The following is a 113184-nucleotide window of genomic DNA, read 5'->3' on the forward strand; positions in this document are numbered from 1 at the left end:
CTCCGCCTGCTCCGCCCGGGCGCCCAACCGGGGGGTGCGGGGGCCCCCCGCGCCCCCGCAACCCCCTGTTCACACTGTCCGGATCAGATCGCGAAGCCGAGTGCGCGCATCATGTCGCGGCCGTCGTCGGTGATCCGCTCCGGACCCCACGGCGGCATCCACACCCAGTTGATCCGAAACCGGTCCACCACGTTGTCCAGCGCCTGGGCCGTCTGCTCCTCGAGCACGTCCGTGAGCGGGCACCCGGCGCTCGTGAGGGTCATATGGATCACGAGCGCGTCGTTCTCGTCGTCCCAGGCGAGGTCGTAGATGAGGCCGAGGTCGACGACGTTGATCCCGAGCTCGGGGTCCATTACGTCTTTGAGCGCCTCGGTGACCTCGTCGTACTTCTCCTCGGTCAGCGTCGCGGTCATGGTCTCAGCCTACGCCTCGATAGGCGCCGCGGGGTCGAGGAACCGGTCGTATCCTTCGTCCTCGAGTCGGTCCGCCAGCTCCGGCCCGCCCTCTTCGGCGATCTTCCCCGCCACGACGACGTGCACGTGATCCGGACGGATGTAGCGCAGGATCCGGGTGTAGTGCGTGATCAGCAGCACGCCGAGACCGGTCTCGGCCTTCGCCCGGTTGACCCCCTCGGAGACGATCTTGAGCGCGTCGACGTCGAGGCCCGAGTCGGTCTCGTCGAGCACCGCGATCTTCGGCTTCAGCACCTCGAGCTGGAGGATCTCGTGGCGCTTTTTCTCGCCGCCGGAGAAGCCCTCGTTCACATTGCGCTGGGCGAACTTCGGATCCATGCGCAGGTTGGACATGGCCTCCTTGACGTCCTTGGTCCACTGCCGGATCGACGGGGCTTCGCCGTCGAGGGCCGTCTTGGCGGTGCGCAGGAAGTTGGTGACCGTCACGCCCGGGATCTCCACCGGGTACTGCATCGCGAGGAAGAGCCCCGCACGAGCACGCTCGTCGACGCTCATGGCGAGGACGTCCTCGCCATCGAGAGTGATCGAGCCGCTCGTCACGGTGTACTTGGGATGACCGGCGATCGTGTACGCCAGCGTCGACTTTCCGGAGCCGTTGGGACCCATGATCGCGTGGGTCTCGCCGGTGCGCATCGTCAGGGTGATGCCGTTGAGGATCGGGGTGGTCCCGGCATCGGTCTCGACCGTCACGTGCAGGTCGCGGATCTCGAGGACAGACATTCGGATTTCCTTCGTCAGATGGTGAGTTTTCGTGCGTCGGATCGTGCGGCTCTCAGAGCGCGGACACGTCCTTCGTGACGGTGGGGTCGATGAGGACGTCGTCGCCGTCGATCTCGACGACGTAGACGGGGACGGGCTCGTACGCGGGCAGGTTGAGCGGCTTGCCGGTGCAGAGCGAGAACGCCGAGCCATGCGCCCAGCACTCAAGGGTCTGCCCCTCCACGAACCCCTCGGACAACGAGATGTCGCCATGGGTGCAGGTGTCGCCGATCGCGTGGATCACGCCCTCGGAGTCCAGGACGAGCGCGATGGGCACGCCTTCGAGCTCCACGCGGAGCGGCGTGTCCTGTTCGAGGTCGCTCACCGCACAGGCGCGCTGCACGCTCATGCGCGTCCCGCCGCGAGCTCCGCCTCGATCGCGGCGAGAAGCTCCTCCTCCAGCGAGGGGATGCCGAGACGCTGCACGATGTCGCTCAGGAAGCCGAGCACGACCAGTCGACGCGCCTCTTCCTCCTCGATCCCGCGGGCCTGCAGGTAGAAGAGCTGCTCGTCGTCGAAGCGTCCCGTCGCACTCGCATGACCGGCGCCGAGGATGTCGCCCGTCTCGATCTCGAGATTGGGGATCGAGTCGGCGCGGGCGCCCTCGGTGAGCACGAGGTTCCGGTTCGCCTCGTAGGAGTCGGTGCCGGTGGCGTCCGGGCCGATCAGGACATCGCCGATCCAGACGCTGTGAGCGCTCTCCCCCTGGAGGGCTCCCTTGTAGAGGACGTCACCGGTCGTGTGCGGGCCCTTGTGGTGCAGGTACACCTGGCTCTCCAGGTGCTGACCGGCATCCGCATACGAGAGCCCGTACATGCGCCCCTCGGACCCGGCGCCGGCGAGCTCCAGGCTGGGGTTGACGCGCACGACGCCTCCGCCGAAGCTCACCACGAAGTGCGTGAGCGCCGCGTCGCGGTCCACCCGCGCCTGGTGCGCGGCGGCGTGGACCGCGTCGTCGGCCCAGCGCTGCACGGACACCACCGTGAGACGGGATCCCTCCCGCGCGATGATCTCGACGTTCTGCGCGTACTGCGCCGAGCCGTGGTGGTCGAGCACGACCGTGGCCTGCGAGTTCGGCATCGCCTCGATGAGGAGCTGGCCGAAGGCGCGTGTGCCAGCGTCGGTCCCGTCGATGCGGAGCACCACCGGCTCCGCCACCTCATCGCCCTCCTCGATGCGAAGGTGCAGACCTCGGCGGGCGTGCTTCCAGGCGAGGGCACTGACCCGGTCCTCGGGGCGGAAGAACTGACCGTACGCGTCGGCCTCGTCAGGGACGAGGAAGGCCTCTGCCCTGTCGAGGTCGATCGACACAGCCGCGTCGTCTCCCGGCTCGTCTGCGAGCAGCGCGTGGAGCCGCTCCACCGGCGTGTGCTTCCAATTGACCTCGCGGCCGGTCGGAGCGTCGAAGTCCTCGGGATCGAAGGAGTGCGGGCGCTCCGAACGGGTCTGGACGGGGACGAGGCTCCCCGCCGCGGTGACCTGCGCCGCGGGATCGATGTGCGCGTTCGTGTCCTGCGCCGCGGAGGGCGCCGTGGTCGAGGCCGTCATCTAGCCGACCGATCCTTCCATGCCCATCTCGATGAGCTTGTTCAGTTCCATCGCATACTCCATGGGCAGCTCACGCGCGATCGGCTCGATGAAGCCACGCACGATCATCGCCATCGCCTCGTCCTCAGGCATCCCGCGCGACTGCAGGTAGAAGAGCTGCTCCTCGCTGACCTTCGACACTGTCGCCTCGTGACCGAGCTGCACGTCGTCCACGCGGATGTCGATCGCGGGATAGGTGTCGGAACGCGACTTCGTGTCGACCAGCAGCGCGTCGCAGCGCACGGTGTTGGCGGAGTGGTGAGCATTCGCGTCCACACGCACCTCGCCGCGATATCCGGCCCGTCCGCCACCGCGGGCGATCGACTTCGAGACGATCGACGACTGCGTGTAGGGAGCCATATGGATCATCTTCGCGCCGGCGTCCTGGTGCTGGCCGGGGCCGGCGAAGGCGACCGAGAGCGTCTCGCCCTTGGCGTGCTCTCCCATCAGGTAGATGGACGGGTACTTCATCGTCACCTTGGAGCCGATGTTGCCGTCCACCCACTCCATGGTCGCGCCCTCGTGGGCGACCGCGCGCTTGGTGACGAGGTTGTACACGTTGTTCGACCAGTTCTGGATCGTCGTGTAGCGCACACGGGCGTTCTTCTTCACGATGATCTCGACGACGGCCGAGTGCAGCGAGTCCGACTTGTAGATCGGCGCGGTGCAGCCCTCGATGTAGTGGACGTAGCTGCCCTCGTCGGCGATGATGAGCGTCCGCTCGAACTGGCCCATGTTCTCGGTGTTGATCCGGAAGTAGGCCTGCAGCGGGATCTCCACATGCACGCCCTTGGGCACGTACACGAACGAGCCGCCAGACCACACGGCCGTGTTGAGCGCCGCGAACTTGTTGTCCCCCGGGGGGATCACGGTGCCGAAGTACTCCTGGAAGAACTCAGGATGCTCCCGCAGCGCCGTGTCGGTGTCCATGAAGATGACGCCCTGCGCCTCCAGGTCCTCGCGGATCTGGTGGTAGACGACCTCGGACTCATACTGCGCGGCCACACCGGCGACGAGGCGCTGGCGCTCGGCCTCGGGGATCCCGAGGCGCTCATATGTCTCGCGGATGTCCTCCGGGAGGTCCTCCCAGCTCTGCGCCTGCTTCTCCGTGGAGCGCACGAAGTACTTGATGTTGTCGAAGTCGATCTCACTGAGGTCAGCGCCCCACGTCGGCATCGGCTTGCGCCCGAAGAGAGAGAGCCCCTTCAGCCGGGTCTTGAGCATCCATTCCGGCTCGCTCTTGAGCGCGGAGATGTCACGCACGACGGCCTCGCTGAGTCCTCGTCTCGCGCTGGCCCCGGCGGCGTCCGTGTCGTGCCAGCCGAATTCGTACACCCCCAGACCTTCGAGCTCCGGGCGGTCGATCAGCACATCCGACATCACACACTCTCCTTATGGGCCGCAACGGTGTCATCCGCCCCGGCGCGCCGTAGCCCCGTCGAGTCTGCGGGGGGCGGGCGCCGCTGGTGGGCCCTCATCACGGGCGCTTCGCGCCTAAACTGCTGGAGATGCGTTCCGCGTTTCCGCGGGCATCCCAACACCCCGATTCTACAGGTTCCCTCCGACGTCTGGGCCACCCCGTCCTCATCGGAAGGATCCGGAGGACCCATGCCCGAGACCCCTGTCCAGCCCGTGCCCACCGACCGGTTCGTGATCGGCCGACCGCTCCGCGTCCTGGCCTGGCTGTCCTTCCTCGCCGAGGTCATCATCATCGGAACGGGCGGCGCCGTGCGGTTGACCGGCTCAGGGCTCGGGTGCTCGGAGTGGCCGCTGTGCACGCCGGAATCCCTCGTCCCGACGCCCGAGCAGGGTTTCCACGGGATCATCGAGTTCGGCAACCGGACGATGACCGGCGTCGTCGGGCTCCTCGCTCTCGCGGTCCTCTTCCTCACCCTGCACGCGACAGGCGGACGTCGTCTCGTCGTGCGGGCGCTCTGGTTCGCCGCAGGGGGCATCGTGCTCGCCGCAGCAGCATACGCCGTGACCGCGCCGTTCGGGCTGCCCGGCTTCGGCTTCTTCTCCGGAGCACTGTTGGTCGCGGTCCTCGCCGGCGCCGTGGACTCCCTGCGGCGCACCACGCGACGACGCGACCTCTCGTCACTCGCCTGGATCGTCCTGATCGGCGTGATGGCACAGGCGGTCGTCGGCGGTATGGCCGTGGTCAGCGACCTCAACCCGTTCATCGTCGGGTTCCACTACGCCTCGTCACTGGTCCTGGCATGCGTGACCGCTCTGTATCTCGTCCGTATAGACACGGCTCCAGGACCCCGCGAGCCCACCGTGCCCCGATGGTTCGCCGTCCTCACCCATGTGATGGGCGTCGTGCTCTCGATCACCATCGTCTTCGGCGTCCTGACGACCGGCTCCGGACCGCATTCGGGCGACGCGAACGTGGTCCGGGACGGGTTCGACGCGACCGTTCTAGCCCATGTGCATTCCTGGCCCGGCTACGCCTTGGCGGGCCTCATCCTGGTGCTTGCCGCCGCCGCCTGGGGGCAGCGGCTCGAGCCGCGCCGGTGGCTCCTCGTGCTGATCCTCGTCGTCGCCCTGCAGGTCGGCGTCGGCGTCGTCCAGGCACGGACCGGCCTTCCGGTGCTCCTTGTCGGCGTCCACATGGTGCTCGCAGCCCTGTCGGCGGCCGCCTACGTCGTCGTCGTGACGAAGCTCAAGCGCCCGATGACCACGGCCTGATCCCTGCCGTTCCGAGCCCGGAACCGCGCGGATGCGCGACGCGCCTCGGGCGAGCCTCGCCAGGTCGTCATATCGGACCCGATGCCACATCGTCTCGCCGACGAGGAGATGTTGATCAGCGTCGCCCCAGGACGCCGTCATCTCGAATGGGTCAGAACGGGAGGAGCGGATCGATCGCGACGGCGACGAAGACCAGCGTCAGATAAGTGATGGACGCGTGGAAAACGCGCATCGGCTTGGGCGAGTCACGCCGGACCGCTTGGTTGTACAGACGGTGGGACTCATAGATGAACCAGCCTCCGAACACCGTCGCGGAGACCGTGTAGACCAGCCCCATCCCGGCGACGGGAACGAGCAGGAGCGAGCAGGCGACCGTCGCCCACGCGTAGAGGATCACCTGGAGACCCACCTGCGACGGCGAGCGGGTCACGCCGAGCATCGGCACGTCGACGCCGTCGTAATCCTCCTTGTACTTCATCGAGAGCGGCCAGTAGTGGGCGGGCGTCCAGAGGAAGACGAGGACGAAGAGCACGGCGGCCGGCCAGTCGAGCGATCCGGTGACGGCGGCCCAGCCGATGACGACGGGGAAGCAGCCGGCGATCCCGCCCCAGATGATGTTCTGCTCGGTACGGCGCTTGAGGATCATCGTGTAGATGACGACGTAGAAGAAGATCGCGGACGCCGAGAGCACCGCCGCAAGCCAGTTGGTGGTGAGCCAGAGCCAGACCGTCGAGAGGATCGCCAGGGTCCAGGAGAAGATCAGCGCGCCCCGCGGCGTCACTTCACCGGTGACGAGCGGGCGATTGACCGTTCGCTGCATGTGCGCGTCGATGTCGCGATCGAGGTACATGTTGAACGCGGCGGCGGAGCCGGCGCTCAGCGACCCGCCGATCACGGTCGCCGCGACCAGCCACAGGTCGGGCAGGCCTCCCTGGGCAAGGAACATGACCGGGACCGTGGAGACGAGCAGGAGCTCCAGGACACGCGGCTTGGTGAGGACGACATATGCCCGTATCGTCCGCTTCAGCGAACGTTCCGCCGACACCGGCGTGGTGATCGTCGAGATGCTGATCGCCTCCTCCTGATTGCGCGCGCGACTCCCTCATCCTATGGCAAGCCTCCGAAAGGAACCGGTCGCCGACGCAATCGCCACCGACCGACGACGAGCTGGTCCGACCGCACTATGCTGAAAAACGCGTGCGCGCCCGAACACCCGCCTTCCGTGATGTCGCGGAACGCGCACCGGACACGGGCGCTCTCGAACGAATCTCTCGGAAAGGGCTCTGGCGTGTCGGAACTGCAGTGGGATGAGATCGACCGACGTGCGGTGGACACCGCCCGGATCCTGGCGGCCGATGCCGTCGAGAAGGTGGGCAACGGCCATCCCGGCACCGCGATGAGCCTGGCTCCCGCCGCCTATCTCCTCTATCAGCGCGTGCTGCGCCATGACCCGACGGACACCCACTGGCTCGGACGCGATCGGTTCATCCTCTCGGCCGGGCATTCCTCGCTCACGCAGTACGTCCAGCTCTACCTGGGCGGCTTCGGCCTCGAGCTCTCCGACCTCGAGGCGCTGCGCACATGGGGCTCGCTCACGCCGGGGCACCCGGAGTACGGTCACACGAAGGGCGTCGAGATCACCACGGGCCCCCTGGGCCAAGGGCTCGCCTCCGCCGTCGGCTTCGCCTACGCCGCCCGCTACGAGCGCGGCTTGTTCGACCCGGAGGCCGCGCCGGGGACGAGTCCGTTCGACCACCACGTCTATGTGATCGCCGGCGACGGCGACCTGCAGGAGGGCGTCACAAGCGAGGCGGGCTCCCTCGCCGGACATCAGCAGCTCGGCAACCTCATCGCGATCTACGACTCGAACCAGATCTCGATCGAGGATGACACCAACGTCGCCTTCACCGAGGACGTCGCTGCGCGCTACGGCGCGTACGGGTGGCACGTGCAGACGGTCGACTGGAAGCGGACCGGCGAGTACATCGAGGACGTCGCCGCGCTGCATGCCGCGATCGAGGCGGCCAAGGGCGAGACCGACCGCCCCTCCCTCATCATCCTGAAGACCATCATCGGCTGGCCGTCGCCCGGCAAGCAGAACACCGGGAAGATCCACGGCTCGGCGCTCGGCGCCGAGGAGCTGGCCGCGACCAAGCGCGTCCTGGGCTTCGATCCCGAGAAGTCCTTCGACGTCGCCGACGACGTGATCGCCCACACCCGGGCGCTCGGGCGGCGTGCAGCGGAGGCACGCGCCGCCTGGCAGGCCGCCTTCGACGCGTGGGCGACCGCCAACCCCGAGCGCAAGGCCCTTCTGGACCGCCTCGAGGCGCACACACTGCCAGCGGGGATCGCAAACGCCCTCCCCGCTTTCGAGGCCGGCAAGGACGTCTCCACCCGCGCCGCCTCCGGACAGGTGATCAACGCGCTCGCGGCGGAGCTCCCCGAGCTCTGGGGCGGCTCGGCGGACCTCGCCGAGTCCAACCTCACCACCATCAAGGACGCTCCCTCGTTCATCCCCGAGCAGTGGTCGACGCATGAGTGGAGCGGAAACCCCTATGGACGGGTGCTGCACTTCGGCATCCGCGAACACGCCATGGGTGCGATCGTCAACGGCATCGTGCTGCACGGACCGACACGCCCCTTCGGCGGGACGTTCCTCATCTTCAGCGACTACATGCGCCCCGCCGTCCGTCTCGCGGCTCTCATGAACGTGCCGAGCATCTTCGTCTGGACGCACGACTCCGTCGCGCTCGGCGAGGACGGCCCCACCCATCAGCCGATTGAACAGCTGGCGACGCTTCGGGCGATCCCGAACTTCACGCTGGTGCGCCCCGCCGACGCGAACGAGACCTCCGTCGTATGGCTTGAGATTCTCCGCCGGCACGCAGGCCCCACCGGCATCGCGCTCACCCGGCAGAACATCCCTGTCTTCGCGCGCGGCGAAGGCGCGGCGTCAGGAGACGTGCTCGCGTCCGCCGACGGCGCCGTCAAGGGCGCCTATGTCCTTGCCGAGGCGCCGAACGGCACTCCGGACGTCATCCTCATCGCCACCGGCTCGGAGGTGCAGTTGGCCGTCGCCGCCCGGGAGACCCTGGCTGCCGAGGGCGTGAACGCCCGGGTCGTCTCCGCTCCCTCCCTCGAATGGTTCGCCGAGCAGGACGAGGCATACCGGGAGTCGGTCCTGCCTTCGTCGGTCACCGCCCGGGTCTCGGTCGAGGCGGGGTCGGCGCTCACCTGGCGTGGGATCGTCGGCGACCACGGACGTTCCGTCGCGATCGACCACTTCGGCGCCTCCGCCGACTACAAGACGCTGTTCGAGAAGTTCGGCATCACCGCCGAGGCCGTGGTGGCCGCGGCCCACGAGACTCTGAAGGAGAACGCATGAGCACCCCCACCGAACAGCTCGCCGCCGCGGGCGTGAGCATCTGGCTGGACGACCTCTCCCGTACGCGCATCGCATCCGGGAACCTCGCGGATCTCATCGCCTCGCGCAACGTCGTCGGGGTCACCACGAACCCCACGATCTTCGCGAACGCCATCACCGACGCCTCCGACACCTCGTACGATGCGCAGGTCGCCGAGCTCGCTCGGCGAGGAGCCACCGCCGAGGAGGCGATCTTCGAGGCCACGACCCAGGACGTCCGCGACGCACTCGACGTCTTCCGCCCCGTCTGGGAGTCCACCGGCCACATCGACGGTCGCGTGTCGATCGAGGTCTCCCCCGATCTCGCCCACGACACCGACGGCACCGTCGCGCAGGCCAAGGAGCTCTGGGCCAAGGTCGACCGCCCCAACCTGCTCGTCAAGATCCCGGCGACCAAGGCCGGATTGCCCGCGATCACGGCCGCGATCGGAGCCGGCATCAGTGTGAACGTCACCCTGATCTTCAGCCTGGAACGCTATGCCGAGGTCATCGAGGCCTACCTCGCCGGACTCGAGCAGGCGAAGGAGGCGGGTATCGACCTCTCGACGATCCACTCGGTCGCGTCGTTCTTCGTCTCCCGCGTCGACACCGAGACCGACAAGCGGCTCGTCGCGATCGGCACGGAGGAGGCGGTCGCGCTGCGCAGCAAGGCCGGCCTCGCCAACGCGCGACTCGCCTATGAGTTGTACGAGAAAGCGTTCGCCGAGGACCGCGCGACCGCGCTCCTGGCCGCGGGCGCCAACCGCCAGCGTCCGCTCTGGGCCTCGACCGGGGTCAAGGACCCCTCGCTGCCCGACACCCTCTACGTCACCCAGCTCGTCGCGGCTGTCGTCGTCAACACCATGCCGGAGAAGACCCTGGAGGCGACCTTCGACCACGGCGAGGTGACGGGGGACACCGTCACGGGCGCCTACGAGGAGTCCCGCGCCGTGTTCGCCGGCCTCGCCGACGTCGGCGTCGACTTCGCCGACGTCACCCAGGTGCTCGAGGACGAGGGCGTGGCCAAGTTCATCGACTCCTGGCACGATCTTCTCGCCCAGGTCGCGGAAGGTCTGGAGGCGCAGCGATGAGCTTCGAGATCCACGTCTCCGGCGCCCCGAAGGCCGCGATCGACACGGTCGTGCCCCGTCTGGTCGGCGACCTGATCGCCTCCCGTATCACCGCGGGCGACGCCACGATCTGGGGGCCCGCCGCGGAGAGCGAGGCATCTCGGCGGCTGGGCTGGGTCGACGCCGTGAGCGTCTCCCGTCCGCTCGTCACCGAGATCATCGCCCTGCGCGATGAGCTCCGCGCCCAAGGCGTCGACCGCGTCGTCCTCGCGGGCATGGGCGGCTCCTCCCTCGCGCCCGAGGTCATCGCGCAGACAGCGGGTGCGGATCTCACGATCCTCGACTCCACCGCACCGGGGCAGGTTCTCGCGGCGCTCGACGCCGGTCTCGAGCGCACCGTGCTCGTGGTGTCATCCAAGTCCGGGTCCACGGTCGAGACCGATTCGCAGCGTCGGACGTTCGAGGCCGCGTTCCGAGACGTCGGGATCGACCCGGTCGGTCGGATCGTCGTCGTGACCGACCCCGGCTCGCCCCTCGACGAGTCCGCACGGGCCGCCGGCCACCGCGTCTTCAACGCCGACCCCTCCGTCGGCGGTCGCTACTCGGCGCTCACCGCCTTCGGCCTCGTGCCCTCCGGCCTCGCCGGCGTCGACATCGCCGAGCTGCTCGACGAGGCGGAGGCGACCCTCCTGCAGGTGGCCGTCGACTCCGCCGAGAACCCCGCTCTCCGCCTGGCCGCCGCCATCGCGGCCACCGGCGCGGAGGACGAGGCCCGCCGCGACAAGCTCGGCCTCATCAGCGACGGCACGCACATCGTGGGCCTTCCGGACTGGATCGAGCAGCTCGTGGCCGAGTCCACCGGCAAAGAAGGCACCGGGATCCTCCCCGTCGTCCTCCTTCCCGTCTCGCCGGAGGTGGAGAACACCCCGGCCGATCTGCAGCTCGTGCGCCTCGTCGACGACGCGGAGGAGTTCCACCTCCGCGAGCGTCACCCCGGCGAGGTCCTGCTGAGCGGCACGTTGGGCGCGCAGTTCGTCGTCTGGGAGTATGCGACGGCCATCGCCGGCCATCTCCTCGGGATCAACCCCTTCGACCAGCCGGACGTGGAGTCCGCGAAGGTCGCTGCGCGCAGCCTCTTGGACGCCAGGCCCGAGCAGGCCGCCCCGGCGTTCACGGCCGACGGCGTCGAGGTGCGCGTGACGGACCCCGCCCTCGCAGCCTCCGGCACCATCGCCGGCGTGCTGGACGCGCTCTGGGCCCAGCTTCCCGCCGACGGCTACGTGTCCATCCAGGCCTATGTGAACCGACTCGAGATGCCGCAGCTCCAGGGACTCCGCGAGATGGTGGCAGCCGACTCCGGCCGTCCCACCACCTTCGGCTGGGGCCCACGGTTCCTGCACTCCACCGGCCAGTACCACAAGGGCGGGCCCGCGCAGGGCGTCTTCCTCCAGATCCTGGAGCGCACCGACGTCGACCTGGAGATCCCCGACCGGCCCTTCACCTTCGGCCAGCTCATCGAAGCCCAGGCCGCCGGCGACGCGGCCGTCCTCGCCGCGCACGGCCGCCCCGTCGTGACCCTCACGCTGGCCGAGGCGCAGGACGACGTCCTCGATCTGTTCGAAGCGGCACAGTAGCCCGCGTCTAGGAGACACCCTCGATGACCGTCCCCATCTCACAGGGAAACAACCCGCTGCGCGACCCCGACGACCGCCGTCTCAACCGGATCGCGGGGCCCAGCGCCCTCGTGATCTTCGGTGTGACCGGCGACCTGTCGCGCAAGAAGCTCATGCCCGCCGTGTACGACCTCGCCAACCGCGGCCTGCTCCCGCCCGGCTTCGCCCTCGTCGGATTCGCCCGACGGGACTGGGCCGATCAGGACTTCGCGCAGGTCGTGTACGACGCGGTCAAAGAGCACGCCCGCACCCCGTTCCGCGAGGAGACCTGGCAGCAGCTGCTGCAGGGGATCCGCTTCGTCTCCGGCGAGTTCGGCGACGCGAAGGCGTTCCGGCGCCTTCGGGAGACCGTCGAGAAGCTCGACGTCGAACGGGGCACGATGGGCAATCACGCCTACTATCTCTCGATCCCGCCGAAGGACTTCCCGCTCGTCGCCAAGCAGCTGAGAGACTCCGGGCTCGTCGAGGAGCGCCCAGGTCGGGAACGCTGGCGGCGTGTGGTGGTGGAGAAGCCGTTCGGGCACGACCTCGCGTCGGCGCGAGCGCTCAACGACGCGTTGGAGGGGACGTTCCCCGCCGACTCGATCTTCCGGATCGACCATTACCTCGGCAAGGAGACGGTACAGAACATCCTGACGCTGCGTTTCGCGAACGAGCTGTACGAGCCGATCTGGAACCGCAACTACGTCGACCACGTGCAGATCACCATGGCCGAGGACATCGGCGTCGGCGGACGAGCCGGGTACTACGACGGGATCGGCGCGGCGCGCGACGTCATCCAGAATCACCTCCTCCAGCTGCTCGCCCTGACCGCGATGGAAGAGCCGATCAGCCTCTCCGCCGCTCACCTGCGCGCCGAGAAGGAGAAGGTCCTCGCTGCGGTCACCCTCCCGGACGACCTCTCGCTCGCCACCGCTCGCGGGCAGTACGCCGGCGGCTGGCAGGGCGGCGAGCGGGTCACAGGCTTCCTGGACGAGGAAGGGATGAACCCGCAGTCCACGACCGAGACCTATGCCGCGGTGAAGCTGGAGATCAACACCCGACGCTGGTCCGGCGTTCCGTTCTATCTACGGACGGGCAAGCGTCTCGGCCGGCGGGTGACCGAGATCGCGGTCGTCTTCAAGCGGGCGCCGGAGCACCTCTTCGGTCGCAATCAGACCTCCGAGCTCGGTCAGAACGCACTCGTCATCCGTGTCCAGCCCGACGAGGGCGTGACGATCCGCTTCGGCTCGAAGGTGCCGGGCACCGGAGCCAATGTCCGTGACGTCACCATGGACTTCGGCTACGGGCACGCCTTCACCGAGGCGAGCCCCGAGGCGTATGAGCGTCTGATCCTGGACGTGCTCCTCGGCGACCCGCCGCTGTTCCCCCGCCATGAGGAGGTCGAGCTCTCGTGGAAGATCCTCGACCCCGTCGAGGAGTTCTGGGCCGCGCAGAGCGGTCCGCTCGAGCAGTACGCGCCAGGGTCCTGGGGCCCCGCCTCGGCCGATGACCTGCTGGCCCGCGACGGACGAGTCTGGAGACGCCCGTGATCATCGACCTTCCCGACACGACCGTCAGCCAGGTCGCGAAACAGCTCGTCAAGGTCCGCGAAGAAGGCGGTGCCGTCGCGCTCGGCCGCGTCCTCACCCTGGTCATCGCGGCGCGCAACGGCGTCGCCGAGGCCGCGATCGACGCGGCGAACGACGCCTCCCGTGAGCACCCGATGCGAGTGATCGTGCTCACCATCGGCGAGGGCCCCGCACATCTGGACGCACAGATCCGCGTGGGTGGTGACGCCGGCGCGAGCGAGGTCGTCGTGCTGCACGCCTACGGGGAGGCAGCCGAGAACGAGGAGAGCCTGGTCACCGGCCTGCTCCTGCCCGATGCGCCGGTGGTCGCCTGGTGGCCCGAGGAAGCTCCGACCGACCCCGCTTCCTCGCCGCTCGGCCGGATCGCCCAGCGCAGGATCACCGATGCCGCGACCACGCCCGATGTCCGCGATCGCCTCGCCCTGCTCGGTCGGACGCATGCGCCTGGCGACACGGATCTGGCGTGGACGCGTCTCACGCACTGGCGCGAGCAGCTCGCTGCCGTGCTCGACCAGCCCCCCTACGAGGAGGTCACGGCCGCCGAGGTCCGCGGTGCCGCCGCCTCCCCCTCGACCGCTCTCCTTGCCGGGTGGCTGCAGTTGGCCCTCGACGTGCCGGTGCGATGGTCGTACGAGGACCCGGAGGCATGGCAGGAGGGCATCAAGTCCGTGCGTCTCACCCGCGCCAGCGGCGACATCCTCCTGCAGCGTCCCGTCCCGGGGACTGCCGTCCTCACCCAGCCCGGCCAGCCCGACCACGAGCTCCATCTTCCCCGGCGGACACTGCGCGAATGCCTCGCAGAGGAGCTGCGCCGGCTCGACCCCGACGTGCTCTACGGCCGCGTCATCACCGTGGGCTGGGAACAGCTCTCGGCCCCCGAAGGCGCAGCGTCGCGATCCTCGCATCCGGGGAGCGAGGCCTGAGATGGATGCCGGCGAGAAACGTGTGGTCGTCCGTGCCGACCCGGCCGAGGTCGCTCGGCATGTGGCAGACCGCTTCCTCGTACGGCTCCGAGCGCGGACGAAGGACGGCCGGCTGGCGCACGTCGCACTGACGGGTGGATCGATGGGCTCCGCCGTCCTCCGGGCCGTGGCGGAGCATCCCGCGACCGCCCATGTCGACTGGACGCTCGTGCACTTCTGGTGGGGGGACGAGCGCTTCGTCCCGGCCGCGCACCCTGAGCGCAACGCCGCCCAGGCGCGTGCCGCGTTGCTGGATCGCATCCCCGTCCCCGGGGAGAACGTCCACGAGGCGCCGGCCAGCGACGCGGGGATGAGCCTCGACGACGCCGCCCACGCTTACGCCGAGGAGCTCTCGCGCTTCGGCACCGAGGAGCAGCCGTGGCCCTCTTTCGCGGTGTGTTTCCTCGGCGTCGGCCCCGACGGTCATATCGCCTCGCTGTTCCCCGACCGTCCGGAGATCGAGGTCACCGACGCCGCGGCGCTTCCCGTGCGCGACTCGCCAAAGCCGCCGCCGGAGCGGATCACCCTCACCCGACCGGTGATCAATTCCTCCAAGCGCGTGTGGCTGGTGCTGACGGGTGCGGAGAAGGCCTCGGCGCTCGGGCTGGCCCTCGCGGGAGCGAACTACGCGAACGTCCCCGCCGCCGGCGCCAAGGGGCGCAAGCGCACGGTCTTCTTCGTCGACGAAGCTGCGACGACCGAAGTCCCTCCGGACCTCATCGATCCGAACTACTGACCTCGCCGCCATGCTCCTCCCGCGGAGCTGCGGGAGGCTCGACACGGCGGAGCGGGGAGACGTTCGTCGGCCAGGTCGAAGGCTCGGAGAAGGTCTCCGGCGATGCGGTCCTTGGCTCGCCGCCCGATGATGACGCCTCCGCTCTCGACGGCGGCCGTGGACGTTCCGCCTCAGAGTTCTCCCCCCTCGTGGCGGCGGCATCGGACGAACCGACATCCCCGCCGCTGCCGCGGGTGATCGGGAGCTCCTGGCTTTCGCTCAACACCTGCGGATGGTAGCGCGCGAGCATCACCACGCCGCAGATGGCGATGAGACCGGAGGCCCCGAAGGCGATGAGGACGCCCAACGGCGCCGACGACGCCTCCCCCAGGACGAGCAGGCCGATGAGGACCGCGACCATCGGGTCGACGACCGTGAGCCCGGCGATCACCAGGTCGGGGGGACCCGAGCTGTACGCCGTCTGCACGAAGTAGGCGCCCGCGGCGGCCGCCGCGATGAGCGCGATCACGCAGACGATGGTCACCCACTCGAAGTCCTGCGCTTGGATTCTCTTGATCACGACCTTCGCGAGCGTCGCCACGAAGCCGTAGAGGATGCCAGCGCCGGTCACATAGAAGAGCGCCCGCATGCGACGACGAAGCACGAGCCAGCTCGCACCGAGGACGATGATGACCACAAGAAGGATCGCCAGGATCATGAAGAGCTGACGTTCGGTGATCGCGTGCTCGGAGCCGAAGATCGCGGCGAGGAACACGAAGATGAAGATCCCCCCGACGCAGAGCGCGATCGACACGAGGGAGCGTCTCGTCGGCGCATGGCCGGACACCCGCGCGTTCACGAGAGTGGTCATCACCAGGGCGATCGCACCGAGCGGCTGCACGACGATCAACGGCGCGACCGTGAGCGCGCCGAGCTGACAGACGATAGCGAGGCCCAGCATGAGCGTGCCGATCAGCCAGGAGGGCCGTGTCAGCAATCGCTTGATCTGATCGGCTGAGAGGCCCGTGGCCCCATCGGCTCCGCTGAGCCGTTCGACCTTCTCCACGCCGCGATGCTGATACTGAGCTCCCAGCGACATGAACACAGCGCCGGCAAGCGCGAGCGGGATGCCCATGAGCAGTCCTGGGTTCTGGAAGGCGCCGACGAGATCGCCGACATCCTGCGCCGGCACCGACATCGCCTCCCACATCACCCTCTGAGCCTACCGGGCGACGCCTGGAAATCACCGATCCGGCCTCGCCGAGCCCGGTCTTCCGGGGGGACAGGAGACAGACGGCTAGGGTGGTGCCGTGGCTGTGCTTCCGATTCGCATCATGGGCGACCCTGTTCTCCATTCCCCCGCGGCGCCGATCGACGAGGTGACGGACGAGATCCGCACCCTCGTCGCCGACATGTTCGAGACGATGGACAAGGCCCCGGGGGTGGGCCTCGCCGGGCCGCAGGTCGGCGTGCCGCTCCGTCTCTACACGTATTCCTACGTGGACGATGACGACAACCCATGGCGGGGCGTCGTCATCAACCCGGTGCTGTGGATGGCCCCGCCGGTGCCGGGGCAGCCCGACCCCGAGGCCGAATCGGAGGGTTGCCTGTCTTTTCCTGGTGAGCGGTTCCCGCTTCGCCGTTCCGATCGGGCGATCGTCACCGGGACCGACATCGAGGGCGCGGACGTGCGTATCGAGGTCGACGGGTGGCGCGCCAGGATCATGCAGCACGAGTTCGACCACCTCGACGGCATCCTCTACGTCGATCGCCTCTCCGACGGGGACTGGAAGACAGCGCAGAAGATCGCCAAGAAACGGGGCTGGGGTCGTCCAGGGATCAGCTGGACACCGGGTGTCGATGATCTGGAAGGCTGAATCCTGGGCGTCGCGCCGCCCACGGTCCGTCGGATGCGGCGCGACGATGGGGGATGGATCCAGGATTGGTATGCGGATCCCGTTCTCGATCGCGAGCTCGGCCCGCTCGACGAGGAATGGCTCGAGGCGGTGCTCGCGGAGCACGACGGTGTTCAGCTGGTCCTCGAGGAGGACGGAGAGCCAGCGGGCCTCGTAGGCGTGGTCTGGGGACACGACGACCTCCCTCACGCGATCACCGACATCGCTGTCGATCCCGCTCGCCGCGGAGAAGGGCTCGGCCGGCGTGTCGTCCAGGCGGTGCAACGCTGGAAGGACGTGCCCGACGATCGCGCGCGGGAGGCCTACGTCGATCCAGACAACCTTGCCGCCGCGGCCTTTTTCCGCGCGATCGGGTGGGCCGCCCTCGGCCTTCAGGACCAGATGCTCACCTTCCGGGACGGCCCGGCGACCCCTTCGACCTCGGTCTCCCCCGCCTGACACCTGCTTCCCGATATGGCGTGCGTAATGCGACCAAGGAAACTTATTTGCCGACTTGGCGTCGAGAGCTGTACGCCTGTACGTTCATACAGGTAATTCACGCGAAACGCACAGCACTCAGAGGGGAATCTCCCATGATCAGCACCAAGACCCGCACCCGCGTCATGATGGCCGGTGCGGCCGTCATCCTGGCCGCCGGCCTCAGCGGCTGCAGCGCGATCCAGGGACTCCTCGGCGGCAGCGCCGACGCTCCGCGCGATGACAAGAGCGGCGAGGTCACCGCGAGCGCGAAGATCGACATCTTCAGCCTGAAGCTCGGCGACTGTCTCATGGACACCGGAGCGGCGACCCAGATCAGCGACGCCAACGTGGTGCCGTGCACCCAGGCGCACGACCAGGAGGTCTACCACGAGTTCAAGATCGAGGACGGCGCTTACGATGCCGCGACCGTCGAGAGCGCGGCCGAGCAGTGCTATGCGCAGCCCTTCACCGATTTCGTCGGCGTCCCCTTCGAGTCGACCACGCTTGAGGCCTACTATCTCTCACCGACCGAGCAGACCTGGAACCAGCTCAACGACCGACTGATCCAGTGCCTCGTCGCGGACCCCGCGGGCCAGACCACCGGATCCCTCAAGGGCAGCGCCAAGTAGTCCTCGGCATCGTCGCCCGAGATGAGGGGGTCCGCGTCGGCGGGCCCCCTCATCTGTCGTCCCGCCGAGGTCCGGAGACCTCGCAGGCGACCGGAACCACGTCCACCCGACAGAGGAAGATGCACCGACACGCCATCGCCGGGAACTCACAGCACTCTGGGAGGGACCTCCCCTGACGCTTGCTAGCGTGGCCGTTATCCTTTTGTGATCTTCCGCTGGAGCCGCCGTGCTCTGCGCCGGAAGGCGCTTTCCCCCGAACAACGGTGACGATGATGATGAGACGCCCGACTCCGCCCGCCGCGACCACCCCCCTCTCCGAGGCCGACCAACCCCCACAGCGTCGGTCACGGCGCCGGCGCCGGCGCCGCATCGTCGTCGCGCTGCTGGCCGTGATCGTCGTCGCCGTGCTTGGCATCGCCGGCACGGCGGTCGCCCTGGTCCTGCGTGTCTCGGACAACCTCGCGACGAACGCCGTCTCACGCCCCGGCGACGATACGGGCGCGCAGACCATCCCGAGCTGGGACGGCCCGGTCAACCTGCTGATCATGGGCTCGGACGGCAGGGACGGCCTCACCAGTGGGCAGTACGGAGACGACGACGTGGAAGGAGACCGCTCGGACACCCTCATGCTCCTTCACGTCAACGCCGCCCATACCGACGCGACGCTCGTGAGCATTCCGCGCGACACCATGCTTCCCCGCCCCTCCTGCACGAACGCGAGCGGCACGACCTACCACGCGACCGACACGACGCAGGTCAACAGCACCTTCGACATCGGCCCGTACTGCACGCTCGACACCATCCGCGCCTACACCGGCCTCGACATCGACAACTTCGTGGTGGTGAACTTCGACGGCTTCATCGACATCACGAACGCTATCGGAGGAGTCGACGTCTGCCTCGCGGAGAACGTCGACGACTCGGACTCGGGGCTGCACCTCGCCGCAGGAAGGCACACGATCCAGGGCGACGAGGCGCTGGCGTTCGTCCGCACGCGCTATGGGATCGGCGATGGCAGCGACCTCGGCCGCATCCGAACGCAGCAGACGTATCTCTCGGCGCTCGCCCGCAAGGTGAAGAGCGCACAGACCCTGACGAACCCTGTCGCGCTCTTCGGGCTCGCCGACGCCGCGGGACGCACCCTCAAGGTGGACAAGGCGCTCTCCCGCCCCGAGGCGCTCGTGGGTCTCGCGGGGACGCTCGCGAGTGTGTCGCTCGATCGTATGGTGCTCCTCCAGCTCCCGGTCCGGGCCTACGACCCTGACCCGAACCGCGTCGAACCCGTCCCGGAGGAGGCGAGGCAGCTGTTCGCGGCGTTGCGTGAGGACCGTCCGGTGCTGCTCTCGTCCGGTCCCGCAAGCTCCGAGACCGGCTCGGACTCCCCCGCCACCGAGGAGGAGAGCACCGCACCCGCCTCAGGCGCTCCCCAGGTGACGCTCCCGCCCGATGTCAAGGGACAGACCGCGGACCGGAACACGTGCGCTGGTGGATGAACGGGACGCCCCCGCACGCTCTGTCGTTACCGCAGCCGCCCGGCTCTTTCCCGCCAACGCTGATCTCCCGGAGTGGGTGACCGGCATGCACGGAGCCGAGAGGACCTGACACGACCTTCGACACCGCCGCGGACGCCGATCAGCTGGTCGGTGTCCGCGGCGGTGTCGAAGGGACGGGCGTCGGCGGACGCCGGCAGATCAGCGCCATCCGGAGGGTCGAAGCGGTCATAGACCGAAGGCGCCGGCCTCGCGATCGAGACAGACGCCTTCTTCTGGCTCCCCCGGTTGGACTCGAACCAACAACCTATCGGTTAACAGCCGATTGCTCTGCCAATTGAGCTACAGGGGAAAGTGCCCGCCAGCGGGCAACTCAACGATCATAGCAGGACCGGAAGCGCACACCGGAAACCCAGACGCTCTCGCGCGTGTCGATCCAGCACTGCCCGTCGCCACCCCGGCTAAGGGTGGTCCGTCCCGGCTCCGGGAGTCCAGACCAGGTCTGCGCCCACCCCTCGTGCGACCACATGCCCCTCGCGGATCATCAACGTCTCGGCGCCGAGCTCTCGCGCGAACGCCGCGTCGTTGCTCACCAGCAACGCGGCCAGTCCGTAGTCCTGCCGACGACGGGCGATCGCGTCGAAGACCACGTGCCGCACCTCCACATCGAGGTTCGCCAGAGGCTCGTCGGCGATGAGCACTCGCGGCTCCAGCACGAAGGAACGAGCCACGGCGACCCGCTGCCGCATGCCGGCGCTGAGCTCGTAGGGGAACTTCTCCGCCGTCGCGAGCGGCAGATGCATCTCATCGAGAAGCGTCGCCACACGGATGGCGAGAGCCTTCGTGTTGACCCTGCGCTCCCGCCGGAGGATCGGCTCGGCGATCGCTTCCTGGACCGTGAGCTGCGGGGTGAGGTCGGCACCGCCTCGCTGCGGCAGATAACCCGTGCGATAGGTCAGCTCCCGCAGTCGCCGTCCCGGCCGGCGGATCGAGATGCCCGCCACCGAGGCGTCGCCCCCCGTGACTCGGAAGGTGGCGTCGCTCGCCCCGGCGAGCATGGCGACAAGAGTGGACTTGCCTGACCCTGTCGGGCCGGCGATGCACATCAGCTCGCCGGCCGGGAGGGTGAAGGTCACGCCGTCGATCGCGCGTGTGGGACTGCCGTGCCCCCATCGATCGATCACCAGATCGCTACAGTCGATCGCGACGGACTCGTCCGCTCGTGCTCGTGCCATGACACCATCATGGCCTGCGCGATGACGTTCGCGCTCAGGACTCGACGTAGCGCTGACGCTCGACATCGATGTCGCGCAGGCGGATCCGGAGCGCGCGGCCCCCGTCCGAGTCGGGAGGCACACGCTGGATCGCGCCGAGCAGCTCCTGCTTCTCACGGTCGAGGGAGCGACGGATAAGCGTCCGCATGAGGTCGGTCGCCGACATCAGAGCGCCCTCCTCGTCACGCGCCGGAAACGGCGCCATGAGCAGTTCCCCGGCCAGTGCGCGATACGGCTCGCGAACGGCGTCCACCGCCGTCATCGCCCATCCCGGCCGCCGGCGATCGGGCTGAGCGATGACGGCCTCGCGGACCGCGTCCAGAGCGGCGACCTGGAACGGCGCCTCCATCGCGCGTGCCAGGAGCTCCTGGTCGATCTGGTGTCCGTACTGCAGAGCGCCCATCAGGCCGTCGCGCTCGACCAGGGCGTCGCCCGTGCGCGGCAAGGATACGAACGTCACCGGCGCGAGCCCGGGAGCGGCGCCGGGCTCGATGCTCGATGAAGAGTCACCGCGACCGCTGTCGCTCGTCCTGGCGGCATCCTGTTCGGGTCTCCCCTGCGGTCTTCCGCCGTCCTTCCTGCGGGCGTCCGCGCGACGGACCTCGGCATGCACGTCGACCGGGTCCATCCCGAGCCTTCGGGCGAGCACCCGCTCGTACTCCGGCCGCAGCAGTCGGTCGCGGATCTCGGCGACGATCGGCGCGGCCGCGCGTAGCGCCCCGACGCGCCCCTCGACCGTGCCGAGGTCGTAGGAGGCCAGCTTGCGGTCGATCACGAACTCGAACAGCGGCACCTTGGCTGACAGGAGCGAGCGCACGGCCGCGTCTCCGCGCTGAAGGCGGAGATCGCACGGATCCAGGCCGTCCGGCGCCACCGCGACGAAGGTCTGGGCCGTGAAGCGGCTCTCCTCTGCGAAGGCGCGAAGCGCGGCCTTCTGCCCCGCCTCATCGCCGTCGAACGTGAAGACCACCTCGCCGTGCGCGTCGTCATCGCCCATGACGCGGCGGAGCACCTTAATGTGCTCCGCGCCGAATGCGGTTCCGCAGGTGGCGATCGCGGTCGTCACTCCGGCGAGATGACACGCCATCACATCGGTGTAGCCCTCGACGACGACGACGCGACGTGGATCCCCCTTCGCGATGTCGCGCTTGGCGAGATCGAGACCATAGAGCACCTGCGCCTTCTTGTAGATCGGCGTCTCGGGAGTGTTGAGGTACTTCGGGCCCTTGTCGTCGTCGTAGAGGCGGCGCGCGCCGAACCCGATCGTCTGCCCCGTGACGTCGCGGATCGGCCAGACCAGGCGTCCGCGGAACCGGTCATAGACTCCACGCTGTCCCGTCGAGACGAGACCGGCGGCGCTGAGCTCGTCCCTCGTGAACCCCTGCGCCGACATCGCCTTGAGCATCCCGTCCCAGCCGCGCGGGGCGTATCCCACGCCGAAGTGCGCGGCGGCCCCGGCATCGAAGCCCCGCTCCCCGAGGAACCGGCGGGCGGACTCGGCCTCCGGGCTCAGCAGCTGACCGCGGAAGAACTCCGCCGCCGCGGCGTTCGCCGCGTACAGACGACTCCGGCCGCTCGTCTCCGGTGCCGCTCCGCCGTCCTCGTAGTGCAGGGTGAAGCCGATCCGTCCTGCCAGCCGCTCGACCGCCTCGCTGAAGCTGACGTGGTCCATCTCGCGCAGGAAGGAGTACACGTCGCCCGAGGCTCCGCACCCGAAACAGTGGTAGAAGCCGACCTGCGGACGGACGTGGAAGCTCGGGCTCTTCTCATCGTGGAACGGGCACAGCCCCTTCATCGAGCCGACGCCGGCGGACTTCAACGCGACCCGTTCGCCCACGATGTCGGCGATGTTGGTGCGTGCCTTGACCTCGTCGATGTCGGCCTGCGAGATCCGCGGCATCAGCGCACCTCGACGGCCGCCGGCATCGCCGGTCGGACAGCGCCATGCGCCCGAGCGCCGGGGCGGACATGTCGGGGAGTCCAGATGCCGACCTCGGCCGGATCGATGTCACCCACGAGCCGGTTGTGCCAGTCCACGGCTGTCTGATCGGTCAGGCTCGCGACCTGGTCGACGACGACGCGGGCGCGCTCCGCATCCGAGTCCGCCGCGAGGAAGTCGGCGGCGAAAGCGGGTTCGAGAACATCGGCGCCGGCCGTCCAGAGCGCATCGGTCGACCACAGCGCGTCGGCGAGTCGCTTCAGGACGCGACGCTGCTCCTTGTAGACGCCTCGACGGGCGTCGATCGTCACGATCGCCTGACCCATGATCCCCTTCAGCACCGCGATCTCCGTCTCGATGACCGGCGGGACGACCACATGGGCGTTGTACCGCGCGAGCGACGGGCCTCCGTATGCCTCGCGTGTCGCCGACACGGCCGCGCGTGCGAAGCGTCCGATGAGATCGCTGGTGAGGTTCTTCAGACGGGCGAGATCCCGGCGAGACCGATCGAAGGACCTCATCCACATCGGCTGACAGGTGAGCCGGTAGAGCGCATCGGCGAGGCTCTCGCGTGTGTAGTCGTAGCCGACCCACTGTTGGACGCGTCCGACAAGCGCGTGGTGCTCCGCCGGGTCGGCCAGCTTCGCCACGTCCAGATAGCCGTTGACGATCGCGTCCTCGAAATCGTGCACGGAGTAGGCGATGTCGTCGGAGAGGTCCATGATCTCCGCCTCGATGCACCGCAGCCGCCCCGGCGCGCCGTCCCGCATCCAGCGGAAGACCGACTCGTCCTCCGGATAGACGCCGAACTTCAGCCGCCCTCCGGGGTCGGGGATCGGGCTGTCCACGGTCCAGGGGTACTTGCACGTCGCGTCGAGGCTGGCGCGGGTGAGGTTGAGGCCGACCGAGTGGTCGGCGTCGTCGAGGACCTTCGCCTCCAGCCGGGTGAGGATCCGCAGCGACTGCGCGTTCCCCTCGAACCCGCCGATGCTCTCAGCCCAGTCGTTCAGCGCGCGTTCGCCATTGTGGCCGAACGGCGGATGCCCGAGGTCGTGACTGAGGCAGGCGGTGTCGACGACGTCCGCGGAGACGCCGAGCGCGATCGCCAGCTCCCGCCCGACCTGAGCCACCTCAAGCGAGTGGGTGAGTCGGTTCCGCGCGAAGTCGGCCGTGCTCGCCGGGCTCAGCACCTGGGTCTTCGCCGCCAGCCGACGCAACGCCGCCGAATGCAGCACACGAGCCCTGTCGCGGGCGAAGTCGTCGCGTTCCGAGCGATGCGTCTCGCCGAAGAACCGTGCAGCGTCGTGCGGACCGTACCCCGCCGCGCGAGCGTCAGCCGCCACTGTTCTCGATCTCCGCTCCGCGCATCATGTCGCCCGTCTCCGCGCCGATCGCCCGCGAGTCGAGCCACCCGTCCGGAAGCGCCGTGCGCTTCGGCGAGCCTGCGCGGCCGCGCTGGCCCTCGGCCGCTGCGCCGGGGTAGGGAGAGTCTTCGAGCGAGCCCAGCAGATCCTCGACCTCAGCGAGCGAGGAGACCCGAGCGAGCGCCGCCCGGAGATCGCCTCCGACCGGGTATCCCTTGAAGTACCATGCGACATGCTTGCGGATGTCCTTGCAACCGCGGTCCTCGTCCTCGAAGAACTCGACGAGGAGCTCGGCGTGCCGCCGGAAGGCCGAAGCGACGAAGCCCAGCGTCGCGTCGACGGGAGGGGTGTGCGCGGCTCCGAAGGCTTCGGCGAGCTCGCCGAACAGCCACGGACGCCCCAGGCAGCCTCGTCCGACGACGACGCCGTCGCAGCCGGTCTCGTCCATCATCCGCACGGCGTCCTCCGCCGCCCAGATGTCGCCGTTGCCGAGGACGGGGATCGAGGTGACCGCCTGCTTGAGCTCGCCGATCGCGCTCCAGTCGGCATGCCCGGAGTAATACTCGGACGCGGTGCGCGCGTGCAGTGCGACGGCCGCAGCCCCCGCGTCCTCCGCCGCCCGTCCCGCGTCGAGGAAGGTCAGATGATCACGATCGATGCCCTTGCGCATCTTGACGGTGAGGGGGACGTCGCCCGCGGCTTTGACCGCGCGGTCGACAATATCGGCGAACAGCCCGATCTTCCATGGAAGCGCTGCCCCACCGCCCTTGCGGGTGACCTTGGGGACAGGGCAGCCGAAGTTCAGGTCGATGTGGTCGGCACGATCCTCGGCCACGATGATCCGCACCGCCTCGGCGATCGTCGCGGGGTCCACACCGTAGAGCTGGATGGAACGCGGCGTCTCGCTCTCATGATGCTGGATGAGTCGCATCGTGATGGCGTTGCGCTCGACGAGCGCGCGGGAGGTGATCATCTCGCTGACGTAGAGCCCCGCGCCGTACTCGCGGCACAGGCGCCGGAACGCGGTGTTGGTGATCCCCGCCATCGGGGCGAGCACCACAGGCGCATCGAGCCGGATCGGACCGATGCGCAGAGGACGTACGGGGGCGGGGGCGAGAGTCATCCTCTTCATTCTCCCAGATCCGGCGCCGCTGCGGATCGGCGGACGTAGGCTGTGGACATGACCGACACGCCGCTGCGCCAGATCCCGTTCCGCGACGCCGAGGGGAACGAGCGAACGCTCGACGACTACGGTTCCGGGCCGGTGCTCGTCGTCAACGTCGCGTCGAAGTGCGGGCTCACGCCGCAGTACGAGCAGTTGGAGGAGCTGCAGCGCAGGTACGGCGATCGCGGGCTCTCCGTGATCGGCTTCCCGTGCAACCAGTTCCTCGGTCAAGAACCGGGCTCGATGGAGCAGATCCTCGAGTTCTGCTCCACGACGTACGGCGTGACCTTCCCCGTCAACGACAAGGTCAAGGTCAACGGCCGCAACGCCGCCGAGCTCTACAAAGCGCTGAAGCAGACGGCGGACGGCCAGGGGAAGGCGGGACGGGTCGAGTGGAACTTCGAGAAGTTCCTCGTCGCAGCGGACGGCACCGTGCGTCGTTTCCGTCCGAAGCAGCGTCCGGACGACGCCGAGATCGTCACCGCGATCGAGAACGCCCTGCCGCGAGCCTGACCGTCCCGCCCTGACCCCGTCCGCAGAAGACGTCAGGCCCGGACGGCGGCATCGTCGGCCGCTTCGCCGCGCTTGGCCCACAGTTCCCGCAGCACGTTCTCGAACGCCTGCGCCGGCTGGGCGCCGCTGATGCCATACTGCCCATCGATCACGAAGAACGGGACCCCCTGGATCCCGTAGGCCTGAGCCTGAGCCTGATCCTGGCGGACATCGGAGAGGTGGCGCTCCGACTCCAGCGCCGCGCGTGCCTCGACGGGATCGAGTCCCGCCTCCTCCGCGAGAGTGACGAGCTCGTCGATGCGTCCGACATGGCGCCCCTCGGTGAAGTACGCGGACATCAGGCGCTCTGTCATCTCCTGCTGCCTGCCGACTCTCTTCGCGAAGTGCAGCAGTTCGTGGGCTTTGACCGTGTTCGTGTGCTGGAGCACGTCGAAGCGGTAGTCGAGCCCCGCGTCCTTCGCGACCCCCGTCACGCGGTCGAGCATCTGGATCACCTGGTCGCGCGGCATGCCCTTGTGGCCTGCCAGGAAGTCGACCTCGTCCCCGTGGAAGTCCACCGGCGTGTCCGGTGACAGCTCGAACGAGTGGAACGTCACCACCACCTGCGGCGCGTCGTCATCCTCGCCGACCGCGGCGAGACCGGCCTCGAGGTTGCGCTTGCCGATGTAGCACCACGGGCAGGCGATGTCGGACCAGATGTCGATCGAGATGGGTTCGCTCACATCTTCCTGCAACCGCGCGCGTCCGATGCCTATTCCGTCGCGAGCATCTGCGAATGTCGGGGACCGCCTTCTCTCAGGCCGGCGTGTCCACCGCACCGCCGAAGCGCCGATCACGGGAGAGGTAGATCCCGATCGCGCGCCACAGCTCCTCGCGGGAGAAGTCCGGCCACAGCGTGTCGAGAAAGACCATCTCGGCGTAGGCGGACTGCCAGAGCAGGAAGTTCGAGGTGCGCTGCTCCCCCGAGCTGCGGAGGAAGAGATCCACATCCGGCATGTCCGGAACGTAGAGATGGCGACGGATGGCCTTCTCGGTGACGGCACCGGGTCGCATCCGCCCGGCCTTCACCTCTTCCGCGATCGACCGCATCGCATCGACGAGCTCGATCCGCCCGCCATAGTTCACGCACATCGTCAGCGTGAGGACATCATTGCCCTTCGTCAGCTGCTCGGCGTACTGGAGCTCCTTGATCACCGATCCCCAGAGCCGCGGCTTGCGACCGGCCCAGCGCACCCGCACACCCCATTCGTTGAGCTGATCTCGACGACGGTGCAGCACGTCGCGGTTGTACCCCATGAGGAAGCGCACCTCCTCGGGCGACCGCGCCCAGTTCTCGGTAGAGAACGCGTAGACCGAGAGATGCCTGACACCGGCCTGGATCGCTCCGGCCACGACGTCGAGGAGAACCTCCTCGCCGGCCTTGTGCCCCTCGATCCGGTTCAGACCGCGCCGGTTGGCCCATCGTCCGTTTCCGTCCATCACGATCGCGACATGGTTGGGCACCGCCGGGAAGCGCGGCGGCCGGATACCCGTCCAGTCCAGCGGACGGTACGCGACGGCGTCTCGGTGCGTGTAGGGCTTCGGGGTCACCGGGTTCCTTCCAGATGGGCGAGCGAGCGGATCCCCCGCTCCAGATGCCACTGCGCATAGGCGGCGATGAGGCCGGAGGCCGCCGCCGAGTCGGCCGGGGAAGCCGCGTCGACCGCGATCCAGTCACCGGCCATGAGCGCGCGGAGCAGGTCGAGGGCGGACCCGCCGATCCTCGCGCTGCCCATGGGGGCGCAGTCCTCGCAGACGAGACCGCCGAGCTGGGCGACGAACGTCGTGTGGGGCCCAGGCCTGCCGCACCGAGCGCAGTCGCCGAAGGATGGCGCCCATCCCGAGAGCGCCATGACGCGCAGCAGATAAGAGTCGAGGATGCTGCGCGCGGCATGCTCCCCCCGTGCCAGCGCACGCAGACCGCCCACCAGCAGGAGGTACTGCTCGGGCGTGGCCTCGGCGTCGTTCAGGCGGTCGGCGGTCTCGACCATCGCGTTCGCGGCAGTGAAGCGGTCGTAGTGCAGGGCGATGTCCGCGCCATATGCTCCGAGCGACTCGGCCTGCTGCACGATGTCGAGCGAACGACCCTGGTACAGCTGCACGTCCGCGACCATGAAAGGCTCCAGGCGGGAGCCGAACTTGGACGAGGTCCGTCGCACGCCCTTCGCGACAGCACGGAGCTTGCCGTGCCGTCGCGAGAGCATCGTGACGATGCGGTCCGCCTCACCGAGCTTGTGGGTGCGCAGGACCACCGCTTCGTCTCGGTAGGTCGGCATCTCCCGATTATCCCTCGGTGCGGAGACAATGGACGAGTGACCGAACCGCTGTTCATCATTCCCCTCTGGGCCGACCTCCTTGGCGTCGGCCTCGGCGGCGTCCAAGGGGCGATGTTCGCCTCGGGGTTCCAGGGCCAGCGACGACTCGACCTTCTCGGCGTGTCGATCATCGGGATCATGATCGGGATGGGCGGAGGGCTCATCCGCGACATCCTGATCGGGCAGCCGCCGGCGACCTTGCAGAGCAACTGGTATCTCATCACCGCCGGGGGCGCGTCACTCGTCGGGATGCTGCTCGCCGGCGTGCTTCACCGCGTGAACACGTTCATCGTCGTCCTCGACGCCGTCGTGATCGGCATGTTCGGGGCTTTCGGCGTGAGCAAGGCGATCACCTTCGGCATCCCTCCCGTCCCCGCGGTCTTCATCGGGGTCTGCGCGGCCGCGGGCGGCGGCGTGCTCCGCGATGTCCTCATGGGACTTCCGGTCTCGATCATGCATGTCGGCTCCCTCTACGCCGTGGCCGCCGGCGCGGGATGCACGTTCATCGCCGTCACCCACGCATTGGGCATGGACGTCCCGCTCGACGCGGCCGTCGGGATCGCGATCACCGCCGTCATCCGTGTGCTCGCGGTGGTCTTCGACGTCTCCCTCCCCGAGCAGCGCCGGCTCTATCGGCGGAAGGTGGCCGCCGAGACGGGGGCGATTCCGATCGTGAAACCCTGAACTCAACGGCTTGTCCGCTCGGTCCAGGAGGTCGTCCGTCGGCCGGGCCGATGGCGATGCGGATCAGCCGACGGGGGTTTCCTGAGCACGGGCCTCGCGATGGACCGCGGTGTGGCGGCGGTAGATCTGCGCGTTCTCCCGCAGCCCCGCCCGCTCCTCGGCGCTCAGCGCTCGACGCACCTTCGCCGGGACGCCGGCGACGAGAGAGCCGTCCGGCACCTCGGTGCCCGCGAGAACGACCGCTCCCCCGGCCACGAGACATTCGGAACCGAGCACTGCGCCCGAGAGGAGGACCGCCCCCATCCCGACGAGAGAGCCGTCGCCGATCGTGCAGCCGTGGACGACGGCGTTGTGGCCGATCGACACGTCGTCGCCGATCACCACGGGATGACCGCGGTCCACGTGCACCGAGACGTTGTCCTGCACGTTGCTGCCCTCGCCGATCGTGATCGCGTCCGAGTCGGCGCGGAGCACGGCGTTGTACCAGACACTGCTGCCCTCGCCGAGCGTCACCGCCCCGACGACCCTCGCCCCGGACGCGAGGAAGGCGGATGCGGCGATCCGCGGTCCACGACCGGGCAGGGACAGGACGGTCGCATCGTCGCTCATGGCTCCGACCCTATCCGCCCCGACGCCCGTTGCCGGCCTCGAGCATCGCCTGTTTCAACGCGGAGGTGTACTGCGGCGCGAGCGTGTCCACGAACGTGACGGTCAGATGATCCTGATCCCGGTAGACGTTCGCGCCGCCGACCACCGTCCGGCAGGTCTCCGCGTCGCAGAAGACGTCCGTGAAGTCGAGGAGCGTGACGCCCCTCTGTCCGGCTGCCGCCTCGCGAACCGGGTCGTGCGCGACGAGCACATCCTCGCGGGCGCCGTCACAGGACCCCGCCTCCCTCGTGCGCAGGCACTTGTTCGGATCGGTCTCCCACACCGGGTTGTCCACGACCGTGACGACCGGCGTACCCTTCGCCGTCATCGTGGACCATGCCTCACGATATCCGGCGACGGCGGCGTCCGCCGAGGAGGCGAACCCGGAAGCGTCATAGGGCGTCGTGGCGAGCGCGGAGGTGAAGACCACGTCGAAGTCCTCCGCCGAGAGCCTGTCGGCGACGCCCTTGCGCCAGTCCTCGCACGCGGCGCCGAACGCGCCACCGGTCGACAACGGCGTCGTGTTCCAGGGACAAGCGCCTTTGAAGTAGGTCGTGAGGCGCCATCCCTCGCGTTCGGCGATGCCCTGGAATGTCGGGAGGAGCTGATAGGCGTGGCTGTCTCCAATGAGGGCGACGCGGGGGGCGTTCTCCTCCGTCGAGCCGAACTCGCAGGACTCGGGGCGGGAGTCGTTGAGCTGCACGAAACAGCGGGAGTCCTCGGGGCGGTCAACGCCCGCGAAGCCAGGAGCGGGAAGGATCGTGTCCGACGCGGTTCCGGCGCAGGAGGGGTCGAGCACCGATGCGGCGCCGAAGCACGCCGGAGGGCTCGCCCGCAGCTCCTGGATCGCCTGGACGCCCTGCTGATAGGTCGGGGCGTTGAACGCCCACCCTGTGCCCGCAGCGCCTGCGACGAGCGCCATGGCCGCGAGAGACGCCCACAGCGACACCCGCGGTCGACGCCTGGTCAGCGGGCTCCACGCCCGCACGGGATCCTCCACGAACCGCTTCGTCAGCCACGCCAGCACGAAACAGATCGCCAGCAGCGCGACACGGTGATAGATCGTGAGGCCCCAGAACGGGACCGAGGGGGCGATGATGATGAGCGGCCAGTGCCAGAGATAGAGGCTGTAGGAGATGTCGCCGGTGAACCGCATCGGCGGGATCGACAGGATCCGCGTCGGGTACCACCATCGGTCCGTGTTCGACGCGGCGATCACCGCCGCTGCGCCCAATGTCGGGATCGCCGCCATGTATCCCGGGAACGGCGTCTGCCCGTCGAACCGGAACGCCGCGTAGAGCAGTGCGACGATGCCGGCCCAGCCGAGCACGAAGCTCCCGACCGCGTTCCGTATCCGGAGTGCGGGGACGAGAGCGATCGCCGCTCCCACCCCGAACTGCCACATCCGCCCGAACGTGACGAAATACGCCGGCGCCGGGTTCGTGATCGTGTAGACGACGCAGAACGCGAACGACGCCGCCGAGACCACCGCGATCGCGACCACCACCGCTCGCAGTCGCGCGCCTCGGAACCACTTCACCGCGATCCATGCCGCCAGCAGCATGATCAGCGGCCAGAGCACGTAGAACTGCTCCTCCAAGGACAACGACCAGTAGTGCTGGACGGTGGTGGCGTTCCCTGTGTTCGCCAGATAGTCGGCGGAGTTGACGGCGAGATACCAGTTCTCCACATAGAACGTGGACGCGATGATCTCGCGCACCTCGTTCGGCAGCGCTGAGGTCGGCATCAGATATGGCGACGCCGCCACGATCGCGCAGAACAGCAGGACCAGCAGCGACGCAGGCAGCAGCCGTCGCGCCCGACGCGCCCAGAACTGCCCGAGTCTCACCGTCCCGGTGCTGGACAGCTCCCGTGCAAGGTGGGAGGTGATGAGGAATCCGGAGATGACAAAGAACACGTCCACGCCGACGAAGCCGCCTGAGAGCCGCCCCGGCCAGAAGTGGTAGAGCACCACGAACAGCACGGCGATCGCGCGGAGCCCCTGCACGTGCGGGATGAAGCGGGACACCGCGGCATGCTCGGAGGAAGCCGGGCGGGATCGCCGGAGGTCGACGCGGGAGGATTCACCTGCTGTGGCCACCAGACGACGGTAGCGCGGATCGTCGCCGAGCCGGTCCCGGCACGCAGCACTCCGCGGATCCTCGGTCAGGATAGCCTTCCCGAACTGCCCTCTGACCAGGACTAAGCGATGCCTCAGCTTGGTTGCGGAACATCGCGTGGCGAGTAGCGTTGTATCTGTCACCGCTGAGAGACATCGAGGAGAACCATGAGCAAGGCAGAGACCACCACCACGACCACGAGCGACCCGACCGTCGCCGCCGCCGCCGCGCAGTTCCTCACCCCCGTCGTCCTGGGCCTCCAGGCGCTGACCGTCAACGGCAAGCAGGCGCACTGGCACGTCCGCGGCGCCAACTTCGTCGGCGTGCACGAGCTGCTCGACACGATTGTGGACCACGCCGGCGAGTTCGCCGACACTGCCGCTGAGCGCATCGTCGCCCTCGGTCTCCCGATCGACGCCCGTCTCTCGGCCGTCGCCGAGAAGGCCGGCGCCACGAACGTCCCCGCGGGCTTCACCAAATCCGACGACCTGGTCCGTGACGTGATCGCCGACATCGATGCAATCCTCGGTGATGTGAAGGCCGCCGTCGACGGCCTCGACGAGATCGACCTCACCAGTCAGGACGTCGCGATCGAGATCCAGCGCGGCCTCGAGAAGGACCGCTGGTTCCTCGTCTCGCACGTCGCGGCCTGACGCACTCCACGGCCGACCATCGGCCCGAGGCACGGCGCCCGCACCGGATCAGGTGCGGGCGCCGTGCTGCAAGTAAGCGAGCACGGCCAGAACCCGCCGATGCTCGCTGCCCGTGTCCTCCAGGCCCAGCTTCCCGAAGATCGCGCTGACGTTCTTCTCCACCGCGCCGACGCCGATGGACAGACGTTCGGCGATCGATCCGTTGCTCCGTCCCTCCGCCATCGCCCCGAGAACGTCCCGTTCGCGCGGAGTCAGCGTCGTCACCGGATCCGGGCCGGCCGAGACGAGCTGCTGCACCACGAGAGGATCGAGCACGGTGCCTCCTTCGCGCACGCGATGCACGGCCTCAGACAGCTCCGCGAGCGAGGCGACCCGGTCCTTGAGGAGATAGCCGACCCGGCCGGAGCCGGCTCCCAGCAGCTCACGAGCGTAGACGCCTTCGACGTACTGGCTGAGCACCAGGATCCCGACCTGAGGAAGCGCAGCCCGGATCGCGAGAGCCGCTCGCACTCCCTCGTCGCGGAAAGCCGGCGGCATGCGCACATCGAGCACCGCCACGTCCGCTTCGGAGTCACGAACCCTGGCCACGGCGTCATCGACGTCGCCATGGGCGCCGACCGTCTCGAAGCCGCCCTCGTCGAACAACCGGATCAGCCCCTCCCGGAGGAGCATCGAGTCCTCGAACAGGATCACGCGCAGGGCCGCGGAGGGGTCGGTCACCCTCTCAGGATAGTTCGGGCGACCGCCCTCACGCGTCTCACGCGGCCGCGATGGGGAGCCGGACGACGATCACGGTCGGCCCTCCCTCGGGGCTGTCGATCCGCAGCTGCCCGCGGAGCCCCTGGACCCGGCCACGAAGGCCGTCGAGGCCATGCCCGTCTTGGTAGACCGCTCCGCCACGGCCGTCGTCGTGCACGGTCACGACGACCTCTTCCGCTGTTTTGCTCGCGCTGAGCGCCACCGCCGTCGCTCCGGAGTGCTTCGCCGCGTTGGTCAGCAGCTCGGCGACGATGAAGTAGAGGTTGCGGGCGGTCTCGGGCGTGAGGCGCCTGTCGATCTCCGGGTCGATCGACGTCGAGACCGGGATCGGGGACACGGCCCCGAGCGCGCGAAGCGCCTCGACGATCCCCCGGTCCTGGAGGAGCGGGGGCGCGACCCCGCCGGCGAGCGCGCGGAGCTCCTCGAGCGCCGACTGCGCCTGCCCGCGCGACTCCTTGGCCAGCCGGGCCGCCGCGTCGAGGTCGCCGTCGGCCGCGCGACGCTCGATCGCGGCAAGGTCCATCTGGAGTCGCACGAGCCGCTGCTGAGGGCCATCGTGGATGTCACGCTCGAGCCGGCGCAGCGCCGCGTCCTCGGCGCGGATGGCGGCACCCCGCGAGGCGTCCATCGCCGCCACCTGGGCGCCGAAGTCGTCGGCCGCCCAGCGCCCGAGCATCGCCGCCGCGGCCGCATGGTGCAGGAAGAGGAGCCCGCGGAGAACGAGCGGCAGCGTGAGGAGGAAGACCAGCCCGACGACGAGATAGAGCGCCGACGCCCATACCTCGGTGTTCGGGCTCTGGTCGATCCCGAAGAAGATGTGCTCGACGGCCCAGGTGACCCAGACCCGCTCGGACTCGCGGTTCGTCGGGACGAACCGCGACCAGAACCAGTAGGTCGGTCCGCCCAGGGACAGCGCGAGCCACGCGGTGGAGAGGCCGAAGGTCAGGATCGCGATGACGGGGCGCACGACGGCGCCGTAGAGAAGCGCCATCCAGTAGTGCCCGTTGCGAAGGGGCTGGATGAGGCGTGCCCAGCGCCCGTCACCGGAGCGTCCGCGACGCCAGTCCGGCGCGGGAAACCCCGGGGCTCCGCCGATGCCCTGGAGGGCGACGTCGGTCACGGCGAACCCGCGGGAGAGGTAGAGGCCCGCCACCATCAGCGGAACGCCGATCACGAGCACGATGCTCCCGACGCCGACGAGGAAGACGGAAAGGATCAGCGCCATTCCCAGGATGGCCGTCGGGATGGACAGGACCACGAGATACAACGCGGCGCCCGGCGCCCAACGCCAGGCCTCTGCGTATCCCTTTCTGTTCGGTGCGACCGCGATCCGCGTCTGCGGAGGGACGACGGGGGCGGTGCTCATCGCTGTCGTGGGCTCCTGAACGGTGGTCATGGGCTCCTCCTGGGGTGAGGCGGATAAGGCGGGTGAGACGGACGCGAACCACGTCCCACCTCCACGATGCCGGCAAAGTGTTCGCGGAACCAGACGGTGAGCAACCGGAAGGATAAGGGGGTTACCCCCCGTTCGTCACGTCATGAGTGGCCCTGCCACCGACGATCGTGGTGAGGACCGGCATCGTGCGCAATCGCTCCGGCCCCGCGGTGGCGGGATCGTCGGCACAGAGGACGAGGTCGGCGACCGCCCCCGGACGGATCGCCGCGGGCCCCTCCGTGCCCCGGAACGCGCTCGCCGCGAGGGCGGTCTCGACGTCGAGCCGTTCCTCGGCATGCCAGGCGGGGCGGTCGTCATCCGTGCGATGCACGGCCGCGGAGACCGCCTGCCAGGGGTCGAGCGGGGCCACCGGCGCGTCGGAGCCGAACCTCAGCGTCACACCCGCGCGGTGCAGGCTCGCGAGCGGGTAGGCGATCGCCGTCTGCGCCGCCCACAGCGCGTCCGCGGCGTCGCGGTCGTCCAGGGCGTGCTGTGGCTGCACGCTCGCGGCGATCCCCAGCCGGGCGAGACGGAGCAGGTCGCTCTGCCGCACCAGCTGGGCGTGCTCGACGGTACCGCGGGCCCCCGAGAGGGCGAAGGCGTCGAGCGCGGACGACAACGCCACATCCCCGATCGCGTGCACGGCCGCGTCGATCCCGGCACCGGCGGCCCGTGTCAGCAGTGCCTGCAGCTCCTCCGGCGGGACCGTGAGCACGCCGCGGTTGCCGGGATCGTCGGCGTAGCCATGGGAGCAGGCGGCCGTGCGCGTGCCGAGGGAGCCGTCCGAGATGACCTTCAACGGCCCCATCCGTACAAGACCGTGCGGATCGGATGCGGGGTCCTCGGTGATCGGCTCACCGCTCCGGAGTCCCTCCCCGATCGCCCGCTCCAGAAGTGACGGATAGACCGCGAACTCGACCCGATGGCGATCGAACCCCGCTGACAGACGACGGTTCCAGGCTCCCGCGTTCCAACCCATGTCGAAGTCGACGATCCCGACGACCCCTCGCGCGGACGCTGCCGCGGCGGAATCCGCCACCGCGGCGTCCGCGACGGCGGGGTCGACGTCGTTCAGACGACGCGAGATCTCGAACGCGCTCTCCTCCCGGAGGACGCCGTCGCTCGGCGCCGCGATGCCCTCACGGCGGAAGGCCGCGGAGTTGAGCCACACGCTGTGCACGTCCGCGTTGATGAGGTAGGTCGGCGTCTCGCCGGTGGCACGGTCGAGCAGGTCGAGAGACGGCTCGTCCGCCCAGCGCACGGCGCGGTAGCCGGTGCCCACGCGCCGGCCGTCCCCCAGGACCGGCGCCTCCCCCATCCGCCGCGCGGCCTCGGCCGCCGACAAGGCTCCCTCCAGCGACACGCGCTGCGAGGCAAGCGCCCACTGGACCGTATGGACGTGATGGTCCCAGAGGCCGGGGAGAAGCCATGCACCGGCGCCGTCGATCACCGCGCCGGTCAGCGAAAGCGCGCCGGTCGGCGCGATGTCGGCGATCCGTCCGTCCTCGATCAGCACGTCCACCGGGTCGTCGGTCGCGAGCAGACGACGGTCGGGAGTCGCGACGCGTACGGCGCGCAGCGCCGCGATCTCGCTCACGACCGCCGTCCGTCCTCGCTCCGGAACGCCGCGGCGTCCCTGGCGGCGACACGGGCGTCGTGGGCGCGCCGCATCTCGGCGGCCAGCACCGGGTTCGGCGAGGACCCGTCCTCCGAGAGCTGGAGGACGATGTTCTCGATCACGTCGTCCGGCCTGTTCTGGCTGAGCTTGCGCTTGGCCGTCACCCGTGTCGGCGTCAGACGGAACCCCGTCGTCCCGGCTTCCATCCGGCGGACGAACGCCTCGTCGTTCGGGGGCGTCCACATCCCGCGGGGTTGGGGTCGACCCCGCTCGAAATGCGCGACGAGGTGTTCGAGGACCCGCAGGTTCTCCTCACTGGAGAGGATCTCCGGCGTGCCCGCCAGATGCACGGCGACGTAGTTCCAGGTCGGGACAGCGGCGACGTCGCCGTACCATCCCGGCGAGATGTACCCATGAGGCCCCTGGAACACCAGGAGCAGCTCCCCCTCCCCGAGGCCGAGCACCCGGTCATCGGGACGACCGACATGCCCGACGACAGTGAGGTCGTCTCGGGCAGGGTCCAGCAGCACGGCGTAGTGCGAGGCCGTCATCCCCTCGCCGTCTCGTCCGACGAGCGTGGCCCAGGGATTGCCGGCGATGACCCGACGCAACTCGGCGACGTCGGTCATGGCGAAGCTCGGGTTCTGACGCATGCGACCAGCCTAGGGCTGCCGCTCGCCACGGCGTCCTCTGTGACCGCGCCGCGCCCCCGCCGCACGGCCTCGCGTCAGTCCGGCCTGGCAGGAGCGGCTCAGGCCTGGCAGGAGGGGCACCAATAGAGCTTGCGCGCGCCGATCTCCTCCAGCGCGATCTCGGTGCCGCAGACACGGCAGGGCAGGCCCGCCCGGTGATACACCCAGTGCCGGTCGTCGCGATGCGCCATGGCAGCTCGGTACTGTTCCGGCGACAGATCGTCCATCGTCATCATCTGCCCGGTCTCGACACCGATCACGAGCAGGCGCGTCCAGTCCCGCCAGAGCTCACGGACGATCTCCTCAGGAACCTCCCGTCCTGCCGTGTGGGGGTTGAGCCGTGCACGGAAGAGCATCTCCGCGCGGTAGACGTTGCCGATACCGCTCACCACCGACTGGTCCATGAGAAGCAGGGCGATCGGAGTGGGCTTGCGCCGCACCGCTCGAGTGAAACGCTCCTCCCCCTCCTCGGGATCGCCGACGAGGGGGTCAGGACCGAGCTTCGCGATCGTCGCGAGCATCTCGTCCGGCGTCTGCAGCACACACGCGGTCGGGCCGCGCAGGTCCGCGCAGGTCAGGTCCGTCAGCAGACGCAGGCGGACCTGACCGACGACGGGCGGCGGCCAGGCGTCATCGTCGGCGAGCCCGGTCGTCTGCTCGGACATCCGCACGTGCACCCGGGCCTTGCGCGGCGCGCCGATCGAGGAGAGCGAGTTCTCCCCCGCGCCGTCGAACACCGGCGCACCGGGCGCGGGAGCGTCGAGAACGGTGCCGCGCTGGTTGGTCTGTCCCATCCGGCCGTTGGCCGCGGCGATGGTCGGGTCGACGAGGATCTCCCCCGCGAAGTCCCACGCACCGTAGAGCCCGAGATGGACACGCAGCCACAGATCGCCCTCGGCCTCCAGGAACATCTGCTTCCCGACGGCCTTCGCGTCCTCGATCGCGCGCCCGTCGAGCAGAGCCGCCCCCTCGGCGAACCGCCCTTGAGGGCTCGACGCGGAGACCGATCGACCGGCGAAGTTCCGCGCGAACTGCCGGGCGATCCGGTGGACGGAGTGTCCCTCGGGCATCAGGCGCGCGGATCCGGGAGCAGAGAGCCGTCCCGCTCGAAGTCCGAGATCTGGCCGATGCGCCGCACATGGCGCTCGTCGCCGCTGAAAGGCGTGGCGATGAAGCGGTCGATGAACCTCGCGACCTCCTCGAACGTGTGCTGCCGAGCGCCGATCGCGATGACATTGGCGTCGTTGTGCTCGCGAGCGAGCTCTGCGGTCGCGATGCTCCAGACGAGTGCTGCACGGATGCCCTCGACCTTGTTCGCCGCGATCTGCTCGCCATTGCCCGATCCGCCGAAGACCACCCCGAGCGCATCGATCCCGGCGCGCTGATCCTCGATGGTCGCTATCGCGGCCCGGATGCAGAACGCGGGATAGTCGTCCAGCGCGTCGTACTCGATCGGGCCGTGATCGATCACCTCGTGCCCCGCCTCGGCGAGGTGGTGCTGGAGCTGCGTGGAGAACTCGAGCCCGGCGTGGTCCGTGGCGATGTGGATGCGCATACGCTCCATCCTAGGGATCCGCTCAGGGCGCGATCCCTGCCGCGGCCGGCTTGAAGCCTGCGCGGATGTTCTCACAGCAGCCGGGACGGCAGATGTCAAAGGCCGGCCCGAGCGTCGTCACATGCGGACGATCCTCGGCCGGCGTGCCGTTGATCCGCTCCTCGATGAGGTCGACGATCCCCGACACGAAGGCTTCGGAGACTCCGGGGGTCGGCGTGCGAGCGAAGGCGAGTCCGGCGTCCTCCGCGGCCTCTTTCGCCTCGGTGTCGAGATCCCACAGCACCTCCATGTGGTCGCTGACGAATCCGAGCGGGACCACCGCGACGGCCGCGCGGCCGCGCGCCGGCAGCTCTTCGATCACGTCGCACACGTCGGGCTCCAGCCAGGGCTGCGACGCCGGGCCCGACCGCGACTGGTAGACCAGTTCCCACGGCACGTCAGACGCTGCCGGCAGGATCTCCGCGACCCGGTCCATCACCCAGGCGGCCACCGCCTCATGCTGCGCGGCGTAGGCGCCTCCCGGCCCCCAGTCCACATCACGCGGTCCCGAGCGGAGCGCGTCGTCGATCGGAACGCTGTGCGTGGAGAAGAGGACCTGCACCGCACCGGCACTCACGCCGTCGGCCAGGAACCCGGCCACGGCGTCCCGCACGCCGGCCACGAAGGCGTCGACGAACCCGGGATGGTCGTAGAAAGGCCTGATCTTGTCGATCGTGACGGCGTCGTCCAGTCCTGTCTCCTCCAGGACGCGGGCGAAGTCCTCGCGATACTGCCGACAGCTCGAGAAGGAGCTGTAGGCGCTGGTGGCGAAGGCGAGCAGGGGCGTGTCGCCACGCTCGGCGGCGGCGGTCACGGCGTCCGCGAGGTAGGGGGCCCAGTTCCGGTTGCCCCAGTAGACCGGGAGGTCGATCCCCCGCCGCGACAGCTCCGCCTCCAGAGCGGACTTGAGGGCGCGGTTCTGAGCGTTGATCGGACTGACACCGCCGAAGTGACGATAATGGTGGGCGACCTCCTCCAGCCGCTCGTCCGGGATCCCTCGCCCTCGAGTCACGTTCCGGAGGAAGGGGATCACGTCGTCCTGGCCTTCCGGACCGCCGAAGCCCGCGAGCAGGATGCCGTCGTAGGCGACGGGCACCTCGACATACGACGGGCCCGAGCGGGCCGGTTCCGAGGCGAAAGGCACATGCGCGGACGAGGGGCTGCTTGCTTCGATGGTCACCTCCCCATCGTCGCACTCACACCTTTCTTTCAGCCGAAGGCGGCACCCTCGCGTGCCTGGCGTAGGCTGTCAGGGTTGCCGCCGGCGCCAGCAGCGCATGTCCGCGGCGAGCCCCCTGACCCCTGGGAGACCGAGTAGTGCCTGGAGAGAACCTCACCCGAACCGAGGCGCGGGAGCGCCGCGCGATCGTCGACACCCAGTCGTACGAGATCGCGCTCGACCTGACGAAGGGCGACGAGGTCTTCGGATCCCGGAGCGTCGTGCACTTCACCGCCACGCCCGGCGCCGCCACGTTCATCGACCTCATTGCACGCGAGGTCAGGGAGATCACGCTCAACGGCGAGCCGATCGACCCGGTCACCGCCTTCGCGGACTCACGGATCGTCCTCGAGGAGCTCGCCGAGGAGAACGTGCTGGTGGTCGACGCAGACTGCCTCTACACCAACACCGGCGAGGGCCTCCACCGATTCGTCGACCCGGTCGACGGCGAGGTCTACCTCTACTCCCAGTTCGAGGTCCCCGACTCGCGTCGTGTCTTCGCGGTGTTCGAGCAGCCCGACCTCAAGGCCACCTTCCAGTTCACGGTCACCGCGCCCGCGGCGTGGAAGGTCGTCTCCAACTCCCCCACGCCCGAGCCGATCCTGCACGACAACACGTCCGGCACGGCCAGCGTCGCGACCTGGGGTTTCGAGCCCACTCCGCGGATCTCGTCCTACATCACCGCGATCGTCGCCGGCCCCTACGAGTCCACGTTCTCCGAGCTCACCAGCGCCTCGGGACGCGTCGTTCCCCTCGGCGTCTACGGGCGCAAGAGCCTGTGGGAGCACCTCGACGCAGAGGACATCTTCGACAAGACCCGCAAGGGCTTCGCCTATTACGAAGAGAAGTTCGGCGTCCCGTACCCCTTCGCCAAGTACGACCAGCTCTTCGTCCCTGAGTTCAATGCCGGTGCGATGGAGAACGCCGGCGCGGTGACCTTCACCGAGACCTACGTCTTCCGCAGCAAGGTCACCGACGCCGTCAAGGAGCGGCGCGTCGTGACGATCCTGCATGAGCTCGCCCACATGTGGTTCGGCGACCTCGTCACGATGAAATGGTGGAACGATCTCTGGCTCAACGAGTCGTTCGCCGAGTGGGCCTCGACCATCGCGACCGCCGAGGCCACGGAGTGGACAGAGGCCTGGACGACGTTCAACGCGATGGAGAAGACCTGGGCATACCGCCAGGACCAGCTCCCCTCCACCCATCCGATCGTCGCCGAGATCAATGATCTCGACGACGTGCAGGTCAACTTCGACGGCATCACCTACGCCAAGGGCGGCTCGGTGCTCAAGCAGCTTGCCGCCTGGGTCGGCATCGAGGCGTTCTTCGCCGGCGTCTCCGAGTACTTCCAGAAGCACTCGTGGGGCAACACCGAGCTCTCCGACCTTCTTGTGGAGCTCGAGCGCACGAGCGGTCGCGACCTGTCGACCTGGTCGAGGAAATGGCTCGAGACGGCGGGCGTCAACACCCTTTCCCCGGTGATCGCCGAGGCGCCCGACGGCACGATCTCCCGGTTCGCCGTGACGCAGACCGCCCCGGCCGACTACCCGACCATCCGCCCGCACCGTCTGGGCATCGGCTTCTACACGCTCGACGCGAGCGGAGCCCTCGTGCGCACCCACCACGTCGAGGTCGACATCGACGGCGACCGCACCGAGATCCCTGAGCTGCAGGGTCTCACACGACCCGACCTCGTGCTCCTGAACGACGAGGACCTCGCCTACGCGAAGATCCGTCTGGACGAGCGCTCCCTGGAGACCGCCATCGCGCATCTCGCCGACATCAGCGATCCGCTCGCACGCTCGCTCGTCTGGGGCGCCGCCTGGGACCAGACCCGTGACGCCGAGAGCGCCGCCACCGACTACATCTCCCTCGTGCTCGGCAACATCGGCCGCGAGACCGAGTCCACGACGGTGCGGACGACGCTCGGCCAGCTGCAGACCGCCGCCGCGCTCTACGTCGTCCCCGAACGCCGGCTCGCCGAGCGCACACGCGTCGCGGACGGCCTCTGGACACTCGCACAGCAGGCTGAGGCGGGCAGCGACAGCCAGCTCCAGTTCGTCACGGCCTTCGCGAACGCGATCATCACCCCGGAGCAGGCGGATGTCGTGCGCGGCCTGCGGGACGGCTCGGTCTCTCTCGACGGCCTGGCGATCGACACCGACCTCTCCTGGCAGCTGCTGGCCGGCCTCGCCGCGGCGGGAGCCGTGGACGGGACGGTCATCGACACCGCTCTCGCCGCGGACAACACGGCGAAGGGCGCCGAGTTCGCCGCCCAGGCGCGTGCCGCTCTGCCGACCGCCGAAGCCAAGCAGGCGGCCTGGGCCTCGCTCGTCGAGAATGACGAGCTGTCCAACACGCTCGTCCGCGCCGCCTCTCTCGGATTCACGCACCCCTCGGGCGCACCGCTGCTCGAGGGGTTCGTCTCCGCATACTTCGACAGCCTCGTGCCGCTGTGGGAGAACCGCACATATCAGATCGCGAACTATCTGATCGTCGGCCTGTACCCGAAGGCTCTCGCGAACGTCGAGCTCCGGGACGCCACCCGCGCCTGGCTCGCCGCCCACACGGACACCGCCCCCGCGCTGCGTCGTCTCGTCATGGAGAACCTCGCCGACGTCGAGAGAGCACTCGCCGCCCAGGCGCGCGACGCCGACCAGGGCTGATCGGGATCCTCGACCGCCTTCGGAGGGCAGGGGGCTTCCCTGCCCTCCGAAGTCTTCGTGCCCAGGCCTCTCGAGCGCGGAGATTCTGAGGACGCTCCGAGACGCACGGCCATAGGATCGGAGCGATGCACAGACCGTTTGAAGTCACGCCTCCTCCCCCGTCCGCGCCCACCGACCTCGGCACGCTCTGGACGCAGATCGTGGCCTTCCTCGGCCAGGCGGGGACGAACCTGCTCGCCTGCGCCGGCGTCGTCGTCGGCTGCGTGCTGGCGGCGATGCTGCTCCGTCTCCTCATCCGCCGGATCGTTCGCCGGATCGTGGCAAGCGCGAAGAGCCGTGCCCGCGTCGACGACACCCAGGCCCTGGAGCGCTCGCCCCTCGCCGACATGCGCCTGGTCCAGCGCACGCGCACTCTCGGCAGCATCCTGCAGAACATCGTGAACGTGATCCTCGTGATCGTCGCGATCATCCTCGTCTTCGGCATCGTCGCCCCCAATCTGATCGGCTCGCTCACTCTGCTCACGGCGGCGATCGGCGCCGGCCTCGGTTTCGGCGCCCAGAACATCGTCAAGGATGTGCTGAACGGCATGTTCATCGTCGCGGAAGACCAGATCGGCATCGGCGACGTCGTCGACCTGGGGCTCGCGACCGGCGTCGTGGAGTACGTGAGCGTGCGGATCACCCAGGTACGCGACGTCAACGGCACCCTCTGGTACGTCCGCAACGGGGAGGTCACCCGGATCGGCAACATGTCGCAGGGCTGGGCGCGCGCGATCATCGACCTCGGCGTCCCCCCGGACGCCGAGGTGCCCGCGGTCGAGGAAGCCCTCCTGGCGGCGGCCCAGGGGCTCGCGAAAGATCCGAAGTGGCGCACCCGCATCGTCGAGAGGCCCGAGGTGTGGGGGCTCGAGAGCGTGACCGGCGACGCGCTGGTGATACGCGTGGTGATGAAGACGCGTGCCAATGCGATGGACGACGTGGCGAGAGAATTGCGGATGCGTCTGCGCGACGCTGTCGACGGTCTCGGCCTGGCGATGCCGTCGTTGAGCTCCGTCACCCTCACAGGCCCCGAGGGCGCCCGCCGGGTGCGCGGCGCCAATCCGCCCCGCACCCGCCCCACTGCGGTGACCGGGGCCCCGCCCGTCCCGGAGCGTGGCTTCTGGCGACGCCGCAAGCCCGCGGACGAAATGACGACGCCCGTGACACCCCCCGCCGGATCGCGGACTCCTGCGCCATCGGCGACGCCGGAGCAGACGAACGTCAAGGTCCCGAAGTCCCAGGGCGCGAAGCCCGAGACCCCGAGATCCGGGTCCCCGAAGTCCGAGTCCTCAGCGCCTGAACGCGGCGACTCGCACACGGGCGACGGCATGGGCGGCCGCCGGGACGAGGAGAGGCCATGACGTTCTATGACGAGGTCGGCGGGCACGAGACGTTCCGCGCGATCGTCGCCGTGTTCTATCGCGAGGTGGCGCTCGACCCGATCCTGAAGCCGATGTACCCCGAGGAGGATCTGGGCCCTGCCGCCGAGCGGCTCACGATGTTCCTGGAACAGTACTGGGGCGGACCGACGACGTACGGGGAGCGCCGCGGTCATCCTCGGCTGAGGATGCGGCACGTGCCCTTCCACATCGATCCCGACGCACGCGACCGGTGGCTCCGCTGCATGCGCGTCGCCGTCGACGAAGCGCAGCTCGCCCCTCTCCACGAGGCGACATTGTGGGACTACCTGGAACGCGCCGCCTATGCCATGGTGAACACGTTCGAGCCTTCGGGGATCGGCCCCGACGCCGCCGGCAGAGCCGGACTCGAGACCCGCTCGGCGCAGACATCGACACAGAGATCGACGGAGACCTCATGATCGCGAAGCCCGCCATCCGCTCCACCGACGTCCTCGTGATCGGATGGGGCCTGGCGGGCCTCGTCGCCGCGGCGGAGGCCATCGCGACCGGGCGCCGGGTGATCCTTCTCGATCAGGAGCCGCGGACGAACATCGGCGGACAGGCCTGGTGGTCGTTCGGCGGGCTTTTCCTCGTCGACTCCCCGGAACAGCGTCGGATGGGCATCCGCGATTCCCTCGACCTCGCCCGACAGGACTGGTATGGCACCGCGGGCTTCGATCGCGAGGAGGACACGAGACCTCGGGAGTGGGCCGACGCCTACCTCTCGTTCGCCGCGGGCGAGAAACGCGCGTGGCTGCGCGAGCGCGGCATCGGCTTCTTCCCGGTGGTCGGATGGGCGGAACGCGGCGGATACGGGGCACGAGGACCCGGCAACTCGGTGCCGCGCTTCCATATCGCCTGGGGCACCGGACCCGGCATCGTCACGCCCTTCCTCCATACGATCGAGCAGGCTGAGAAGACGGGACGTCTCGTCGTCCTCTCCCGCCACCGGGTCACAGCGCTCACGACGCGCGAAGGCGCTGTCATCGGGGCTCGCGGCGAGATCCTGGAGAGCAGCGCCGCCGGGCGCGGAGTCGTCTCGTCTCGGACTGCGATCGGCGAGTTCCAGATCGAGGCGGGAGCGACGATCATCACCTCCGGCGGGATCGGTGGCGATCACGACCTGGTCCGGCAGATGTGGCCCGAACGGCTCGGTGCCCCTCCGGAGGACATGCTCACCGGCGTCCCGGCCTACGTCGACGGCTCGATGCAGACGGTCGCTGAGTCCGCCGGCGCCCACCTGATCAACGGCGACCGCATGTGGCACTACGTCGAGGGGATCCGCAACTGGGACCCGGTATGGCCGGGGCATGGGATACGGATCCTTCCCGGACCCTCGTCCCTGTGGCTCGACGCCACCGGGGCTCGTCTTCCCGTCCCCCTGTTTCCCGGCTTCGACACCCTCGGAACGCTCGCGCATCTGCGACGGACCGGTCATGATCACTCGTGGTTCGTCACGTCCCGCCAGATCGTGGAGAAGGAGTTCGCGCTCTCCGGCAGCGAGCAGAACCCCGACCTGACCGGCAAAGACATTCCGCTGCTCGTGAAGTCGCGTCTCGCCAAAGGGCCGACCGGCCCCGTACAGGCCTTCCTGGACCACGGCGAGGACTTCGTCGTCGAGGACGACCTGGACCGTCTCATCGCGCGGATGCAGGAGCTCCCGGGCGGCGACGCCCTGGATCCCGATCTGGTGCGTCACGAGGTCGTGGCAAGGGACCGTGAGGTGGACAACGACTTCACCAAGGACGCACAGATCGCCCTGCTGCGCTCCGCCCGCGCGTACCGCGGCGACCGCCTGATCCGGACGGCCGCACCTCACCGTCTGCAGGACAAGGCCGCCGGCCCTCTGGTCGCGGTCCGGCTCCGGGTCATCACCCGTAAGTCCCTCGGCGGCATCGAGACCGATCTCGACGCCCGCGTGCTCGGCGCGGAGGGCGCGCCCGTTCCCGGGCTCTACGCCGCCGGCGAGGCGAGCGGCTTCGGCGGCGGCGGCATGCACGGCTACCGCGCGCTGGAGGGCACGTTCCTCGGCGGCTGCCTCTTCTCCGGCCGTCAGGCCGGTCGCGCTGCGAGCAGCTAGCCGGAGACCTGCGCGCAGGGATCTCCTGCTTGCCCGATCGATGGCTTCCGGTCACCCCTGCACCCTCTTCCGGCTTTCCCGAAACCCACCAGGATCCGTGGAGGACACGTCTACGGCGCTCCTACGCTGTGGCTCATGCGCCGCTTCCCCTTCGCCGCCACCATCGCGGTGCTGCTCGCTGCCGGCACCGCCGTCGCTCCCTTCGCCGCTGCAGACACCGCCGTCGAGCCGTTGCCCTCGCCGAGAGCGCACACGGCGGCGAGCGTCTCGGCGGAGGACCGTCTCGTCCAGGAGTACGCCGACGTCTATACGACCCCCGGCGTGGCCGCGGCCGTCATCCACGACGACATCGTGACGACCTCCGTCCGTGGCCGGGACGCGAACGGAGACGCCGTCACGCCGCGAACGCCGTTCCGGATCGGGTCCATGAGCAAGTCCATGACCGCCGCTGCGGTCATGCTCCTCGTCCAGGAGAATGCCCTCACACTAGACGACCGCGTGGTCGACCGCCTGCCCGAGTTCCGCATGGCGGATCCGCGCTCGCGGGACATCAGCGTGCGCCAGTTCCTCTCCCACACCTCAGGGCTCTCGATCACCACCAATGACGAGTATGCGCTCCCGATCCCGGACACCCTGCGCGCGACGGTCGCGGAGCTGCGTGATCGTCGCCTCGCCGCCGCCCCCGGAACGCGCTTCGAATACCACAACACGAACTACGCTCTCGCCGCGCGGGTCGTGGAGGCGGTGTCGGGCACGGGGTTCGACGACTTCCTCCGAGAGCGGCTCTTCCTGCCCCTCGGGATGGGGGACACCGTCTCGACCGTGCGCTGCACCGATGCCGTCTCCGGCCTCGCCTCCGGCCACACCGTCCTCCTGCGGGCGGCGGTTCCGTTCCCCGAGATGCCCGGCCGCTGCGGGGGCAACGGCGGCGTCGTCTCGACGCTCGACGACATGGTGCGCTGGATGCGGTTCACGGCAGGAGACGTCGGAGCCGACGTCCTCGACCCCGAGCTCCGGGTGCAGATGCAGAAGCCTCAGCCTGTGGCGGCGCCGTACGCCCTCGGGTGGGAAGCGCGCCCAGCAGGCGACGGCTTCGCCGCGCCGCTCCTCATCCATGGCGGCACCCTGGCCACCTATGCCGGCAGCATGGCCCTCGCCCAAGACACCGGCACCGCGGCGATCGTCCTCGCCAACGGCCCCGGCTCGCCCGGCAGCCTCGCACAGAACCTCATCGCCCAGACCGACGGGCACCCCCGAGTCTCCTTCGACGATCCGCTGACAGTCGCCAACATGATCATGCTCGCGATCGCCATCATGCTCCTCGTCCTGTTCGTCACCCTCTTCTATCGGGCCAAGCGCTGGGCGGCGCGGCGCAACGTCTCCGCCCGCCCGCGGATCCTCCTCCGTTCCGTGCCCCTGCTCGTCGCGTTCGCCGGTGGCCTCCTCGTCCCGCTGCTCCCGGGCCTCCTCGGCGGGATGCTGCTGTGGGAGTACTGGGTCATCGACCTCTGGCTGTACCCGTTCCTCGTGCTCATAGCCCTCGTCCTGATCTGCGGGAGCAGCGTCGTGCTCGCGCGTCGCCTGTTCCTCCTGCGGAAGGGACGGCCGGCCGTCGCTTCCTTCGACGCCCCGGTCACGGCCTAGCGTCGCACGGGAGACGCGGGTCAGTCCCTGGTCCCCGTCGCGCGCACCGGCGTGAGGCCGACCGCTGCCGGACCTCGGCTCAGCACGTGTCCACGGCCAAAGGCCAACCGGGTCCACCGGCCCGACACCGTGATCGGCACCTGCTCAGCCCCAGAGACGAACCCGTAGGCGTGTGCAGCGAAAGCGACGCCACGGGGAAGGCCGAGCAGATCCTCGTCCGGCTCCCCCCAGACCCGCGCGCGGAAGGCGCGCACCGCTTCCTCCCCCGCGCCGGGCGGAGACCCGTGCGCGACGGCGGAGATCCCCCACTGCGCCCGCCGCGCGATCGTGTCGGCGCCCAGATGCCCCCGGTGCGCCCAGCCGCTCCGGGGCGGCGACACACCGGCCCAGGCCGGGCTCCGTCCGGTCTCGGGGAGCGCGAGCGCGCACGGATCGGCGGTCGGGCTCAGGTCGTCGACGACGATGTCGCAGCGGAGCTCGGGATCGGATCGGCCGACGCGTAGGGCGAGGATCGTCGGGGTGGCATCGAACAGACCGTGTGGGGCAAGCGCCGCCGCCGTCATGACGAGGATCCCGTCCGCCGCCTGCAGTCGCACGCCGTCGCCGGATGCCCGGGCCGCGCGGGAGGCGAAGGTGAGCGCGTCGCGAGCGGTGTCGGGGTCGGCGAGGATCAGCGAGGTGGGCACTCCCTCTAAAATAGCAAGCGGGGACAGCCCGAGGACGGGTGTCCGATCATCCACCTCGTCCACCGGAGAGGACCCTCATGAGCCCCGAAGAGGCTGCCAGCCGCCCTGTCGACGCGCTCCTGGATGTGCTCGATCTCGACGCCTCCGAGGCGCGCACGACCGAGGACATCTTCACCGGCGTCTCTCATCCGATGCCGACCGGCCGCATCTACGGCGGACAGGTCCTCGGCCAGTCCCTCGTGGCTGCCGAGCGCACGCTGCCCGAAGGGCGCATCCCCCACTCGATGCACGGCTACTTCCTCCGCCCTGGGGACGCCTCACAGGGACTCACGTTCGCGGTGGACCGGATCCACGACGGACGCTCCTTCTCCACGCGCCGCTGCCAGGCATACCAGAACGGGGAGCCGATCTTCTCGATGATCGCCTCCTTCCAGGACGAGAATCCAGGGATCGAGCACGCCTACCCGTTCCCCGAGGGCGTCCCCGCCCCGGATACGCTGCGCAGCGACGACGAGTTCGCCGACGCCGTTCCTCCGGCCGCCCGCCGGCTGCTCGTCGATCGACCGGTCGACGTCCGCCATGTCGAGGAGCCGCTGCTCCTTGCGACCGGCGGCGGGCGTCAGCCCCATCAGGCCGTCTGGATGCGCATGCGCGCACCGTTCCCGGACGATCCCGCGCTTCATCGCGCTGCGCTCGCGTATCTCAGCGACATGACGATCCAGGAGTCGATCCTCCGCGCCCACGGCCTGACTTGGCAGAATCCTGGGCTCAAGGTCGCAAGCCTCGATCACGCAATGTGGTGGCATCGCCCCGGACGCGTCGACGACTGGCTCCTCTACGTGCAGGAGTCCCCGAACGCTCGTGGAGGGCGCGGTCTTGCGAGCGGTCGGATCTACGCGCAGGACGGCACGCTCGTCGCCAGCGTGACACAGGAGATCACCATCCGCGTCCCAGGGGTGTGACCTCGCTCAACGACGCGTATAGGGAATCGGATCGCCGACGAAAGGGCTCCAGACCGCACGCATCTCCGGAGTGATCCGCTGCGGACGACCGGACGCGGCATCGACGAGGACGATGATCGCCGTCGAACGCGCATACAGGATCCGCTCGTCGAAGGAGGGGTCGTTGCGGACCTCGTAACAGACCTCGATGCTCGACCCGCCCAGTTTGCCGAACCACATCTGCACCTCCAGCGGGAGCCGCTGATACGGCACCGGCGCGAGATACTCGATCTCCTGTCGCGCGATCAGGGTCAGCACACCGTGCTCGACACCCGAGTCGAGCACGGCCGTGCTCGGACCTTCCTCCCCCGCGCCCGGCCGCCAGAAGGCGCGAACCCGCGCCTCCTCGAGCAGCTTGAGCATCGAGGTGTTGTTGACGTGGTTGAACGCGTCCAGGTCTCCCCACCGCAGATGGATGGGGATATGGAGGCGCGCCTCCGCCGGGACCGTCGGCGCCGCCTCGTGCCAGGCCATGACGCTCAGTCGCGGGTGAGGCGGCGGTGCGTCGACCGGTGAGGGTTCGCGGCGTCCGCACCGAGCCGTTCGATCTTGTTCGCCTCGTAGGCCTCGAAGTTGCCCTCGAACCAGTACCACTGATCAGGCTTCTCATCGGTGCCCTCGTAGGCGAGGATGTGCGTCGCGATACGGTCGAGGAACCATCGGTCGTGGGTGATGACCACCGCGCAGCCCGGGAACTCCAGCAGAGCGTTCTCGAGCGAGCCCAGGGTCTCCACGTCGAGGTCGTTCGTCGGCTCGTCGAGGAGCAGAAGGTTGCCGCCCTCCTTGAGCGTGAGCGCGAGGTTCAGGCGGTTGCGCTCGCCACCGGAGAGGACGCCGGCCTTCTTCTGCTGGTCCGGCCCCTTGAAGCCGAACTTGGAGACATACGCCCGCGACGGGATCTCGGTCTTGCCGACGGTGATGACGTCCAGCCCGTCCGAGACGACCTCCCACAGGGTCTTGTCGGGATCGATGTTGGCACGGGACTGGTCGACATAGCTGATCTTGACCGTCTCGCCGACCTTGAGGTCGCCGCCGTCGAGCGGTTCGAGGCCGACGATGGTCTTGAACAGGGTGGTCTTGCCGACACCGTTCGGGCCGATCACGCCGACGATGCCGTTCGGCGGCAGGCTGAAGCTCAGTCCGTCGATCAGCGAACGCCCATCGAAGCCCTTCTGGAGGTTCTTCGCCTCGATCACGACGTTGCCCAGGCGCGGCCCCGCGGGGATCTGGATCTCCTCGAAGTCGAGCTTCCGGGTCCGCTCCGCCTCCGCAGCCATCTCCTCGTACCGCGCCAGACGCGCCTTCGACTTCGTCTGGCGGCCTTTGGCGCTCGACCGCACCCACTCCAGCTCGTCCTTGAGCCGCTTGGCGAGTTTCGCGTCCTTCTTCCCCTGGATGTCGAGACGCTCCGCCTTCTTCTCCAGGTAGGTCGAGTAGTTGCCCTCGTACCCGATCAGCCTCCCCCGATCGACCTCGGCGATCCACTCGGCGACGTTGTCGAGGAAGTACCGATCGTGGGTGATCGCGATCACCGCGCCCTTGTACGCCTGCAGATGCTTCTCCAGCCACAGCACGCTCTCCGCGTCGAGGTGGTTGGTGGGCTCGTCGAGGAGGAGCAGGTCCGGCTTCTGCAGGAGGAGCTTCGCCAGTGCGACGCGACGCTTCTCGCCGCCGGAGAGATGCTTGACCGAGGCGTCGCCCGGAGGTGTGCGCAAGGCGTCCATCGCCTGCTCCAGCTGCGAGTCGAGGTCCCAGCCGTCCGCTGCGTCGATCTCCTCCTGGAGCACGCCCATCTCTGCCAGCAGCGCGTCGAAGTCCGCGTCGGGGTCGGCCATGAGCGCAGAGATCTCGTTGAACCGGTCGACCTTCGCCTTGATCGCGACGCCTTCCTGGATGTTCTCCAGCACCGTCTTGTCCTCGTCGAGCTCGGGTTCCTGCATGAGGATGCCGACCGAGAAACCGGGCGTGAGCTTGGCCTCACCGTTGGAGGGCGTGTCCAGGCCCGCCATGATCTTGAGGATCGTGGACTTTCCCGCGCCGTTGGGACCCACCATGCCGATCTTCGCGCCGGGAAGGAACGCCATGGTGACGTCGTCGAGGATGAGCTTGTCACCCACCGACTTGCGTGCTCGGACCATGGAGTAGATGTATTCGGCCACGGAAGAGGCTCCTTCGTAACGATGGTCGTGGTTGCCGTCCGGATGTCGCGATCTGGACGGCGACTCTCCAGCCTACCGGCGGATCGCTACCAGTCGATCGGCATGGTCTCGCCGATGAGGCAGCGCCCTTCGGCCAGCTGCGGCATGACGGTCGCGACGGCATCTCCCGTCGACGGGCCGACCTGCCCGATCAGGCACTGCGCGGCTCCCCAGCGGACGGAGACCTGCATGCTCTCGGCGGGATTGTCGACGGTGGAGACGTCCTTCGTCACCTGCATGGCAGCGCGGTCGAAGCCTGCGCCGACGAGTGCGTCGACGTAGGCCCTGCTCGACCCGCGCTGTTCGCCCGCCCATACCTGCTGGACCACCGAGCGGAAGAACGGCAGGTTCTCCTCGGCCGTCCCGTCGGGATGGAGCACGGGCGGCGCCGCCGCTTCTGACACGCTCGACGGGGGCGGCGTCGCAGTCCCCCCTGACGTGGTACCCGGAGAGAGGCAACCGGTCAGCAGCAGGAGCAGAGCAGCCAGGGTCGCGGCCGCGCCTCCGGAGGTCGCAGCGGTCCGCCCGGGGCTGAGAAGTCGGTTCGAGCGCACACCATGAGTCTAAGCGGAGAGCACCCCGGGACGAATCCCGAAGCGGTTTCCCAGGCGGCGTACCTCCGAGGCGCCACTCGCGCCAGCAGAGGAACGCGGTTCCGCTCAGAACGGCATCTGCACCGCGTCCGCGCCCGTGACCGACCAGGCGTCCTCGCCCGACTCACGTCGTCGATCGCTCTCCCCCGGTCGCTCCGCGCTCATCGCGGTCCCCGCATCCATCGCAGACCCGCTCGCACCGGCCGCGACCTCGCCGTCCGGAACACCGACCTCACCCGGCCCTCGCGCCGCGCCGGCGCGTAGGGACCGGGTGAAGCGGCTCGTCCCCCACCGCAGATCCGGCCCGAGCGCCTCGGCGTCGACCTCGGCGGACATCCCGCGCCGGCCTGCCGACTCCCACTCGCGCAGCCGCAGCCGTCCCGTCACGATCAGGCTGTCGCCTTTGCCCAACGAGTCGCGCGCGTTGTCGGCGAGACGTCGGTACGCCGACACCGTGTACCAGTTGGTGCCTGCATCCACCCACGCCCCGTTCTTGGCATCGAAACGCCGACGATTGCTGGCGAGACGGAAGGTGAGGACGCTGACGCCGGACGGCGTCTGGGCGTGCTCAGGCGTGGAGGCGACGTTCCCCACGAGAGTGATGTGCTCGGTCATATCGGCTCCTCTGCATCCACCCGGCCCGCGGCTGCGAGCCCTGACGGATCCATGGTGGCTCTCTGTTCCAGCCCCCTGCGGCGCTCGCGCAGGATCCGTGGAGAGCTCAGCAGGACAGCCCGCTGTGCAGGAGTCGCAGCCTCAGACCTGGATGTACTCCGCGAACCGGGCGCGGACCTTGTTCACCTTCGGGACGGCGACGGCCAGGCAGTATCCCTGAGTGGGGTTCTTTGCGAAGAAGTCCTGGTGATAGTCCTCGGCAGGATAGAAGGCGCCGAGCGGCTCGATCGTCGTCACCGGCTGGCCGTCCCAGAGCGACGCCGCCCTCTCACGCGCCGCTTCGAAGAGCGCGCGCTGACTCTCGTCGGCGGGGAACATCGCGCTGCGGTACTGCGTGCCGACGTCGTTCCCCTGTCGATTGAGCTGTCGCGGGTCGTGCATCGTGAAGAACGCATCCAGGATCACCTCGGCGGGGATCGTCTCCGGATCGAAGGTCACCGCGACCGCCTCGGCGTGCCCCGTCCTTCCCGTGCACACGAGCTCGTAGCTCGGATCCGCCACGGAGCCCCCTGTGTATCCCGAGACGACCTCAGACACGCCCCGCAAGGGACGATAGGCGGCATCCAGACACCAGAAGCATCCACCGGCGAGAACGAAGGTCTCCATCAGGTTCCTCTCTCTGCGTGATCCCACGCTACGCGGCCGACGCGCTCAGTGGACGAAAAGCAGCAGCGCCGCCACGGCCACGAACAACGCGCCGAACACGATGTTCAACGTCCGACGGCCCCGTTCCGTTCCCGTCAACCGGCGAAATGGCCCCGCGGCCGCGGCGAAGAAGAACCACATCACCGCGATGTCGACGAGGACGACGGTGGCGAGAAGGACAAGATACTGCGGGATCGGCTCACGATCGAGTCGGATGAACTGCGGCACGAACGCGAGGAAGAAGACGATCGCCTTCGGATTGAGCAGATTCACCCAGAAGCCGCGACGGAACATCGGCCACGCACCCTCGCGCTGCCTCTCGACGAGCTCTCCAGCGTCGTCTGAGACCGGACGGACGAGGATCAGCCGCACGCCGAGGAAGACCAGATAGGCGGCTCCCAGGTAGCGGATCGCCTCGAACAGCGGTGGGACGCGGGCGACGAGCAGCCCTACGCCTGCCGCCACGATCGCGACGTGCACCACCAGGGCGAGCTGTTGTCCGAGGATCCCCCAGATCGAACGACGCCATCCCTCCTTGAGCGCATTGCTCATGGTGTTGATCGCCCCCGCACCCGGGGTCAGGCTGATCACGGCGCACGCGGCGAGGAGGGAGAGCCAGATGGTCCACGTCACCAGCACAGTGTAAGGACCCTGACCGATGTCGGTGGTGGTCCGTACGTTCGAATCCGAGAGGAGAAGACATGACCCCTATCGACCGCCGCACCACCGACGGGCTCCCCGCCATCCGCTGGGCTGCGCCGTCGCTCGCATCGACACGGGAGTCCCTGCACCCGGCAGGAGAACGTCTCTGGCGGGTCGTCGACCAGAGGGGCGTCATCCGCGGCCACCTGCGTCTCATCCCCGATCCTCTGGGCGTTCGCTACCGCGCCGAGCACCTCCACCTTCCGACCAGGACGTTCCGTCTCGTCGGCGACTTCTGGCGCGCCGACGACGCCGTCGCCGCGCTGCGGTGAGGCCCCCTCAACCTCCAAGGCCACTCTCATGAGCCTCGCCGTCGTCTTGCCACCGCGGGTTTCCGCGCTCCGCGTCCTTCGCCGCGTGGAGCGCCGCGAACCTCCGAGGTGCCCCCGGCAGGATTCGAACCTGCGACCGGCGGATTAGAAGGCCGCTGCTCTATCCAGCTGAGCTACGAGGGCGCTGTCCACAAGGATATCCCGAACAGTGCCCCGCTCACCGCCGGCCATAGGATGGGCACATGGTTTCTGCGTCCGAGAACGACCGGCTCGTCTGGATCGACTGCGAGATGACGGGACTCGACCTCGGGGTCGACGAACTGGTCGAGATCGCCGTGGTGATCACCGACTTCGAGCTCAGACCACTCGATCCGGGCTTGCAGATCGTCATCGCCCCAGGAACCGCGGCCCTGGAGAACATGGGCGAGTTCGTCACCGAGATGCACCGGACGTCAGGACTCCTGGACGAGATCCCGAGCGGGGTCCCGCTCGCCGAGGCGCAGGCGCGCACCATGGAGTACATCCGCCGCTTCGTCCCCCAGGAGCGAAAGGCGCCCCTGGCCGGCAACACGATCGGCACCGATCGGATGTTCCTCGCAAAGTACATGCCCGAGGTCGACAGATACCTCCACTACCGCAATGTGGACGTCTCGAGCATCAAGGAGCTCTCCCGGCGATGGTATCCACGCGTCTTCTTCCAGGCCCCGCCGAAGGACGGCGGTCATCGCGCCCTCGCCGACATCCTCGAGTCCATTCGCGAGCTGCGCTACTACCGGCGCGCGATCTTCGTGGCCGAGCCCGGCCCGAGCAGCGACGAGGCCAAGACACACGCGGACTCCATCGTTTCGGAGTTCACCCCGAACCTGTAATAGACTGTCCTGGTTGCCCGCTCCGGCGAGCACATGGTGGGTATAGCTCAGTTGGTAGAGCACCTGGTTGTGGTCCAGGGGGCCGCGGGTTCAAGTCCCGTTACTCACCCCAAGCAACCACCGCATTGACGGTGGCTTCGTACGAGGCCCTTCTCACGCTGTTCGTGACGCATACGAAGGACATCACCGTCGTGCGCGACCGACTCCCGCCGGGAACAGCTGGGGCGGGATCGGCTGTCGCTGATCTGCGCGAGCGGCGCCGCTCGCGCACCGCGCGCTCGGTAGCATCGGGTTATGCCGTCTTTCGTCCGCCTCGCCACCGAGGCCGACCTCGGCCACCTCGCCGAGATCGAGCGGGCGGCCGACCGAGCCTTCGCCCCGCTGTTCGGGGACGTCGACTGGGGCGAGCCGCCATCCGGGCACGATCGCGCCGCGGAGGAAGGCTTCATCCTCGTCGTCACAGAGGACGAGGATGGCGTCCCCGTGGGCTTCGTCCACGTCCTCGAGCCCATGCTCGACGCAGGCCGCCTCGCGCATCTCGAACAGCTCTCGGTCCATCCCAACCACGCCCGCCGCGGACACGGCAGGGAGCTCGTCGATGCGGCGCTCGATGAGGCGGCCGACCGCGGGCACGAGACGGTTTCCTTGCGCACCTATCAGGAGGTTCCCTGGAACGCGCCGTTCTACCGTTCTCTCGGCTTCGCCGAGGAGCAGAGTCCCGACGACACATTCCACCGCGGCCTCGTCACCGCGGAGACGGAACTCGGCCTCGACCGCTGGGGGCCCCGGGTGCATATGTCCATCAGGGTCGCCGCGCTGGAGATGACGACCGAGGACTTCGAGGAGCTCGTCGTCGACGAGCTCGACCGTCTTCCCGACGACATGGTCGACGGGCTCGACAACGTCGTCTTCGTCGTCGAGGACCGCCCGGAAGACGGCAGCCTCGATCTCCTGGGCCTCTACGACGGTCTCGCGGTCACGGAACGAGGGAACTACGGCATGGGCGAGCTTCCGGATCGCATCATCCTCTACCGCGAGCCCCATCTCGCGCAGTGCACGACGGAGGATGCCCTCCGAGACGAGGTGCACACGACCCTGGTGCACGAGATCGCCCACTATTACGGCATCGACGACAGGCAACTCCACGAGATGGGCTGGGCATGAGCGCGCCTCTCCTTGTTCCCGAGACCGGCGAGGCCGCCCAGACGCAGGGCTCGCCGGCGCGTCCCTGGCAGCTCGTCGTCTGGGACGATCCGGTGAACCTCATGACCTACGTGGCAAGGGTCTTCCGCACCTATTTCGGGTACCCGCAGGATCTGGCGACCAGCCTGATGCTCGCCGTGCACACCGAAGGTCACGCGGTGGTCGCCACGGGGCCGCGTGAGACCATGGAGGTCCACGCCCAGGCGATGCACGACTACGGGCTCTGGGCGACCGTCCGCCAGAGCGACGACTGACCGGATCGGAAAGAGTCCCCCATGAACGACCGCCTCGTGCTCCTCCCCCTCGCCCGGATCGAGGGGCGCCATCTCGCCGACCTCGTCGACCAGTTCCTGGAACTGCTCACCGACACCGAGCTCGGGCCGCATGCCGACCCGGGGCTCCGGCGGCTGACACCCGATGTCTATCCGGACGACGCGGAGGCGTCCGCCGAGTTCGCGGAGGCGACGGCCGACGACCTCCTGGACCGCCGGGCGGCCGACGCCCGCGTCGTGCGCGCAGGCCTGCGCCGCTTCGTCGACGGCGCCGGAGACGACGCCGATCCCATCGACGCCGTGATCGCCGAGGCGGACCTGGACGCCTGGCTGCGCACGCTCGCCGCGCTCCGGCTCGTCATCGCCTCCCGGCTCGGGATCGAGACGGACGCGGATCACGACCGCGAGGATCCCCGGTTCGGGGTCTACGACTGGCTCGGCTACCGGCTGGACGGGCTCGTCGAGGCCGCCGAGGCCCGCGAGACGCCCGCCTGAGGAGAGACCACTCCCGCTGTCGGCGTCGACGCCCCGGGTCGCCCGGTGCCCCACGGCGCAACGCGACGTGGCTGCGTCCGCTACGGGATCCGAACCAGGAGCGTGGCCAGCTCCAGCGGCCGGTCACGGTGCAGGTGGCTCTCCTCCTGTCGCGCCCAGCGTTCCCAGTGCGGGCGGAACGTATCGCCGTCACGTGCCAGCGCCCGCGCCTTCCGGCTGGGCTCCGGAGACTCCACCCACACCCGCACGTCGGCGAGGCGGGCGGAGCGACGGGTGAGGATCCCGCAGCCCTCCACGACCACTCCCCTCGCGGGGTCAACGGCGTAGCTCTCGGCGTATGCCCCCGCCGTCCAGTCGTAGCGCTGCCAGGTGCCCAGGAGGCCACGTCCGTGCGGGCGGAGCACGCGCTCATAGGCGTAATCTGCTCCCTGCGCGAGGCCGTCCCAGCCCGGATAGACCGAATCCAGGGCGATCGACTGCACGTCTGTCGTCAGGGGCCAGTTCACCGCGAGCAGCCGAGCGAGGCTCGTCTTCCCCGCGCCGCTGCGACCGTCGATGAGGACGACGGGATTCGACGCGGCGACGGCACGGACCGCGGCACGCAGACGTTCGACGCCGTCGCGGAGCGCTTCGGCGACAGGATCGTCACTTCTTGAGGACACGGATGATGCGCGAGATCGCCCGACCGGCGACCCAGACGAAAGGGATCGCCACCGCGAGCAGGGAGACGAAGTTCGGCTCGAAGCGGAGACCCTCCTCCCGCTTCACATACACGCCGAGAGGGATGGCCACACCGCCGCCCCCGCCCCCGCTGGCGTTGCCGGGGGCATCGGACGCGTCGAAGTCGCCTCCGCCGAACCCGGACATCGTGAGCGCAACCGGCGTGAACTGCGCTCCGTCGACCTCCATGGTCTCCCCATAGGCGCTCTTCACGCCGAGCGATGCGGCGTTCTTACCCAGCTCCAGTGCGATGTGCGGCATTCCCCCACGCTAGCCCACCACACCGGTCGACGTCATTCGAGGCCACGGTCCCTCGGGAGTGGCGCACCGCGCCCCTCGCCCGCAGCGAGGTGACGTGCCCGCGTGATCATCGCCGAGCCGAAGCGTGCGCGCGCGTCATCGACCGCCCCCTCCACACGCCGCCAGTCGGCGTCGTCGTCCCAGAGGGCGATTCCGGAACCGGCCTGACCCAGCCGCTCGGCGCGCACGCCGATCAGCCGCACGGGATCGCGGCGTTCGATCCCGTCGAACAGGGAACGCGCCACCTCTCCGATGCGGTGTCCGACCGAGGTCGGCTCGGTGAGTGCCTGCGAGCGGGTGATCGTCGTGAAATCGGCGAACCGGACCTTGATGGCCACTCCCCCGGCCTCCCATTCCGCCTTCCGGAGACGAGCGGCCACGCGGTCGGCAAGGCGCAGCAGCTCGGACCGCAGCTCCTCACGATCGACCACGTCCACGCCGAACGTCTCCTCGTGCCCGACGCTCTTCTCCATTCGCGTCGTCTGCACGGCACGCGGATCCCGCCCCTCCGCGAGGTCACGGAGTCGGGTCCCGAGAGCGCCGCCCACCGCACGCTCCAACGAGGACTCCGGTGCCGTTCGGATGTCCCGGATCAGCCGGATCCCCCGTGATTCGAGCGCCTCGGCCGCTTTGGGTCCCACACCCCACATCGCGCGCACCGGCCGGTCAGAGAGGAAGTCCCGGGTGGAGGGCTCGGAGACGACGAGCAGGCCGTCCGGCTTCGCGATGGTCGACGCCATCTTCGCCACGTGCTTGGTGGCCGCAGCGCCCACGCTGCAGGTGATGCCCACCTCCTCGACGACACGACGCCGGATCAGCCGCGCGACCTCGGCCGGGCTGCCCCAGAGCCGGCGGACCCCCCGCACGTCGAGGAACGCCTCATCGATCGACAGCGGCTCGACCAGTGGAGTGATCGACTCGAAGATCGCCATGACACGCCGCGACACCTTCTGATAGCGACGGAAGTCCGGCGGCACGATCCGCGCGGCGGGGCACAGCCGAAGCGCCTGCGATACCGGCATCGCCGACCGCACACCGAACCGCCGCGCCTCGTAGGAGGCGCTTGAGACCACTGACCTGCCATCGGGCGAGCCGATGATCAGCGGGAGCCCACGCAACGACGGGTCATGCAGCACCTCGACAGCCGCGTAGAACGCGTCCATGTCGACGTGCAGGATCCCCGCCCCCGTGTCGTCGGCATCGTCGCCCGAGACGATGCGCCCTGATCCGTCGCCGCGTCCCATGACTCGATTGTCCTCCAGGCCGCGGACATCCGGAACACGGTCACAAGCCGGCGGAGGCCCGCTCCAGGACCAGCTCGCGCACACGCGCGGCGTCGGCCTGGCCCTTCATCGCCTTCATCACGGCACCGATGATCGCGCCCGCTGCCTGCACCTTGCCGTCCTGGATCTTCGCCAGCACGTCCGGCTGCGCGGCCAGGGCGTCGTCGATCGCGGCGATGAGCGCGCCGTCATCGGAAACGACGGCGAGACCCCGCGCGTCGACGACCTCCTGCGGAGCACCCTCGCCGGCGATGACCCCGTCCAGCACCTGACGGGCGAGCTTGTCGGTGAGCGTACCCGCGTCGACGAGCCCCTGGAGCGCCGCGACGTTCCGAGGGGTGATGAGCTCCGCAGGCTCGCGCTCCTGCAGGTTCGCGATCCGGATGATCTCGCCCGTCCACCATTTGCGGGCGGCGGCGGGCGTCGTGCCGGCGGCGATGGTCGCGGCCACCTCCTCGACCACGCCGTTGTTCGTCACGTCCTGAAACTCCTGGTCGCTGAAACCCCACTCCGCCTTCAGACGGCGGCGACGGGCCACCGGCTGCTCGGGCAGGGCTGAGCGCAGTTCCTCGACAAGCTCGCGCGGCGGCTGCACGGGCAGCAGGTCCGGCTCGGGGAAGTAACGATAGTCGTCGGCGTCCGACTTGGGCCGGCCGGGCGAGGTGGTCCCCGTGTCCTCGTGCCAGTGTCGCGTCTCCTGCGTGACCGTCCCTCCGTCAGCGAGGATCTGCGCCTGACGCTGGATCTCGTACCGTACCGCACGCTCGACCGAGCGCATCGAGTTGACGTTCTTCGTCTCGGTGCGGGTGCCGAGTCTCTCCTGCCCCCGCGGGCGGAGGGAGACGTTCGCGTCGCAGCGGAGGTTCCCGCGCTCCAGCCGAGCCTCGGAGATACCCAACGCGCGCACGATGTCGCGGATGGCGGCGACGTACGCCTTCGCGTATTCGGGAGCACGCCCCTCGGCGCCGAAGATCGGCTTCGTCACGATCTCGACGAGGGGCACCCCTGCGCGGTTGTAGTCGACGAGCGAGTATTCCGCGCCCTGGATGCGTCCCGTGGCACCGCCCATGTGTGTGAGCTTTCCGGCGTCCTCCTCCATGTGTGCGCGCTCGATCGGGATCGTCACCAGCGTGCCGTCCTCGAGCTCGACCTCGACCGATCCCTCGAAGGCGATCGGCTCGTCGTACTGAGAGATCTGGTAGTTCTTCCCGAGGTCCGGATAGAAGTAGTTCTTCCGCGCGAACCGGCTCGACGACGCAATCGAGCAGCCGAGCGCCAGGCCGAGGCTGATCGAGGAGCGCACAGCCTCGGCGTTGACGACCGGGAGGGCGCCGGGGAGCCCGAGGTCGACCGGGGCGATGAGCGTGTTCGGCGCCGCGCCATGAAACTCCTCGTGCGCGGGGTTCGGCGCATCCGAGAACATCTTCGTGCGGGTGTTCAGCTCGACGTGCACCTCGAATCCGAGCACGGGCTCGAACATCTCGACAGCCTTGTCGAAGTCCATCAGTTTCGCGGCGGCCATCAGCCCTTCCCTCCTGCGAGCTCGGGGGCCCGGTCCAGCAGCGGAGCACCCCAGGAATCGATCAGCGCCGCCTCGAGCGCCGCACCCACCCGATACAGACGAGCGTCCTCCCGCGCCGGGGCGAGGAACTGGATCCCGACCGGGAGCCCGTCCTCCGCCGCGAGGCCGGAGGGGATGGAGATCCCCGGCACGCCGGCGAGGTTCGCCGGGATCGTGGTCAGGTCGTTGAGGTACATCTGCAGCGGGTCGCCGACCTTCTCCCCCAGCCGGAACGCCGTGGTGGGCGCCGAAGGCGTGGCGATGACGTCGACGCCGTCGAACGCGGCGGAGAAGTCCTGCTGGATGAGCGTGCGCACCTTCTGCGCGCTGCCGTAATAGGCGTCGTAGTACCCGGCGGACAGCGCGTAGGTGCCGAGGATGATCCGACGCTTCACCTCTGCGCCGAACCCTGCCTCACGCGTCGCGGACATCACGTCCTCCACGGTCGGGCTTCCGTCCGGGGTCACCCGGAGTCCGAACCGGACGGAGTCGAACTTCGCGAGGTTGCTCGACGCCTCGGCGGGAAGGATCAGGTAGTACGCCGCGACGCCGTACTCGAAGTGCGGCGCGGAGATCTCCACGATCTCCGCGCCCTGCGCCTCCATGAGCGCAAGAGCGTCGCGGAACGACGCCGCGACGCCGGACTGGAACCCCGAGTCGGGGAGCTCGCGGATCACGCCGACTCGAAGCCCCCGGAGCACCTCACCGGTAGCGCCCTCGCGCGCGGCGGCGGCGAAGGACGGCCAGGCATCCGGAAGCGACGTGGAGTCGCGCGGGTCGTGCCCGCCGATCACGTCGTGCAGGAGACCGGCATCGAGCACCGTGCGGGTCACGGGACCGACCTGGTCGAGGCTGGACGCCAGAGCGATCGCACCGTAGCGGCTGACGCCGCCGTAGGTCGGCTTGACGCCCACCGTGCCGGTGACGTGTGCAGGCTGACGGATGGACCCTCCCGTGTCGGACCCCAGAGCGAGCGGCGCCTCGAACGCGGCCACCGCCGCCGCCGAGCCGCCGCCGGAACCGCCGGGGATCCGGTCGAGATCCCAGGGGTTGTGCGTGGGACCGTAGGCCGAGTGCTCGGTCGAGGAGCCCATCGCGAACTCGTCCATGTTCGTCTTGCCGAGCGGGATGAGACCTGCGTCGCGCGAGCGGGCGACGACCGTCGCATCGAACGGCGAGAGGTATCCCTCGAGGATCCTCGATCCGCTCGTGGAGGGCTGATCGGTGGTCACCAGGACGTCCTTGATCGCCAGCGGGACGCCTGCGACCGGGCCGAGCTCATCGCCCGCCGCACGGCGACGGTCGACCTCGGCGGCCGCGTCCAGCGCGCGCTCGTTGACGTGGAGGAACGCATGCACGTCGCCGTCGACGGCCGCGATGCGGTCCAGATGCGCCTGCGTCGCCTCGACACTGGAGACGTCGCCTGCGGCGATCCTCTCGCCGAGCTCGGCGGCGGTCCAGCGGACGATGTCGCTCATGGCCCCGCGCTCGCTCACTGCTCCTCCCCCAGGATCGCGGTGACGCGGAAGCGGTCGTCCGCGGCGTCAGGCGCATTCTGCAGCACCTGCTCGATCGTGAGCGTCTGTCCGACCTCGTCGGGGCGGAGGATGTTGCTCAGCGCGATCGGGTGGCTCGTGGCGGCGACATCGGGGGTCGCCACCTCGGCGACCTTCGCGATGTTGTCGACGATGGCGTCGAGCTGACCGGTCAGCTGCGACACCTCGTCATCGTCGAGTCGGATGCGCGCGAGCACGCCGAGATGGCGCACGAGATCAGGGGTGATTTCAGACACCGCTCCAGTCTATGAGAGCCCGTGCCCGTTCCGACGCCGCCACAATTAGGCTGGCCCTATGACGACGTTCGTTCCGCCGCGCCCCTGGACCACCAGCTACGCGGACGGCGTCCCGGAGGATCTCACTCCCGTCGACGGGTCGCTGGTCGACATCGTGGCCGCTTCCGCCCGCGACTACCCCGACGCGCCCGCATTGCAGTTCTTCGGTCGGGAAACGACCTACGCCGAGCTGCAGAACGCGATCGACCGCGCTGCGGCAGGACTCCGTGAGCTCGGCGTCGGCCCCGGCGACCCGGTCGCGATCGTCCTTCCGAACTGCCCGCAGCATATCGTCGCGTTCTACGCGGTGCTGCGGCTCGGGGCCGTCGTCGTCGAGCACAACCCGCTGTACACGCCCCGAGAGCTGCGCAAGCAGTTCGAGGACCACGGTGCGAAGCACGCGATCGTCTGGAACAAGGTCGTCGCGACCGTGCAGGGCTTTCCCGAGGATCTCACCGTGCAGACCCTCGTCTCGGTCGACGTCACCCGGGCGATGCCCGCGCTGACTCGTCTCGCCCTCCGTCTACCGGTCGCGAAGGCGCGCGAGTCGCGGGACGCGCTCACCGCGCCGGTTCGGGGCACCGTGGTCTGGGAGTCTCTCCTGGCCTCCGCGCCCCTGCCGTCGTCCCACCCGCGACCGACCACCGACGACCTCGCCATCATCCAGTACACCTCCGGCACCACGGGCACGCCGAAGGGGGCGTCGCTCACACATCGCAACCTCCTCGCCAACGCCGCCCAGGCACAGGCATGGGTTCCGTCGATCGAGCGGGGCAACGGCTGCGTCGTGTACGCCGTGCTGCCGATGTTCCACGCTTACGGGCTCACTCTCTGCCTGACCTTCGCGATGTCGATGGGCGCCCGTCTCGTGCTGTTCCCGAAGTTCGATCCGGACCTCGTGCTCGAGGCCGCCAAGAAACACCCCGCGACCTTTCTCCCGCTCGTGCCGCCGATCGCCGAGCGCCTGCTGCGCGCAGCACGGGAGAAGGGCGTCTCGCTGGCCGGGACCGAGATCGCGATCTCCGGTGCGATGGCGCTGCCGCACGAGCTGGTCGTGCCCTTCGAGGCCGCCTCGGGCGGGTATCTCGTCGAAGGGTACGGTCTCAGCGAGTGCTCACCCGTCCTGATGGCCAATCCGGTCGCCGAGAACCGCGTCCCCGGCACGGTCGGCCTGCCGCTGCCCGGCACCGAGTGTCGCGTGGTCGATCCCGAGGACCCGACGCGCGACGTCGAGCCAGGAGCGCCTGGTGAGCTGATCGTCCGAGGGCCGCAGGTGTTCTCCGGCTACTACGGCAAGCCCGAGGAGACGGAGGCCGTGTTCGTGGACGGCTGGTTCCGCACCGGAGACATCGTGACCGTCGATGACAGAGGCTTCGTCCGCATCGTGGATCGGATCAAGGAACTCATCATCACGGGCGGCTTCAACGTCGCGCCGACCGAGGTCGAGGGCGCTCTCCGCCAGCATCCCGACGTGAGCGACGCCGCCGTCGTGGGGCTCCCCAGCGATCACTCCGGCGAGGAGGTCGTCGCGGCGATCGTCGTCGACGGCGAGAAGGACGTCGACGTCGAGGCGATCCGGGAGTTCGTCCGCGGCATCCTCACGCCGTACAAGGTCCCGCGGCGGATCTTCGTGGTCGACGAGCTCCCCACGTCCCTCATTGGCAAGGTGCTGCGCCGCCAGGTGCGCGACCGTCTCCTCGCCCTCACCTCCGGTTCCTGAGCGCCGGCCGCGCTCCCAGGCGCTACGGTTGGGAAGTGGCACCAGAAGACGCAGTGACGACCGACACCCCCGACGAGACCGACGCGGCCCCCGGATTCGACCGGCTCGGCATCACCGGCCCTGTCCTGAAAGCCATCCTCGACCTGGGCTACGAGACGCCGTCGCCGATCCAGGCGGCGACCATTCCCCTGCTGCTCGCCGGCCGCGACGTGCTGGGCATGGCCCAGACCGGCACCGGAAAGACCGCGGCCTTCGCCCTGCCCGTGCTGGAGCAGATCGACCTGTCCCAGAAGCTCCCGCAGGCGCTCGTCCTCGCCCCCACCCGCGAGCTCGCGCTGCAGGTCTGCGAGGCGTTCGAGTCCTATGCGTCGCGGATGAAGGGCGTGCACGTCCTGCCCGTCTATGGAGGCCAGGGCTACGGAGTGCAGCTGTCTGCCCTCCGACGCGGCGTGCACGTCGTCGTCGGAACCCCCGGGCGCATCATGGACCATCTCGCCAAGGGCACGCTCGACCTGTCCGACCTCAAGCATCTCGTGCTCGACGAGGCCGACGAGATGCTGAAGATGGGGTTCGCCGAAGACGTCGAGCAGATTCTCGCGCAGACGCCGGACGACAAGCAGGTCGCCCTGTTCTCGGCGACCATGCCCGCGCAGATCCGTCGGCTCGCCCAGCAGTATCTGCACGATCCCGAGGAGGTCTCGATCAAGGCGAGGACCGCCACCAACGCGAACATCTCCCAGCGGTACCTCGTGGTCTCCTACGCGCAGAAGGTGGACGCCCTCACCCGCATCCTCGAAGTGGAGAACTTCGACGGGATGATCGTGTTCGTCCGCACCAAGAACGAGACCGAGACCCTGGCCGAGAAGCTGAGGGCCCGAGGATACTCCGCCGCCGCGATCAACGGCGACGTCCCGCAGGTGCAGCGCGAGCGCACCGTCGGACACCTCAAGGACGGCAAGCTCGACATCCTCGTCGCCACCGATGTCGCCGCACGCGGGCTGGACGTCGAGCGAATCAGCCACGTCGTCAACTTCGACATCCCCACCGACACCGAGTCTTATGTGCACCGGATCGGCCGTACGGGCCGGGCCGGCCGGACCGGCGACGCGATCAGCTTCATCACGCCGCGCGAGCGCTACCTCCTCACCCACATCGAGAAGGCGACCAGGCAGCAGCCGACACAGATGCAACTGCCCACGACAGAGGACGTGAACAGCACCCGCCTCGCGCGATTCGACGACGCGATCACCGCCGCGCTGGAGGAGACGACGCGGATCGAGGGCTTCCGCGACATCATCGCGCATTACGTCCGGCACCATGACGTGCCGGAGGCCGACGTGGCCGCCGCGCTCGCCGTCGTCGCCCAGGGTGAGACCCCGCTCCTGCTCGACCCGGCGAACGATCCGCTGTCCGCAGCGCTCGCCGCCGACAACCGGCCCGCACGTCAGGGCAAGGAACGGTCTCCGCGGAACGAGCGCCGAGGCAGATCGGACTATGCGCCATACCGGATCGAGGTCGGCCGACGTCATCGGGTCGAGCCGCGGCAGATCGTCGGAGCCCTCGCGAACGAGGGCGGGCTCGGCCGTGACGACTTCGGCGCGATCACCATCCGCCCTGACTTCTCGATCGTCGAGCTCCCCGCCGACCTCGCCCCCGCGGTGCTGGAGCGTCTGCGCGACACCCGGATCTCCGGACGCCCGATCGAGATCCGCCCCGACGAGGGTCGTCCTGGCGGACGCGCTCGTTCGCGCGACGGCCGCACCTCGAGCGCCCCTCGCCGCGACGCTCCCGGCCGCGACCGGAACGATGCACCGAGCCGCGACCGGAAGGACGACCGGCCGCCGCGCAAGCCACGCCACAAGGGTTGACCGGCGAGGGCGGCCGACCGCCACGTCGGTTCGCCCGCCTGCTCAGTCGAGTGCGCTGGGGCCTTGCGTCACGAGGAGGTGGAACTGTATGGCATCGAGGATCCGGATCCCGAGCTCTTCCGCCTTCGCCAGCTTGGAGCCCGCGCCGGGACCAGCGGCGACGAAGTCGGTCTTCTTCGACACACTGGACGCCGCCTTGCCGCCTGCTCTGATGATCGCTTCCTGCGCGCCTTCCCGCGTATAGCCGTCCAGGGAGCCCGTGGCGACGACCGTGAGCCCGTCGAGCACTCCCCCTGCCGCGTCGGCAGCACCCGGGCCGGGATGACCGGGCGTGGACCATTGCACACCGGCCTCAGCCCATCGCCGGACGATCTCCTGATGCCAGTCCACCGCGAACCATTCGAGCAGCGAATCGGCGATGATCCCGCCCACGCCCTCGACGGCGGCGAGCTCCTCGCGTGACGCCGCGCGAATGGCGTCCAGCGAGCCGAACCACTGCGCCAGCGCACGGGCTGCGACAGGACCGACGTGACGGATGTTCAACGCCACCAGCAGCCGATAGAGCTCTTTGGTCTTCGCCTTCTCGAGCTCGGCCAGCAGCGTCTGTGCCTGGGTGGACGGCTGCGGGCCCTCGAGCCCGGCCTTGCGCTCCGCCGGCGTCGGATTGCGACGGAACGGCGAGCGGGTCTTCACCTGACCGTCCTCGTCCTCCTTGGGAAGCCCGGTCTCCGCGTCTCTGACCACCGCCTCGATCGGCACGAGCTGCTCAAGCGTCAGCTCGAACAGGCCCGCCTCTGTGACGAGAGGCGGCACCGCAGGGAAGGTCGGCTGGGTCAGCGCGGCCGCTGTCACCTCACCGAGCGCCTCGATGTCGAGCGCTCCGCGCGACCCGATGTGCTCGACGCGTCCTCGCACCTGGGCGGGGCAGGACCGGGCGTTCGGGCAACGCAGGTCGATGTCGCCCTCCTTCATCGGACGCAAAGGGGTCCCGCACTCGGGACAGCTCTCCGGCATGACGAACTCCCGCTCGGTGCCGTCTCGCCGGTCGACGACCGGCCCCAGCACTTCGGGGATGACATCGCCCGCCTTGCGGAGCACGACGGTGTCGCCGATGAGCACGCCCTTCGCCTTGACCACGTCCTTGTTGTGCAGGGTCGCCTGACGCACCACGCTCCCGGCCACGTGCGCCGGCGCCATGACGGCGAACGGGGTGGCGCGGCCGGTACGACCCACGGAGACCACGATGTCGAGGAGCGTGGTCTGCACCTCCTCCGGGGGGTACTTGTAGGCGATGGCCCACCTCGGCGCACGGCTCGTCGCACCGAGCTCATCATGCAGAGCCAGCTCATCGACCTTGACGACGATGCCGTCGAGCTCATGCTCGATGTCGTGGCGATGCTCGCCGAACTGCTCGACGAACGCCACCACCTCGTCGGTCGTCCTGCACACGCGCGCATGCGGGCTCGTCGGCAGGCCCCAGCCGGCGAGCAGCTCGTACACCTCGCTCTGCGCCGCGACCGGCGGATCCGGCCATGCACCGATCCCGTGCACATAGAGCGCCAAGGAATCAACGCGCAGGAGCCCCGCCTCGTGCTCGAGCCCCTCCTTCTTGTCGAGTTGCTGTCTGAGGCCGCCGCTGGCGGCGTTTCGCGGATTGGCGAACGAGGGGAACCGGCGCGCGGCGGCCGCCTTCGCCTTCTCTTCATCGAAGGGCCTCTTCGCGCCGGTGCGTGCCTCCCAGCGGGCGAACGCGTCAGCGTAGGCCTGCTCGCGGAAGGCAGCCTGAGCGGCGTTCAGCCGTTCGAAGGCGGCGACGGGAATGAACACCTCGCCGCGCACCTCGACGAGGGAAGGGTGCCCGGTTCCCGTCAGGCTGGCCGGGATGCCGGCGATACGCAGGGCGTTCTCGGTGACGATCTCGCCGACCCGTCCGTCACCGCGGGTCGCCGCGGAGGTGAGGACGCCGTGCTCGTAGCGCAGGCTGATCGCGAGCCCGTCGATCTTCAGCTCGGTGAGCCAGGCGACGTCGCGCCCCGCGGCCGCACGCGTCTTCGCCGTCCACTCCCGCAGCTCGTCGACGGAGAAGACGTTGTCGAGGCTCAGCATCCTTTCCGCATGCTCGATCGTCGCCAGCTCGGTACCTTCGGCCGCGCCGACCATCTGCGTCGGCGAGTCCTGACCTTGAAGCTCGGGGCGCAGCCGCTCCAATTCCTCGAGACGACGCATCCAGGCGTCATAGGTGGCGTCGTCGACGAGCGACGTGTCACGCCCGTAGTACGCGTCCTTCGCTTCGAGGATGCGGGTGGTCAGCTCGTCGGCCTCGGCTCGCGCGGCGTCCAGCGGGATCTCGTTCTCTGGCACCTCGCAATTCTATGAGCGGGCACCGACATCTCCCGCGCCCGTAGGTTCCGCGGGCTCGGCACGGCGATATCGGCGGTGATGGCCGAAGGAGCCGCCAACACCGCGCCTTCGCGGAGGCGAACCGCTCAGACCTGGACGGGGGCCGCGGACACCGTACGGTCGATCGTGAACTGACCGAGCACACGTGTCCCGACGTAGAGCACGGCGCTCTGACCGGGAGCGACGCCGTCCAGCGGCACCTCCGGCACGACGCGGACCTCGCCCGGCGTCACGAACGCCCGGGCGGGGACGGGATCGGCGTGCGCACGGATCTGGACTTCGCAGGCGAGCTCGGCATCAAGCGGGGCCGCTCCTGCCCAGGTCACGCGGGAGCCTGCGATCTCCGCGATCGCGAGAGCCTCCTTCGGGCCGACGACGACGATGTTGGAGACGGGCCGTACCTCCAGCACGAACCGCGGCTTGCCGTCATCCGCGGGGATGCCGAGACGAAGACCGCGGCGCTGGCCCACGGTGAAGGCGTGCGCTCCCTCGTGCGACCCGACCACGGCGCCCGAGCGATCGACGATGTCGCCCTGCTCGGCGCCCACCTTCTCGGCCAGCCAGCCCCGGGTATCGCCATCGGGGATGAAACAGATGTCATGGCTGTCCGGCTTCTGCGCCACGCTCAGTCCCCGGGCAGCCGCCTCCGCGCGCACCAGCGCCTTCGACGGCGTCGCTCCAAGGGGGAAGTACGTGTGGGCGAGCTGGTCTGCGTCAAGGACGCCGAGGACATAGGACTGGTCCTTCGCCGCGTCCGATGCCCGGTGGAGCTCGAGCCCCTCCGGCCCGTCGACGAGCGTGGCGTAGTGCCCGGTGCAGACCGCGTCGAAGCCGAGCTCGATCGCGCGCTCCAGGAGCGCGGCGAACTTGATCTTCTCGTTGCAGCGGAGGCAAGGGTTCGGCGTGCGCCCAGCCCGGTACTCGGACACGAAGTCCTCGATCACTTCCTCGCGGAACCGCTCGGAGAAGTCCCAGACATAGAAGGGGATGCCCAGGAGGTCTGCGGCGCGACGGGCATCCATCGCGTCCTCGATCGTGCAGCAGCCGCGGCTCCCGGTACGGAGGGTCCCGCCCGCTCGCGAGAGGGCGAGGTGCACGCCTACCACCTCATGCCCGGCGTCGACCGCGCGAGCCGCAGCCACGGCCGAGTCCACGCCGCCGCTCATCGCCGCAAGGATCCGCATGGTCCCAGTCTAGGAGCGGCTGGCTGAACGGGCTCCCGAGGCCCGGGCGTAGGCGTCCGCGATCACCGCGAGGACCGCGTCGACGTCCGCCTGGTCCGATCCCCGGCCGAGGGTGAAGCGGATCACGCTGCGCGCCTCGGCGTCGCTGCGTCCCATGGCGCGGACGACATGGGACGGCTCGGCCACACCCGCCTGGCAGGCAGAGCCTGCCGAGGCGGAGATCCCCGCCTGGTCGAGGAGGAACAGGAGGCTCTCGTTCGGGGCTCCGGGGAACAGCAGATGGGCGTTTCCGGGGAGGCGTCCGGCCGAGTCCGGGTCTCCGAGCAGCTCGGCGCCCGGGATCAGAGCGAGGATCCCGTGGGCGAGGCGGTCGCGCAGCCGGCTCACCCGTTCGGCCTCGGCGGCGCGTTCCTCCTCTGCCCGTTCCGCCGCGAGTGCGAGCGCCGCGGCGCCCGCGACGTCCTGAGTCCCCGCACGCAGCCCCCGCTGCTGTCCGCCGCCGTGCAGGATCGGCGCCATCCGCGCCGAGCGCGCCACGACCAGCGCCCCTGTCCCGACCGGCGCACCGAACTTGTGGCCGGCCAGGCTCAGCGCCACGAGGCCGCCACCGGGCGGTGCCTGGCCACGCAGCTCCCGGAAGGAGACGGGCAGATGCCCGAACGCGGCGACGGCGTCCAGATGCAGCGGGACGCCGGAGACCGACGCCGCGCGGGACAGCCGCGACACGTCGTTCCTCGTGCCGACCTCGTTGTTCGCGACGAGCGCGGTCGCGAGCGCCACACCGTCGGCCGTGAGGGCGACCTCGAAGGCCTCGGCATCGATCCGACCGAGCCGGTCGAGAGGAACCGGAAGGATCTGTGCGCCCTGCTCCGCGAGAGCGGCCGCGGTGTCGAGCACGGCATGATGCTCGCCGTCGGGGAGGACGACCGTCGTCCTCCCCGACGTTCGCGAAAGCCAGAGCCCTTGGAGCGCGAGGTTCGCCGACTCCGTCCCGCCGGAGGTGAAGACCACCTCGATCGGGTCGGCGTCCACCACCGCGGCCAGACGCTCTCGCGACTCCTCCAGGAGGCGCCGCGCGGCCTGCCCCGCGCCGTGGGTCGAGGAGGCGTTGCCGATCACCGCGGAGGCACGTAGCCATTCCTGCGCGACGTCCTCACGCAACGGGGTCGTCGCGGCGTGGTCGAGATAATGCACGTCCCCTACTCTCGCACCCCGGACGGGGCCGAGGGCGGTGTCCGCGCCTAGGCTGTTCTCCATGTGCCCGCATGCCACCGCCCCTTCCGACGCACAGGCCGCCGATCGAGCATGCTCGCTGTGCAGCCCGGCGTACGACGACCTCGGCGTCCGGGTGCAGGACGGCGTCGGCACCCTGCGGGTCTGGTCGGTGAACGCCACCGCGATGGAGCTCGTCGTCTTCGACGAGGCGGACGTCGACTGGATCGTCACGGAGCTGCCGCTCTCCCCCCACGGCGACGGAGTGTGGGAGGTCTCGACCCCGCTGCTCGTCCCCGGCGCCCGGTACGCCGTGCGCGTGACGGGCCCGCAGGGCGGAGGGAACTCGTTCGACCCGAAGGCGCTCCTGGTCGAGCCGTACTCGCGAGGACTCGTGCGCGCAGGAAGCGCCGAGGACTGGCGCTCGGTCGTGGTCGACGGGACGTTCGACTGGGGCGGAGTCCCCAAGCCCGCGACGGCCTTCGCCGACACCGTGATCTACGAGGGCCATGTGAAGGGCCTCACCAAACGGCATCCAGACGTCCCCCCGGCGCTGCACGGGACGTATGCCGGCCTCGCCCATCCGGCGATGATCGAGCACCTCTCGTCCCTCGGCGTCACGGCGGTGGAGCTCCTCCCCGTCCACTCCTTCGTCTCCGAGCCCTGGCTGCTGCAGCGTGGCAGGACGAACTACTGGGGGTACAACACCCTGAACTTCTTCACGCCGCATGCCCCGTATGCGACCACCGAGGCACGACGGCGCGGCCCCGATGCGGTGCTCCGCGAGTTCAAGGGCATGGTGAGGCTCCTGCACGAGGCGGGGATCGAGGTCATCCTCGACGTCGTCTTCAACCACACGTCCGAGGGCGGGCCCGACGGCCCGCGGACAGGCCTGCGCGGGATCGACAACGCCCGCTACTACCGGCAGCAGCCCGACGGCTCCTACATCGACACGACCGGCTGCGGCAACACCCTCAACACCGCCGTCGACGCGGCAGGACGCCTGGTCCTCGACTCGCTGCGCTACTGGGCTCAGGAGGTGCAGGTCGACGGCTTCCGCTTCGATCTCGCGGCGTCTCTCGGGCGTGACGCCGTGCACGCCTTCACCTCCGATCATCCGCTCCTCCAGGCGATCCGCACGGATCCGGCGCTCGCAGACGCGAAGCTCATCGCCGAGCCCTGGGACACGGGGTTGGGTGGCTGGCAGACAGGGAACTTCGGCCAGGGCTGGCACGAGTGGAACGACCGTTACCGCGACCGGGTGCGGAACTTCTGGCTGAGCGATATCGACTACGCGCGGAGGGCGGCGACGACGCCAGTCGGGATCGGCGGTTTCGCGACGCGTCTGGCCGGATCCTCGAACACCTTCTCACCCGAGCGGGGACCGCTCGCGAGCGTGAACTTCATCACCGCGCACGACGGGTTCACCCTGCGCGACCTCGTCTCGTACAACGTCAAGCACAACGAGGCCAACGGCGAGGAGAACCGCGACGGCGCGGAGATGAACCGCGCTTTCAACCATGGCGCCGAGGGTCCCACCGACGATCCGGTGATCGAGGCGACGCGCCGGAAGGCGATGCGCAACCTCCTGGGGACGCTTCTCCTCTCCGCCGGCGTCCCGATGCTCACCGCCGGCGACGAGGCCGGCCGCACCCAGGACGGCAACAACAACGCCTACTGTCACGACTCGCCGCTCACCTGGCTCGCCTGGGAGCACGAGGGCTGGCAGCGGGACCTCCGCGACCATGTGTCCGCCCTCACACGCCTGCGTCGGGAGAACCCGGCCCTCCGCCCTGCACGCTATGCGGTCCTGGGTGAAGAGACACCGGGGGCCAGTGAGATGTTCTGGTACGACCAGAACGGCACGTCGATGTCGATCGAGCGCTGGACCGACGCCGCGAACCGGACGCTGCAGTACGTCGCCACGTCCGAGGCGGAGGAGACCCCCAATCGCGTCCTCCTCATGGTCCACGGGACCGAGAGCGCGATCGACGTACGGCTGCCCGAGGTGCACGGGGTGAGCCGCTACGTGTCGCTGTGGTCGAGCGCGGACGAACGACCGAGTGAGGTCGAGACCGTTCACGCCCCCGGCGATGTCATCGTCCTCCCCGGCACGTCGATGAGGCTCTTCCGCGCCGAATGACCTCCCGCCCCGCCGCAGTCGGCGTCGGTGTGCCGTCCCTATCCGGACGACCTCCCGCGCGATAGGTTCGGGGGGTGGCTGCACGATCCGTCTCCCGTCCCACGTCCGAGGCTTTCCGGAGTCCGGCGCGGCTCCCGCTGCGGCCCCTCACGCCCGTTCCCTCCGGCGATGCCCTCACCACGCGCATCCCGCTTGGAGATCCGCGTCCGCTGGCGCCGGGCGGCTTCGCGCCGAAGGCGTTCGAAGGCGAGGCGGTCCCGTTCCGCGTCGTCGCATTCCGCGAGGGGCATGACCTGATCGGCGTGCATCTGCGTCTCCGCTCCCCGGACGGGGACGAGAGCCTGCACCGTCTGTCGGCGCTCGACGACGGCACCGACCGGTGGGAGGTGCTGGTCGCATTCCTCGCTCGCGGGCGCTGGTCGTTCCGATTCGAGGCCTTCGCCGACGAGTACGCGACCTGGGCGCATGCCGCCGATCTCAAGGTCCGCGCCGGCGTGGACGTCCCGGTCATGTGCGCCCTCGGAGGTGCCCTGCTCGGACGAGCCGCGGAAGAGGAGGATCGCCCCCGCACCGAACGCATCTCCTTGCTCGCCGCCGCGGACTCCCTGGTCGCGCCCGGCAGCACAGAGGATGCGGTACTCGCCGTCCTCGGCGACGAACGTGTCCGCTCCGCCCTGCGCGACCGTCCCCTGACCGCGCTGGGATCGGCGACGGGATGGCAGACCCTCCTCGTCGAACGCGAGCGCGCCGGCGTCGGCGCCTGGTACGAGTTCTTCCCCCGTTCCGAGGGAGCCGCCCTCCGCGCCGACGGGTCGATCAGGAGCGGCACCTTCCGCACCGCCGCCGACCGACTCCCCGCCGTCGCGGAGATGGGGTTCGACGTCCTCTATCTCCCGCCGATCCATCCCATCGGACGCACGAACAGGAAGGGGCCGAACAACGCCCTGACCGCCGGCCCCCAGGACCCCGGGTCTCCCTGGGCCGTCGGCGGGCACGAGGGCGGTCACGACGCGATCCATCCCGACCTCGGCACGCTCGAGGACTTCCGCGACTTCGTCGCCGCGGCGAAGGCACTCGGAATCGAGGTCGCACTCGACCTCGCCCTGCAGGCCTCGCCCGACCACCCATGGGTCGCCGCGCATCCGGAGTGGTTCACGACCCTCCCGGACGGCACGATCGCCTACGCGGAGAACCCGCCGAAGAAGTACCAGGACATCTATCCCCTCGACTTCGACGGCGATCTCCCCGGCCTCTCGGCGGAGGTTCTGCGCGTCGTCGAGCACTGGATCGCCCAGGGCGTGCGCATCTTCCGCGTGGACAACCCGCACACCAAACCCCTGCGGTTCTGGGAATGGCTCATCCGGACCGTGAACGATGCGGACCCGGACGTGGTCTTCCTCGCCGAGGCGTTCACCCGCCCCGCCCCGCTCCGCGGACTGGCGGCGGTCGGATTCCAGCAGAGCTACAGCTACTTCACCTGGCGGAACACCAAGGCGGAGCTGGAGGAGTTCCTCGTCTCCGTCGCCCAGGAGACGGCGGACTACCTCCGGCCCAATCTGTTCGTCAACACCCCGGACATCCTCACCGAATACCTGCAGTTCGGCGGCCGCGCCGCATACCGGATCCGTGCTGCGATCGCCGCGACCGCTGCTCCTCTTTACGGCGTGTACGCCGGCTACGAACTCTACGAGAACGTCGCGCGTCCCGGTTCCGAGGAGAACATCGACAACGAGAAGTACGAGTACAAGCTCCGCGACTGGGCGACGGCAGAGGCCTCGGGCGACTCCCTCGCGCCCTACCTGCGGCAGCTCAACGAGATCCGCCGCAGGCATCCGGCTCTCCGGCAGCTGCGGAACCTCCGTGTGCACTGGAGCGACGACGACGCGATCCTCGTCTATTCGAAGCATCTCGACGCAGCGTTCACCGGCACGGGCAGGGACGACACGATCATCGTCGTCGTCAACGTGGACCCCCATTCGGTGCGACAGACGACCGTGCACCTCGACACGCGCGAATGGGGCGTGCAGCCCGGGCAGTCCTATGAGGTCGAGGACCTGCTGACCGGTGCCGTCTGGTCATGGACCGACCACGCTTTCGTGCGGCTCGATGCCTTCACCGAGCCGGTCCACATCCTGCGCGTGAAGGAGCCGGGGCCATGATCACCGTCGAGCCCGTCGTCCTGGAGTCCGTGAGCGCCGGGACACATCATGATCCGCATTCCGTCCTCGGCGCGCATCCGGAAATCGACGACAACGGCCGGCGCACGACCGTGATCCGCGTCCTCCGCCCTCTCGCCACGTCGACGACCGCCCTGCTCGCCGACGGCGGCAGCGTGCCGCTCACCCACGTCGCCGAGGGGGTCTGGGAGGGCGTCGTCCCCGGCGATGCCGACCGCTACCGCATCGCAGCGACCTATGCGGACGGGGCGGAGTGGGTCGCCGCCGACCCCTATCGGCACGAGCCGACACTCGGCGAGCTCGACCTGCACCTCATCGGCGAGGGCAGACACGAGAGACTGTGGGAGGCCTTGGGAGCCCGCGTGCGCGTGCATCAGGGCGAGCCGGGAACCTCGTTCGCCGTCTGGGCTCCGAACGCGCGCGCGGTCCGGGTGGTCGGAGACCACAACGACTGGGACGGTCGTCTGCACGCCATGCGGTCGATGGGCGCGAGCGGAGTCTGGGAGCTCTTCGTCCCCGGCGTCGAGCCCGGCACCAGGTACAAGTACGAGATCCTCACCCGGGCCGGGGAGTGGATCCTCAAGGCCGACCCGATGGCGCGACTCGCGGAGACGCCTCCGGCGACCGCCTCGATCGTCACCCGCTCCGACTACCGGTGGCGCGACGGGGCCTGGATGACACGACGAGCTGCCACGCATGCGGTCGCCCAGCCCCTCTCGGTGTACGAGGTGCACCTCGGCTCCTGGAAACCAGGCCTGGGCTACCGGGCCCTTGCGGACGAGCTCATCGCTCATGTCCACACGACCGGCTTCACGCACGTGGAGTTCATGCCCGTATCCGAGCACCCCTTCGGCGGCTCCTGGGGCTATCAGGTCAGCGGCTATTACGCCCCGACCCACCGGTACGGCGAGCCGGACGACCTCCGCTATCTCATCGACCGTCTCCATCAAGCGGGCATCGGGGTCATCCTGGACTGGGTTCCCGGCCACTTCCCGAAGGACGCCTTCGCCCTCGCGCGTTTCGACGGGGAAGCCGTCTACGAGCACCCTGATCCGCGACGCGGCGAGCACCAGGACTGGGGGACGCTGATCTTCGACTACGGGCGCGCCGAGGTGCGGAACTTCCTCGTCGCGAACGCCCTCTACTGGCTCGAGGAATTCCATGTCGACGGACTGCGCGTGGATGCCGTTGCCTCGATGCTCTATCTGGATTACTCGCGTCGCGACGGCGAATGGGAGCCGAACGTGCACGGCGGTCGAGAGAACCTGGAGGCGATCCGCTTCCTCCAGGAGGTGAACGCCACGGCCTATCGCCGCCACCCCGGGATCCTCATGATCGCCGAGGAGTCCACGAGCTTCCCCGGGGTCACCACGCCGACCGACCACGCCGGACTCGGCTTCGGCTTCAAATGGAACATGGGGTGGATGAACGACTCCCTGGAATACATCCAGCGCGACCCGCTCTACCGTGGCCACCACCAGGGCGAGATGACCTTCTCCTTCGTGTATGCGTTCGGCGAGAACTACATCCTGCCGATCAGCCACGACGAGGTCGTGCACGGCAAAGGCAGTCTCCTCGCCAAGATGCCCGGTGACCACGACCAGAGGCTCGCCACCGTGCGCGCCTACCTGGCGTACATGTGGGGTCACCCAGGCAAAAACCTCCTCTTCATGGGGCAGGAGTTCGGGCAGCTGGCGGAGTGGTCGGAGTCGCGGGGACTCGACTGGTGGCTGCTCGAGCAGCCGTCTCATGCACAGTTGCAGTCCTTCGTCGGCGCGATGAACCGTGCATACCGCGGGAACGCCCCGCTCTGGGAGCGGGACGACGACGGCTCCTCCTTCACTCGCATCGGTGCGCCCGTCTGGGACCCGAGCGTCGTCGCCTTCGTGCGCCGGGACGCGCACGGCGGCCATCTCGCCGTGATCAGCAACTTCGCCGGCGTGACCCAGACCGGCGTCCCCCTCGACCTTCCTCTCGCCGGCGCGTGGAACGAGGTGCTGAACACCGACGCCGGTGAGTTCGGCGGGCACGGTGCGGGGAATCTCGGCCTCGTCTACGCCGCCGACCGCGAGGACGGTTCACCGCAGGCTACCGTCACCCTTCCTGCCCTGTCGACGCTGTGGCTGCGTTACCAGCGGGATCCGCGCCTCCCCGCCCCCGCGCACGGCTGACCGGTCCACCACGGGGTAGGCGCGTGTCGGGTGACGGCGCTCAGCGAGGCCTCAACCCCCGCGACGAGCTTGCCGACGAGGGGCCGGGGCCCCGTCGGCTGCTCGTCGGCGAGCATGTGAGCGAGGCTCCCTCTGTCCACCGACCGCTCGGATGACCCTTCACCGGGTCTCGTGGCTCCGTCAGAACAGGAGCGAGGCGAGTCGCTGGCGCGCCTTGCCGACCCTCGGATCCGCGTCGCCGACCAAGCCGAAGAGCTCGACCAGTCGCTCGCGCACACGTACGCGATCCGCGCCGTCCGCCGCGGCGAAGAGGTCGAGCAGACGCTCGAAGGCATCGGCGACATGCCCGCCGGCGACGTCGAGGTCGGCCACCGCGAACTGAGCGTCCACATCGGACGGCGCGGCTGCGGCCGCGGCACGCGCCGCGTTGAGGTCAAGCTCTTGTGTACGGTGCAGAAGGCGTACCTGGCCGAGTCCTGCCCGCGCCTCCTCGTCTCGTGGGTTCTCTGCGAGCGCCTTCTCGTACGCCGCGATCGCGGCGGCGTAGTCACCGGACTCGATCGCCTCGAAGGCCGCTTGATGCAGCGGCGGGAGCGGCTTCTCCGCGGCCTCGGCCGGATCCTCGACGTCCGCCATCGGAATGACGTCGGTCACGCCGTGCTGCGCCGCGAGCTCGAGAAGCTGCGCGAAGACCTGCCGGACCTGTTCCTCCGGCACCGCACCCGTGAACATCGGCACCGGCTGCCCCTTGATCAGCGCGACCACGAGAGGGATCGACTGAGCACGGAAGCCTTGGGCGAGCTGCGGGTTGGCATCGACATCCACCTTGGCGAGCACGATGCGCCCGGCGTAGTCGGTGACGACCTTCTCGAGCACCGGGCTCAGCTGCTTGCAGGGTCCGCACCACTCCGCCCAGAGGTCGAAGACGACCGGGACCCGGTTCGACAGCTCCAGGAACTCCCCGAAGGTCGCATCGGTCACATCGACGACCAGCGAGTTCGGAGGCGCCGCGTCGCCGGCCGACGCCGACGGAGTTGCCGTCGGCGACGCGGGGCGATTGCGCAGCGAGGAGAGATCGACAGCGCCGCGGAGAGCGGCGGCGGAGATTTCACTCACGGGATGACCTCCACAGAGAGGAGCTGCTGAGAGGCAGCGAGGAGCGTGATCGGTTCTTTGGAGTCGTGGCCGGGAACAGCGAAGAACAGCTGCATGCCGTAAGTGGTCACGAAGCCCTTCGCAGAGGACTCGACCCCGGTGATCGCCTTCGCCGGCGCGTTGTTCGTCAGCCGGATGTCCACGCCCGGCTGCGTGGGCGCCACGTTCTGCACGTCTTTGATCGTGACGGCGACCACCGCGCCGCTCGCGATCGACGAGAGCGCGACCGGCGCGTCATCGGCGGGGACGGCGTCGAAGGTGAGCGCCGAGGTGCTGGCCGCGCCGCTGTCGCTCAACGCCTGGACCAGCTTCGCTCTGACATCCTGCACCGACTTCGCGAAGGTGAGGGCGGCAGCGTCGAACTTCGCGTAAGAAGGACTCTTCTCGCCGTTGTCGATGACGTCGGCGAACTCACCGGCCAGGCTCTCCGGCGCTGTCTCGAGGAAGGGCGAGTCCGGCGGCGCGAGCTTGGCACCGAGCCAGGCCGGCGCCATGTCCGGCAGCTCTGCGGCGGGCAGCATCTCGGAGACGTTGCCGATCTTGTAGTTCGCCCAGGGATCCTCCTGCGTCATCGTGAGGATCAGCGGAGCGACCTTCTTGTCAGCCCCGTGCTGGACGAGCATGAGGGTCGTACGCGGCCAGGCGTCGTACGCCTGGGGCACGAGGATCCGGATTTCGCCGGTGGGGACGGTCGCAGGCAGCGCGTAGTCCGCGACACTCGGGCGGACAGCGTAGGCCGTCGTCCGCTCAGCCAACGCCGTTCCGCTCAGCCGGGTTCCAGCAAGAGCGCTGTCCAGGTTCTTGTCCGCCTCGCCCAGGGTCTCGGACACCCGTTCGAGGATCCTCGCGGCCTGGGCCTCGGTCATCGCGGGCGCTTGCAGGTTCGCGTCCGGCACCGCGCTCGGAGACGAGGTCGGGGACGGCGTGCCCGCCAGCTGCGGCCAGGCGTCGGGAGTGCACCCGCTGAGCAGGATCGCGGAGATGCCGATCGCAGGGAGGACCAGCAGTCCGCGGCGACGGCTGCGTCGACCGATGACGCTGTCCGTCTTCCCCTCGGATACCGGCGGGGCGCTCGTGTCATCCGTGACGGCGCCCTTGCTCCGCGCCGTGCGGCGGTGGGGGACGTCGATCGGCTCGGTCGGCATCGGCGGCGGCCCCTTGCGGCGAGGCCCGCGTCCACGTCGGGAATGACGGACGGCGAGGACGTACAGCACGATGCCGAGGAGTGCGAAAAGCCCGCCGAGGACGATCAAGGGGCCTGCCCATGGCGTCGCCGTGTCGAGCGGCCAGGACAACGCCAGATCGTTGGGCGCGACCGCGCTCCCGTCCGATGCCACGAGGAGGCTCACGCCGTTCGGGAGTTGCATGCGCTCGCGCAGAGTGTTCTCATCGCTGACGGTGTGGAGCCAGAGATCGGAGTCGACGAGCGCCTCGGCGGCCCCCTCGGCGGCGGGTCGGGCAGCCGCGTCGGCCTTGGGCTCGACCAGGACGCTCGACGTCTCACCGGACTGCTCCAGCGACACCCTGTTGTACGCGACGTCCGAGAGCCATGCCTCCAGATCGGCGGTCCGCGCCTGTGCGACGAACAACGGACCGTCTCCGCGCGCGGTCAGCGTCTGCTCCCCCGGCTGGGCACGAAGGACGTCACCGTCGATCATGGTGTAGCGCTGCGGCTGCTCCACGGTCAGGTCCGCTGTGACGTCCTTCGGACCGAGGAAAATGGTTCGCTGGGCGATCCCGGTCCCGACGAGGACCGCGGCCAGCACGAAGGCCAAGACGGCCCATACAAATCGCACGAAAAGTCTCCTCCGTGATCCGCGGATACGACGCGCAGATCTCGCTCGACGTTTCAGACTAGCGAAACGACCTGAAAGGACGCCAGGCGCGGGCGTCGTTGCCGCGCCGCCTCGCCGGACACGGATACGCTGTCCGTCGAAGCCCGAGGAGTCCTATGAAGATCCACAACCCGTTTCGCACCGCCCTGGTGGCGACGCTCGGCGTCGGACTCGGCCTAGTCCTCATCAACAGCGTGCAGACGCTGTCGACGATCCTTCTCTATGTCGGCACGGCGCTGTTCGTGAGCCTGGGCCTGGACCCGGTCATCACCTTCCTCACCCGACACCGGTTCCCCCGCTGGGCCGCCGTGCTCACCTCGATCGTCGGCGTCCTCGCGGTCTTCACCGGAATCGTCCTGATCGTGCTGCCGGTTCTCGTCGACCAGATCAGCCAGCTCGTGCGCCAGATCACCACGTTCTTGCAGAGCACCTACATCGGCGACGTCAAGGACTGGGTCCTCACCGTCTTCCCCGGCCTGCAGCCGTCGTTCCTCGACGAGGTCGTCGGCAACGCCCAGAAGTGGCTCGGGGAGAACTGGGGCTCGATCACGGAAAGCGTGGTGGCTGTCGGCACGGCGATCGTGGGGGGCCTCTTCGGCGCCTTCATCGTCCTCATCCTCACGATCTACTTCACCGCGGCGATCCCCTCGCTCAAAGGCTCCGTCTACCAGCTCGTCCCGGCCTCCAAGAGAGCGCGGTTCATCGACCTCGCCGAGCAGATCACCGCTTCGGTCGGCTACTACGTCATGGGACAGGTCACGATGGGCGTGATCAACGGGGTCCTCAGCGCGATCTTCCTCTCCATCATCCGTGCGCCCTTCCCCGTCGTGCTGGCCGTCATCGCGTTCTTCTTCTCGCTCATCCCGCTCGTGGGGACCCTGACCGGCTCGTCGATCATCGTGCTGATCTGTCTCATCCCCGGACTCGGCGGACTCCCCTATCCGACGACCGCCATCATCGCCGCTGTCTACTACCTCGTCTACATGCAGGTGGAGGCCTATCTGATCTCGCCACGAGTGATGAATCGCGCTGTCTCGGTCCCGGGCGCCGTCGTCGTGATCGCGGCTCTCGCGGGCGGGTCGTTGCTCGGCCTCCTGGGAGCGCTCATCGCGATCCCGGTCGCGGCGAGCATCCTGATCATCTACCGCCAGGTGCTGATCCCCCGGATGAACGAGCGCTGACCTCCTCGGACGGATACTCAGCCGGCGGGCCACTCCGTGGGCAGCGGCAACGCGTCGGGGTTCACCGCCGCCACGATCTCGGTCAGCACTCGACGAGTCTGGCTCTCACCGACCCAGAGGTGCTTGCCTCCTTCGACGGGGATGATCGTCGCGTGGGGGATCGGGGCGAAGCGCTGGACCGCCTCGGCAGGACGCAGGTAGTCGTCCAGTTCGGGGATGAGCGCCACGACCCGGCGCGTGTCCCCCGTCCAGGACGACAGCTCCTCCGCGCTCGTGCGATGCAAGGGCGGCGACAGGAGGATCACACCTTCGATGTCGTGTCTGACCCCGTACTTCAGCGCCAGCTCGGTGCCGAAGGACCAGCCGACGAGCCAAGGCCGTGGAAGATTCCTCTCACGGACGAACGCCATCGCGGCGGCGAGGTCGTACCGCTCGGCCACGCCCCCGTCGAACGCGCCCTCGCTCGTACCCCGGGGCGAGGTCGTACCGCGGGTATTGAAACGGAGGACCGCGAGGTCGGCGAGAGCGGGCAAACGTGCGGCGGCTTTGCGGATGATGTGCGAGTCCATGAAGCCCCCCGCGGTGGGAAGGGGGTGCAGCGTCACCAGCGTCGCGGTCGGAGCATGCTCCTGCGGCGACGCGAGCTCGCCGACGAGGGTCAGCCCATCCTCCGTCCGCAGCTCGATGTTCTCCCGCCGCGCGGGCAGCTCCAGGGGTCCGCGGATCTCCATCTCAGCCCTTTCTCCAACAGCCGTTGTGCCAATGCCGCCGCGCGGCAAGGTCGGCCGCATCCCCCAGCACGCCGTCCGCGCGCCAAGCCACCAGGTGGGCTGTTCCGGCAAGGACCAGGCCCGAACAGCCGGGACAGATGTATTCCTTCTGCGCCTGCGCCGCGGAGACGGGTTGGACGTACCATTCCGCACCGCCGCGCACCTCGGTACGCTTCCAGCCGGCGATCAGCCGATTGAGCGAGTCGTCATGCGGACGCTCTGGACGACGTCGATGGGAACGAGGCATGGGCGAGCAGGAGCTCACCACCAGTGGTTGTTGGACCAGAAGGACTGCGCCGCGGCCCAGCTTCCGTAACGGCCCACCGCATACCCATTGGCCCAGCGCAGGTTGTCCACGGGGTCAAAGCAGTTCCCCGGGACCTTGCCGCAGGGCAGGGCCTGGACGAGTCCGCTCGCCCCCGAACTGGAGTTCACCGCGTTCGGGTTCCATCCGCTCTCGCGACTGACGATGTAGTCGACATAGCCCCAGTCGGCGGGGTCGATGCCCGCGGCGGTGAGCCATGCCGTGGAGTCGCCGCCACCGGTGTAATATACCGAGCCACCGCCCGAGCCACCAGAGGATCCGCTGCTCTCCGAGGACGAGGACGAAGCCGGCGCCGCGGTCTGCGTGGGAGTGGGAGTGGGCGTCGGGGTCACATAGACCTCGAACCCGTCCCTCGTCACCGGCGTCTCTGCGGCGCCCTCCACCGTCACCGTGATGTTCTGCGCGTCCTTCGCGGCGAGCGAGTAGGTCGTCTGCGCTTCCGCTGCGGGTGCCGGGGTGGCCATCGCGATGCCGGCAGGGGCCAGGATCGCGGCGGAGAAGCCGGCGACGGCGACCCCCGCGAAGACGGCGGAGAAGCCACGACGACGAGCCGGCCGGGGAGCGTGGGGGCGACGATGGGCACGTTCTGCTGTGTCCTTGACGACCTCCGCCCGGGCAGCGGATGCCGAAACCAAATCGTTATCGGGAGTCACAATGATCGATAGTTTAGCGCCCCGCGCCTGAATCCACCATGAGAACACACGGAGGCGGCGACACGAGACTCGTCAGCGGACCGCGAGCAGCACCTCGATCGTCGCGTCGAGCAACGCGTCGACCTGCTCCTCACGGTATCCCCGACGCTGCATGCGGAAAGCCGCGTTGCGCACCTGTTCCGCCGAGAGCGCGTCACCGTCGCGCAGGTAGCCGACGATCCTGTCCGCGACATGATCGACCTCATCGACCCGATAGCCCCACGTGAGCACGCTGGTGCGTGCGAAGCGCTGGCCGGACGGTCGGCCGAGATGGTCGAGGATCACCTGTGCCTGGGTGCGCGCCCGGCGCACCCAGGCGCGAGCACCGCGCTGCGACAGGGCCGTGGTGCGCTCTCGCTGGGCGAAGGCGTCCTCGATCCGCGCGAGCGCCGCGTCGACGTCGACGATGCGATATCCGCCCCGCACCACGGGAAAGGAGGCGGCACGCACCGATGCGGCATCGAGCGAGGGCGGCTCGGATTCGAAGGCCTCTTTCGCGCGGGCGAGGAAGACGTCGACCGCTGCGCGCTGGTACCCCTTCTCACGCCCCTGGGCGAGAGGGAAGTGCGGCCGAGCATCAGGAGCCGCAGAGCCGTTCGCAGAGTCGGAGATCGTCACAGTACCGCCAGGTTTTCTCAGGAGGACAGGGAGGCGAGGAGGTGGAACAGGGCGAGGCCGACGACAGCCGACGGCAGGATGCTGTCCAGCCGATCCAGGAGACCGCCGTGGCCGGGCAGCCAGGAGCTCATGTCCTTGATCCCGAGGTCTCGCTTGAGGAGCGACTCGCCGAGATCGCCGATCGTCGCCGTGGCGACCAGGGCGGCGCCGAAGATCAAGCCGGCCCACCAGGGAATGCCGAGCGCATAGATGGCGAGCAACACGCCTGCGCCGAGGGAGGCGACGACCGCGCCGGCGAAGCCCTCCCATGTCTTCTTCGGGCTGACCCGTGGAGCCATCGGATGACGGCCGCCTCGACCGAACAGCAGTCCTGAGGCATAGGCGGCGGTGTCCGCCACGACGACCACGCCGATGAACGAGAGCACCCACCATTCGCCGTTCGGCTCACGCAGGAGCATGAGGGCGGTGCCGGCGAAGAACGGGATGTAGACCTGGACGAAACCGCTGGCGACCGCGTCGGTGAGGACGTCGCCGTAGGTGCGTCCGTCGCCTTCCACCATCTGGGCCATGAGCCGCCAGACCACGACCGCCGCGACCGCGACGAACAGCGCCACCCAGAAGAGCCAGGGCTCGGCGAAGTACCCGGCGCACACCAGCAGCACCCCGGCGATCAGCTGCGGCCAGAGGTCGACACGGCGACCGCCAGCCCGGAGCGCGATCGTGAGCTCGCCGATCGCGAGCAGCGCCCCCGCCGCCGCGAAGATGACGAAGGTCCATTTCACGAAGAGCAGCGACGCCAGCAGCGCGGCCCCGATCAGGAGCCCGATGACGATCGCCAGGATCAGGTCGCGTCCGGTGCGCTCCTTGAGACGCTCGTTCGCCTGGTCGAGCTGATCGCGGGCGTTCGAGACGTGGGTGCCGATCTCCGCCTTCTTCGCCTGCCAATGGGCGTGCAGCTGCTCCGCCGGCCGTGACGGCGACGGAACGTCCTGCTCCCCCGGATCCGGTGCCATCCCGACCTCACACCTCGAGGAGCTCGGCCTCTTTGCGCTTCACAGCCTCGTCGATGAGGTCGACGTGCTGGCGCGTCAAGGCGTCCAGCTCCTTCTCGCCTCGCGCGATCTCGTCCTCGCCGAGCTCGCTCTTGAGACCGTCGAGTTCGTCCTTCGCCTTACGACGGATTCCGCGCACGTGGACCTTGGCATCCTCGCCCTTGGACTTGACGAGCTTGACGTATTCTTTGCGTCGATCGGCGGTGAGCTCCGGCATCGTCACACGCACGATGTTGCCGTCGTTCGTCGGGTTCGCACCGAGGTTCGGCATGTCGCGGACGGCCTGTTCGATCGCCTTCAGGGCCGACTTGTCATAGGGCGTGATCAGCAGCGTGCGCGCCTCGGGATTCGCGAGCGACGCGAGCTGCGCGAGCGGGGTCGGCGTGCCGTAGTAGTCCACGAGCAGCTTCTGGAAGAGCTGCGGGTTGGCCCGACCGGTTCGCACCGTGCTGAAGTCCTCCTTGGCCGCCTCGACGGCGCGCTGCATGCGGGAAGTGGTGTCGGCGAGGACGTCCGCGATCACGGTTGCTCCATTCGTCAGAGTGTTCTTCTCAGTCTAGCCGGGACGCATCCGACGCCCCATGTGCAGCGGGCGTCGGATCCGGGCGCGGAGAGCGGGTCAGGCGGTGACCCGCGTTCCGATCGTCTCGCCCAGGAGCGCCCGGGTGATGTTCCCCTCGGGCTCCATCCCGAACACCCGCATGTCCATGCCGTTGTCCATGCAGAGGCTGAAGGCTGTCGAGTCGACGACCTTCAGGCCGCGCTGGAGCGCCTCGCGATACGTCACCTGGTCGATCCTCGTCGCCGAGGCGTCCTTGTTGGGGTCGGCGGTGTAGATCGCATCCACGCCGTTCTTGGCCACGAGGACCTCCGTCGCCCTGATCTCCAGCGCACGCTGGGCCGCGACGGTGTCGGTCGAGAAATAGGGCAGCCCGGCACCGGCGCCGAAGATCACGACGCGCCCCTTCTCCATGTGCCGCTCTGCACGCAACGGGATATAGGGCTCAGCGACCTGGGTCATGGCGATCGCCGACTGCACGCGCGGCTCCGCGCCGGCCTGCTCGAGGAAGTCCTGGAGAGCGAGGGCGTTCATGACGGTGCCGAGCATTCCCATGTAGTCCGCCCGCCCACGGTCCATGCCGCGCTGGCTGAGCTCCGCGCCGCGGAAGAAGTTTCCGCCGCCGACCACGACGGCGATCTCCACCTTCTCCGTCGCCGCCGCGATCTCGCGAGCGATCTGACCGACGATGTCAGGATTGACCCCGAGCTGCCCCCCGCCGAACGCCTCCCCCGACAGCTTCAGAACGACACGCCTGCGTCCGGTGTGCTCCGTCATCGTTATCTTCCTCTCGTCCAAACAAAAATACCCCGCGTCCTCGGAAGCGCGGGCATGAAGAAGGGGCTCGGATCGAGACGATCCGAACCCCTTCCGCGGTCTTACGCGCCGACCTTGAAGCGCGCGAAGTCCGTCACCGTGATGCCGGCGTCCTTCGCGACCTGCCCGACGGACAGCTTGTTGTCCTTGGCGTAGTCCTGCTCGAGCAGGGCGACCTGCTTGAAGAACGCCGCGACACGACCCTCGACGATCTTCGGCAGAGCAGCCTCGGGCTTGCCCTCGTTGCGCGAGATCTCGGTGACGATCTCGCGCTCCTTCTCCACGTCCGCCGCAGGGACGTCCTCGCGGGTGAGGTAGGACGGGTTGGCGAACGAGATGTGCTGGGCGATGCTGCGTGCGGTCTCCGCGTCGTCACCGCTGTAGGCCACGACGACGCCGATCTGCGGAGGCAGGTCCTTGCTGGTGCGGTGCAGGTACACCTCGGTCTTGTCGCCCGAGACCGTGCGCACACGACGCAGCTCGACCTTCTCCCCGATGATCGCCGCCTCGTCCGAGATCAGCTGCTCGATGGTCTGGTCGCCGGCAGAGGCCGAGAGGACCTCGTCGACCGTGTTGGCCGAGGCCGCCGCGGCCGCGTCCGCGACCTTCTCCGCCAGCGCGATGAAACGCTCGTTCTTCGCGACGAAGTCGGTCTCGCAGACGAGCTCGATCAGCGTCACGCCGTCCCCGTTCTCGCGAGCGACGACCAGCCCCTCGCTCGTCGAGCGGTCGGCACGCTTGGCGTTGCCCTTCGCACCCTTGAGGCGGAGGATCTCGGTGGCCTTCGCGACGTCGCCGCCTGCCTCCTCGAGCGCCTTCTTGGTGTCGACCATTCCGGTGCCGAGCTGCTCACGCAGCGCCTTGATGTCGGCGATGGTGAAGTTCGCCATGTGTGGTGGCTCCTTGCTTCCTGTGTCGTTCGTGTGGGTCAGTCGGTGATCACTCGGCAACGGGCGCGTCGGCGACCGGAGCCTCATCGGACACGACGGCCTCGGCAGCCGGGGCGTCGGCCGGAGCGGCCTCGGCAGCCGGGGCGGCCGCGCTCTCGGTCGCACCCTGCTCGAGGAGCTCCTGCTCCCACTCCGCCAGCGGCTCGGCGTCCCCGGCCTCCGGGTTGTGCTTCTGCTGCAGTCCCTCGGCCGCCGCGTCGGCGATGATGCGCGTCAGCAGCGAGACCGAGCGGATCGCGTCGTCGTTCCCGGGAATCGGGTACTGGAAGTCGTCCGGGTCGGCGTTCGTGTCGAGGATGCCGATCACGGGGATGCCGAGCTTCTTGGCCTCGTCGATCGCCAGGTGCTCACGCTTGGCGTCGACGACCCACAGCGCCGAAGGGGTCTTGGTGAGGTTGCGGATGCCGCCCAGCGACTTGTGCAGCTTGTCCAGCTCACGCTTCTTGAGCAGGAGCTCCTTCTTGGTGAAGCCCGATGCTGCCGGGTTCTCGTAGTCGAGCTCCTCGAGCTCCTTCATGCGAGCGAGGCGCTTCGCGATGGTGGAGAAGTTGGTGAGGAGGCCGCCGAGCCAACGCTGGTTGACGTAGGGCTGGCCGACGCGCGTAGCCTGCTCGGCGAGGATCTCCTGCGCCTGCTTCTTGGTACCGACGAAAAGGATTGTGCCGCCGTGCGCGACGGTCTCCTTGACGAAGTCGTAGGCGCGATCGATGTAGGACAGGGACTGCTGCAGGTCGATGATGTGGATCCCGCTGCGCTCGGTGAGGATGAAGCGCTTCACCTTCGGGTTCCACCGACGGGTCTGGTGTCCGAAGTGGACGCCGCTGTCGAGCAGCTGGCGGATGGTGACGACGGCCATGGTCGTTCTCCTTGTTCTGGCGCGGAGCGCCGTTCCGGTTGTCGAGCCGATCGGACGATCGGCGGTCCTGGTGCCCGGCGCACACCCCGCCCTCGAAAAGGGACCGTCGGGATGGATCGCCACGATAAGACGCTGTGGGCACGCGTAGTCACCCCGATACCGAGGTGCCTGTTCAGCATATCAGCAGGAGGCGCGGACGCCACGCGATTCAGCGGGTTCGCCGGTGGTCATGTCGCCGCCGCATCGTCGCCCGTCCTGCACGACATCGGGGTCGCGGAGGCTGTCCACCGATCATGGAGGCACCTGTCCGATCGGAGGCGACCACGGGCAGGGTCGAAGGATGACGTCCTCGCCGTTCGCAAGTCAGCATCGGTCTCCCGCCCCGCGCCGCGTCCGGCACTCTGCCTGGCTCAGGCTGAGCGCACTCGTCCTGGTCTTCAGCGCGTCCACGACGGGCACGGCCGCCGCTGCGCCCGTGGCAGGAGCTGCGTCGTCTTCGTCCGTCCTCGCGCACCTGTCCCCCTCTTCCCGAGACGCTGTCGGCGAGCATGCCTCCGACGGTGCCGCTGTCCGTGCGACATGGCGAGCCGACGCCGACGTGTCACCGGAGGGGCGCTGGCTCTGGCCTTTCCTTGGCACACGGAGGGTGGCGGCGCCGTTCCGTGCGCCCGCGCATCTCTACGGCCCGGGCCACCGCGGCATGGACCTGGTGGGGACGGGCGAGGTGCGCAGCGCCGCCGACGGCATCGTCGCCTTCCGTGGTGTCGTCGTCGATCGCCCCGTCATCACCGTGGCCCACGGCGACGGACTCGTCGCGACCTACGAGCCGGTCGAGAGCACCCTCGAGCCCGGTGCCCCTGTGCGCCGCGGGGAGTCCCTCGGGCGACGGACGACCGGAGGTCATGCGCCGTCGGGAGCGTTGCACCTCGGCGTGCGACGGGACGGCGTCTACGTCGACCCGCTTCCGTTCTTCGCGCCGATTCCTCGCGCCGTCCTCCACCCCTGCGGCTCATCCGTATGCTGATCGCGTCGATCGGCTCAGGACTCAGGCGCGAGGGTGGGCCAGGCGATAGGCCGAAGTGAGACGCTCCGCAGAGACGTGCGTGTAGATCTGTGTCGTGCCGAGGCTCGCGTGCCCGAGGATCTCCTGGACGGCGCGAAGATCCGCGCCGCCGTCGAGCAGATGGGTCGCCGCCGAGTGACGCAAGGCATGCGGGCCTACCCTCTCCGAACCGACGAGGGGACCGAGCACACGAGCCACCAGCTCATACACCGTTCGCGGTCCGACCTCGCCGCCACGGACGCCGCGGAACAGCGCCGGCGTCACACGCGACGTCCGCGCCAGGAGAACAGGGCGGGCGCGGCTCAGATACGCTCCGACCGCATCGGCGGCGGGCCGTCCGAACGGCACCACGCGCTCCTTGGCTCCCTTTCCCAGCACTCGGGCTGTCGCGCGATCGAGGTCGAGGTCATCGACCGCGAGGCCGCACAGCTCGGAGACTCGCATACCGGACCCGTAGAGCAGCTCGATGATCGCGCTGTCGCGCAGCGCGATCGGATCGCCCTCCGAGGCGACGTCGCGCATCCCGTCCAGCAGCGTCCGCATCGCATCGGCCGAGGCCACCGCAGGGAGTGTCCGCCCGCGCTTTGGCGCCACAAGGCGAAGACTCGGGTCGGCGGCTATCCGTCCTTCGTCCTTGGCCCAGGAGAGGAACGAGCGCGCCGCTGCCGTCCGTCGCGCGAGAGTGGACCGTGCGTCCCCGCGCTGAGTGGCGCGCCATAGCCAGTCGCGGAGAGCCTCGAGGTCGACGTCCGCGAGATCGGGGTCGCCCGTCGCCCGCGCGAGATCGACGAGGTCGGACCGGTAGGCCCGAACGGTCGCCGGAGACAGGCGGCGGACGCACTCCAGATGGGCAACGAAGTCCTCGGCGACCGCAGAGATCTGCATCCCCCCAGGATGCGCCGTGCCGAGACTCGCGCGCTTCTCCCACGCCGTGATCCGACGCACTCGTGCCCGGTCTGGTCCGCTTCGGATCAGTCGTCCCGTCCGGTGTCCGGCTGCTGCGTGCGAGGCCCCCGAACCGCACCCCTGTCGCGCCACCCGCCCTCTTCCCGAGTCACCTGACCTTCGAGCGACAGCATCCCGAGCAGAGTCTCTATCCGCCGTCGCGAGAGCCCGGAACGTCGGGCGAGCTCTTCCACGGAACACGCGGCACGCCGGCTGAGCGCGTCGCGCAGTAGCGCCAGGTCAGCGTCGGCGTGGTCCGTCGACGCTGAGGCGAGAGCTCGCTCGCCGATCAGCTCACACACGTCGGCGGCGGAGGTGACGCATCGAGCGTCGTACTCGCGCAGCAGCCGGTGACACCCCGCCGACATCGACGAGAGGACGCTCCCGGGGACAGCGCCGAGCGGGCGCCCCAGGGTCGCCGCGTGCCCTGCGGTGTTCAATGACCCGCTGCGCCAACCGGCCTCGACCACGACCGTGGCGGCTGCGAGCGCACCGATCACGCGGTTGCGCGCGAGGAACCGCCATCTGGTCGGCGTGGAGCCGCATGGAAGCTCACTGACCACCGCGCCCGTCTCCGCGATCCGGGCGAACAGCTGACTGTGTCCGGACGGATAGGCACGATCGACCCCGCCGGCGAGCACGGCGACCGTCGTCCCGTCTGCGCCCAGGGCAGCCCGGTGCGCTGAACCGTCGATGCCGTAGGCACCGCCCGAGATGACGACGACCCCCTGTGCCGCGAGCTCGCCGGCGAGAACGCTGGCGACGTGCTCACCGTAAGAAGAGGCGGCGCGTGCACCGACGATCGCCACACCGGTCCTTGCCAACGCGACGCCCTGACCCCGTGCCCAGAGAGCGAGCGGCGAATGCGGCCCGAGGTCGGCGAGCATCTCCGGCCACTCCTCGTCGTCGGGGAGGAGGAGCCGAGCACCGCACTGGACGGCTGTCCGCAGGGCTCCGTGGATCTTTCCTCGGTCGAGACGGGCCGTCCAGCGTCGTCGCCCTTCCCTGAGCTCACCGAACGCAGGCCGAGCGGCGTCATTCTCGGCATCGGCGGCAAACGCCCTGTCACCGGCGCACATCACTCTCAGCGCCTCGACCGGCCCGAGCGCCGATACGAGGGCCCCTGCGACCCCGTCGCCGGGCTCGCACACAATGTTCCATGCGACGCGGGCGATGGTCTCCTGCCCTTCCCGGTCGGGTCGAAGCGCGCCGGCTGCGCGCAGAAGCGTCTCATCGGCCAGCACGTCGTCCGCGTTCGCCTGGCCCTGCGGCGGCCTGATCTCCGCGGCGTCCGGCGTCACACCAGCCGCATCGCTCATCCGAGCAGTCCCTTCTTGAGGAACAGGGCTCGTCCGACCTGCTCGGCATCAGGACGTTCCGCGCCGTCGAGATCGGCGATCGACCACGCGAGGCGAAGCACCCGGTCATACCCCCGAAGCGTCAGCGCGCCTCGCCGGAGGGCGCGGTCAAGCGGGTCGCTGACGGCGGGCGGCAGGCGATGGCTCCCTTGGCGCAGCCAAGTGCCCGGCACCTGCGCGTTGGTCGACCACGGCGTCCCCGCCCACCGCGCGAGCCCCCGCGCACGCGCGGCGGCAACCCGTTCCCTGGCGTCGTCCGTCGAGACTCGACCGCGGGACGCGCTGGTCGCGATCGTCGCGGAGACCCGGGAGACGTGGATCTCGATGTCCAGGCGATCTCGGAGCGGTCCCGAGATCCGTCCGCCGTATCGTCGGATCGCCGCAGGCGAGCACAGACAGTCCTCGCCGCCCACCCCGTATGAGCCGCAGGGGCAGGGATTCGTCGCGAGGACGAGCTGGAACCGCGCCGGGAACGCGGCGGTGAACTCCGCACGATGGATCTGGATCCTGCCGTTCTCCAGCGGCTGACGCAGCGAGTCCAGAGTCGTTCGTGGCGCCTCGGCGGCCTCGTCGAGAAACAGTACGCCTCCGTGCGCACGAACGATCGCTCCCGGTCTGGCTTGTCGACTTCCTCCCCCGACGAGCGCCGCCACGGACGCACTGTGATGCGGGGCGACGAACGGTGGAGTCCGGTCGAGCGCCACGATCCGCTCGCCGGCCAATGAACGGATGCAGGCGACCTCTCGCGCCGTCTCGTCGTCGAGCCGGGGAAGAATCCCCGGCAGCCGACGGGCGAGCATCGTCTTGCCAGCGCCCGGCGATCCGGTGAGGAGCAGGTGGTGCCCGCCGACGGCCGCCACGAGAAGGGCCTCGACCGCCTCGTCCTGCCCCACAACATCGGCGAGCTCGGGGACCTCGTCGCGGCGGGACACGGGAGCGGGATCGCGAACCGGCCGGATGTCGAGCGGCTCGGCCAACTCCGCGCCGTGGAAGAGCGCGACCTGGGCGAGAGAGCCCATCGGGTGGACCTCGATCCCGGCGACGAGGCCGGCTTCCTCCGCATTGGCCGCGGGGACCACGGCGCGCGCGAAGCCGGCACGATGCGCAGCGTGGAGCGCCGGGAGGACCCCGGGGACAGGGCGAAGACGTCCGTCCAGCCCCAGCTCACCCAGGTGGACGGTCCGCTCGACGGACGCGGGATCAAGCGTCCCCTGCGTGGCGAGCGCGGCGGCGGCGATCGCCAGATCAAAGCCGGAGCCGTGCTTCGGAAGGCTGGCCGGCGACAGATTGATCGTGAGCCGTCGTGGCGGCAGGTCGAGGCCGCTGTTCTTGCAGGCGTTGTGGACACGGCTCGCGGCCTCGCCCAGCGCCCGGTCCCCCAAGCCGATGAGCTCGAACCGCGGCGTCTGCTGAGAGACGTCGGCCTCGACCTCGACGAGATGGCCGACGATCCCCGAAAGCGCGACCGACCAGGTCGTGGCCGTGCTCATCGAAGGTCCTCGAGGTGCTCGAGGACGCCGCTCTCAGGGTCGTCCCCGATGATCCCGATCGCATCGATCCGACGTGATCGGCCGCGGCTCTGTCGCGGATGGGCGGCCGCCCAGGCGTGAGCAAGACGCCACAGACGCGCCCGTTTCCGTGCGTCGACCGCTTCGAACGGATGCCCGAAGGCGAGCGAGCGTCGCGTCTTCACCTCGATGATGACGAGCACGTCGCGGCGGGAGGCCACGATGTCGATCTCGCCCTGCGCACAGCGCCAGTTGCGGTCCAGGATCCGATAGCCTCGCGCGATCAGGTGCCGTGCCGCCCGGAGCTCGCCCGCCCTGCCGAGAACGTCTTTCGCTGCCATCCGGAGAGCATCGCCGATCCGGCGGGGACACGGGACATGGGCTTCAGGATCCGTGCAGAACCCATCCGGTGCACCCTCTGTGCAGGAACGACCCCAGCGTCCTCCGGCCGCCCGCAGGACCGGCTCGCGAGGTCACTCGCCGTCGAGCGACAGCTCCTGAGGGATCTCGAACTCCCGCCGGGAGAGCTCCTCGATGTTGACGTCCTTGAACGTGAGCACGCGCACGGCCTTCACGAAACGGTCGGCGCGATAGATGTCCCACACCCAGACGTCGCTCATCGACACCTCGAAGTAGAAGTCGTGCTCGGTGTCGCGACGGACGACGTTGACGTCGTTGGCGAGATAGAAGCGCCGCTCCGTCTCGATCACGTACTGGAACTGCGACACGACGTCCCGGTACTCCCGGTAGAGAGCGAGCTCGAGCTCGCGGTCGTAGTCGTCGAAAGCCTCGTCGTCCATGGTCCCTCCATCCTAGAAGCTCGCGGCGTCCCCGACGCGCACCTCGGCGCACGGACGCGCGGGACCGTCCTCCGCAGCGTGTCAGAACAGAGTGGGAGCGTCGGCGATCGCCCAAGAGGCGCGATGCAGAGGGCTCAGCCCGAATTCACGGATCGCCGCCCTGTGCTCCGCGCTCGCATATCCTTTGTTGCGATCCCACTGATAGGCCGGGTGCTCCTCGTGTCGGCGGACCATGAGCCCGTCCCGTTCGACCTTGGCGATCACAGACGCCGCCGAGACCGATGCGCAGTCCCGATCGGCTTTGACGATCGGGCGCACCAGGATTCGGCCAGGGTGGACTGCAGAGACGTAGTCGTGGTTGCCGTCGAGGATCAGCAGCGCCGTCTCTGCGTCGAGGTGCTCGCCGCACGCCGCGATGATCGCCCGTGACGCCGCAAGGCCGAGCGCCCGCATGATGCCGACCTCGTCGACCTCGTCGTTCGCGGCCCACCCCACGGCGCTGGAGAGCACCCAGTCCGCCGCACGTGCGGCCACCTCGGGCCGTCGCCGCTCTGGGACGAGCTTCGAGTCACGCAGTCCTTCGGGCACCCGCCTCCGCGCGGCCGTGGCGTCGATCACCGCAGCCCCCACGGCGACCGGTCCGGCCAGCGCTCCGCGACCGACCTCGTCGAGGGCGATGACGTGCTCATACTCCCGCAGGAACCGGCGTTCGAGCGTCAGCCGCGGAGCGACGACGGTCATGCGCCCCTCCCCGGGCGCCCCCGCCCTGTGCGCCCACGACCGGAGCGCGTACGTTCCTCGACCCCGCTGAACACCGAGTAGTGGCCGTCGATGACGCCGAACCGGTCGAAGGGCCACGTGATGAGGAAGGCGCGTCCGACGATGTTCGTCATCGGGACGAACCCCTCGCCCGGCTGGTCTTGGTGGTACCGAGAGTCCTGAGACCTGTTCCGGTTGTCTCCGAGCACCCAGACCGTCCCGTCCGGGACCGTGACGTCGAAGGGCACGTTGGAGGCCTTGGTGTCGCCGGGAGGAAGCTTGATGTACGAGGTCTCGTCGATCGCGGAGCCGTTGATCGTGATCTGCCCCAAGGCGTTGCAGCAGACGACGTGATCCCCTGGCAGGCCGATCAGACGCTTGACGAGATGGTCGTCCGAGTCGGGGGCCGCGATGCCGACGAGCGTCAGCAGCCATTCGCCCGCCTCCTCGATCGGGGACCGCGGCGGCTGCGGAGGCTGGGGCGGAAGCCAGCCGCCCGGGTCCTTGAACACGATGACGTCGCCTCGGTGGTACGAGGTCCACCGCGGCGTCAGCTCGTCGACGAGGATCCGGTCCTTGATGAGGAGGGTGTCCTCCATCGAGCTCGACGGGATGAAGAAGCTCCGCACGACGAAGGTCTTCACGAGGAACGAGACGAGAACCGCGACCAGCAGGATAACGAGGACGTCGCGGAGGAAGACGACCCAGCCGCGCCGTCGTCGAGCAGGCTGCCGATCGCTGCGCAGCGGAGCCGCCTCGGCGGCGATGTCGTTGCTCATCGACTTCCTTACACACGGGGATCCGGCCGCCCGATGGCGGCTTCTCTAGCGTCGCACACGATGAGAAGAACGGAGCGCCCCGGGACGTCGTGTCTCGGGGCGCTCCAAAGGAGAGGACCGCGCGTCAGTTGTCGCGCTTCTCCTTGATCTTCGCCTTCTTGCCGCGGAGGTTGCGGAGGTAGTACAGCTTGGCGCGGCGCACGTCGCCGCGAGTGACGACCTCGATGTGGTCGATCACGGGGCTGTGCACCGGGAAGGTTCGCTCCACGCCCACCTGGAAGCTGATCTTGCGGACGGTGAAGGTCTCGCGGACACCGTCGCCCTGGCGGCCGATGACGACGCCCTGGAAGACCTGGATGCGCGAACGAGTGCCCTCGGTGATGTTCACGTGCACCTTGACGGTGTCACCGGGGAAGAACTCGGGGATGTCGGAACGGAGCGAAGCCGCGTCGACGGCGTCGAGGATCTGCATGATCGTCTCTCTCTGCACTCGCCTCAGGTCGGATGCAACTACTGGAAGGAACAAGATGTGATCGGTGCCGTACGGCGCAGAGCGCGTCCGTGGGCTCCCCTGAGGCAGAGCCGGTCACGGCACAAGGGTCAATTCTGCCACGGATCGCGGAGCGCGCAAAAACGAGGGGCTCAGCGACACCTGACCTGCGGACTGGCGGCCCCTCACGCCTCGCCGGAACGCCCGGTCTCTGTGACCACGATGACCTCGCCGTGCTGCCGTACATGTCCTCGTGCCGGCTCCTCGGGGTCGCCGAAGCCTGAGGGACGCGTCGCGTCGGCCTCGAGGACGATCCCCGCTGCTCCCCGCGCGGTCACGTCCCTCCAGAGCTGCCAGAGCGTCGACCAGAACAGCACCAGGAACACCGCGATCGTGGCTGTCAGCAACCATCCGAACGCATCCCGCGGGAAGAAGCCGAGCGCGATGGTCAGCGCATGCCATGCCCCGAAGCCGAGGACGTCCTGCCACGATGCCGCCCGCTCGCGGCGGACGGTGGGCCGCGCCCGTACGAGCAGCGAGAGCACGAGCTCGCCGACGAGCACCGAAGGGATCGCGATGAAGAGGACCCAGAGGAACGCCCACCCGCCGGCTTGGAAGACGCCCCAGCCCACGAGCAGCCAAAGCGGCAGCACGGCCACGGCCGGGAACAGCCAAGAGAGGAACGCCTGCCGAATCCACATACCGCGATCGTACGGGCGCCTCCTCCGCGTCCGGCCGACGTTCGCTGTGAGCATGCCGAGCACGAGGCGAGGCGTGCCTGTCGCGGATGCGTGAGAATGGAGGAGACGAGAGGAAACCCGATGATCGAACTGCGCACACCTGCCGAGATCGACGAGATGCGCGCCGCCGGACGCTTCGTCGCCGAGACCCTGGCGACGTTGCGCGAAGAGACCAAGGTCGGGACCAATCTCCTGTCGATCGACCGGCGCGCACACGACCTCATCCGTAAGGCCGGCGCCGAGTCCTGCTACATCGACTATCACCCGTCGTTCGGTGCGAGCCCGTTCGGCAAGGTCATCTGCACCTCGGTGAACGATGCGGTGCTGCACGGGCTCCCCCACGACTACGACCTGCACGACGGCGATCTGGTCACCCTCGACTTCGCGGTGGCCGTGAACGGCTGGGTTGCGGACTCCGCGGTGTCCTTCGTCGTCGGCACCCCACGAGACGAGGACATCCGCCTCATCGAGACCACCGAGCGTGCGCTGGCGGCGGCGATCGCCGCCGCCAGCGTGGGCAATCGCATCGGCGACATCTCGGCCGCGATCGCCGCCGTCTCGCATGGCGAGGGCTACTCGATCAACACCGACTTCGGCGGGCACGGCGTCGGACGCACGATGCACGGCGACCCGCACGTGGCGAACGACGGCCGCGCCGGGCGTGGCTTCCCGCTGCGCGCCGGCCTGGTCCTCGCCCTCGAGCCGTGGCTGCTCGCGACGACGGACGAGCTGGTGACAGATCAGGACGGCTGGACGCTGCGCAGCGCGGACGGCTCCCGTGGCGCGCACTCCGAGCACACCGTCGCCGTCACCGACGAGGGCCCGATCATCCTCACCGACCGCTCGTTCCTCGGCGTCCGCTGAGAGACAGCAGACGCGCCCGGCAGCGACCCCATGGCGCACGACGCCCGATCTTCCCTAGAATCGGAGCCCTGGCGCGTCGTCCGGCGCGCTAAGCGGCTTGCCCTGGCGATCCGCGTCGCTTCCACCGAGAGGGTGAGATCATGACCAACCCCGAACAGCCCGGCTCCGTTCCCGGTTCCCCGGTTCCGCCCGCGGACGCCGCTCCCGCGGCCGGCTCCGTCCCGCCCGCGCCGCAGGGTCAGCCCGCCTACCCCGCGCCGCAGGCCCCCGCCCCGGGGCCCGCAGACCTCGCGGCGGGATACCCTGCCGCTCCCGGATACGCCCCGGCACCCGCCTATCCGGCTCCGGTCCCGGGTCGCGGCCTCGCCATCGTCGGGTTCGTGCTCGCGTTCCTGCTTCCGCTGATCGGCATGATCATCAGCATCGTCGCGACGGTGAAGCTGCGGCGTGCCGGTGCTCCGTCGGGTCTGGCGATCTCGGGGATCATCATCGGCGCGATCCTCACGATCATCTGGATCGTCGTCGGGCTCGTGGTCATCGCCGGCATCCTCGCCTACGCCTCGGTGTGCGCGCAGTACGGCCCCGGCGTGTGGGAGAACAACGGCCTCACGATCACCTGCGGCTGACCCCGCCACCAGAAGGCCGAGATCGCCGCGCAGGATCCGCGGCGATCTCGGCCTTCGGCGTTCTGCCGACGGGAGCGGGTAGGCGGCGGGAAGCGGTCGGCGACCGGGATGCCGGCAAGAGCAAGCGACGTCGTCAGGGGAGATCGCCGGTCGAGGGCAGCGGCTCGCCGCTCTCCCCCCGCGCGAGGAGATCGGGGCGTCGCGTCCGTGTGCGCTCGAGCTGCTGCTCATGCCGCCACGCGGCGATGGCCCCGTGATTGCCGCTGAGGAGGACGGGCGGCACCTCCCTCCCGCGCCACACGGCGGGCTTCGTATAGGAGGGGTGCTCGAGGAGGCCGTCCTCGTGGGACTCCTCGACCAGGCTCTCGGGGTTCCCCACGACGCCGGGGACGAGTCGCCCGATCGCCTCGATCATGGCCATCACCGCCACCTCGCCGCCGTTGAGGACATAGTCTCCGAGGCTGATCAACCGCACCTCGCCACGCGCCGCGGCCTCCTCGAAGACCCGCTCGTCGATGCCCTCGTAACGGCCGCAGCCGAACACGATGTGCTGGCGCGTGGCGAGCTCGTGAGCCGTGGCCTGAGTGAAGAGCTCACCGGCCGGCGAGGGGAAGACGATCGTCGGGCGATCCTCGCCCGCGAGCTCATCGATCGCGAGCCCCCAGGGCTCCGGCTTCATGACCATGCCCGCGCCTCCCCCGTACGGGGTGTCGTCGACCGTCCGATGGCGATCGTGCGTCCATGCGCGCAGATCGTGCACTCGGAGGTCGAGGAGGCCTGTCTCGCGAGCTTTTCCGAGGAGCGACAGCGTCAGCCCGTCGAAGTACGACGGGAAGATCGAGACGACGTCAATCCGCACCGGGAGCGTCCTGCACCGTCACGTCGCCGGTCCCCGCCGCGACATCCTCCTCGGCGAGCTCCTCGAACAGGCCGGGAGGAGGAGTCACGACCACGCGACCGGCGACGATGTCCACGGTCGGCACGATCGCGGACACGAAGGGGACCATCACCTCGTTCTCTCCGGAGCGCACGATGAGGAGGTCCTGTGCGGGGAGATGGTCGACGCGGACGACACGCCCGATCACGGCGTCGTCGCGGACGACGTCGAGGCCCACCAGCTGATGGTCGTACCAGGCGTCGTCCTCGGCCTCCACCGCAGCCTCGCGGTCGATGTCGATCCACAGGATCGCCCGGACCAGGCCCTCGGCTGCAGTGCGGTCCTCGACGCCGTCGAGGAAGACGACGGCGTTGCCGTTCATCACGCGATATTCGCGGACGGTGACGGTCTTCCCGTGCCATGGAGAGGATTCAGGGACCTGGAGGGTGAACTCCGCTCCCGCCACGAACCGTCCGTCCGGGTCGTCGGTGTAGAGCTCGACCTTCAGCGCGCCCTTGAGGCCATGAGCCTTGACCAGGCGCCCGACTCGCAGCTGGTTCCGGCCTCCCGCGCGTTCGCGAGCGGCCACGTCAGTCGTCCGCGACGTCGACACGGACACGACGCCCGTCCGCCAGCGCGGAGACGAGCGTACGCAACGCCTTGGCGGTGCGGCCGCCGCGCCCGATCACTCGTCCCCGGTCATCGGGGTGCACACGCACCTCGAGCAGATCGCCACGAGGCGATGAGGACTCGGTGATGCGCACGTCGTCAGGGTGATCGACGATCCCCTTGACGACGTGTTCGAGCGCGGCGGCGAGCACGGCGGATTACTCGGCGTCGGTCGCGGACTCGGCCGCGTCCTCGACGGGAGCCTCGGCGGAAGGAGCCTCCTCAGCAGGAGCCTCCTCGGCGGGAGCCTCCTCGGCGGCAGGAGCCTCCTCGGCGGGAGCCTCCTTCTTCTCCGCCTTCGGCTTGATGACCGACTTCTTGGCGGCGTCGGCCTCGAAGGCCGCCTTCTCCTCGGCGACCTTGAGGGTGCTCTTCGCCCCCTTCTCGCCCTTGAAGATGCCCCAGTCACCCGTGATCTTGAGGATGGCGGCCACCTGCTCGGTCGGCTGCGCGCCGACGGAGAGCCAATACTGGGCGCGCTCGGAGTTCACCTCGATGAACGACGGCTCCTCGGTGGGGTGGTACTTGCCGATCTCCTCGATCACTCGTCCGTCGCGCTTGGTGCGCGAGTCCGCGACGACGATGCGGTAGTAAGGCGCACGGATCTTGCCCAGGCGCTTGAGACGGATCTTGACAGCCACGATTCTCCTGAATGGTGTGGAAGGAAGACGAACTGATCACCTGGAGCGTGGGGTGCACACCCGGTGGAAGCTCTGCGGAGGACGGTGCGCTGGATAGAGGGTCGAGCGAGCCGTCCGACCCTCTATTCTGCCAGATCACGGCGCCGCCCGCGAAACTCCGGCGCCCGCCGCCGTGTCGCACGGATCGTGACGCCTCGCGACGACGCACCCCTGCGCCGCAGATGCCCCGTGTCAGACTGTGCGCGTGACGATCCGCTTCGCCGATTCCGAACGTTCGACGGTGGGCCTCGAATGGGAGCTCATGCTCGCAGATCCGCAGACCGGAGACCTCGTCGGGCGGGCTCCCGAACTCCTGTCCGCGCTGGAGACGGCGAGCGCGCCCGAGCGGCACACCGTCACCGGAGAGCTGCTCACGAACACGATCGAGGTCACGAGCGGCGTGGGGCGCTCGGTCGCCGAAGCCACCGCGGACGTCGCCGCCGCGATCGCCGCCGTCCGTGCGGCGACGATCCCTGCAGGCATCGCCCTCCTCTCCGCCGGGAGCCATCCCTACGCACAGTGGTACGACCAGCAGGTCTCCGACAAGACCCGCTATCGCACCCTCATCGACCGGACCCAGTGGTGGGGACGGAACATGATGATCTGGGGCATTCACGTGCACATCGGGGTGGAGGACAGGGACAAGGTGCTCCCGATCATCGGAGCGCTGACCGCCTATCTTCCGCACCTGCAGGCGCTGGCGGCGTCGAGCCCCTTCTGGGCCGGTGAGCGCACGGGGTACGCGTCCAATCGGGCACTGGTCTTCCAGCAGCTGCCCACCGCGGGACTCCCCTGGCCCCTGCGCACCTGGGCCGACTTCGAGTCCTATCTCGACGACATGCAGCGCACGGGCGTCCTGGCCGACGCGACCGAGGTCCGTTGGGACATCCGCCCCGCCCCGCGCTGGGGAACGATCGAGGTGCGCGCCTGCGACGGCATGTCCTCCCTCCCCGAGCTCGCCGCGGTGGCCGCGCTCGTGCAGACGCTCGTCGAGCACTTCTCACGACGTCTCGACCAGGGCGAGGAGCTCCCCTCGCTCCCTCCGTGGTTCCATCGAGAGAACAAGTGGCGCACGGCCCGCTACGGGCTGGAGGCCGCGGTGATCGTCGATGCCGAGGGCACGCAGCGGCCGGTCGGCGAGCACCTGCGCGAGACGCTGGCGCTCCTGGGTCCCATCGCCGCCGATCTCGGCGCGGTCGACGAGCTGGCCAGAGTGCACAGGATCCTCGACGGCGGTGCGAGTTATGCGAGGCAGCTGAAGGTCGCGGACCAGACCGGGGACCTCCGTGCCGTGGTACGCCATCTCATCACGGAGTTCGAGGACGGCCTGCGCTGACGGGCGACTCGCCCTCCACGGACGAAGCGCGGTCCCCTCTCACCGGCGTGTGGGCCTGGCGCGTTACGGCGTCTCGGCGAGTCCCCGCGCCAGCCCTTCATCGAGGACGACGTCGGTGACGAGCCCGGAACGGATCACGGCCTGGAGGCTCGGAAGCTTCTGCATGCCTGCAACCACGCAGAATCGACGGGCCACTCGACGCACCCGCTCGAGCTCGGGCCCGGTCGCCCGCGCATTGAGACGGATGTCCTTGCCGCTGCCGTCGGAGCGGAAGAACACCGTGGCGAGGTCGCCCACCGCCCGGTCCTCGCGGAGGCTCCGGTAGTCGTCGCGGCTGAGATAGCCCCCGATGTAGACCCGGCTCGGCACCTCGGCCGTGGGTGAGCCGAGCCCGAAGACGGCGATGTCCATCTTCGCTTGGAGGTCCAGCACCCGGCGCGTGCTGCGTTCTCGCCACATCGCCTCGCGGGTGAGCGGGTCGTCGAAGAATGCGGGGACCGGGAAGAGCTGCACCTGCGCGCCGAAGGCCTGCCCGAATCGCTGCAGGATGTCACTGGAGTACTCCAGGCCGCTGGTCTGCGTGTTGCCTGCGCCGTTGAGCTGGACCACCGTGGTGCCGTGGGTCTCCTTGTGCCCGAGCACCCTGCTCACCGCGCTGATGGTCGACCCCCAGGCCACGCCGACGATCATGTTCGACTCCACGAACTGCGGGAGCAGTCGGCCTGCGGTGAGCGCGACACGCTCGAGGCGCTCGACCTCGGTGACGCTCTCTGACATCGGCACGACGTGCGCGGAGACCCGGAAACGCTCGTGTATCCGGTGCTCCAGCATGCCCACTCGCTCGACCGGGGAGTTGATCCGGATGTCCACCAGCCCGACTTCTTTGGCGTAGCTCAGGAGCCGGGAGACCGAGGAGCGCGACGTCCCCAGCTCTGCGGCGATCACATCCATCGTCTTGTCCTGCAGGTAATACAGCTGCGCGGCCGTGAGCGCCGCGAGCACCTTGTCATCGCGCGTCCGTTCACCTCTGGAGCCCATCCGACGCCTCCTTCCGGGCGATTCTTGCACATTCGTGCAGGGTACTTGCGCAATCTGCCGGCGACGCAGGATGCTGTCCACGAGAGACGACCGCCGCCATCGATGGCGGGGAGAGGAATCGAGGATGAGCGACCGAGTCGGATCCGCCCCCGAACGTGCCGAGGTCCGCGAGGCACGCGCTGCAGGACGGACCACCGTTGTGGTGATCGGCGGAGGCATCAACGGCATCTCCACGTTCCGCGATCTCGCCCTGCAGGGGGTCGACGTCGTCCTCGTCGAGCGCGGGGACTTCGCCTCCGGCGCATCGTCGGCGTCCAGTCATATGATCCACGGCGGCATCCGCTATCTCGAGAACGGCGAGTTCCGTCTGGTGAAGGAGTCGGTGGAGGAGCGCAACGGTCTCCTGAAGATCGCCCCGCACTACGTCAAGCCGCTCGAGACCACGATCCCGATCTATTCCACGTTCTCGGGGATCCTCTCCGCTCCCCTCCGGTTCCTGACCCACAAGTCGGGCAAGCCCAAGGAGCGCGGCGCCTTCCTCATCAAAGTGGGCCTGACGATCTACGACACCTTCTCCCGCGACGGCGGCACCGTCCCGCGTCACCGCTTCCACGGTCGTCGCAAATCGCTCGCCGCGCTTCCCTCGCTCGATCCGAAGGTCAAGTACACCGCGACCTACTACGACGCCTCCATGCATGACCCAGAGCGCCTCGCCCTGGACGTCCTGCAGGACGGGCGCGCCGCGCACCCGGGTGCCCGCGCCCTCAACTACGTCGAGGCGATCGGTCATGACGGCGAGGCGGTACGGCTGCGCGATGTCATCACGGGCGAGGAGTTCTCCCTCGCCGCCGACGTGGTCGTGAACGCCTCCGGCCCCTGGACCGACCTGACCAACGAGGCGCTCGGCGGCCTGACCCGCTACATGGGAGGCACCAAGGGCTCGCACGTCGTCCTCGACAACCCCGAGCTGCTCGCCGCCACGAAGGGGCGCGAGATCTTCTTCGAGCACTCCGACGGCCGTATCGTCCTCATCTACCCGCTCAAGGGCCGGGTCCTCGTCGGCACGACGGACATCGACGCCGACCCCCGCGAGACCCCGTTGTGCACGGAGGAAGAGGTCGACTACTTCTTCGACCTCGTCCATCACGTGTTCCCGTCGATCCGTGTCGATCGCGACCAGATCGTCTACCGTTTCTCCGGGATCCGCCCCCTCCCGCGCCACGAGGACACCGCTCCGGGTTTCGTGTCACGGGACTACCGCATCGAGATCGACCACAGTCGCGGCGTGCCGCACGTCAGCCTCGTGGGCGGCAAGTGGACCACCTTCCGAGCGCTGGGCGAGTCCCTCTCCGACAAAGTCCTCGACCTCCTCGGCCGCACACGCACGGTCTCGACAGCGGGGCGTGCCATCGGCGGCGGGCGTGACTTCCCCCGGGACGACACCGCCCGCGCCGCCTGGATCGCCCGGAACCTCCCCGGAGCAGGCGATCGCGCAGAACGTCTGCTCGCCCGCTACGGCACCCGCGCCGCCGAGGTGTGGGAGCACGTCGAACAGGGTCCTGACGCGCCGCTGGCCCATGGCCAGCTCTCCACACGGGAGCTGGAGTGGATGGTCGAGAACGAGATGGTCGTGCGCCTCGCCGACGTGGTGCAGCGCCGCACGAGCCTCGCCTTCACCGGCGATGTCGACACCGCCGTCCTCGACGAGCTCGCCCGTGCCCTCGCACCGCTCCTGGACTGGGACGCCGCCCAGACGGACGCGGAGATCGAGCGCACCCGCCTCCTGCTGAACGAACGTCACGGTCTGGCGCTCCCGTCCCCCGCGCGGGGCTGAGGCCCGGCCGGACGCCGCCCTCGATCCGGCTTCCCCACCCCCGCAGACGGCAGAGGGGCCGCTGCGCTTCGAAAGGTCAACGAAGACATGACTGATGTCAATCTCGGGTTGTACTTCCTGTCCGAGCTCGTCGGTACCGCCATGCTCATCCTGCTCGGCTGCGGTGTCGTCGCCAACGTCGCACTGGTGAAGAACAAGGGCTTCGGCGGCGGCTTCCTGATGGTCAACTGGGGCTGGGGCCTCGCGGTGTTCGCGGGCGTCCTCGTCTCCGCATACTCAGGTGCGATCCTCAACCCCGCCGTCGGTATCGGGCTGCTGATCTCCGAGAAGATCAGCGTCACCCAGTTCGCCGTCGCCACGGGCGCGGAGCTGCTCGGCGCCATCATCGGAGCCGCGCTGTGCTGGCTCGCCTACAAGCAGCACTTCGACGAGGAGCCGGAGCCGGCGAACAAGCTCGGCGTGTTCTCCACCGGGCCCGCCATCCGTTCCTACGGCTGGAATCTCGTGACGGAGGTCATCGGCACGTTCGTCCTCGTCTTCGTCATCCTCGCGTTCGCGGACTATGGAGACATCGAGGTGGGCGTCCCCGGTGCTCTCGGCCCGCTCACCGCCCTCCCGGTCGCGCTCCTCGTGGTGGCCATCGGCGCCTCGCTCGGCGGCCCGACCGGCTACGCGATCAACCCGGCCCGCGACCTCGGTCCGCGCATCGCCCACGCGATCCTTCCGATCAAGGGGAAGGGTTCCAGCGACTGGGCGTACTCATGGGTGCCGGTCGTCGGCCCGCTGATCGGCGGGTCGATCGCCGCTCTGCTCGCCAAGACGCTGCTGCACTTCCCCGTCTGACCCGGATCCTCGAAGGAGAGAGAACACCATGGCTGACTACATCATCGCCATCGACCAGGGCACGACCTCGAGCCGCGCCATCATCTTCGACCGCAAGGGCAGCATCGTCGCGACCGGTCAGAAGGAGCACGAGCAGATCCTGCCGAAGGCCGGCTGGGTCGAGCATGACGCGCGGGAGATCTGGCGCAACGTGCAGGAGGTCATCGGCCTCGCCCTGACCCGAGCCCACCTGACCCGGCACGACATCGCCGCCGTCGGGATCACCAACCAGCGCGAGACCGCCGTCGTCTGGGACAGGACCACCGGAGAGCCGGTGTACAACGCCATCGTCTGGCAGGACACCCGCACGCAGGAGATCGTCGACCGCCTCGCGGCGGACGGCGGGGTCGAGCGCTTCAAGTCGATCGTCGGGCTTCCCCTGGCGACCTACTTCTCCGGGACGAAGATCGCCTGGATCCTGGAGAACGTCGAAGGCGCGCGGGAGAAGGCCGAGGCCGGGGACCTGCTCTTCGGCACCACAGACTGCTGGGTGCTGTGGAATCTGACCGGTGGCGTCGACGGGGGCGTCCACGCCACCGATGTCACCAACGCCTCGCGGACCCTGTTCATGGATCTGGAGACCCTGGAGTGGCGCGACGACATCCTCGAGGCGTTCGGCGTCCCCCGATCGATGATGCCGGAGATCCGCTCCTCCTCAGAGGTGTACGGCACGGCGGAGAACTCCTCGCTCCTGCGGGAGACCCCGATCGCCGGCATCCTCGGCGACCAGCAGGCCGCCACCTTCGGCCAGGCCGCCTTCGGCACCGGCGAGAGCAAGAACACCTACGGCACGGGCTGCTTCCTGATCTTCAACACGGGCGAGGAGATCGTCCACTCGAAGAACGGGCTGCTCACCACGGTCGGCTACAAGCTCGGCGACGGGCCCACCCACTACGCCCTCGAGGGATCGATCGCCGTGACCGGGTCGCTCATCCAGTGGCTGCGCGACCAGCTCGGCATCATCGACTCCGCCCCGCAGGTGGAGGAGCTGGCCGACAAGGTCGAGGACAACGGCGGCGTCTACATCGTCCCCGCGTTCTCCGGCCTGTTCGCCCCCTACTGGCGTCCTGATGCGCGTGGGGCGATCGTGGGGCTCACCCGTTACGCCAACAAGAACCACATCGCCCGCGCCGCTCTCGAGGCGGTCGCGTTCCAGACCCGCGACGTGCTGGACGCGGTCAACGCCGATGCCGGCGTCGACCTCACGGAGCTCAAGGTCGACGGCGGCATGGTCGCCAACGACGCGCTCATGCAGTTCCAGGCCGACGTGCTCGGCGTCCCCGTGGTCCGACCGGTGGTCGCCGAGACCACCGCGCTCGGCGCCGCCTACGCCGCCGGGCTCGCGGTGGGCTTCTGGAACGGCCTCGACGACCTGTCGGCGAACTGGCAGGAGGACCGCCGCTGGGAGCCGCAGCTGAACGAGGCAGAACGCCACCGCCAGCTGCGCCTGTGGCGCAAGGCCGTGACCAAGTCGATGGACTGGGTCGACGAGGACGTTCGCTGATCCGTGCCGCATGAGAGAGGGCGGGACCGGTCATCCGGTCCCGCCCTCTCCGTCGGCGGGGGGGGGTCCCGTCCGCGGACGCGCATGGCGAAGAGCCGCTGGATCTCGGCCATCTCCTCGTCGCTGGGAGCGGCCTGCGCCCCCAGCCCGAATCCAGACCCCGAGGACGAGGCGGTCGTCGCGACGCCGGCGTTCTCCGCCGCGCGCTTGGCCGGGTTGCCCGAGCGCGACCCGCCCCCCTTGCCCTTCTTCCCACGCTTGGACGACCCGCCGGGACGCCCCATGCCGGGGACAGGGCCCATGCCGGGAATGTTCGGGGTGCCGCCTCGAGCGACGGTCTTCATCATCTTCGCCGCCTGCTCGAAACGCTGCACGAGCTGGTTCACGTCGGTGACGGTCATTCCGGAGCCCCGGGCGATGCGGAGGCGCCGCGAGCCGTTGAGGACCTTGGGGTTGCGGCGCTCTCCGGGCGTCATCGAGCGGATGATCGCCTCGGTGCGGTCGATCTCGCGCTCATCGAAGTCCTCCAGCTGCTGCTTCATCTGGCCCATGCCCGGTAGCATCCCGAGCATCTTCTTCATCGAGCCCATCTTCTTGAGCTGCTGCATCTGCTCCAGGAAGTCCTCGAGCGTGAAAGTCTCGGAGGCGAGCTTCTCGGCGACCTTCTTCGCCTCGGACTCGTCGAACGCCTGCTGCGCCTGCTCGATGAGGGTGAGGATGTCACCGAGGTCGAGGATGCGGCTGGCCATGCGGTCGGGGTGGAACGGCTCAAGATCGCCGAGTCCTTCACCGGTGGACGCGAAGAGGATCGGACGCCCGGTGACCGAGGCGACCGAGAGCGCCGCACCGCCGCGGGCGTCGCCGTCGAGCTTGGAGAGCACGACGCCGGTGAAGTCGACGCCGTCCTGGAAGGCCTTCGCGGTGTTCACCGCGTCCTGTCCGATCATCGCGTCGATGACGAAGAGCACCTCGTCCGGGGAGACGGCCCTGCGGATGTCCCCGGCCTGTCTCATGAGCTCGGCGTCCACGCCGAGACGGCCTGCGGTGTCGATGATGACCACGTCGTGCTGCTGCCGACGCGCATGCTCGACGCCGTCCCGCGCCACACGGACCGGATCGCCGACGCCGTTCCCCGGCTGCGGTGCGTAGACGGTCGCGCCCGCCTGCTCGCCGACGACCTGGAGCTGGTTCACGGCGTTCGGACGCTGGAGGTCAGCGGCGATCAGAAGCGGAGTGTGGCCGTCGGCCTGGAGCTGCTTGGCCAGCTTGCCCGCGAACGTGGTCTTCCCTGACCCCTGGAGACCGGCGAGCATGATCACCGTCGGCGGAGTCTTGGCGAACTCCAGCCGGCGCTGTTCGCCGCCGAGAATCCGCACCAGCTCCTCGTTGACGATCTGCACCACCTGCTGGGCCGGGTTCAGCGCCTTGTTCACCTCGTCGCCGAGGGCACGCTCGCGCACCTTCGCGGTGAAGTCCTTGACGACGGCGAGCGCCACGTCGGCGTCCAGCAGCGCGCGCCGGATCTCGCGGACGGTGCCATCGACGTCGGAGGCGGTGAGCTTGCCCTTCGTGCGCAGGTTGCGGAAGGTCTCGGTGAGCCGGTCGGAGAGCGTGCCGAAGGTAGCCATGATCCCTCGATTCTACGCGAGAGACGGGGCGCCCTCCGTCTCTCGTCACCGGTCAGGAGGCGGCATCCTCCTGGAAGAGGGTGACCTGCAGGTCACCCGCGGTCCGGAGCCGGGCGTTGCTGCTCCCCCAGGGCGTGATCCGGGCCTGCGCCTCGATCGTCGCGCCCTCGGCGGCGAGAGCGGTCGCCGCCACGGTCGCGTCTGCGACCTCGAGCGCGAGGCGTATCCGCTCGCTCCGGCCACCCTCCGTCTCCACCCGATCGATCATCTCGACCTGGGCGGGGTTCGCGATCTCCAGGGTGGCGAGCCCGCCGGCGAGGATCACGACCCGCGCGTCTCCCTCGCCCTCGAACGCGGCCTGCTCTGCCATCCCTAGCACGTCACGATAGAGCCGTACCGTCTCATCGAAGTCCTCGGCCCGCACGACGACGCGCAGCTGCCGCACGGACGACGCGGCGGCCCTCGTGGGCGGAAGGATGATCTCAGCGGCCTCCTGCAGGAGCTCGCGGATGCTCGCCCGGCCCGCCCCGCGCTGCGCCCACTCCCGGAGCGCGGCCATGACCGCACCCGCCCAGGCCGCGCCGAGGACCTCGGCCCTCATCGCGGGAACCCCGGCGCGCACCGCGTACCCGGCGACCGCGGCGGCGAGCTCTCCCTGTCGGAACGCCGCCTCACGAGGAAGGTCCTCCTCCAGCCCCATCGCCGCGGCGTCGGCGTACGCGAGGACGAGGGTATCCGGGGCGAGGCCCCCCAGACCGCCGATCACGATGTCCGCGATCACCGTCAGACCCGCATCGGAAGCGGTCTCCTCCAGTTCGCGCAGCACCGCCGCCAGGTGCACGTCGAAGCCGGACCAGAGCACGTCGCTCTTGGACGAGAAGTAGTTGAAGAAGCTCGACCTGCTCACGCCGGCGCGGCGCGTGATGTCGGCGACCGAGGTGGCCTCGTATCCGTTCTCCAGGAAGAGCTCGCTGGCGGCCTCTGCGAGCGTCTCGCGCGAGGAGGCACGGGGCCGTCCGGCACGGGATTCCTTCGTCATTCCCTCACCGTATCGCGATGCTCGGGCGGCCGGGTCCGCACCACACTCAACCGATGTATTGTTAGACGACATCCAATAACCGATTCGCGAATCGGAGCTCATCATGCTCGACATCCAGACCCCGGGACTGGCCCCGCGGTACGTTCCCTACCGAGAGGGATGGGACCTGCAGCGGCGCGTGCACGCCGAGGTGGTGTCCGGCGAGCGCCCTGACACGCTGCTACTCCTGGAGCACGAGGCGGTCTACACGGCGGGCAAGCGCACGGAGCCTCAGGAGCGCCCGCAGGACGGTACACCGGTGATCGACGTCGACCGCGGCGGGAAGATCACCTGGCATGGACCGGGGCAGCTCGTCGGCTATCCGATCGTCCGCCTCGCGGCCCCCGTCGACGTGGTCGCCCACGTGCGCCGGATCGAGCGCCTCCTCATCGACGTGCTCCGCCCCCTGGGGATCGACGGGTATCAGGTGGAAGGCCGCAGCGGGGTCTGGGTGCGCCGTCCGCTCTCGGAGGACAAGGTGGCGGCGATCGGGGTGCGCGTGCAGCAGGGCGTGACCATGCACGGGTTCGCGATCAACTGCGACAACACGCTCGCCGGCTTCCGCGGCATCATCCCGTGCGGGATCACGGATGCCGGGGTGACGACCGTGAGCGAGGTCGTCGGACGCGAGGTCTCCCCCTCGGATCTCGCGGGCCGCGTCGCCGACGCCTTCGTCGCCGAGTTCGCCGACAGGTCAAGGAACGAGACGACGGAGGAGGCCGCGTGAGCGCGGCCCCGGAGGGGCGCAAGCTCCTACGCCTCGAGGTGCGGAACGCGGAGACTCCGATCGAGCGCAAGCCCGAATGGATCCGCACCAAGGCGAAGATGGGTCCGGAGTACACGGCACTCCACTCGCTCGTGAAGAGCGAGGAGCTGCACACCGTATGCCAGGAGGCGGGCTGCCCCAACATCTACGAATGCTGGGAGGACCGAGAGGCGACATTCCTGATCGGCGGCTCACAGTGCACACGCCGCTGCGACTTCTGCCAGATCGACACCGGGAAGCCGGCGGACTACGACACCGACGAACCACGGCGGGTCGCAGAGAGCGTGCGACGGATGGGCCTGCGGTATGCGACGGTCACCAGCGTCGCGCGCGACGATCTCCCCGACACGGGGGCGTGGCTGAACGCCGAGACCGTCCGCAAGATCCACGAGCTCAACCCGAACACCGGCGTGGAGCTACTCGCGAACGAGCACAACGCGGACCCCGCCTTCCTCGGCCAGATCTTCGACGCGGGTCCGGAGGTCTTCGCGCACAACGTCGAGACGGTCCCGCGGATCTTCAAGCGGATTCGGCCGGCGTTCCGATACGAGCGATCGCTCGATGTGATCTCCCAGGCCAGGACCGCAGGGCTCATCACCAAGTCGAACCTCATCCTCGGCATGGGCGAGGAGCCGGAGGAGGTCGTGCAGGCGCTCCAGGACCTCCACGACGCGGGCTGCGACATCATCACCATCACGCAGTACCTGCGCCCTTCGCCCCGCCACCTGCCGGTGGCCCGATGGGTGAAGCCGGACGAGTTCATCGGCTTCAAGCAGGAGGCCGAGCGGATCGGGTTCCTCGGGGTGCTCGCCGGACCCCTGGTGCGCTCCTCGTACCGGGCCGGACGCCTGTGGGCGCAGTCGATGGCCTCCAAGAACCGCGAGATCCCGGCACACCTCGCTCACATCGCGGAGAGCGCCGAGCTCGGGTTCGCCCAGGCCGTCTGATCGCGCGCTGGCGTCCGGGCCCGCAGCGCGGCCGACGGTCCGCTCAGTCGGCGCTCATGACCGACAGCACACCGCCGTCGGACCCGAAGTTGACCAGGAGGACGTCGTCCGTGGCGTCCGCGTCCAGGGCGTACTCGAGCACGGCGAACGGCTCGGACCCGCCGTGCTCGTCCGCCAGGATCGTCATACTCATGAGTCGTAGCGAGCGGACGATGTCGACCGCGGCGTCGCCGCTCACGTCGACGAGCACGTCCACGAGCTCCTCGCCGTACGCTTCCTGCTGCTGCAGGATGTACTCGGTCACCTCGCTCGTGCGATCGTCCACCTCCGACAGCATGGCCTCGCGCGCGCTCCGGTCGACGTTCTCGATGCCGGAGACGAGCGTGGCCGCGATGTCGAGCGCCTCGCGTGAGACGTCGTCCTGATCCGGAGCCGTGAGGTCGACCGTGACGACCTGGTCTCCGAACTCCACGATCTCCGACCAGAAGATCGATCCGTCTGGGCCGGAGGACAGGAGTCCGAAGAAGTCGTGTTCGATCGCCATACGGCTATGAAACCAGGCCGGAGCACACGACGGTACCCCGGCATGCGTCAGTCGCCGACGAGCGACTGCACGAACACGTGCGGGGTGAACCCGGTGAGGTCGTCGACGCCCTCACCCTGACCGAGCAGCTTCACGGGGATCCCGGTGCGCTCCTGCACCGCGAGCACGAAACCTCCCTTGGCTGACCCGTCGAGCTTTGTCAGCACCAGGCCCGTGACTCCTGCGTGCTCGAGGAACGCGTCCGCCTGGAGCACACCGTTCTGCCCTGTCGTGGCGTCCAGCACGAGCAGAACCTCGCTGATCGGCGCCTGCTTCTCGATCACGCGGCGGATCTTCGACAGCTCGTCCATGAGCCCGCCCTTGGTGTGCAGCCGGCCCGCTGTGTCCACGAGCACGATCTCGGTCCCCGTGCGCTGGGCGTACTCGATCGTCTGGAAGGCGACCGAGGCCGGATCCTGCCCCTCCTGTTGCGGGCGGACGATCTGCGCGCCGCCGCGCTCGGCCCAGGTCGCGAGCTGATCCACCGCCGCCGCGCGGAACGTGTCGGCCGCGCCGACCACGACCGTCCTGCCGTAGCCACGGAGGAACTTGGTGAACTTCCCGATGGTGGTCGTCTTGCCGACACCGTTGACACCCACGACGAGAACGACGGCCGGGCGCTCCGTGAGCTTCAGCGTCGTGTCGAACACCGCGAAATGCTCCTCCAGGGTCTCGCGCAGCATCCGCTGCAGGTCCCTGGGGTCGGTGGTCCGATAGCGCTCGACCTTCTCGCGCAGCTCGTCGACCAGGCGCTCGGTGACGTCAGGGCCGAAGTCCGCGGTGAGCAGCGCGGTCTCGAGATCCTCCCATGTCGTCTCGTCGATCGTGGGTTTGACGAACATCCCGCGCAGGGCACGGGTGAGGGACCAGGACTTCTCCGCCATGCACCCAGCCTACGATCTCCGCCGGCTTCGCCGATCGACCGCACCGGCGACGGGATGTCGCGGTCAGGACCGCTCCGCTGCGGCGTGCCGATCGCCGACGCGTTGTCCCACGACGGCGGAGACCCCGTCCTGACGCATCGAGACCCCGTAGAGCGCGTCGGCGATCTCCATCGTCCGCTTCTGGTGGGTGATGACCAGCAGCTGCGAGCTCTCCCGGAGCTGTTCGAACACGGTGAGAAGACGCCCGAGGTTCGCGTCGTCCAGGGCTGCCTCGACCTCGTCCAGGATGTAGAAC

The 113184-nt window shown here is 69.1% G+C and carries 108 protein-coding genes, 3 tRNA genes and 2 pseudogenes (1 of these 113 running past the window's edge); 42 read left to right on the forward strand and 71 right to left on the reverse strand.

The window, feature by feature from the left end; all coding sequences use genetic code 11:
• Window positions 1-83: 83 nt before the first annotated feature.
• Genes ACP15J_RS02180 through sufB form a run of 5 tightly spaced genes read right to left on the reverse strand, consistent with a single transcriptional unit; the run spans window position 84 to window position 4199 of the window.
• Window positions 84-413, reverse strand: a complete 330-nt coding sequence (locus ACP15J_RS02180; RefSeq protein WP_197219899.1) for a metal-sulfur cluster assembly factor — start codon at window positions 411-413, stop codon at window positions 84-86.
• A 9-nt stretch (window positions 414-422) separates the two neighbouring features.
• Entirely contained in the window at window positions 423-1193 is a 771-nt protein-coding gene (gene sufC / locus ACP15J_RS02185; RefSeq protein WP_197219900.1) for a Fe-S cluster assembly ATPase SufC, read from the reverse strand.
• A gap of 52 nt (window positions 1194-1245) precedes the next feature.
• A complete protein-coding gene (locus tag ACP15J_RS02190; protein ID WP_197219901.1) occupies window positions 1246-1581 on the reverse strand; it encodes a non-heme iron oxygenase ferredoxin subunit in 336 nt (111 codons plus the stop codon).
• Window positions 1578-2780: a Fe-S cluster assembly protein SufD gene (gene sufD, locus ACP15J_RS02195; protein ID WP_424935673.1), complete on the reverse strand. Its 1203-nt coding sequence runs from the start codon at window positions 2778-2780 to the stop codon at window positions 1578-1580. The genes ACP15J_RS02190 and sufD overlap by 4 nt, the downstream gene beginning before the upstream one ends.
• Complete coding sequence (gene sufB / locus ACP15J_RS02200; protein WP_197220370.1) at window positions 2781-4199, reverse strand: Fe-S cluster assembly protein SufB; 1419 nt, start codon at window positions 4197-4199, stop codon at window positions 2781-2783.
• A gap of 228 nt (window positions 4200-4427) precedes the next feature.
• On the opposite strand from sufB, the gene ACP15J_RS02205 reads away from it, so the two are divergent.
• On the forward strand, window positions 4428-5510 hold the full coding sequence (locus ACP15J_RS02205) for a COX15/CtaA family protein (protein ID WP_424935672.1): 1083 nt from the start codon (window positions 4428-4430) through the stop codon (window positions 5508-5510).
• Between the two features lie 151 nt (window positions 5511-5661).
• On the opposite strand, the gene ACP15J_RS02210 is transcribed toward ACP15J_RS02205, so the two are convergent.
• Window positions 5662-6555: a heme o synthase gene (locus ACP15J_RS02210; RefSeq protein WP_197220390.1), complete on the reverse strand. Its 894-nt coding sequence runs from the start codon at window positions 6553-6555 to the stop codon at window positions 5662-5664.
• Window positions 6556-6798: 243 nt separating this feature from the next.
• On the opposite strand from ACP15J_RS02210, the gene tkt reads away from it, so the two are divergent.
• From tkt to pgl, 6 genes are read left to right on the forward strand one after another with little or no spacing between them, the layout of a single operon-like run.
• Window positions 6799-8895, forward strand: coding sequence for a transketolase (tkt, locus tag ACP15J_RS02215; RefSeq protein WP_424935671.1), 2097 nt, complete (start codon window positions 6799-6801; stop codon window positions 8893-8895).
• The gene (tal, locus tag ACP15J_RS02220) at window positions 8892-10004 is read left to right on the forward strand and encodes a transaldolase (protein ID WP_424935670.1); all 1113 of its coding nucleotides are present in this window, start codon (window positions 8892-8894) and stop codon (window positions 10002-10004) included. The genes tkt and tal overlap by 4 nt, the downstream gene beginning before the upstream one ends.
• Window positions 10001-11617 carry a glucose-6-phosphate isomerase gene (locus ACP15J_RS02225; protein WP_424935669.1) on the forward strand — a complete coding sequence of 539 codons (1617 nt, stop codon included), beginning with the start codon at window positions 10001-10003 and terminating at the stop codon, window positions 11615-11617. The genes tal and ACP15J_RS02225 overlap by 4 nt, the downstream gene beginning before the upstream one ends.
• 23 nt (window positions 11618-11640) lie before the next feature.
• Complete coding sequence (gene zwf, locus ACP15J_RS02230; protein ID WP_424935668.1) at window positions 11641-13188, forward strand: glucose-6-phosphate dehydrogenase; 1548 nt, start codon at window positions 11641-11643, stop codon at window positions 13186-13188.
• The gene (locus ACP15J_RS02235) at window positions 13185-14150 is read left to right on the forward strand and encodes a glucose-6-phosphate dehydrogenase assembly protein OpcA (RefSeq protein ID WP_424935667.1); all 966 of its coding nucleotides are present in this window, start codon (window positions 13185-13187) and stop codon (window positions 14148-14150) included. The genes zwf and ACP15J_RS02235 overlap by 4 nt, the downstream gene beginning before the upstream one ends.
• Window position 14151: 1 nt before the next feature.
• On the forward strand, window positions 14152-14925 hold the full coding sequence (gene pgl, locus ACP15J_RS02240; RefSeq protein WP_424935666.1) for a 6-phosphogluconolactonase: 774 nt from the start codon (window positions 14152-14154) through the stop codon (window positions 14923-14925).
• Here pgl and ACP15J_RS02245 read toward each other — a convergent pair.
• A complete protein-coding gene (locus tag ACP15J_RS02245) occupies window positions 14906-16114 on the reverse strand; it encodes a DMT family transporter (RefSeq protein WP_424936059.1) in 1209 nt (402 codons plus the stop codon). The genes pgl and ACP15J_RS02245 overlap by 20 nt on opposite strands.
• 100 nt (window positions 16115-16214) lie before the next feature.
• Between ACP15J_RS02245 and def the strand changes: the two genes are divergently transcribed.
• From def to ACP15J_RS02265, 4 genes are all read left to right on the forward strand, one after another.
• Window positions 16215-16781 carry a peptide deformylase gene (def, locus tag ACP15J_RS02250; RefSeq protein ID WP_424935665.1) on the forward strand — a complete coding sequence of 189 codons (567 nt, stop codon included), beginning with the start codon at window positions 16215-16217 and terminating at the stop codon, window positions 16779-16781.
• 33 nt (window positions 16782-16814) lie between these two features.
• Window positions 16815-17258 (forward strand): GNAT family N-acetyltransferase, encoded by a 444-nt coding sequence (locus ACP15J_RS02255; protein ID WP_424935664.1) that lies wholly within the window; start codon window positions 16815-16817, stop codon window positions 17256-17258.
• Window positions 17259-17392: 134 nt separating this feature from the next.
• Entirely contained in the window at window positions 17393-17908 is a 516-nt protein-coding gene (locus ACP15J_RS02260; RefSeq protein ID WP_424935663.1) for a septum formation family protein, read from the forward strand.
• 275 nt (window positions 17909-18183) lie between these two features.
• Window positions 18184-19401: an LCP family protein gene (locus ACP15J_RS02265; protein ID WP_424980829.1), complete on the forward strand. Its 1218-nt coding sequence runs from the start codon at window positions 18184-18186 to the stop codon at window positions 19399-19401.
• Between the two features lie 273 nt (window positions 19402-19674).
• Here the strand turns inward: ACP15J_RS02265 and ACP15J_RS02270 are convergent.
• The 5 genes from ACP15J_RS02270 to dusB form a co-directional block, all read right to left on the reverse strand.
• Window positions 19675-19750, reverse strand: a tRNA-Asn gene (locus tag ACP15J_RS02270).
• Between the two features lie 109 nt (window positions 19751-19859).
• A complete protein-coding gene (locus ACP15J_RS02275; RefSeq protein ID WP_424935661.1) occupies window positions 19860-20633 on the reverse strand; it encodes an ATP-binding cassette domain-containing protein in 774 nt (257 codons plus the stop codon).
• A gap of 34 nt (window positions 20634-20667) precedes the next feature.
• Window positions 20668-22572, reverse strand: a complete 1905-nt coding sequence (gene dnaG / locus ACP15J_RS02280) for a DNA primase (protein WP_424935660.1) — start codon at window positions 22570-22572, stop codon at window positions 20668-20670.
• Window positions 22572-23954, reverse strand: coding sequence for a deoxyguanosinetriphosphate triphosphohydrolase (locus ACP15J_RS02285; protein ID WP_424935659.1), 1383 nt, complete (start codon window positions 23952-23954; stop codon window positions 22572-22574). Before ACP15J_RS02285 ends, dnaG begins: the two co-directional genes overlap by 1 nt.
• Window positions 23944-25098: a tRNA dihydrouridine synthase DusB gene (gene dusB / locus ACP15J_RS02290; RefSeq protein WP_424935658.1), complete on the reverse strand. Its 1155-nt coding sequence runs from the start codon at window positions 25096-25098 to the stop codon at window positions 23944-23946. The genes ACP15J_RS02285 and dusB overlap by 11 nt, the downstream gene beginning before the upstream one ends.
• A gap of 57 nt (window positions 25099-25155) precedes the next feature.
• Here dusB and ACP15J_RS02295 point away from each other — a divergent pair, with 57 nt between their 5' ends.
• A complete protein-coding gene (locus ACP15J_RS02295; protein ID WP_197220194.1) occupies window positions 25156-25653 on the forward strand; it encodes a glutathione peroxidase in 498 nt (165 codons plus the stop codon).
• 32 nt (window positions 25654-25685) lie between these two features.
• On the opposite strand, the gene ACP15J_RS02300 is transcribed toward ACP15J_RS02295, so the two are convergent.
• The 3 genes from ACP15J_RS02300 to recO form a co-directional block, all read right to left on the reverse strand.
• A complete protein-coding gene (locus ACP15J_RS02300; RefSeq protein ID WP_424935657.1) occupies window positions 25686-26375 on the reverse strand; it encodes a DsbA family oxidoreductase in 690 nt (229 codons plus the stop codon).
• A 73-nt stretch (window positions 26376-26448) separates the two neighbouring features.
• Window positions 26449-27243, reverse strand: coding sequence for an isoprenyl transferase (locus tag ACP15J_RS02305; RefSeq protein WP_424935656.1), 795 nt, complete (start codon window positions 27241-27243; stop codon window positions 26449-26451).
• Window positions 27240-27968 (reverse strand): DNA repair protein RecO, encoded by a 729-nt coding sequence (gene recO / locus ACP15J_RS02310; protein WP_424935655.1) that lies wholly within the window; start codon window positions 27966-27968, stop codon window positions 27240-27242. The genes ACP15J_RS02305 and recO overlap by 4 nt, the downstream gene beginning before the upstream one ends.
• A gap of 36 nt (window positions 27969-28004) precedes the next feature.
• Between recO and ACP15J_RS02315 the strand changes: the two genes are divergently transcribed.
• Window positions 28005-28691 (forward strand): trimeric intracellular cation channel family protein, encoded by a 687-nt coding sequence (locus ACP15J_RS02315; protein WP_424935654.1) that lies wholly within the window; start codon window positions 28005-28007, stop codon window positions 28689-28691.
• 63 nt (window positions 28692-28754) lie between these two features.
• Here ACP15J_RS02315 and ACP15J_RS02320 read toward each other — a convergent pair whose 3' ends face one another.
• Together ACP15J_RS02320 and ACP15J_RS02325 are read right to left on the reverse strand one after the other, a co-directional pair.
• Window positions 28755-29300 carry a gamma carbonic anhydrase family protein gene (locus ACP15J_RS02320; protein WP_424935653.1) on the reverse strand — a complete coding sequence of 182 codons (546 nt, stop codon included), beginning with the start codon at window positions 29298-29300 and terminating at the stop codon, window positions 28755-28757.
• Window positions 29301-29310: 10 nt separating this feature from the next.
• On the reverse strand, window positions 29311-31368 hold the full coding sequence (locus ACP15J_RS02325) for an acyltransferase family protein (RefSeq protein WP_424935652.1): 2058 nt from the start codon (window positions 31366-31368) through the stop codon (window positions 29311-29313).
• 258 nt (window positions 31369-31626) lie between these two features.
• Between ACP15J_RS02325 and ACP15J_RS02330 the strand changes: the two genes are divergently transcribed.
• Window positions 31627-32112, forward strand: a complete 486-nt coding sequence (locus ACP15J_RS02330; protein WP_424935651.1) for a Dps family protein — start codon at window positions 31627-31629, stop codon at window positions 32110-32112.
• A 48-nt stretch (window positions 32113-32160) separates the two neighbouring features.
• On the opposite strand, the gene ACP15J_RS02335 is transcribed toward ACP15J_RS02330, so the two are convergent.
• The 7 genes from ACP15J_RS02335 to ACP15J_RS02365 all read right to left on the reverse strand — a co-directional run bounded on the left by ACP15J_RS02335 (window position 32161) and on the right by ACP15J_RS02365 (window position 39384).
• The gene (locus tag ACP15J_RS02335) at window positions 32161-32832 is read right to left on the reverse strand and encodes a response regulator transcription factor (protein WP_424935650.1); all 672 of its coding nucleotides are present in this window, start codon (window positions 32830-32832) and stop codon (window positions 32161-32163) included.
• Between the two features lie 37 nt (window positions 32833-32869).
• The gene (locus tag ACP15J_RS02340; protein WP_424935649.1) at window positions 32870-34267 is read right to left on the reverse strand and encodes a sensor histidine kinase; all 1398 of its coding nucleotides are present in this window, start codon (window positions 34265-34267) and stop codon (window positions 32870-32872) included.
• A gap of 121 nt (window positions 34268-34388) precedes the next feature.
• A complete protein-coding gene (locus ACP15J_RS02345; RefSeq protein WP_424935648.1) occupies window positions 34389-35903 on the reverse strand; it encodes an amidohydrolase in 1515 nt (504 codons plus the stop codon).
• Window positions 35900-36577: an FMN-binding negative transcriptional regulator gene (locus ACP15J_RS02350; protein WP_424935647.1), complete on the reverse strand. Its 678-nt coding sequence runs from the start codon at window positions 36575-36577 to the stop codon at window positions 35900-35902. The genes ACP15J_RS02345 and ACP15J_RS02350 overlap by 4 nt, the downstream gene beginning before the upstream one ends.
• A 98-nt stretch (window positions 36578-36675) precedes the next feature.
• The gene (locus ACP15J_RS02355) at window positions 36676-37686 is read right to left on the reverse strand and encodes an Fpg/Nei family DNA glycosylase (protein WP_424935646.1); all 1011 of its coding nucleotides are present in this window, start codon (window positions 37684-37686) and stop codon (window positions 36676-36678) included.
• The gene (locus ACP15J_RS02360) at window positions 37686-38171 is read right to left on the reverse strand and encodes a ribose-5-phosphate isomerase (protein ID WP_424935645.1); all 486 of its coding nucleotides are present in this window, start codon (window positions 38169-38171) and stop codon (window positions 37686-37688) included. The genes ACP15J_RS02355 and ACP15J_RS02360 overlap by 1 nt, the downstream gene beginning before the upstream one ends.
• 22 nt (window positions 38172-38193) lie before the next feature.
• Complete coding sequence (locus ACP15J_RS02365; protein ID WP_424980871.1) at window positions 38194-39384, reverse strand: ferrochelatase; 1191 nt, start codon at window positions 39382-39384, stop codon at window positions 38194-38196.
• A gap of 143 nt (window positions 39385-39527) precedes the next feature.
• On the opposite strand from ACP15J_RS02365, the gene pepN reads away from it, so the two are divergent.
• From pepN to ACP15J_RS02390, 5 genes are all read left to right on the forward strand, one after another.
• Entirely contained in the window at window positions 39528-42098 is a 2571-nt protein-coding gene (gene pepN / locus ACP15J_RS02370; protein WP_424935643.1) for an aminopeptidase N, read from the forward strand.
• Between the two features lie 125 nt (window positions 42099-42223).
• The gene (locus ACP15J_RS02375; protein ID WP_424935642.1) at window positions 42224-43498 is read left to right on the forward strand and encodes a mechanosensitive ion channel domain-containing protein; all 1275 of its coding nucleotides are present in this window, start codon (window positions 42224-42226) and stop codon (window positions 43496-43498) included.
• Window positions 43495-43956 carry a globin gene (locus ACP15J_RS02380; RefSeq protein ID WP_424935641.1) on the forward strand — a complete coding sequence of 154 codons (462 nt, stop codon included), beginning with the start codon at window positions 43495-43497 and terminating at the stop codon, window positions 43954-43956. Before ACP15J_RS02375 ends, ACP15J_RS02380 begins: the two co-directional genes overlap by 4 nt.
• Window positions 43953-45617, forward strand: coding sequence for an FAD-binding dehydrogenase (locus tag ACP15J_RS02385; RefSeq protein WP_424935640.1), 1665 nt, complete (start codon window positions 43953-43955; stop codon window positions 45615-45617). Before ACP15J_RS02380 ends, ACP15J_RS02385 begins: the two co-directional genes overlap by 4 nt.
• Window positions 45618-45752: 135 nt before the next feature.
• Window positions 45753-47261, forward strand: coding sequence for a serine hydrolase domain-containing protein (locus ACP15J_RS02390; RefSeq protein ID WP_424935639.1), 1509 nt, complete (start codon window positions 45753-45755; stop codon window positions 47259-47261).
• A 20-nt stretch (window positions 47262-47281) separates the two neighbouring features.
• Here the strand turns inward: ACP15J_RS02390 and ACP15J_RS02395 are convergent, their stop codons facing one another.
• Window positions 47282-48010 (reverse strand): hypothetical protein, encoded by a 729-nt coding sequence (locus tag ACP15J_RS02395; protein ID WP_424935638.1) that lies wholly within the window; start codon window positions 48008-48010, stop codon window positions 47282-47284.
• A gap of 14 nt (window positions 48011-48024) precedes the next feature.
• Here ACP15J_RS02395 and ACP15J_RS02400 point away from each other — a divergent pair, with 14 nt between their 5' ends.
• Window positions 48025-48909 carry an acyl-CoA thioesterase gene (locus ACP15J_RS02400; protein ID WP_424935637.1) on the forward strand — a complete coding sequence of 295 codons (885 nt, stop codon included), beginning with the start codon at window positions 48025-48027 and terminating at the stop codon, window positions 48907-48909.
• A 6-nt stretch (window positions 48910-48915) separates the two neighbouring features.
• Here ACP15J_RS02400 and ACP15J_RS02405 read toward each other — a convergent pair whose 3' ends face one another.
• The 6 genes from ACP15J_RS02405 to ACP15J_RS02430 form a co-directional block, all read right to left on the reverse strand.
• On the reverse strand, window positions 48916-49422 hold the full coding sequence (locus ACP15J_RS02405; protein ID WP_424935636.1) for an acyl-CoA thioesterase: 507 nt from the start codon (window positions 49420-49422) through the stop codon (window positions 48916-48918).
• 5 nt (window positions 49423-49427) lie between these two features.
• The gene (gene ettA / locus ACP15J_RS02410; RefSeq protein WP_424935635.1) at window positions 49428-51107 is read right to left on the reverse strand and encodes an energy-dependent translational throttle protein EttA; all 1680 of its coding nucleotides are present in this window, start codon (window positions 51105-51107) and stop codon (window positions 49428-49430) included.
• 86 nt (window positions 51108-51193) lie between these two features.
• Window positions 51194-51700: a DUF6993 domain-containing protein gene (locus ACP15J_RS02415; protein WP_424935634.1), complete on the reverse strand. Its 507-nt coding sequence runs from the start codon at window positions 51698-51700 to the stop codon at window positions 51194-51196.
• A gap of 105 nt (window positions 51701-51805) precedes the next feature.
• Entirely contained in the window at window positions 51806-52354 is a 549-nt protein-coding gene (locus ACP15J_RS02420) for a single-stranded DNA-binding protein (protein ID WP_424935633.1), read from the reverse strand.
• Window positions 52355-52495: 141 nt separating this feature from the next.
• Window positions 52496-53020: a peptide-methionine (S)-S-oxide reductase MsrA gene (gene msrA, locus ACP15J_RS02425; RefSeq protein ID WP_197220189.1), complete on the reverse strand. Its 525-nt coding sequence runs from the start codon at window positions 53018-53020 to the stop codon at window positions 52496-52498.
• A gap of 45 nt (window positions 53021-53065) precedes the next feature.
• On the reverse strand, window positions 53066-53692 hold the full coding sequence (locus ACP15J_RS02430) for a LysE family translocator (protein ID WP_424935632.1): 627 nt from the start codon (window positions 53690-53692) through the stop codon (window positions 53066-53068).
• 68 nt (window positions 53693-53760) lie between these two features.
• Between ACP15J_RS02430 and ACP15J_RS02435 the strand changes: the two genes are divergently transcribed.
• Window positions 53761-54033, forward strand: a complete 273-nt coding sequence (locus ACP15J_RS02435) for a hypothetical protein (RefSeq protein ID WP_424935631.1) — start codon at window positions 53761-53763, stop codon at window positions 54031-54033.
• Window positions 54034-54142: 109 nt separating this feature from the next.
• On the opposite strand, the gene ACP15J_RS02440 is transcribed toward ACP15J_RS02435, so the two are convergent.
• Window positions 54143-54216 (reverse strand) — tRNA-Arg (locus ACP15J_RS02440).
• Window positions 54217-54275: 59 nt separating this feature from the next.
• Between ACP15J_RS02440 and orn the strand changes: the two genes are divergently transcribed.
• The 6 genes and pseudogenes from orn (at window position 54276) to ACP15J_RS02470 (ending at window position 56872) form a co-directional block, all read left to right on the forward strand.
• Window positions 54276-54902, forward strand: a complete 627-nt coding sequence (gene orn, locus ACP15J_RS02445; protein ID WP_424935630.1) for an oligoribonuclease — start codon at window positions 54276-54278, stop codon at window positions 54900-54902.
• Between the two features lie 36 nt (window positions 54903-54938).
• Window positions 54939-55014: transfer RNA gene (locus tag ACP15J_RS02450), tRNA-His, on the forward strand.
• Window positions 55015-55196: 182 nt separating this feature from the next.
• A pseudogene (locus tag ACP15J_RS02455) lies at window positions 55197-55601 on the forward strand (GNAT family N-acetyltransferase); the annotation flags it as partial.
• 123 nt (window positions 55602-55724) lie between these two features.
• Window positions 55725-56066, forward strand: coding sequence for a metallopeptidase family protein (locus ACP15J_RS02460; RefSeq protein ID WP_424980872.1), 342 nt, complete (start codon window positions 55725-55727; stop codon window positions 56064-56066).
• The gene (gene clpS / locus ACP15J_RS02465) at window positions 56063-56359 is read left to right on the forward strand and encodes an ATP-dependent Clp protease adapter ClpS (RefSeq protein ID WP_424935628.1); all 297 of its coding nucleotides are present in this window, start codon (window positions 56063-56065) and stop codon (window positions 56357-56359) included. Before ACP15J_RS02460 ends, clpS begins: the two co-directional genes overlap by 4 nt.
• A gap of 21 nt (window positions 56360-56380) precedes the next feature.
• Window positions 56381-56872 (forward strand): DUF2017 family protein, encoded by a 492-nt coding sequence (locus tag ACP15J_RS02470; protein ID WP_424935627.1) that lies wholly within the window; start codon window positions 56381-56383, stop codon window positions 56870-56872.
• 80 nt (window positions 56873-56952) lie between these two features.
• Here ACP15J_RS02470 and ACP15J_RS02475 read toward each other — a convergent pair whose 3' ends face one another.
• The 6 genes from ACP15J_RS02475 to gatC are packed head-to-tail and all read right to left on the reverse strand — an operon-like array spanning window position 56953 to window position 62528.
• Complete coding sequence (locus ACP15J_RS02475) at window positions 56953-57534, reverse strand: hypothetical protein (protein WP_424935626.1); 582 nt, start codon at window positions 57532-57534, stop codon at window positions 56953-56955.
• A complete protein-coding gene (locus ACP15J_RS02480; RefSeq protein ID WP_424935625.1) occupies window positions 57518-57853 on the reverse strand; it encodes a hypothetical protein in 336 nt (111 codons plus the stop codon). The genes ACP15J_RS02475 and ACP15J_RS02480 overlap by 17 nt, the downstream gene beginning before the upstream one ends.
• Before the next feature lie 32 nt (window positions 57854-57885).
• Window positions 57886-59136, reverse strand: coding sequence for a DNA polymerase IV (gene dinB, locus ACP15J_RS02485; protein WP_424935624.1), 1251 nt, complete (start codon window positions 59134-59136; stop codon window positions 57886-57888).
• Between the two features lie 40 nt (window positions 59137-59176).
• Window positions 59177-60697: an Asp-tRNA(Asn)/Glu-tRNA(Gln) amidotransferase subunit GatB gene (gene gatB / locus ACP15J_RS02490; RefSeq protein ID WP_424935623.1), complete on the reverse strand. Its 1521-nt coding sequence runs from the start codon at window positions 60695-60697 to the stop codon at window positions 59177-59179.
• A complete protein-coding gene (gene gatA / locus ACP15J_RS02495) occupies window positions 60697-62214 on the reverse strand; it encodes an Asp-tRNA(Asn)/Glu-tRNA(Gln) amidotransferase subunit GatA (protein ID WP_424936058.1) in 1518 nt (505 codons plus the stop codon). Before gatA ends, gatB begins: the two co-directional genes overlap by 1 nt.
• Before the next feature lie 14 nt (window positions 62215-62228).
• Complete coding sequence (gatC, locus tag ACP15J_RS02500; RefSeq protein ID WP_424935622.1) at window positions 62229-62528, reverse strand: Asp-tRNA(Asn)/Glu-tRNA(Gln) amidotransferase subunit GatC; 300 nt, start codon at window positions 62526-62528, stop codon at window positions 62229-62231.
• A gap of 58 nt (window positions 62529-62586) precedes the next feature.
• Here gatC and ACP15J_RS02505 point away from each other — a divergent pair, with 58 nt between their 5' ends.
• Both ACP15J_RS02505 and ACP15J_RS02510 read left to right on the forward strand, forming a co-directional pair.
• The gene (locus tag ACP15J_RS02505; RefSeq protein WP_424935621.1) at window positions 62587-64287 is read left to right on the forward strand and encodes a long-chain-fatty-acid--CoA ligase; all 1701 of its coding nucleotides are present in this window, start codon (window positions 62587-62589) and stop codon (window positions 64285-64287) included.
• 35 nt (window positions 64288-64322) lie between these two features.
• Complete coding sequence (locus tag ACP15J_RS02510) at window positions 64323-66155, forward strand: DEAD/DEAH box helicase (RefSeq protein WP_424935620.1); 1833 nt, start codon at window positions 64323-64325, stop codon at window positions 66153-66155.
• A gap of 42 nt (window positions 66156-66197) precedes the next feature.
• Here ACP15J_RS02510 and ligA read toward each other — a convergent pair whose 3' ends face one another.
• The 3 genes from ligA to ACP15J_RS02525 all read right to left on the reverse strand — a co-directional run bounded on the left by ligA (window position 66198) and on the right by ACP15J_RS02525 (window position 70933).
• Window positions 66198-68516 carry an NAD-dependent DNA ligase LigA gene (ligA, locus tag ACP15J_RS02515; protein WP_424935619.1) on the reverse strand — a complete coding sequence of 773 codons (2319 nt, stop codon included), beginning with the start codon at window positions 68514-68516 and terminating at the stop codon, window positions 66198-66200.
• 125 nt (window positions 68517-68641) lie between these two features.
• Complete coding sequence (gene mnmA / locus ACP15J_RS02520; RefSeq protein ID WP_424935618.1) at window positions 68642-69739, reverse strand: tRNA 2-thiouridine(34) synthase MnmA; 1098 nt, start codon at window positions 69737-69739, stop codon at window positions 68642-68644.
• A 9-nt stretch (window positions 69740-69748) separates the two neighbouring features.
• A complete protein-coding gene (locus ACP15J_RS02525) occupies window positions 69749-70933 on the reverse strand; it encodes a cysteine desulfurase family protein (protein ID WP_424935617.1) in 1185 nt (394 codons plus the stop codon).
• Between the two features lie 61 nt (window positions 70934-70994).
• On the opposite strand from ACP15J_RS02525, the gene glgX reads away from it, so the two are divergent.
• The 3 genes from glgX (at window position 70995) to glgB (ending at window position 77442) form a co-directional block, all read left to right on the forward strand.
• The gene (glgX, locus tag ACP15J_RS02530; RefSeq protein ID WP_424935616.1) at window positions 70995-73094 is read left to right on the forward strand and encodes a glycogen debranching protein GlgX; all 2100 of its coding nucleotides are present in this window, start codon (window positions 70995-70997) and stop codon (window positions 73092-73094) included.
• Between the two features lie 74 nt (window positions 73095-73168).
• Window positions 73169-75253, forward strand: a complete 2085-nt coding sequence (locus ACP15J_RS02535) for a maltotransferase domain-containing protein (protein ID WP_424935615.1) — start codon at window positions 73169-73171, stop codon at window positions 75251-75253.
• Window positions 75250-77442 carry a 1,4-alpha-glucan branching protein GlgB gene (glgB, locus tag ACP15J_RS02540; RefSeq protein WP_424935614.1) on the forward strand — a complete coding sequence of 731 codons (2193 nt, stop codon included), beginning with the start codon at window positions 75250-75252 and terminating at the stop codon, window positions 77440-77442. Before ACP15J_RS02535 ends, glgB begins: the two co-directional genes overlap by 4 nt.
• Before the next feature lie 180 nt (window positions 77443-77622).
• Here glgB and ACP15J_RS02545 read toward each other — a convergent pair whose 3' ends face one another.
• Together ACP15J_RS02545 and ACP15J_RS02550 are read right to left on the reverse strand one after the other, a co-directional pair.
• On the reverse strand, window positions 77623-78558 hold the full coding sequence (locus tag ACP15J_RS02545) for a tetratricopeptide repeat protein (RefSeq protein WP_424935613.1): 936 nt from the start codon (window positions 78556-78558) through the stop codon (window positions 77623-77625).
• The gene (locus ACP15J_RS02550; RefSeq protein WP_424935612.1) at window positions 78555-80393 is read right to left on the reverse strand and encodes a hypothetical protein; all 1839 of its coding nucleotides are present in this window, start codon (window positions 80391-80393) and stop codon (window positions 78555-78557) included. The genes ACP15J_RS02545 and ACP15J_RS02550 overlap by 4 nt, the downstream gene beginning before the upstream one ends.
• 155 nt (window positions 80394-80548) lie before the next feature.
• Here ACP15J_RS02550 and ACP15J_RS02555 point away from each other — a divergent pair, with 155 nt between their 5' ends.
• Window positions 80549-81613, forward strand: coding sequence for an AI-2E family transporter (locus tag ACP15J_RS02555; protein WP_197220356.1), 1065 nt, complete (start codon window positions 80549-80551; stop codon window positions 81611-81613).
• Window positions 81614-81630: 17 nt separating this feature from the next.
• Here the strand turns inward: ACP15J_RS02555 and ACP15J_RS02560 are convergent, their stop codons facing one another.
• The 9 genes from ACP15J_RS02560 to rpsB form a co-directional block, all read right to left on the reverse strand.
• Entirely contained in the window at window positions 81631-82344 is a 714-nt protein-coding gene (locus ACP15J_RS02560) for an alpha/beta hydrolase (protein ID WP_424935611.1), read from the reverse strand.
• 1 nt (window position 82345) lies between these two features.
• A complete protein-coding gene (locus ACP15J_RS02565; RefSeq protein WP_424980830.1) occupies window positions 82346-82630 on the reverse strand; it encodes a hypothetical protein in 285 nt (94 codons plus the stop codon).
• A gap of 14 nt (window positions 82631-82644) precedes the next feature.
• A complete protein-coding gene (locus ACP15J_RS02570; protein WP_424935610.1) occupies window positions 82645-83343 on the reverse strand; it encodes a transglycosylase SLT domain-containing protein in 699 nt (232 codons plus the stop codon).
• Between the two features lie 90 nt (window positions 83344-83433).
• The gene (locus tag ACP15J_RS02575; RefSeq protein ID WP_424935609.1) at window positions 83434-84018 is read right to left on the reverse strand and encodes a DivIVA domain-containing protein; all 585 of its coding nucleotides are present in this window, start codon (window positions 84016-84018) and stop codon (window positions 83434-83436) included.
• Window positions 84019-84035: 17 nt separating this feature from the next.
• Window positions 84036-85031 carry a phosphatidate cytidylyltransferase gene (locus ACP15J_RS02580; RefSeq protein WP_424935608.1) on the reverse strand — a complete coding sequence of 332 codons (996 nt, stop codon included), beginning with the start codon at window positions 85029-85031 and terminating at the stop codon, window positions 84036-84038.
• A gap of 7 nt (window positions 85032-85038) precedes the next feature.
• Window positions 85039-85593: a ribosome recycling factor gene (frr, locus tag ACP15J_RS02585; protein WP_424935607.1), complete on the reverse strand. Its 555-nt coding sequence runs from the start codon at window positions 85591-85593 to the stop codon at window positions 85039-85041.
• A 96-nt stretch (window positions 85594-85689) separates the two neighbouring features.
• Window positions 85690-86406, reverse strand: a complete 717-nt coding sequence (pyrH, locus tag ACP15J_RS02590; protein WP_197219979.1) for a UMP kinase — start codon at window positions 86404-86406, stop codon at window positions 85690-85692.
• Window positions 86407-86507: 101 nt separating this feature from the next.
• Complete coding sequence (gene tsf / locus ACP15J_RS02595; RefSeq protein WP_424935606.1) at window positions 86508-87335, reverse strand: translation elongation factor Ts; 828 nt, start codon at window positions 87333-87335, stop codon at window positions 86508-86510.
• A gap of 49 nt (window positions 87336-87384) precedes the next feature.
• The gene (gene rpsB, locus ACP15J_RS02600; RefSeq protein ID WP_424935605.1) at window positions 87385-88251 is read right to left on the reverse strand and encodes a 30S ribosomal protein S2; all 867 of its coding nucleotides are present in this window, start codon (window positions 88249-88251) and stop codon (window positions 87385-87387) included.
• Window positions 88252-88591: 340 nt separating this feature from the next.
• On the opposite strand from rpsB, the gene ACP15J_RS02605 reads away from it, so the two are divergent.
• Window positions 88592-89275, forward strand: coding sequence for a murein hydrolase activator EnvC family protein (locus tag ACP15J_RS02605; RefSeq protein WP_424935604.1), 684 nt, complete (start codon window positions 88592-88594; stop codon window positions 89273-89275).
• Window positions 89276-89296: 21 nt separating this feature from the next.
• Here ACP15J_RS02605 and ACP15J_RS02610 read toward each other — a convergent pair whose 3' ends face one another.
• From ACP15J_RS02610 to ACP15J_RS02650, 9 genes are all read right to left on the reverse strand, one after another.
• Window positions 89297-90199, reverse strand: coding sequence for a tyrosine recombinase XerC (locus tag ACP15J_RS02610; RefSeq protein ID WP_424935603.1), 903 nt, complete (start codon window positions 90197-90199; stop codon window positions 89297-89299).
• 86 nt (window positions 90200-90285) lie between these two features.
• Entirely contained in the window at window positions 90286-91578 is a 1293-nt protein-coding gene (gene dprA, locus ACP15J_RS02615) for a DNA-processing protein DprA (RefSeq protein WP_424935602.1), read from the reverse strand.
• Window positions 91575-93107 carry a YifB family Mg chelatase-like AAA ATPase gene (locus tag ACP15J_RS02620; RefSeq protein WP_424935601.1) on the reverse strand — a complete coding sequence of 511 codons (1533 nt, stop codon included), beginning with the start codon at window positions 93105-93107 and terminating at the stop codon, window positions 91575-91577. Before ACP15J_RS02620 ends, dprA begins: the two co-directional genes overlap by 4 nt.
• A complete protein-coding gene (locus ACP15J_RS02625) occupies window positions 93104-93466 on the reverse strand; it encodes a YraN family protein (RefSeq protein ID WP_424935600.1) in 363 nt (120 codons plus the stop codon). The genes ACP15J_RS02620 and ACP15J_RS02625 overlap by 4 nt, the downstream gene beginning before the upstream one ends.
• 132 nt (window positions 93467-93598) lie before the next feature.
• On the reverse strand, window positions 93599-93925 hold the full coding sequence (locus ACP15J_RS02630; protein ID WP_197220549.1) for a DUF2469 family protein: 327 nt from the start codon (window positions 93923-93925) through the stop codon (window positions 93599-93601).
• Between the two features lie 81 nt (window positions 93926-94006).
• The gene (locus ACP15J_RS02635) at window positions 94007-94666 is read right to left on the reverse strand and encodes a ribonuclease HII (protein ID WP_424935599.1); all 660 of its coding nucleotides are present in this window, start codon (window positions 94664-94666) and stop codon (window positions 94007-94009) included.
• A complete protein-coding gene (gene lepB, locus ACP15J_RS02640; protein WP_424935598.1) occupies window positions 94663-95463 on the reverse strand; it encodes a signal peptidase I in 801 nt (266 codons plus the stop codon). The genes ACP15J_RS02635 and lepB overlap by 4 nt, the downstream gene beginning before the upstream one ends.
• A 124-nt stretch (window positions 95464-95587) precedes the next feature.
• The gene (rplS, locus tag ACP15J_RS02645; RefSeq protein ID WP_197220047.1) at window positions 95588-95935 is read right to left on the reverse strand and encodes a 50S ribosomal protein L19; all 348 of its coding nucleotides are present in this window, start codon (window positions 95933-95935) and stop codon (window positions 95588-95590) included.
• 203 nt (window positions 95936-96138) lie between these two features.
• Complete coding sequence (locus ACP15J_RS02650) at window positions 96139-96654, reverse strand: hypothetical protein (RefSeq protein ID WP_424935597.1); 516 nt, start codon at window positions 96652-96654, stop codon at window positions 96139-96141.
• A gap of 120 nt (window positions 96655-96774) precedes the next feature.
• On the opposite strand from ACP15J_RS02650, the gene map reads away from it, so the two are divergent.
• Entirely contained in the window at window positions 96775-97557 is a 783-nt protein-coding gene (gene map, locus ACP15J_RS02655) for a type I methionyl aminopeptidase (protein ID WP_424935596.1), read from the forward strand.
• A 140-nt stretch (window positions 97558-97697) separates the two neighbouring features.
• Window positions 97698-98183, forward strand: coding sequence for a hypothetical protein (locus tag ACP15J_RS02660; protein WP_424935595.1), 486 nt, complete (start codon window positions 97698-97700; stop codon window positions 98181-98183).
• A 133-nt stretch (window positions 98184-98316) separates the two neighbouring features.
• On the opposite strand, the gene trmD is transcribed toward ACP15J_RS02660, so the two are convergent.
• The 4 genes from trmD to rpsP are packed head-to-tail and all read right to left on the reverse strand — an operon-like array spanning window position 98317 to window position 100370.
• Window positions 98317-99042, reverse strand: a complete 726-nt coding sequence (gene trmD, locus ACP15J_RS02665) for a tRNA (guanosine(37)-N1)-methyltransferase TrmD (RefSeq protein WP_424935594.1) — start codon at window positions 99040-99042, stop codon at window positions 98317-98319.
• Window positions 99032-99649 (reverse strand): ribosome maturation factor RimM, encoded by a 618-nt coding sequence (gene rimM / locus ACP15J_RS02670; RefSeq protein ID WP_424935593.1) that lies wholly within the window; start codon window positions 99647-99649, stop codon window positions 99032-99034. Before rimM ends, trmD begins: the two co-directional genes overlap by 11 nt.
• 1 nt (window position 99650) lies before the next feature.
• Window positions 99651-99881, reverse strand: a complete 231-nt coding sequence (locus tag ACP15J_RS02675; protein WP_424935592.1) for an RNA-binding protein — start codon at window positions 99879-99881, stop codon at window positions 99651-99653.
• A gap of 6 nt (window positions 99882-99887) precedes the next feature.
• Window positions 99888-100370: a 30S ribosomal protein S16 gene (rpsP, locus tag ACP15J_RS02680; protein WP_424935591.1), complete on the reverse strand. Its 483-nt coding sequence runs from the start codon at window positions 100368-100370 to the stop codon at window positions 99888-99890.
• A 244-nt stretch (window positions 100371-100614) separates the two neighbouring features.
• Here rpsP and ACP15J_RS02685 point away from each other — a divergent pair, with 244 nt between their 5' ends.
• The gene (locus ACP15J_RS02685) at window positions 100615-101745 is read left to right on the forward strand and encodes a glutamate--cysteine ligase (RefSeq protein ID WP_424935590.1); all 1131 of its coding nucleotides are present in this window, start codon (window positions 100615-100617) and stop codon (window positions 101743-101745) included.
• A 63-nt stretch (window positions 101746-101808) separates the two neighbouring features.
• On the opposite strand, the gene ACP15J_RS02690 is transcribed toward ACP15J_RS02685, so the two are convergent.
• Window positions 101809-102783, reverse strand: coding sequence for a sugar-binding transcriptional regulator (locus ACP15J_RS02690; RefSeq protein WP_424935589.1), 975 nt, complete (start codon window positions 102781-102783; stop codon window positions 101809-101811).
• 124 nt (window positions 102784-102907) lie between these two features.
• Between ACP15J_RS02690 and ACP15J_RS02695 the strand changes: the two genes are divergently transcribed.
• From ACP15J_RS02695 to glpK, 3 genes are all read left to right on the forward strand, one after another.
• Window positions 102908-104617 (forward strand): FAD-dependent oxidoreductase, encoded by a 1710-nt coding sequence (locus ACP15J_RS02695; protein ID WP_424935588.1) that lies wholly within the window; start codon window positions 102908-102910, stop codon window positions 104615-104617.
• An 87-nt stretch (window positions 104618-104704) separates the two neighbouring features.
• Window positions 104705-105460 (forward strand): MIP/aquaporin family protein, encoded by a 756-nt coding sequence (locus tag ACP15J_RS02700; RefSeq protein WP_424935587.1) that lies wholly within the window; start codon window positions 104705-104707, stop codon window positions 105458-105460.
• 28 nt (window positions 105461-105488) lie between these two features.
• Window positions 105489-107003, forward strand: a complete 1515-nt coding sequence (gene glpK / locus ACP15J_RS02705; protein ID WP_424935586.1) for a glycerol kinase GlpK — start codon at window positions 105489-105491, stop codon at window positions 107001-107003.
• Window positions 107004-107092: 89 nt separating this feature from the next.
• Here glpK and ffh read toward each other — a convergent pair.
• A pseudogene (gene ffh / locus ACP15J_RS02710) lies at window positions 107093-108631 on the reverse strand (signal recognition particle protein); the annotation flags it as partial.
• Between the two features lie 52 nt (window positions 108632-108683).
• Complete coding sequence (locus ACP15J_RS02715) at window positions 108684-109670, reverse strand: TetR/AcrR family transcriptional regulator (protein WP_424935584.1); 987 nt, start codon at window positions 109668-109670, stop codon at window positions 108684-108686.
• A 103-nt stretch (window positions 109671-109773) separates the two neighbouring features.
• Between ACP15J_RS02715 and lipB the strand changes: the two genes are divergently transcribed.
• Together lipB and lipA are read left to right on the forward strand one after the other, a co-directional pair.
• Window positions 109774-110436 (forward strand): lipoyl(octanoyl) transferase LipB, encoded by a 663-nt coding sequence (lipB, locus tag ACP15J_RS02720; protein WP_424935583.1) that lies wholly within the window; start codon window positions 109774-109776, stop codon window positions 110434-110436.
• Window positions 110433-111422 (forward strand): lipoyl synthase, encoded by a 990-nt coding sequence (gene lipA / locus ACP15J_RS02725; protein ID WP_424935582.1) that lies wholly within the window; start codon window positions 110433-110435, stop codon window positions 111420-111422. Before lipB ends, lipA begins: the two co-directional genes overlap by 4 nt.
• 43 nt (window positions 111423-111465) lie before the next feature.
• Here lipA and ACP15J_RS02730 read toward each other — a convergent pair whose 3' ends face one another.
• The 3 genes from ACP15J_RS02730 to smc all read right to left on the reverse strand — a co-directional run.
• Window positions 111466-111966: a hypothetical protein gene (locus tag ACP15J_RS02730; RefSeq protein ID WP_424935581.1), complete on the reverse strand. Its 501-nt coding sequence runs from the start codon at window positions 111964-111966 to the stop codon at window positions 111466-111468.
• A gap of 47 nt (window positions 111967-112013) precedes the next feature.
• Complete coding sequence (ftsY, locus tag ACP15J_RS02735) at window positions 112014-112889, reverse strand: signal recognition particle-docking protein FtsY (protein ID WP_424935580.1); 876 nt, start codon at window positions 112887-112889, stop codon at window positions 112014-112016.
• Between the two features lie 63 nt (window positions 112890-112952).
• Window positions 112953-113184 carry the end of a chromosome segregation protein SMC gene (smc, locus tag ACP15J_RS02740; protein WP_424935579.1) on the reverse strand. It continues 3329 nt past the right edge of the window, so 232 of the gene's 3561 nt are visible here — the last part of the coding sequence; its start codon lies beyond the right edge, outside the window; its stop codon occupies window positions 112953-112955.

This window comes from Microbacterium sp. S308A+ (genome assembly GCF_049800815.1).
Taxonomy (GTDB): Bacteria; Actinomycetota; Actinomycetes; order Actinomycetales; family Microbacteriaceae; genus Microbacterium.

What these genes read in the sequence shown, in the direction of transcription:
- ACP15J_RS02180 (WP_197219899.1), bottom strand. Translation starts at nt 413, where the DNA reads ATGACCGCGACGCTGACCGAGGAGAAGTACGACGAGGTCACCGAGGCG.
- sufC (WP_197219900.1), bottom strand. Translation starts at nt 1,193, where the DNA reads ATGTCTGTCCTCGAGATCCGCGACCTGCACGTGACGGTCGAGACCGAT.
- ACP15J_RS02190 (WP_197219901.1), bottom strand. Translation starts at nt 1,581, where the DNA reads ATGAGCGTGCAGCGCGCCTGTGCGGTGAGCGACCTCGAACAGGACACG.
- sufD (WP_424935673.1), bottom strand. Translation starts at nt 2,780, where the DNA reads ATGACGGCCTCGACCACGGCGCCCTCCGCGGCGCAGGACACGAACGCG.
- sufB (WP_197220370.1), bottom strand. Translation starts at nt 4,199, where the DNA reads ATGTCGGATGTGCTGATCGACCGCCCGGAGCTCGAAGGTCTGGGGGTG.
- ACP15J_RS02205 (WP_424935672.1), top strand. Translation starts at nt 4,428, where the DNA reads ATGCCCGAGACCCCTGTCCAGCCCGTGCCCACCGACCGGTTCGTGATC.
- tal (WP_424935670.1), top strand. Translation starts at nt 8,892, where the DNA reads ATGAGCACCCCCACCGAACAGCTCGCCGCCGCGGGCGTGAGCATCTGG.
- ACP15J_RS02225 (WP_424935669.1), top strand. Translation starts at nt 10,001, where the DNA reads ATGAGCTTCGAGATCCACGTCTCCGGCGCCCCGAAGGCCGCGATCGAC.
- zwf (WP_424935668.1), top strand. Translation starts at nt 11,641, where the DNA reads ATGACCGTCCCCATCTCACAGGGAAACAACCCGCTGCGCGACCCCGAC.
- pgl (WP_424935666.1), top strand. Translation starts at nt 14,152, where the DNA reads ATGGATGCCGGCGAGAAACGTGTGGTCGTCCGTGCCGACCCGGCCGAG.
- ACP15J_RS02245 (WP_424936059.1), bottom strand. Translation starts at nt 16,114, where the DNA reads ATGTGGGAGGCGATGTCGGTGCCGGCGCAGGATGTCGGCGATCTCGTC.
- ACP15J_RS02255 (WP_424935664.1), top strand. Translation starts at nt 16,815, where the DNA reads ATGCGGCGCGACGATGGGGGATGGATCCAGGATTGGTATGCGGATCCC.
- ACP15J_RS02260 (WP_424935663.1), top strand. Translation starts at nt 17,393, where the DNA reads ATGATCAGCACCAAGACCCGCACCCGCGTCATGATGGCCGGTGCGGCC.
- ACP15J_RS02265 (WP_424980829.1), top strand. Translation starts at nt 18,184, where the DNA reads ATGAGACGCCCGACTCCGCCCGCCGCGACCACCCCCCTCTCCGAGGCC.
- ACP15J_RS02275 (WP_424935661.1), bottom strand. Translation starts at nt 20,633, where the DNA reads ATGGCACGAGCACGAGCGGACGAGTCCGTCGCGATCGACTGTAGCGAT.
- dnaG (WP_424935660.1), bottom strand. Translation starts at nt 22,572, where the DNA reads ATGCCGCGGATCTCGCAGGCCGACATCGACGAGGTCAAGGCACGCACC.
- dusB (WP_424935658.1), bottom strand. Translation starts at nt 25,098, where the DNA reads ATGACTCTCGCCCCCGCCCCCGTACGTCCTCTGCGCATCGGTCCGATC.
- ACP15J_RS02295 (WP_197220194.1), top strand. Translation starts at nt 25,156, where the DNA reads ATGACCGACACGCCGCTGCGCCAGATCCCGTTCCGCGACGCCGAGGGG.
- recO (WP_424935655.1), bottom strand. Translation starts at nt 27,968, where the DNA reads ATGCCGACCTACCGAGACGAAGCGGTGGTCCTGCGCACCCACAAGCTC.
- ACP15J_RS02320 (WP_424935653.1), bottom strand. Translation starts at nt 29,300, where the DNA reads ATGAGCGACGATGCGACCGTCCTGTCCCTGCCCGGTCGTGGACCGCGG.
- ACP15J_RS02330 (WP_424935651.1), top strand. Translation starts at nt 31,627, where the DNA reads ATGAGCAAGGCAGAGACCACCACCACGACCACGAGCGACCCGACCGTC.
- ACP15J_RS02340 (WP_424935649.1), bottom strand. Translation starts at nt 34,267, where the DNA reads ATGACCACCGTTCAGGAGCCCACGACAGCGATGAGCACCGCCCCCGTC.
- ACP15J_RS02350 (WP_424935647.1), bottom strand. Translation starts at nt 36,577, where the DNA reads ATGCGTCAGAACCCGAGCTTCGCCATGACCGACGTCGCCGAGTTGCGT.
- ACP15J_RS02355 (WP_424935646.1), bottom strand. Translation starts at nt 37,686, where the DNA reads ATGCCCGAGGGACACTCCGTCCACCGGATCGCCCGGCAGTTCGCGCGG.
- ACP15J_RS02360 (WP_424935645.1), bottom strand. Translation starts at nt 38,171, where the DNA reads ATGCGCATCCACATCGCCACGGACCACGCCGGGCTCGAGTTCTCCACG.
- ACP15J_RS02375 (WP_424935642.1), top strand. Translation starts at nt 42,224, where the DNA reads ATGCACAGACCGTTTGAAGTCACGCCTCCTCCCCCGTCCGCGCCCACC.
- ACP15J_RS02380 (WP_424935641.1), top strand. Translation starts at nt 43,495, where the DNA reads ATGACGTTCTATGACGAGGTCGGCGGGCACGAGACGTTCCGCGCGATC.
- ACP15J_RS02385 (WP_424935640.1), top strand. Translation starts at nt 43,953, where the DNA reads ATGATCGCGAAGCCCGCCATCCGCTCCACCGACGTCCTCGTGATCGGA.
- ACP15J_RS02390 (WP_424935639.1), top strand. Translation starts at nt 45,753, where the DNA reads ATGCGCCGCTTCCCCTTCGCCGCCACCATCGCGGTGCTGCTCGCTGCC.
- ACP15J_RS02400 (WP_424935637.1), top strand. Translation starts at nt 48,025, where the DNA reads ATGAGCCCCGAAGAGGCTGCCAGCCGCCCTGTCGACGCGCTCCTGGAT.
- ACP15J_RS02405 (WP_424935636.1), bottom strand. Translation starts at nt 49,422, where the DNA reads ATGGCCTGGCACGAGGCGGCGCCGACGGTCCCGGCGGAGGCGCGCCTC.
- ACP15J_RS02420 (WP_424935633.1), bottom strand. Translation starts at nt 52,354, where the DNA reads ATGACCGAGCACATCACTCTCGTGGGGAACGTCGCCTCCACGCCTGAG.
- msrA (WP_197220189.1), bottom strand. Translation starts at nt 53,020, where the DNA reads ATGGAGACCTTCGTTCTCGCCGGTGGATGCTTCTGGTGTCTGGATGCC.
- ACP15J_RS02435 (WP_424935631.1), top strand. Translation starts at nt 53,761, where the DNA reads ATGACCCCTATCGACCGCCGCACCACCGACGGGCTCCCCGCCATCCGC.
- orn (WP_424935630.1), top strand. Translation starts at nt 54,276, where the DNA reads ATGGTTTCTGCGTCCGAGAACGACCGGCTCGTCTGGATCGACTGCGAG.
- ACP15J_RS02460 (WP_424980872.1), top strand. Translation starts at nt 55,725, where the DNA reads ATGACGACCGAGGACTTCGAGGAGCTCGTCGTCGACGAGCTCGACCGT.
- clpS (WP_424935628.1), top strand. Translation starts at nt 56,063, where the DNA reads ATGAGCGCGCCTCTCCTTGTTCCCGAGACCGGCGAGGCCGCCCAGACG.
- ACP15J_RS02470 (WP_424935627.1), top strand. Translation starts at nt 56,381, where the DNA reads ATGAACGACCGCCTCGTGCTCCTCCCCCTCGCCCGGATCGAGGGGCGC.
- ACP15J_RS02480 (WP_424935625.1), bottom strand. Translation starts at nt 57,853, where the DNA reads ATGCCGCACATCGCACTGGAGCTGGGTAAGAACGCCGCATCGCTCGGC.
- dinB (WP_424935624.1), bottom strand. Translation starts at nt 59,136, where the DNA reads ATGGGACGCGGCGACGGATCAGGGCGCATCGTCTCGGGCGACGATGCC.
- gatB (WP_424935623.1), bottom strand. Translation starts at nt 60,697, where the DNA reads ATGGCCGCCGCGAAACTGATGGACTTCGACAAGGCTGTCGAGATGTTC.
- gatA (WP_424936058.1), bottom strand. Translation starts at nt 62,214, where the DNA reads ATGAGCGACATCGTCCGCTGGACCGCCGCCGAGCTCGGCGAGAGGATC.
- ACP15J_RS02505 (WP_424935621.1), top strand. Translation starts at nt 62,587, where the DNA reads ATGACGACGTTCGTTCCGCCGCGCCCCTGGACCACCAGCTACGCGGAC.
- mnmA (WP_424935618.1), bottom strand. Translation starts at nt 69,739, where the DNA reads ATGCGGATCCTTGCGGCGATGAGCGGCGGCGTGGACTCGGCCGTGGCT.
- glgX (WP_424935616.1), top strand. Translation starts at nt 70,995, where the DNA reads ATGTGCCCGCATGCCACCGCCCCTTCCGACGCACAGGCCGCCGATCGA.
- glgB (WP_424935614.1), top strand. Translation starts at nt 75,250, where the DNA reads ATGATCACCGTCGAGCCCGTCGTCCTGGAGTCCGTGAGCGCCGGGACA.
- ACP15J_RS02555 (WP_197220356.1), top strand. Translation starts at nt 80,549, where the DNA reads ATGAAGATCCACAACCCGTTTCGCACCGCCCTGGTGGCGACGCTCGGC.
- ACP15J_RS02560 (WP_424935611.1), bottom strand. Translation starts at nt 82,344, where the DNA reads ATGGAGATCCGCGGACCCCTGGAGCTGCCCGCGCGGCGGGAGAACATC.
- ACP15J_RS02565 (WP_424980830.1), bottom strand. Translation starts at nt 82,630, where the DNA reads ATGCCTCGTTCCCATCGACGTCGTCCAGAGCGTCCGCATGACGACTCG.
- ACP15J_RS02580 (WP_424935608.1), bottom strand. Translation starts at nt 85,031, where the DNA reads ATGGCACCGGATCCGGGGGAGCAGGACGTTCCGTCGCCGTCACGGCCG.
- pyrH (WP_197219979.1), bottom strand. Translation starts at nt 86,406, where the DNA reads ATGACGGAGCACACCGGACGCAGGCGTGTCGTTCTGAAGCTGTCGGGG.
- tsf (WP_424935606.1), bottom strand. Translation starts at nt 87,335, where the DNA reads ATGGCGAACTTCACCATCGCCGACATCAAGGCGCTGCGTGAGCAGCTC.
- rpsB (WP_424935605.1), bottom strand. Translation starts at nt 88,251, where the DNA reads ATGGCCGTCGTCACCATCCGCCAGCTGCTCGACAGCGGCGTCCACTTC.
- ACP15J_RS02605 (WP_424935604.1), top strand. Translation starts at nt 88,592, where the DNA reads ATGACGTCCTCGCCGTTCGCAAGTCAGCATCGGTCTCCCGCCCCGCGC.
- ACP15J_RS02610 (WP_424935603.1), bottom strand. Translation starts at nt 90,199, where the DNA reads ATGCAGATCTCTGCGGTCGCCGAGGACTTCGTTGCCCATCTGGAGTGC.
- dprA (WP_424935602.1), bottom strand. Translation starts at nt 91,578, where the DNA reads ATGAGCGATGCGGCTGGTGTGACGCCGGACGCCGCGGAGATCAGGCCG.
- ACP15J_RS02620 (WP_424935601.1), bottom strand. Translation starts at nt 93,107, where the DNA reads ATGAGCACGGCCACGACCTGGTCGGTCGCGCTTTCGGGGATCGTCGGC.
- ACP15J_RS02625 (WP_424935600.1), bottom strand. Translation starts at nt 93,466, where the DNA reads ATGGCAGCGAAAGACGTTCTCGGCAGGGCGGGCGAGCTCCGGGCGGCA.
- ACP15J_RS02630 (WP_197220549.1), bottom strand. Translation starts at nt 93,925, where the DNA reads ATGGACGACGAGGCTTTCGACGACTACGACCGCGAGCTCGAGCTCGCT.
- ACP15J_RS02635 (WP_424935599.1), bottom strand. Translation starts at nt 94,666, where the DNA reads ATGACCGTCGTCGCTCCGCGGCTGACGCTCGAACGCCGGTTCCTGCGG.
- lepB (WP_424935598.1), bottom strand. Translation starts at nt 95,463, where the DNA reads ATGAGCAACGACATCGCCGCCGAGGCGGCTCCGCTGCGCAGCGATCGG.
- rplS (WP_197220047.1), bottom strand. Translation starts at nt 95,935, where the DNA reads ATGCAGATCCTCGACGCCGTCGACGCGGCTTCGCTCCGTTCCGACATC.
- ACP15J_RS02650 (WP_424935597.1), bottom strand. Translation starts at nt 96,654, where the DNA reads ATGTGGATTCGGCAGGCGTTCCTCTCTTGGCTGTTCCCGGCCGTGGCC.
- map (WP_424935596.1), top strand. Translation starts at nt 96,775, where the DNA reads ATGATCGAACTGCGCACACCTGCCGAGATCGACGAGATGCGCGCCGCC.
- ACP15J_RS02660 (WP_424935595.1), top strand. Translation starts at nt 97,698, where the DNA reads ATGACCAACCCCGAACAGCCCGGCTCCGTTCCCGGTTCCCCGGTTCCG.
- ACP15J_RS02690 (WP_424935589.1), bottom strand. Translation starts at nt 102,783, where the DNA reads ATGGGCTCCAGAGGTGAACGGACGCGCGATGACAAGGTGCTCGCGGCG.
- ACP15J_RS02695 (WP_424935588.1), top strand. Translation starts at nt 102,908, where the DNA reads ATGAGCGACCGAGTCGGATCCGCCCCCGAACGTGCCGAGGTCCGCGAG.
- ACP15J_RS02700 (WP_424935587.1), top strand. Translation starts at nt 104,705, where the DNA reads ATGACTGATGTCAATCTCGGGTTGTACTTCCTGTCCGAGCTCGTCGGT.
- glpK (WP_424935586.1), top strand. Translation starts at nt 105,489, where the DNA reads ATGGCTGACTACATCATCGCCATCGACCAGGGCACGACCTCGAGCCGC.
- ACP15J_RS02715 (WP_424935584.1), bottom strand. Translation starts at nt 109,670, where the DNA reads ATGACGAAGGAATCCCGTGCCGGACGGCCCCGTGCCTCCTCGCGCGAG.
- lipB (WP_424935583.1), top strand. Translation starts at nt 109,774, where the DNA reads ATGCTCGACATCCAGACCCCGGGACTGGCCCCGCGGTACGTTCCCTAC.
- ACP15J_RS02730 (WP_424935581.1), bottom strand. Translation starts at nt 111,966, where the DNA reads ATGGCGATCGAACACGACTTCTTCGGACTCCTGTCCTCCGGCCCAGAC.
- ftsY (WP_424935580.1), bottom strand. Translation starts at nt 112,889, where the DNA reads ATGGCGGAGAAGTCCTGGTCCCTCACCCGTGCCCTGCGCGGGATGTTC.